We start from the raw sequence: 115,343 nt of genomic DNA, 5'->3' as shown, positions 1-115,343 counted from the left end.
CGGCCTCGACGCGGCCCGACAGGCCGGCGCCGCTGACGACAGTGTGCGGGAAGGCGCTGGTGCCGTGCCTGCCGATGAACTCGCCACGATCGGCTGTCACCGAATGCACCGGACCGGTGGCGGCCAGGAAGGCCACCCGGTCGCCGAAATCGAGACCGTAGGGGTTTTGCGCCAGAAGCGCGCCGGTCGCTGGATCCCTGGACGGGATGATGGTCGCAGCAGTGCTCGAGCGATGGCTGCCGAGAACCCATTCGGCATAGGCATAGACGCGCAGCCGCGCCGGCCCCGAGCCTGAGTTCTGGATGCGCAGCCGCGTGATCTTCACTGGATCGACGGGATCGACGACGTGCGTCAGATCCATCGACAGCGGGCCGCGTTTGGACCGGAAGGTGGAGAAGCCCTGGCCGTGCCATGTCTCATAGGTCATCGAGGGATCGCGGACCACGGCAGCCAGCGGCGAGAATGCCTTGCCGCTGGCCTGATCGTAGATGTAGATGCCCTCGCCCGGCCGGTTGGTGACCGGATCGTTCGACCATGGCGTCAGCTGGTAATCGCGGCTGTTGCGGCTCCAGGTGAAGGCAGCGCCTTCGGCCGAGACATGGAATCCGAACGAGGCGTTCGAGACGACGTTGATCCAGGGCTGCGGCGTCGAGCGCCGCCCGGCAAGGCGGGTGACATAGTGGCGGCCGTCGCCCTCGAAACCGCCAAAGCCGTTCCATTGGCTGAGGCCGCTGCCGTCGGCGCTGCTGTCGGACGCGGCATGGTATGCAGGCGCCGCCGGCACCGGCAGAGACGGCTCGCGCAGCGACGCGGGGGCCACCGGCTGCAGGGCATCGCGTGCTTGCAAGGCTGCCGCCTCGGCGCGTTCGATCTGGTCGAAGATGGTGCCGTTGCGCGTGTGCAGAACCACGCGGGCAACCGCCAGCAGCGTCTTGTACGTCGCCTCGTCCATCAGGTCGCGGCGCACGGCGAAGATGTGCTGGCGCGGCCCGAGTTCCTTGCCGCGCAGGCGGCTGTTTTCGCACAGCGTCTCGACCGCGCGCTGCAGGTCCTGGACATAGGACGATGCCTGCTCGTTGACGACCACGAAGTCGATCATCATGCCGCGGGCGCGCATATACTCCTGGAAGCGCAGCGCCTGGGCTACAATTTCGAGGTCGGCCACGTCGCCGATGCGGACCAGGAAGATCGGGAAATCGCCCGAAATGCTGGTCGGCCACAGGCTGGACTGCTTGCCCAGCCCCGAAGCGATGGATTCGCCGGGCAGGCGCAGGAACGGATCGGGATAGATCAGGAAGCGCGCCAGCTTCTGCACGTTGGCGGCGTCGGTCAGGCTGAGACCAAGATGGCGGGTCTGCACCTGCGAACGCGTCCAGGCAAGCATCGCCTGGCGGGCAAAACTTTCGGGATGGTCGAGCCTGGCGATGGCCTCGTCAAGTTCGGCGCGGTTGGCGCCGACGGCGGTCCAGAAGGTCAGCGATATCTTCTTGTTGGCCGGCACCCGCACCTGGCGGCGCAGGGCCGCTACCGGATCGAGGGTGAAGCCGTGGTGACCGCCAAGCTTGGCGCCGAGATCGAAGGCCGCCGCTTCCGCGATGGTACGGCCACGGCCGATGAAGGCACGGCGGTCGGTTTCGGCCTCGGCATCGCGCGCCGACCCGGACGGATCGGTGACGAAATGCACCATGGTGACGTCAGGCTCGTGCTTGTCGCGCTTGCGCCTGGTGGCAAAGATGGCACCGTTGTTGGCAGCGATCTCGGTCTCGATAAACATTTTCGAGAACGCAGGATGGGCATTGTCGGAGGCTTCGTTGCCCAGCACCAGCTCGGCAAACGAGGTCACCTCGATATGCCGGTCAGTGGCGCCGTCATTGTAGAGCGTGACGCGCCGTCCCTCGCCATTGCCTTCCGAGATGACGATGCATTCGACCTCCGAACGCAGCGAGCCCACTGTTTTGACGAAGCTCGCCTTGTCGTCGGAAAACAGCGTCTGCACTCTCTCGCCGGTCGCCTGCTTCGGCTCTGCGGTGGCCGACCACCAGTCGCCGCTGCCGGCGTCGCGCAGGAAGATGTAGGAGCCGAGCCGGTCTTCGGTCGGGTCGGGCTGCCAACGGGTGACGGCGAGTTCGCCCCAGCGGCTGTAACCGGAACCGGTGGCCGAGACCATGACGGAGTAGCGGCCATTGGACATGACGCTGGTGGCGCGCAACGCCCTCAGCGGGTCGAGGATAATGCGCGAGTCCGGGCTCTCGACCTCGGTCTCGTCCTTCGAACGCTCGTCGGCTTCGGTCCTGACCGTGGCGGTCGGGATGTCGCGCGGCGCCCTCTCCTGCAGCAGGAGTTCGGCAGACTCGATCACCGGATCGCTGTGGAAGCGGTCGCGCAGCCGGCCCTCGAAGATGGCGTCGGCAACGGCGGCGATCGACATGCCGGAGTGATGCGCCATGTAGTTCAGGACAACGGCATGGTCGGTGCCTTCCGGCACGCGCTGCGGCGTGAAGTCGACGGCGTCGTAAAAGCCATGCCGGCCGAGAGCGCCGATGGAGCGCAGCCTGGCCAGATTCTGGACGGATTCGCGCGGTGTGAACTGCGCCGCGAGGATCGTGGCGTAAGGCGCGATCACCGTGTTCTGGCCAAGGCCGCGCTTGAGACCAAGTCCGGGCACGCCGAAATTGGTATACTGGTAGGTCAGTTCGCGGTCGCGGGCATTGTAGGCCGCTTCCGAAATGCCCCAGGGCACGTTCTTCGAACGCGCGTACTGGATCTGGCGCTTGATGATCAGCTTGCTGGTCTGGTTGAGGATCGACCCCTGCGGCTCCTTCATTACCAAAGGCGGCATCAGATACTCGAACATCGAGCCCGACCAGGACATCAGCGCACCCTGGAAGCCGATCTCGACAATCGGCCTTCCAAGCCGGAACCAATGCTCCGTGGGCAGGTCACCCTTGGCGATGGCGAACAGGCTGGTCAGCCGCGCCTCGGAGGCGAGAAGATCGTAGCAGCTCTCGTCGAGCTGATGCTCCTCCACCCGGTAGCCGATCGACAGCAGTTTGCGCTCCTGACGCATCAGGAAAGAGAAATCCATCTCGAAGGCATAGCGGCGGCAGCGTTCGCGCAGCGCCAGCAGCTTGGCGCGCAAGGCTTCGACGGCGTTTTCGTCGCTGTGCGAGTCATGCACATGCGCCTCGCAGGTCGCTTCCAGCCGTGCCGCCCAGTCGGCGATAATGTCGCTGCGCTGCGATCCGGCCTCGGTGTGGATGGCGGTGGCGAGCTTGCGGATCTCGCCGGCAAGCACGGCCAGGTTGATGGTGCGGATCGAGGCCATTTCCGGCTGCGCCTTGATGGTCATGACGGCGCGCCGCATGCCGTCGAGGCGGTCGGCCAGACGCTGGCGCAACGGCCGCAGTTGCCGGCGGTCGTCAGGCAATTCCTCGAGGCTCTCGTCGAGGATGCTCACCGTGTCGAGGACGCCTTCGAAATCGCCCTGCAGGTGAACGGACGGGGCTTCCGCCCATTCGGCGCAGGCAGCCGCCACCGCGACCAGATGTCCGGCGAGATTGCCGCTGTCGACGGCGGAGATGTAGAGCGGATAGAGCGGTTTGAGCGTCGTGGTGTCGTACCAGTTGAAGAGGTGGCCACGGTTGCGCGGCATGCTCTCGATGGTCGTCATCGTGGCGTCGATCCGGGTGATGGCGTCGGAGAGCGCAATCCAGCCGAAATCGCGTGCCGACACCACCGACAGCAGGTAGACGCCGATATTGGTCGGCGACGTCCGCGGCGCTACAACCGGCGCCGGGCTTTCCTGGAAATTGTCGGGCGGCAGATTGTGGTGCTCGGCCGTGACGAAGGTTTCGAAATAATGCCAGGTGCGGCGCGCCACGGTGCGCAGCGCGTGGATGTCGGCCTCCGATATGCGCAGGCGGTCCTCGGTCTCGGCCGAGCGGCTGATCCAGCAGGCAACCGCCGGCGAACCCATCCAGAACAGAGCGAAGAAGAAGGCGACGAAGGCACCGGTGGAATCGGCCAGCACGGGGATAGCGAGACCGACGACGCCGATGATCACGGCGCCATACATCATGCTGTAATAGGAGCCGATATCGTTGTCGCCGCCCTTGTGCGCCTGCGACGCGGTGCGCCATTCCAGCAGGTTCTGGCGGCTGACGAACAGGCGGTAGAGCGTGCGCACGATGGCGTCGCCCATCATCCAGGCATTGTGCGCCATCAACAGCACTTTCAGCGCCACAAGGGCCGTGCCGAAGACGGTGTCGTGCGCCAGCGCGGAGAAATGGCCGCGCGGCGTCTGGTCGCCGCTCTTGGGCAGGATGGCGTTGACGACATCGAAGGTCGGCGCCATGAACAGCGACAGGATCAGCAGCGCCTGCCACTGCGCGGCCTGCGTGAAGGGCAGCAGCGTCCAGCCGGCGATCGCCGCCATCACCCAGAAGATCGGGGTCAGCGAGCGGCGCAGATTGTCGACCATCTTCCAGCGCGACAGCGCCGGCACGCCGGAACGCGGCGAGAAGATGAAGCGCAGCAGCTGCCAGTCGCCGCGCGCCCAGCGGTGGTGGCGCGAGGCGTCGACCGAGTAGCGGGTAGGATAGTCCTCGACCAGTTCGACATCGGTGACAAGTGCTGCGCGCGCCAACGCACCTTCGAGCAGATCGTGGCTGAGGACGGTGTTTTCCTCGATGCGGCCCTGCAGCGCCGCCTCGAAAGCGTCGACGTGATAAAGGCCCTTGCCGGTGAAGGAGCCGTCGCTGAAGACGTCCTGGTAGAGATCCGAGACGGCAAAGACGTAAGGATCGAGACCGCTGTTGGACGAGAAGACGCGCTGGAAGAAAGAAGCGTCGTCGCCGCTGGTGAGCGAGGCTGTGATGCGCGGCTGCAGAATGGTGTAGCCGGTGGTAACGACGCGCTTTGTCGCGTCGAAATGCGGGCGGTTGAGCGGATGGGCGAGCTTGCCGACCAGTGACGACACGGCGTCGCGCGTGGTGCGCGTGTCGGCGTCGAGCGTCATGACATAGACGACCTTTTCCGGCAGCGGCACGTCGAGCGGCAGGAAGGTGGTGTCGCTGTCGCCGCGCAAGAGAAGGTTCAGCTCATGCAGCTTGCCGCGCTTGCGCTCCCAGCCCATCCAGGCGCCCTGCGCCTGGTTGTAGAGCCGGCGGCGATGCAGGATATAGAAACGCGGCGCGCCTTCCGAGGGATAACGGGCATTGAGCCTGGCGATCTCGTCGCGCGCATATTGCAGGATCTCGATGTCGGCGGCGTCGATCTCGGTCTTGGAATCCGGCCAGTCGGACAGCAGCGCGAAATGGATTTCTTCGGCCGTGTTGGCGAGGTGATGCACCTCGATGTTGCGGATGTTTTCCTCGACATCATCGCGCGAGCCGATCAGCGACGGCACCACGACCAAGGTGCGTGATGCCGCCGGAATGCCGTGCTTGTAATCATAGCCGACGAGCCGCGTCGGCTTCAGGAACAGTGAAACAACGGTGTTGAAGAAGGCGAGCGCGCCTTCGCTGGCAGGCACCGCAAACAGCGCCAGCATCAGCGTGATGGATTCCACCGACAGGCCGAGATGGGCAAGCGCATTGCCGGAGACAACCAGCAGCAGCACCGTCAGCAGGAAGACCGGCACAACGATGCCGAGCCAGCCCGTGGCGGTGAAGGCGCGCTTGAAGGTCACATGGAAGGGCGGCCGATAGCCGATCGCCTTTTCCAGATCCGGCCGGCGCGGGCCGACCAGGAAGAAGCCGACATCGGTATGCATGGCCGGATCGGCTGATGCATCCGGCACGCCGGAGGCATCGGTGACCCCGGGAACATGGCTGGCCAGCTCGATGGCCTTTTCGGCGACACGGAATTCGGACAGGTCGGAGCGGCGCGCCAGTTGCTCGATCGACGTGCGGTACTGGTCGCGCGAAAAGAAATCGAGCGCGGCGAAATCGGTGCGCTCGCGCAACAGCGTGTCGATGCGGCTGACGCCCTCGAACCACACCGTCCAGTCGACGTCGTTGATGAGGCGCAGGCCGCGGATGATATTGCCGGTGGTGACATTGCCGCTGGACAGCGTGCGATGCTCGGAAATGATGATTTCCTCGGCGTCGGAGCCGGTTTTCTCGAGCTCGACCTCCAGCCATTCCAGCGCCCTGCCGGCATTCTGCGAGCCGTCGCGCAGGCGGTAGAGCAACTGGGTGGCGAAGGTGGTGTCCTGCGCATGCGCGCCGTAGCCCGACAGGATCTTCCGGCGGTCTGCATTGTCGTCGGTCGCCAGCACGCGGTCGGCGACCTCGTTGGCGATATGGCGCATCTGCCTGGTGCGGTCGACGCGCACGGCGATGCGGCGCAGATTCTCGATCAAAACGAAGCGCAGCAGCGACGGCAGCGCCCAGAGCTCGCCGATCTTGAGCGGCTCGACCGACTGAAAACCCTCGACGATGGATTTGAACATGGTCGCCGAAACCGAACTGTCGGAATGGGCGACATAGCTCCAGGCCAGGGCCAGCGCGCGCGGCACCGCGGCGCGATCGGCCACTTTCAGGGTCGGCAACTGCCGGTAGAAACGGCGCGGCAGGTCGCGCTTCACCTGAAAAATGGTCTCCTCGACGAGATAATTGTTGTCGAGCAGCCATTGGGCGGCAGGCGTGATGGTTTCGCCCTTGGCCTGGGCGGCATTGGTCGAGCGGTAGACTTCGAGGATTTTCTTGGCGCTGTCGCGGATGCGGGCCTGGAAATCGAACGGCGTCAGGCCGAACAGGTCCTTGATGTCGCCCTTGGCAAGGCTTTCGCCCAGCGCGCGCAGCCGCTCTTCGGGCAGGAAATTGGAGCGTATCGGCTCTTCGGTGATGACCGGGAAGCCGGCGCTGGACTTTTCGATATGGGCAGGATTTGTCTGGATATTCATTGAAAATTCCGCATGGGGGACGCGATGCGGCGCCACCACCACGGCAATGTCCCTAAAACCGATTCAAATGCAATTGGTTGCATGATTACACTGGCCGAAAGTTTTGCTTCGCACCACGCCAGAGGCGTTATCCCTTCGACATTTTAAGTGGGGCTTTCGACAACTCAAGGACGAGCACCCCTGCCCTCCCGTCCGCCTTGGAACGACGGAAGGATTCGGGCTTTTTCGTGATCCAGACAACAGCTTACGCCAGATTTCTCCGGCGTGCGATCATGTTTGGCAACAGGCGTTAATCGTTGTGCTGGCGGTGCGGCTGGCCCAGCCTGGCTATCCGGACGACGAACACGGTCGTCGGCCGTACCGGTTCAACCCGTAGTTTCGCCTGCGGACCGAGCAACAGCGTGTCGAGGGGTCCAAGACGAGACGATGTCGGGCCGCTGAGGCCGACCTCGCCGTCGAACGGCAGGATCAGGGTCATAGCGCTGGTCGGCCGGATATCGGTCGGAACCGAGACCACCAGGCGCTCGACCGTGTGCATGGCCCGCCCGCGGCGGGTCATAACGTTGAGGTCGGTGATCGGACCGGAGATCAGCGCCGCCGAGGTCGGCACATCGGCCGGGAAGGACAGCGGGGCGGAAGCCGCCGTCACTTCGGCCGGCCGCCGGCCAGCAATGTCGAGGACGATGCCCTCGCCTTCCAGCACGGCCAGCGTGCGGTCGACGCCGGCAAAGCCCGAGAACGGCCCGCTATCCTCGACTCGCGCCATCGAAACGCGCCAGTCGAAATCGTCCAGGCCGGCGCCGTCCGGCGAGACGGCGATCTCGGTGGTCGTGCCGCCGCCATTCTTCCACGGCATGACCCGGTAGTCGGCGGCCCGTAGGATGCGCATCATTTAAGCCAATCAGCCTAAAATACCGGGCAGATTGAGCTGGTGCTCCTTCGCGCACTCGATGGCGATGTCGTAGCCGGCATCGGCGTGGCGCATGACGCCTGTCGCCGGATCGTTCCACAACACGCGCTGCAGGCGCCTTGCGGCGTCCGGCGTGCCGTCGGCGACGATGACCATGCCGGCATGCTGCGAGAAGCCCATGCCGACGCCACCGCCATGATGCAGCGACACCCAGGTTGCGCCCGACGCGGTGTTGAGCAACGCATTGAGCAGCGGCCAGTCGGAGACGGCGTCGGAGCCGTCCTTCATCGCTTCCGTCTCGCGGTTGGGCGAAGCCACCGAGCCGGAATCGAGGTGGTCGCGGCCGATGACGACGGGCGCCTTGAGTTCGCCCCTGGCCACCATCTCGTTGAAGGCGAGCCCCAGCCTGTGGCGGTCGCCGAGGCCGACCCAGCAGATGCGCGCCGGCAGGCCCTGGAAGGCGATGCGCTCACGTGCCATGTCCAGCCAGTTGTGCAGATGGGTGTTGCCGGGGGTGAGTTCGCGCACCTTGGCGTCCGTCTTGTAGATATCCTCGGGATCGCCCGAAAGAGCAGCCCAGCGGAACGGGCCGATGCCGCGGCAGAACAGCGGCCTTATATAGGCCGGCACGAAGCCCGGGAAGGCAAAGGCGTTCTCGAAGCCTTCGTCCTTGGCGACCTGGCGGATGTTGTTGCCATAGTCGAGCGTCGGCACGCCGGCATTCCAGAACGCGACCATCGCCTCGACATGCTCGCGCATCGAGGCGCGGGCGGCCTTCTCGACAGCCTTGGGATCGGAGACGCGCTTCTCGCGCCACTCAGCCATCGTCCAGCCCTTGGGCAGATAGCCGTTAATCGGGTCATGCGCCGAGGTCTGGTCGGTGACCATGTCGGGGCGGATGCCCCGCTTGAACATTTCCGGCACGATGTCGGCCGCATTGCCGAGCAGGCCGACCGACTTCGCCTCGCCGGCCTTGGTCCAGCGCTCGATCATTTCCATCGCTTCGTCGAGCGTCTCGGCCTTCTCGTCGACATAGCGGGTGCGCAGCCGGAAATCGATCGAGTCCGGATTGCATTCGATGGCGAGGCAGCAGGCGCCGGCCATGACGGCGGCAAGCGGCTGGGCGCCGCCCATGCCGCCGAGGCCGCCGGTCAGGATCCATTTGCCCGTAAGGTTGCCATTGTAGTGCTGGCGGCCGGCCTCGACGAAGGTCTCGTAGGTGCCCTGCACGATGCCTTGCGTGCCGATATAGATCCAGGAGCCGGCCGTCATCTGGCCGTACATCATCAGGCCTTTTTTATCGAGCTCGTTGAATTTATCCCAGGTCGCCCAATGCGGCACGATGTTGGAGTTGGCGATCAGCACGCGCGGCGCATCGGTGTGCGTCCGGAAGACGCCGACCGGCTTGCCGGACTGGACCAGCAGCGTCTCGTCTTCATTGAGGGTCTTCAACGAGGCGACGATGCTGTCGAAATCGTTCCAGGTGCGCGCGGCCCGGCCGATGCCGCCATAGACGACGAGCTCATTGGGGTTTTCGGCGACATCGGGATCGAGGTTGTTCATCAGCATGCGCAGCGGCGCTTCGGTCGTCCAGTATTTGGCGTTGAGCTTGTCGCCGCGGGGCGCGCGCACTTCGCGGATGTTGTGGCGAGGATTGTTCATCATTGTCCCTTTGGAGTAAGGCGGCGTCTCAGCGCCCGGCCCAGTCAATGGCGGATTGGAGGATTTTCGTCAGTGTGGCGCGCATCGGCGCGGCGAACTCGGCATCATAAGGCACCGGCCAATTGTCCGGTTCGCCCTTGCCCTCGGGCTCGCGCAAATAGCCGCGATCGGCAAGTTCCATCTGCAGCGCATGGTAGCCGCCTTGCGGATTGCCGAAATAGCGGGTGATCCAGCCACCCTTGAAACGGCCGTTGATGACATTGCTTTCACCGCTCTCGGCCATGATCTGGCCAACCAGCGCCTGCAGCGTAGGATCCGCGGTCTGGCCGTCATTGGTGCCGAGATTGAACACCGGCAGCGTGCCGTAGAACAGGCGCGGCAGCACCGACCGGATCGAGTGGCAATCGTAAATGACGACCTTCTCATGCAGGCCGCGCAGCCTGACGGACTGAGCCGCCAGCATTTCATGGTAGGGCACGAAATACGCTATGCGGCGCTGGTCTATCTCCGATGGCGTCGGTTCCGCGCCGGGCAGATACAGCGGATCGCCGTCGAAGGTCTCGGTCGGGCATAGCGTCGTTGTCGTCTGCCCGGGATAGAGCGAGGCGCCGGAAGGATCGCGGTTGACATCGATGACGGTGCGCGAGATCGACGTGTGCACGACAGTCGCGCCAAGGCCGGCGGCAAAATCGTAGAGATTGTCGATCCACCAGTCGCAATCGCGGCGGCCGAGCCAGGGCGAGACCAGCCGATTGTCGATGCCGGCGAGATCGATACCCGTGTGCGGGATGGACACCAACAGGGGTGCCGTGCCTTCCGTCACTGTCAGCCAGTCGGTCATGTCAGACTCCCGAGATCGAAGGCAATGTCACCGCGCTCGCAGCCTTGATGGCAGCGCCGCTGCGCACCATGGCGATGGCTTTTTCCATGTCAGGGTGGAAATGCCGGTCATTGTCGAGATGCGGCACCTCGGCGCGGACCAGCTTGCGAACCGCTTCCAGAGCTGCACTCGACGCCAGCGGCGCATGGAAATCGCAGCCTTGCGCGGCGGCCAGGAGTTCGATGCCGATGACGGCCGTGGCGTTTTCGATCATGCCGATCAGCCGGCGAGCGCCGTGTGCGGCCATCGAGACATGGTCTTCCTGGTTGGCCGAGGTCGGGATGGAATCGACACTTGCCGGATAGGCCTTCTGCTTGTTCTCAGAGACGAGCGCCGCCGCCGTCACCTGCGGGATCATGAAGCCGGAGTTCAGGCCGGGCTTCGGCGTCAGGAAGGCCGGCATGCCGGACAGCGCGGGGTCTACCAGCATGGCGATGCGGCGCTCCGACAGCGAGCCGATCTCGCAGACGGCAAGCGCGATCATGTCGGCAGCGAAAGCCACCGGCTCGGCGTGGAAATTGCCGCCGGACAGCGCAGTATCGTCCTCGGCGAAGATCAGCGGATTGTCGGTGACGCCATTGGCCTCGGTGCCGAGCGTATCGGCGACCTGGCGCAGCACGTTGAGCGCCGCACCCATCACCTGCGGCTGGCAGCGCAGGCAGTACGGATCCTGCACGCGCTCATCGCCGACGCGGTGCGATTCACGAATGGCGCTGCCGGCCATCAGGTTGCGCAGCGCTTCCGCCGTCTCGATCTGGCCGGGATGTTTGCGCAGGAGATGGATGCGCCGATCGAAGGGCGCGTCCGAGCCCTTGGCAGCGTCGGTCGACAGCGCCCCGGCGACCAGCGCCGACTGATACAGCACTTCGGCCTCGAACAGAGCGGCCAGCGCGTAGGCGGTGGAAAACTGCGTGCCGTTGAGCAGCGCCAGACCTTCCTTGGCGCCGAGCGTCACGGGCTCCAGGCCGTGCGAGACGAAAGCGACCTTGGCCGGGAAGCGGCCATGCGGTGTAAAGCATTCGCCGACGCCGATCATCACCGCCGTCATGTGCGACAGCGGCGCGAGATCGCCGGAGGCGCCGACCGAGCCCTGCGCCGGCACCATGGGGATGACGTCGTTGGCCAGCATCGCTTCCAGCAACTCGATGGTTTGCGGCCGTACGCCCGACGCGCCCTGCGCAAGGCTGGCGAGCTTCAGCGCCATCATCAGCCGAACCACCGAAACCGGCATCGGCTCGCCGACACCGGCGGCATGCGACAAAACGATGTTGCGTTGCAGGGTCTCTAGATCCTCGGCCGGAATGCGGACGCTGGCCAGTTTGCCGAAGCCGGTGTTGATGCCGTAGACCGGCTCACCCTTGGCGACGATGCGGGCGACTGCCTCGGCGCTGGCCTTGATTTTTGGCCGGCAGGAGGCGTCGAGCTTCGGCATGGCGCCACGATAGATAGCGCGCCAGTCGGCCAGCGTCGCATTGCCGGGCTTCAGGTTAAGTTCGGTCATTGTCCTCTCCAGATGCGGGCATGGAGCGGGTTGAAGCCCATGCGGTAGACGAGTTCGGCCGGACGCTCGATGTCCCAGATCGCCAGGTCGGCGGATTTTCCTGCCTCAAGCGTGCCGGTCTTGCCAAGCAGCCCAAGCGCGCGGGCAGCCTCGCGAGTGGTGCCGGCCAGGCATTCCTCGACGGTCAGGCCGAAAAGCGTCGCTGCCATGTTCATGGTCAGCAACAGCGAGGTCAGCGGCGACGTCCCGGGATTGTTGTCGGTGGCGACCGCCATCTTGACGCCGTGCTGGCGGAACAGGCCGACCGGCGGCTTCTTGGTTTCGCGGATGAAATAGTAGGCGCCGGGCAGGATGGTCGCCACGGTGCCGGCCTTGGCCATCGCTGCGGCGCCGGCCTCGTCGGTGTATTCGAGATGGTCGGCCGACAGCGCGCCATAGCGGGCGGCGAGTTCGGCGCCATGCAGGTTGGACAACTGGTCGGCATGGAGTTTGACCGGCAGGCCAAGCGCCTTGGCCTTGTCGAAGACGCGGGCAATCTGTTCCGGCGAAAAGGCAATGCCCTCGCAAAAGCCGTCGACGGCGTCAGCCAGGCCCTCGGCGGCGATTCCGGGGAGGATGGTGTTGGCGACGAGATCGACAAAAGCGTCCTTGTCGCCTTTTGCTTCCGGCGGCAGCGCATGCGCGCCGAGGAAGGTGGTGCGGACCGTGACCGGGCGTTGCTTGTCCAGCTGCCGCGCGGCGCGAAGCGACTTCTGTTCATGTTCGAGATCGAGCCCGTAACCCGACTTTACCTCTACCGTGGTGACGCCCTCGGCCATCAGCGCATCGAGGCGTGGCAGCGTCTGCGCAACCAGTGCGTCTTCGCTCGCGGCACGCAGGGATTTGACCGAGGAGACGATGCCGCCGCCGGCACGGGCGACTTCTTCATAGGTGGCGCCGGCCAGCCGCATCTCGAACTCGTTGGCACGGTTGCCGGCATGGACGAGATGGGTGTGGCAGTCGATCAGGCCGGGCGTGATCCAGCGGCCTTCGCAATCGGTAGTCTCGCCGCCCTGAGCCAACGCTGACGGCATGTCGGCTTCCGGGCCGGCATAGACGATGATGCCGTCACGGGAGACGATCGCGCCCTTTTCGACGATGCCAAGTCCGGCAACGCCTTCGGCCATGGTTGCCAGGCGCGCATCACGCCAAAGCTGAAGGCCCCCTGCCCGGCTTTTGTCTTGTGCCGCCATCATCTTTTTCCGTTGCTTGGATGGCGATTATGTATATACATATTGAAACGCGCTGCAAGTGCATTGTTTATGGAATTCGGAGAAAAACGTGACGGCGATCTTTGCGGAACAGGCGCTGCTGACCGATGGCTGGCATGACAAGGTGCGGATCGTCGTCACGGACGGTCGCATCGCAACCGTCGAAGTCGACACGTCGCCGCGGAGCGGTGACGAACGCCACGCCATTCTGGTCCCCGGCATGCCGAACCTGCACAGCCACGCCTTCCAGCGCGGCATGGCCGGGCTTGCCGAACTGCGCGGTCCCTCCGCCGACAGCTTCTGGAGCTGGCGCGAGGTGATGTACCGCTTCGCGCTGTCGATGACGCCGGACCAGGTCGAGGCGGTCGCCGCACAGCTTTACGTCGAGATGCTGGAGGCCGGGTTCTCGCGCGTCGGCGAGTTTCATTATCTTCACCACGATCGCGACGGAACACCCTATTCCAACCTGGCCGAGATGGCGGAGCGGATCGCCGCCGCTGCCAACGAAACAGGGATCAGCCTGACGCTGCTGCCGGTATTTTATGCCCATTCCTCCTTCGGCGGCGCTGCGCCCAACGAAGGCCAGCGGCGATTCATCAACGATGTGAATCGGTTCGAACGCTTGCTTGAGAAAAGCCGCGAATCGGTTCGTGCGTTGAATCAGGCTGTCGTCGGCGTCGCCCCGCACAGCCTGCGCGCCGCGGCGCCGGAGGAACTCAGCGCTGTTGCCGCCATTGCGCCGGACGGACCGATCCACATCCACGTCGCCGAGCAGGTGAAGGAGGTCGAGGATTGCCTGGCGTGGTCGGGTGCGCGACCGGTCGAATGGCTGCTCGCCAATGCCGGGATCGACAAGCGTTGGTGCCTGATTCACGCCACCCACATGACCGAGGCTGAGACATCCGGCATGGCCAGAAGCGGCGCCATTGCCGGGCTTTGCCCGATCACCGAGGCCAATCTCGGCGACGGCACCTTTTCAGCACCTCTGTTCATCGAACATGGCGGCCGCTTCGGCGTCGGCTCGGATTCCAACGTGCTGATCGGCCTGCCGGATGAATTGCGCCAGCTCGAATATTCGCAGCGCCTCGCACACCGCGCCCGCAATGTGCTGGCGGTGGCCGGCGGCTCGACCGGGCGGGCTCTGTTCGACGCCGCCCTCGATGGCGGCAGCACCGCACTCGGCGCCGGCCCGTCGCGGATCGCCGCCGGCGCCGCGGCTGATTTCGTCTCCCTCGACGAAAACCATCCTTCGCTGGCCGGAAAAAGTGGCGATGCGATCCTCGACGCCTGGATCTTTGCCAATGGCGGCAAGGTTGATTGCGTCTGGGTGCATGGGAAAAAGCAGGTCAGCGGCGGCCGGCATTCCAGGCGCGAGCCGATTGCAGAGCGCTTTCGCCAGGTGATGACGGCGCTTTCGGCATGAGCATGATTGAGACAGCGGCGTCGGAAGGCGGCGGCTCGCTGCACCAGCGCATCCTGTCCGACATCAGCGAGAAAATAATGTCCGGCGCCTGGGCGCCGGGCCACCGCATCCCGTTCGAGCACGAGCTGACGTCGCAGTATCATTGCTCGCGCATGACGGTGAACAAGGCGCTGTCGCAACTGGCCAAGGCCGGGCTGATCGAGCGCCGCCGCCGTTCGGGCAGTTTCGTGCGCCAGCCGCAATCGCAGGCCGCGGTGCTGGAAATCCACGACATCAGGATCGAGGTCGAGGCGCTTGGCCTGGCCTATCGCTACGAGCGCTTGGCGCGGCAGAAAAGGCGCAGCGGCGCCGAGGACCGTGGCTTGCTGGAATTGAGCGCCGCCGGACAAGTGCTGGCGCTGGAATGCCGGCATTTTGCCGGCAAGCGGCCATTCGCGCACGAACAGCGGCTGATCAATCTCGCCGCCGTCGCGGAAGCCGCCGAGGAAGAGTTTCTCGACATCGCGCCCAGCCCCTGGCTGATCGGCCGCGTGCCATGGAGCGAGGCCGAGCACCGCATCCGCGCGGTAGCGGCCGACAGACATATTGCCGAAGCGCTCGACATCGCAACCGGCACGCCCTGTCTGGTGGTCGAGCGCCGGACCTGGAGCGCCGAGCACCCGGTGACGCAGGTGAGGTTCACCTACGCCGCGGAGAGCCACACGTTGGTGGCGAGGTTCAAGCCTTCGCAGGGGTGATTACCCTCCCCCTCGAGGGGAGGGTCGCGGAGCAAGTGCCGCAAGGCGGCACTGGTGACGCGGGGTGGGGTCGGTGCAGCCTCGCCGACCCCACCCCGTCTCGCAGTCTCCGCTTCGCTTCGACTACTCGCCGACCCTCCCCTCGAGGGCATAGGCGCTAAGATAGGTATTGCCCTGCGGAATCGGGTGTGATTCTACACTGCGATGACACACGAATCGCTTGTGGATGACGGCTGGGCCGAGACGATTGAGCTTCTGGGCGGCGAAGAGTTGATCGCAGCAAGTGCCCGCGAGACGAAGGCGTTCCTGCGCCCGCGCGGCGTCAGGTCGGCGAGCGACCTGTTGCGCCTGACACTGGCTTACTGCCTTGGCAAGGTTGGCATGCGGGGCGTCGTGGCCTGGGCGGCGGCGAGCGGGATAGCCGACATTTCGGACGTGGCGTTGCTTGGCCGGCTGCGCAATGCAGGACCATGGCTGCAGCAGTTGATTGGGCACCTTTTGAAGCGCGAGGATGCAGGTTTGGCCAAAGGCCGACTGATCCGCATCCTCGATGCGACAGCGGTTGCCAAGGCCGGTGCGTATGAGAAGAAGAACAATGGTCTTTGGCGCATGCACTGCGCCTTCGAGCTTGAGCGCGAGCAGTTCGACTTCATCGAGATCACCGATCAGAGCGAGGCCGAGTTGATCGACCGCGTGCCGGTGGTGCCGGGCGAGATCCGCATCGGTGACCGCGCCTATCTGCAGGCCGAGCGGATCGCCAAGGTGATGGCGCAAGGCGGCGATGTTGTTGTGCGCGCGTCGTGGAAAAACGCGCGATGGCTCGACGCCAACGGCAGGGCGTTCGATCTCATCGGCTACCTGGAGAGCTGCCGGGAGGAAGTCTGCGAAACGCCTGCCCGGCTGGCACTCAAGAAGGGCGAGCCTGTGAAGATGCGCCTGATCGCCTTGCGCAAATCCGAGGCCGCGGCACAAGAAGCGCGGCGCAAAATCAACAAGGAAGCCAGGGCCAAGGGCAACAAGGTTCAACCGCAGACGCTGATTGCGGCCGGCTTCGTCCTGCTTGTGACCTCGCTTGACCGGGAGGAGTTTCCCGCCGATACGGTCCTCAAGCTCTACCGCATGCGCTGGCGCATCGAACTCGCCTTCAAGCGTCTGAAGAGCCTGACCGGGCTGCGCTCTCCTCCCGCCAAGGACCCAAGGATCGCAAGGCCTTGGATCCTTGCCCACTTCCTCATCGCGCTTGTGACCGAACCCCTCTCGCAGGAGTTGGGTGTCTCTCCCCCTTGAGCGACGGGCGCCCGCTGCTGTGGCGCGCCACCCGCCAGATCGTCGCCTCTCTGATCGCTACCATCTTTACTCAACCTTCCTTGGCGGCCCTGCGTCAAAATCTCCATGCCTTGCGATATCGCTGGCGCGAACCACCACGAAAGCGCAAATTTCAGTCCATGCCAAAGCTATCTTAGCGCCTATGCCCTCGAGGGGGAGGGTAAGGCGCCGCGCTCTAAATCGCCGCCGTAACGATAATCTCGACAGTGTATTCCGGCCCTGCAAGCTTGGCCTCACCCGTGGCGCGGGCGGGCGTGTTGCCTTGCGGGACCCACTTGTCCCATTCCTTGTTCATCTCGGCGAAGGTGCCCATATCGGCCAGCCAGATGATCGCCTGCAGGATCTTGGTCTTGTCGGTGCCGGCCTTGGCCAGCAGTTCGTCGATAGATGCGAGGATCGACCTGGTCTGCTCGCCAACGCTGGCGCCGGGCGTTCCGACCTGGCCGGCGAGATAGACGGTGTTGCCGTGGATGACGATCTGGCTCATGCGCGGGCCAACATCGATGCGACGAATGCTCATGGGATGGTTCCTTCGTTTGTCGGTGCGCCTGTTTAGAGTCGCTGCCGCCTCCGGGCAAGGCCAACAGCGCGAAACCTCTTGAGCCTGGGTTGGATCTGGGGCCGCAAATGTCTATCTGCGCCGAGGGATTTCTTTCCGGCGCGGATTGCCGACCTCGTGTGAGAGTGGCAAGACTTCGCGCCAAACCAGATTGCGAGGATGAGAGCCATGGAATATCGCGAAATCAGCGAGGACTATTCGGTCTCGGGCCAGATCCAGCCCGAAGATGCCGCCGCCATCAAGGAAGCCGGTTTCAAGAGCGTGATCTGCAACCGGCCGGATGACGAGCAGCCCGACCAGCCTACGGCCGACAGCGTCAAGGCGGCGGTCGAAGCCGCGGGGCTGGCCTTCCGCTACATCCCGGTGACCAGCGGCCAGATCACAGCCGAGAATGTCGAAGATCAGGCCGAAGCGCTCGACGCGCTCGAAGGCCCGGTGTTTGCCTATTGCCGCTCCGGCGCGCGCTGCACCAATCTCTACGGGCTGATTCAGCAGTCCAAGGGGTGAGCATCCTGAGGCGCTGGCGATCCCTCACACCCCCCTCTGTCCTGCCGGACATCTCCCCCGCAAGGGGGGAGATCGGATGTCGCCTTCGCTCTTCGCCAATCGCCGACGTTGCAGGATGAGCGCTGGACAAAGCTGCTGATCTCCTCCTTGCGGGGGAGATGGCCGGCAGGCCAGAGAGGGGTGCTGTCCCGCCGACGTATCAACTGAAACTCTCTCAAACTAGATCGGTAGCGCGCCGGTCTCCTTCAGCGTCTCCAACACGATCGCCGTCTTCACATGCTGCACGGATTCGTGCGGCAGGAGCACACCGTTGACGAATTCCGACAATGATTTCAGATCGGGCGTCACCACCTTCAAGATATAATCCATCTCGCCGGTCAGCGCGTGCGCCTCCTGCACCTCCGGCAGCCGCGCCAGCAGCTCGCCGAAGCGCCTGGCATTGTCGCGGTTATGGGTGGCGAGCGTCACCGAGATGACATTGACCAGCGAGAATCCAAGCTTGTCGCGGTCGAGCACGGCCCGATAGCCCTTGATGAAGCCGTCTTCCTCCAGCCGCTGGCGGCGGCGCGAGCATTGCGATGCCGACAGGTTCACGCGTTCCGAGAGGTCGTTGTTGGTAAGCCGCGCGTCGCCCTGCAAGAGAGCCATTATCTTGCGGTCGAATTGGTCTATGCGCGCGTCATCCATGGATTTATCCCCAATCATGCATGAATTACGCACGAGATGATCATTTCAAGCGTTTGAATGCAAGCACCGTGCGGCCGCTCCGCGCTATCATGCGTCATCTTGTGGTCCGATGCGGCCACCATCCGTTTGGAGGAATGCCATGGGTCCCTTCCCGCACGACGCACCGCCCGCCAAGATCAGCAAGGAAAACCCCGCCGGCACCGACGGTTTCGAGTTCGTCGAGTTCGCCCATGCGGAGCCGCAGAAGCTCGCCGAGCTGTTCACCCGCATGGGCTATGTCGCGGTGGCCAAGCATCGCACGAAGGACATCACCGTCTGGCGCCAAGGCGACATCAACTATGTGGTCAATGCCGAGCCCGGCTCGCATGCGATGAAATTCGTCGACAAGCACGGCCCCTGCGCCGCCTCGATGGCCTGGCGCGTGGTCGATGCAAAGCATGCGTTCGAGCATGCGGTATCGAAAGGCGCCACGCCCTACGACGGCAACGACAAGGCGCTCGACGTGCCGGCCATTGTCGGCATTGGCGGCTCGCTGCTCTATTTCATCGAAGCCTATGGCAAGAAGGGCTCGGCCTATGATGCCGAGTTCGAGTGGCTGGGCGAACGCGACCCGCGGCCGCAAGGCGTCGGCTTCTATTTCCTCGACCACCTCACCCACAATGTCTATCGCGGCCAGATGGACAAATGGTGGGACTTTTATCGCGAACTGTTCGGCTTCAAGCAGATCCATTTCTTCGACATCGACGGCAAGATCACCGGCCTGGTCAGCCGCGCCATCACCTCGCCCTGCGGCAAGATCCGTATCCCGCTGAACGAGTCCAAGGACAACACCAGCCAGATCGCCGAGTATCTGAAGAAATACAATGGCGAGGGCATCCAGCACATCGCCGTCGGCACCGACGACATCTACGCCGCCACCGACAAGCTTGCCGACAACGGGCTGAAGTTCATGCCCGGTCCGCCGGGGACCTATTACGACATGTCGTACAACAGGGTGAACGGGCATGACGAGCCGATCGAGCGGATGAAGAAGCACGGCATCCTCATCGACGGCGAAGGCGTGGTCGACGGCGGCATGACCAAGATCCTGCTGCAGATATTCTCCAAGACGGTGATCGGCCCGATCTTCTTCGAATTCATCCAGCGCAAGGGCGACGAAGGCTTTGGCGAAGGCAATTTCCGCGCGCTGTTCGAATCGATCGAACAGGACCAGATCAAGCGCGGCGTGATCAAGGTGGACGGGAAAGCGGCCTGAAACCGTAAGCTTGTTTGCGGCTCGATCGGCTTTGATCTAGGCCGTGAACCCATAAAAGCGGCATGGCCAAAACGGGTGGAAGTGTGGGTTCCAGCATGCGATATGGATAAGATCTGGCGTGTCACGTGGACTCCGCTATGGACGAAGCTAAGCTCTGGGACTTGATGAACGATGCTTGGGAACGCATGTCGTTCCCTCAAAAGCGGCTATGGGAGATGATCCGTGTCGAGCCAACTCGATGGATGCAAGAGCCATATGGCAGGCACAATGGCGGCTTTTGGGTTGTCGGGATAGTTGGGCAAATCGCAATCTGGTTCAACGATCATGAGGACGGCTTTCAACGCACCGCCTACGAACGCCCCGGCGAGATCACCGAATATGGCTCACTACAGTTCAAACTCGAAGAGATCATGCAGCACCTGCTGATTGAGCTTGAGACCGGCGAACGCACCTTGCCCCGCTCGTCCGAACCACTTCTGGGCGTGTTTCGTCAGAGGCGCTGAGTGTGGATGTTTTCTATAGGGTAGCTTTGCGACTCCCGGCTTTCCTATCGCGGCGAAACCTGATTCAGACTCCGCATGAGCCGATATGACCTGACTGACTTCGATGGCGCGCGATCAAGCCGCATCTGCCCAACAAGGTGCGCGGCGTGCCGCGCGTTGATGACCGCAGGGTGCTGAACGGCATCTTCTGGATACTGCGGTCGGGTGCGCCATGGCGCGATCTGCCGGAGCAGTACGGCCCTCGCACCACCTGCTACAATCGCTTCGTTCGATGGCGGAAAGCAGGTGTGTGGGACCGCCACATGGATGCCATCACAAAAGCCCATGACGGCACGGTGCAGATGATCGACACCTCCATTGTTCGCGTCCATCAGCAGGGCGCGACGGCAAAAAGGGGGGTCGAGATCATTGTCTCGGTCGCTCGGTTTCGAATGGGCCGATCGCCTACAACTAGAGCCCACCCCTCGACCTCAATTTTTTGAAGTCCTGATACATCAGTCAAAGTTGCGGTATTGCTGCGGATCTTTGGCCGCCTTGATTATTTCCGCGCGTTCCGATTCGGACATTTTATCGATCGGATATATCATCGGCCCCCAGCATGAAGGAACCAGCAGACGCAGCTTTCCCGACTTCTGAGGTTTCAGTTTGGAGACTTTCGGCGGTGGTCTGGAGGTGAAGCCAGCTACCACTTCGGTGCCTTCGAAATCGGCCTCGGCCTGACGCTCTTTCCCGGGTCGCTGGGACAAAGCCAAGGCTTCTTCGGCGTCGATGGAAGCACAATTCGATATCGAAAGCGGACCTTTTATCGAGCCGTGATAGATTTCCTGCACATCGTAGCTGACGTCATAGCAAATCTCCTCATGACCAACCCTAACCTTGAGCGATGTCACCTTGGCGCGAACCACAAGCACTTCTGGCGCTTCCATGTCCTCGCTCTCCGCCTTGGGCAGCTTCTGGCAAGCCGCAGCAGCGCCTTGCGTCAGACAAAGAATAGCAAATGTGGCCAGTAGGCGTTGCGGCATGAAGTGCTGAAAGAGCATCGGCGCAACTCAAGTCTTGGGGCCAGCAAAAAGGCTACGACAAGATCGCTACCAACATCGGCGAAATGTGGGCGAACCAAGGTGGTTTCAGACGATCCGACGACTCAATCCCAACCGCTCGACCTCTCCTTTCCTCACCTTCAAATCATAATCGAGCAAAAACTCGTCCAGCTGCGGCGGCGCGACCGAGCTGCCCGAGAGCATCGCGTGCACCTGGCCGCGATGGTGGATGTCGTGCAGGAAGACATGACCGAGGATGTCGCCGATCTTTTCCGGGATCATGCCGTCCTCTCGCCGGTCGGTGATGACGCGGCGGTCGAGATCGTCCTCCGACAGGCCGTCGCAAAAGGCGATCAGCCGCCTGTCGGCCGCGGTCTGGGCAGCAAACAGTGCCTGCGGCTCATCGAACGGCACGTAGTCGTCATAAGCGGCCGCGCCGACGCCGCCCTCCTCCAGAAAATCGAGATAGAGATGATCGACCGCAAGGATGTGGTTGAGCGTCGCCTTGATCGACGGGAAGAAGCTTGTGCGTTCGGCTCCGAATTCGCCGGGCTTTAGCTGCAGCACGGCGCGATAGAGCCGGTCGTTCGACCAGAGATTGTTGCCGGCCATGCGGCTGAAATGCTCGAGCAGGGTCACGCGTTCATTCGTCTGATCAGGCCAATGCCAGCCGCCATCACCGCGAAGCCGGCGACAACAATCAGCAAAAGCCGGTTCATGCGCCGCCGCGTCGCCTGCGTCTCCTCGTCCCGCGCCACATTGGTGTTGGTGATGGTGTGGAACATCATCGCCTTGCGCGGGTAGCCGCTGCGGTTGGTCAGATCGGGCGAGCGCGCCTCGATGCGGTAGCTCAGCCGGATCGCCTGGATGAAGACCATCAGAATGGCCAACGCCCAGACGCCGGCCAGCAGGTAGAACGCCTCGCCCGTCATTGCATTGCCCCTCTTATGCCTGGGACTTCTCGACCTTCTGCTCGATGGCGCCGAAGATCGAGTTTCCGCTTTTATTCTTCATCTCGATACGCACCGTATCGCCAAAGCGCAGGAACGGCGTCTTGGGCTCGCCAGACTCAATGGTCTCGATCATGCGCAGTTCAGCGATGCAGGAATAGCCGGCGCCGCCGGCCGCCACCGGTTTGCCCGGCCCGCCATCCAGCTTGTTGGAGACGGTGCCGGAGCCGATGATGGTGCCGGCAACCAGCGGCCGTGTCTTTGCGGCATGGGCAATCAGCGCCGGGAAGTCGAAGGTCATGTCGACGCCGGCATTGGCACGGCCGAACGGCTTGCCGTTGACGTCGGCGAGCAGAGGCAGGTTGACCTTGCCGCCATCCCAGGCGTCGCCGAGTTCGTCCGGCGTCACCGCCACCGGCGAAAAAGCCGAGGACGGCTTCGACTGGAAGAAGCCAAACCCCTTGGCGAGTTCGGGTCCGGTGAGCGCGCGCAGCGTCACATCATTGACCAGCATGACCAGCCGGATCGCAGCGCGCGCCTGGTCGAGGCTGGCGCCCATCGGCACATCGTCGACGACGACGGCGACCTCCGCCTCCATGTCGATGCCGAAGGCTTCGTCCGCCGCGCGGATCGGATCGCGCGGCGCGATAAAGGAATCCGAGCCACCCTGATAGATCAGCGGATCGGTCCAGAAGCTTGCCGGCATCTCGGCGCCGCGGGCTTTGCGCACCAGTTCGACGTGGTTCACATAGGCAGAACCATCGGCCCATTGATAGGCGCGCGGCAGCGGCGAATGGGCGTCATGCTCATGGAAGCGTGCCGACGGCACCGCATTGTTCTCCAGCGATTCGGCGATCGTCGCCAGGTGCGGCGAAATCCGCTGCCAGTCGTCGAGTGCGGCCTGCAGCGTGCGCGCCAGGAACGAGGCGTCGGTGAAGCGCGTCAGGTCGCGCGAGACGACGACAAGCTTTCCGTCGCGCGTCCCGTCCCTCAATGTGGCAAGCTTCATGCGGTTTCCTCTCCTGATGCGGCTTTGGCGCCGTCTAAGTTCACAACAAGGCCGTCGCGGGCAATCGTCAAGTCACCCACCCACGATTTCCTGACAGCAGCCTCCCAGTCGGCCTCGCCGATCTCGGGATCATCGGCCGGAATAAGGTGGTTGAGCACCAGCCTCTTCACCCCGGCATCGCTGGCGATGCGGCCTGCCTGCTCGGCAAATGAGTGGCTGGCAAGCAGATGCTCTTTCAGCCGCGCGCCATTGCCGGTCCTGGCGACCAGCCGCTCGATGCCTTCTTCCAGCATGGCCTCATGGACGAGAATGTCGGCATTTCGGGCAAAGCCTGCGAGCGGCGGAAAGAAGGCTGTGTCGGCCGAGAACACGACGCTGTTCGCACCATGCTCGAAGCGCAGCGCGAAACAGTCGGTCACCGGCGGATGGTCGACGCGCAGTGCCGAGACCTTCAGGCCGCGCTGCGCAAAAATCTCGCCCTCGCCGAATTCCACGATCGAAGCCATTTCGCGAATGTCCGGCCTGCCCTCATCGACGATGCGAATTTCAATGTCGAACTCCATCGCCTGGCAGAAGCGGCGCCAGTATTGGCCGGTGCCGGGTGGTCCGAACAACGTCACCGGATTGGCCAGACCGGCGGTCCAGGCGGTGTGGAGCAGCGCCCCCAGTTCCAGCACATGATCGGAATGCAGATGGGTGACGAAGATCAGGTCGAGCGCCTTCAGGCTGACGCCGGCATCGACCAGGCCACGCGTGACACCCAGCCCGCAATCGACGACGATGGTCCGCCCGCCAAGCTCCAGCAGCGACGAACTCGGCCACGGCCCGCCCGGCCGCAATGCCGGGCCGCCTTTCGAGCCGAGAAGCACCAGCCGGTCGCTCATCGAGCTGATCTCAAGACCAGTCGCCCTCCGGCGTGCCGTTGAAGCGCTTCTTCAGGTCGGTCCAGCAGTCAATGTAATTGTCCTGCCTTGTTTCAAGCTCGGCGCCGTAGCGGGTCAGCATTTGCGGGAATCGGGTCTCGAACATGAAGGCCATCGTGTTGTCGAGCTTGACCGGTTTCAGCTCGGAGCGCGAGGCCTTTTCGAAGCCAGGTGCGTCGGGGCCGTGGGCCAGCATCAGATTGTGCAGGCTGATGCCGCCGGGCACGAAGCCTTCTTCCTTGGCGTCGTACTGGCCATGGATCAGGCCCATGAACTCGCTCATGATGTTGCGGTGGTACCAGGGCGGCCGGAACGTGTCTTCCGCCACCAGCCAGCGCGGCGGGAAGATGACGAAGTCGATATTGGCGGTGCCCTCCTCGCCGCTCGGCGCCGTCAGCACGGTGAAGATCGACGGATCGGGATGGTCGAACAGGATGGCGCCGACCGGCGAAAACGTCACCAGATCATATTTGTAGGGCGCATAGTTGCCGTGCCAGGCGACGACGTCGAGCGGCGAATGGCCGATCTCGGTGACGTTGAAATTGCCGCACCATTTCACCGTCAGCCGGCACGGCGTCTCCTTCTCCTCGAACCAGGCGCTGGGCGTCTTGAAGTCGCGTGGGTTGGCCAGGCAGTTGGCGCCAATCGGGCCGCGGTCGGGCAGCGTCAGCTTGGCGCCGTAATTCTCGCAGACATAGCCGCGCACTTCCTTGTCGGCGAGCTCGACCTTGAACACCAGACCGCGCGGCAGCACGGCGATCTCGCCGGGCCGAAGCTCGATGACGCCCATCTCGGTGACAAAGCGCAAGGCACCGACCTGGGGGACAATCAGCAACTCGCCGTCGGCGTTGAAGAAATGGTCGTCGACCATCGAGCGGTTGGCGACATAGACATGCGCGGCCATGCCGCTTTGGCCCAGCACATCTCCGGCGGTGGTGATAGTGCGCATGCCGGCGATGAAATCGGTCGGCTCACTCGGCATCGGCACCGGGTTCCAGCGATACTGCCCGAGCGCCAGCTCGTGGTCGCCGACATTGGGGGCAGTCTTCCACAAGGGATAGCTCGCTGCCTTGAAGCGGCCGGTGTGTTTTACGCTCGGCCGGATGCGGTAGAGCCAGGAACGCTCATTGGTGCCGCGCGGCGCGGTGAAGGGCGAGCCCGATAGCTGTTCGGCATAGAGCCCGTAAGCCGGCCGTTGCGGCGAGTTCCGCCCCTGCGGCAGCGAGCCGGGAAGCGTCTCGGTTTCGAAGTCGTTGCCGAAGCCCGGCATGTAGGAAAAGGTCATCCGATCCTCCCTGATCCCGGCCCCGCGAAGCGCTGCTTGCCGGCGATGTTGACCAAACTGGTTTCATTTGTAACCATCGAAAATGTAACTATCAACCGCGAACGCATCCACGGTGCAGATGGAAATCCTCGAACTCGAAAGCTTCCTGCCTTATCGGCTCTACCGGCTGGCCGACGCCGTCAGCCGCGAATTTTCAAAAATCTACCGCGACCGCCACGGCCTGACGCGGCCGGAATGGCGCACTCTTTCGGGGTTGGGCCAGCGCGGCACGATGACGGCGACAGCGCTTGGCGAGCAGTCGGCCATGCACAAGACCAAGGTGTCGCGCGCGGTGGCCGAGCTTGAGCGGCGGCGCTGGCTGATCCGCACGCCGGACGAGAACGATCGCCGCGTGGAGCATCTGACGCTGACCAAGGCCGGGCTGACCGCCTATCAAGAGATGGTGCCGCTGGCGAGGGCGTTTGAACGGGAGTTGCTGGCGAGGCTGAATGCGGAGGAGCGGGCGGCGATTGTTACGGGCGTGGCGGCGCTGGAGGCAAAACTCACAGTGGGTTGAAATCCTCCCCACAGGCCGACCGTCGTAGAAATCAGATCGCTATTGCGGCAGGTAACGTCCTAGACCGTAATAGGCGCGTTCGGCTTCAATGAAGCCTCTAACATGGCTTCGAAATGCTGCCGGATCATCGATGTAGGCTAGGAGCGCCTGCGCCTGCGAAGCCGCGTGTCTTTGCGCGCTTTCAAACAGTCGCCTTGCCGTTTCAAAATCACCAGCCAAACCGGCCGCCACCCCGGCGTGGAAGGCCGCCCATTCGCCGTAGGCGCCCGGCTGCAATTCATTCACGAGGATTTTCGCTGTCGCCTGGACGGAAGGGAACATGGATCGGTGAACCTGATCGATTTCGACGACCTTCTTGGCCATTTGATCAACCGCGGGAAGAAATTGTGCCGGGCTCTCGAACGGAACGAACTGTCCAATGCGCTCAAAACGATCGAAGGTAATCGTTTCCGGAAGCGAACCCCAGAGCCAGTGGACTGCTACATTAAGGTAAGTGCCTTTGGACCATGAGCTGGGCTGGAACTCGACTACACTTAGCCAGAAGCCGCGATCGGCGATCCAGATTCGGGATTGGCCCTTGCGTCGAAATCCAGCGGGCTTCAGTACGATCTTTGCCTGCGAGGCAATGATACGACCGTGCTCATTTTCCGCCATCTTGCACCCACACGTGCCTCACCAATCCATCACCACCTTACCCGAACTGCCGCTCCTCATCGCATCAAACCCCACCTGAAAATCATCAATCCCGATGCGGTGCGTGATCAGACCCGATACATCCAGCGACCCCTGCACCAGCGCAATCATCTTGTACCAGGTCTCGAACATCTCGCGGCCGTAGATGCCCTTGAGATGCAGCATCTTGAAGATGACCTTGTTCCAATCGATTTCGAAGCCGGTCGGCGCGATGCCGAGAATGGCGATCTTGCCGCCATTGTTCATGGTGTCGATCATGTCGCGGAAGGCGGGCGCGGCGCCCGACATTTCGAGGCCGACGTCAAAACCCTCGGTCATGCCGAGCGCCGGCATGACGTCGCGCAGCTTTTCCTTGGACGCATCGACGACATGCTGGACGCCGAGTTTTTTGGCCAGCGCCAGCCTCGCCGGGATGATGTCGGTGATGACGACTTTTCGCGCACCCACGCATTGGGCAACGAGCGCGCCCATGATGCCGATCGGTCCGGCTCCGGTGACCAGCACGTCTTCGCCGACGAGATCGAAGGACAGGGCGGTGTGGACGGCATTGCCGAGCGGATCGAAGATCGCGGCGATTTCGTCGGGCACATCGTCGGGGATCGGCACGACATTGTGCTGCGGGATCACCAGATATTCGCCGAAGGCGCCGGGACGGTTGACGCCGACGCCGACCGTGTTGCGGCAGAGGTGCCCTCGCCCGGCGCGGCAATTGCGGCAATGGCCGCAGACGATATGGCCTTCGCCCGAAACACGCTGGCCGACCTTGTATTCGGTGACCGCCGAGCCGAAATCGGCAACGGTGCCGACGAATTCATGGCCGGTCACCATCGGCACCGGCACGGTCTTTTGTGCCCACTGATCCCAATTGTAGATATGCACGTCGGTGCCGCAGATCGCGGTCTTCTTGACCTTGATCAGCACATCGTTGGGGCCGATCTCCGGCACCGGCACCTCTTCCATCCAGATGCCCGGCTCGGCCTTGGCCTTCACCAGCGCCTTCATCATGTTCGACATGCTACAACTCCTTACCCTCCCCCTTGTGGGGAGGGTGGCCCGAAGGGCCGGGTGGGGGTCAAAAACTGGCGGAGGTCGTGACCCTGCAGACCCCCACCCCGCCTCCCGCCCGCTTGCTTCGCAAGCGGTCGAAAGTCGACCCTCCCCACAAAGGGGGAGGGTAAAACTCTCAGCCAATCACGCCCAGTTCCTTGCCGACTGCGGCGAATGCCGCCACGGCGCGGTCGATGTAGGCGGCGGAATGCGCCGCCGACATCTGCGTGCGGATGCGCGCCTGGCCTTTCGGCACCACCGGGAACGAAAAACCGATGACATAGATGCCGCGCTTCAGCATGCGCGCCGCCATTTCCTGCGCCAGGCTGGCATCTGCCAGCATCACCGGGATGATCGGGTGATCGGCGCCGGCCAATGTGAAGCCGAGCTTGCCCATCTCGGACCTGAACCGCGCCGCATTGGCATAGAGGCGCTCGCGTAGCGCATCGCCATTTCGGATCAGCTCGAAAACCTTGATCGAGGCGCCGGCGATCGCCGGCATCAGCGTGTTGGAGAAGAGATAGGGCCGCGAGCGCTGGCGCAGCCAGTCGACCACCTGGCTTTTGCCCGAGGTATAGCCGCCCGACGCGCCGCCCAGCGCCTTGCCGAGCGTGCCGGTGATGATGTCCACCCTGCCCTCGACGCCGCAATGCTCGGCCGAGCCGCGGCCGTTTTTGCCGACGAAGCCGACGGCATGGCTGTCGTCGACCATCACCATGGCGCCGTACTTTTCCGCGAGGTCGCAGACGCCTTTCAGATTGGCGATGATGCCGTCCATGGAGAACACGCCGTCGGTGGCGATCAGGCGGAAGCGGCAGTCTTTCGCCTCTTTCAGCCGCGCTTCGAGGTCGGCCATGTCGTTGTTGGCATAGCGGAAACGCTTGGCCTTCGACAGCCGCACGCCGTCGATGATCGAGGCATGGTTCAGCGCATCGGAGATGATCGCATCCTCCTCGCCGAGCAGCGTTTCGAACAGGCCGCCATTGGCGTCGAAGCAGGAGCCGTAAAGGATGGTGTCGTCCAGGCCGAGGAAGGATGAAATCGTTGATTCAAGCTGCTTGTGCTCTTCCTGCGTGCCGCAGATGAAGCGCACCGAGGCCATGCCGTAACCGTAGCGGTCGAGCGCGCCTTTGGCCGCGGTGCGCAACTCGGCGCTGTCGGCGAGGCCGAGATAGTTGTTGGCGCAGAAGTTCAGCACCTTGTCGCCGCCGACTTCGATCTCAGCCGACTGGGTCGAGGTGATCACCCGCTCGGATTTGTAGAGCCCGGCGGATTTCAGCCCTTGCAGTTCGTTGTCGATATGGGAGAGGAATGCCGCGCTCATGATCAGGTCCTGTTGAGATTGGCGCGACTGTCGCGCTACGCGCACTAAAAATCCACCGCAAAAGCGACCGCTTCGGTGGCGCGGCTGCCTCAACCCTGGCGCGATCCGATCGCATGGCCAGCATGCTAGAGTAGCAGGCACGCGAATACGGCCATGCCGCGAAAGAACATGATAACCATCTCGGCAGCTTTCGTTTACTGCGGAAGCAGCAGTTCCGCCGGCTTCCAAACCTGTTAACCCTTTCAAGGCAATGGTGTTCTTGCCACGAATCGGTGGCAGAAATCCGTCGACCGAGGGGTCACCTAGAATATGTCGCAGCAGCCGGCGCAAACCGTCTCGGGCAAACTCATCCTGCTGATCAAGAGCGGCTACTGGCTGGCGCTGCTGATCATCGCCGCCATGGTGATGGCCTCCTTCATCCTGCTGCAGCAGATGATGGCGGCGCAACAGCACAACCATACTCTGCTCGACATCGTCAGCACCCAGAAGGCGCTGTCGCAGCGCATTGTCTTTTTGACCAGCGCAACCGGCTCCGCCGCGCGTGACAAGCAGCCGGCCCTGGTTGCCGCGCTGAAACAGGCGACCGCCGAGTTCGAGACGAACTACGACCTGCTGCTCAAACAGACGGGAGCCGACCCACTGTCGCCAGCATTGTCCGATCCAAAGTCGATCGAGAGCGTCCTTTACGGCAAGCCGTTCCACCTCGACTATTTCTCGGTCGGGCTGGTCGCCAATGGCGAAAGGCTGATCTCGTCCTTCGAATCCCAGCTCTCCGGCAATGCCGCCTACAAGGGCGGCGGCGAGCGCGTCAATCTCGATGCTTCCGTCGCCAATGCGACGCTGTCGGGTTATGCCGCGCTCGGCCAACGCATCGCCGCATTCGCAGACGAGCGGTCGGAAAAGCTCCTCGATCTCCATCGCACCTTGTTCTACGCCACCATCGGCGTCATCGTCCTGGTGGCGCTTTTCATCTTCCGGCCGATGTCGAAGGCGATCCTGCGCAAGACGCACGAGCTTGTCGATGCCCGCAACTCGATGGCCTTCATCGCCGTACATGACGGGCTGACCGGCCTGCACAACCGCACCTTCCTGACCGACCACTTCGAAACGCTGATCAAGGGCGCGCATCGCCGGCGCGAGAGGCTGGCGGTCATCCAGCTCGACCTCGACCGGTTCAAGCAGATCAACGACACACTCGGCCACGCCGCCGGCGACTATGTGCTGGTCGTCACCGCGCAGCGCATGCGCGATTCCTGCCGTGCGTCGGATCTCTGCGCGCGCCTTGGCGGCGACGAATTCGTGATGATCCTCAATGGCGCCGGCGGCCCCGAGGACATCAACATGCTGGCCCGGCGCATCCTGGAGGAGATCAACGAGCCGATTACCTTCCAGGGCACGACCATCCTTCCAGGGGCCAGCGCCGGCATTGCCGTCTATCCCATCGACGCCGACAATGCCGAGGATCTGCTCGTCCACGCCGACCTCGCGCTCTATTCCGCCAAAAAGCTCGGCGGCGGCAGCTTCTCGTTCTTCTCCGAGGAACTCAGGCGCGAGCTAGACTACCGCAAGCAGCTCGAGCACGACATCAAGGTCGCGATTTCGGAGAACGCCTTCCAAGTCTATTTCCAGCCGCAGGTGTCGCTGAGCAACGGCGCCATCAGCGGCATCGAGGCGCTGGTGCGCTGGAAGCATGCCGAGCGCGGCATGATTGCGCCGGGCGAGTTCATTCCGGTCGCCGAAAAATGCGGCTTCATGCCCGAGATCGGCCGCATCGTCTTTACCAAGGCGATCGAGCAAGCAGCCGAATGGGATCGCGCCGGCATCGCTTTCGGCCGGCTTGCCGTCAACGTGTCCGGCACCGAGCTGCGCGAACCCGACTTCGACCGCTTCCTGTTCGCGACGCTGGAAAAGGCCGGCCTTGCTCCGCAGAAACTGTCGCTGGAAATCGTCGAATCCGTCATTCTCGACGACGAGAAGACGGGCATCGCGGCGAAGCTGCGCCACATCCGCGCTGCCGGCGTCCATCTTGAGCTCGACGATTTCGGCACCGGCTATGCCTCGCTCAGCCACGTCAATCCCAACGAGATCGACCGGCTGAAGATCGACCGCCGCTTCGTCCAGAACATCAACGAGAATGGCGACAACACCAAGATCGTGCGCGCCATCACCGAGCTGGCGCGCGGTCTCGGCATTTCGATCGTCGCCGAGGGCGCGGAAACCGAAGCCGAGCTCGATTCGCTGATGGCAATCGGCTGCGATCAGGTGCAGGGCTATTCCATCGCCTTCCCGATGCCGCAGGACAAAGCGCGCGAATGGCTGCTGGCGCGCAGCCCGAAGAAAGCCAAGCTGAAGGTGCTTCAGGGCAATTTAGCCTAGACTATTGCCCACCGGTGCCGGTCATTTGGCCGGCGCGACATTCGCCCGCAATGCCGCCAGCACCTCGGCGAACTCCGCCAGCCTGTCGTCCGGCAATCCCGCGCGCAGCCGCTTGTCGAAGATGAGAGCCGCCGCCCGCAGCTTCAGGAACATCGTTTCGCCCGCCTGCGTCAGCTCGACCAGATGAACCCGGCGGTTGTCCGGATCGCGGCGGCGCGTCAGCAAGCCTTGCGCCTCCATGGCGTTGAGATGGTGGGTGAGCGTGGCGCCCTGGATGCCGATCATGCCGGCAAGTTCGCGTTGGTTGGCAAGCTCGCTCGACTTGACCGAAAGCAAGGTCAGCCACACCGGCAGCGTGCCCCCGGCCTCGACCAAAGCGGCGTCAAATGCCTGCGCCACCAGCTTGGAGGTGCGCGCGAGATTCATGCCGATTGGCGGACGGTCAAAGGGAGTCATGCGCCGACAGTAGAACAAGGCGCCGAGCGATGGAACGCGGCATTATACATTGACATCGAACCATTTGATACCTAACTATCATGGGTGTCGATCTACCGAGTTCGTATCATCCTGCATTCGACAGGGATCCGAGGACGGGCGGCGGGCAAGGAGGAAGCGGTCATGCAATATGTCTACATCGTCGTTATCGGCCTTCACGTCATGGCCGGTGTGTTCTGGGCCGGCACCACCATCACGCTTGCCCGCGACCCCGAGATCAGGGCGGAGCGCTTTATCGGACCGCAAATGGGCTCGGCCGGCATGGTGTTCGTGACCGGCGCCCTGCTCTGGTATTTCTTCCACGGCGCCTATTTCGGCTCGATGGAAATGGTGCTGGCGCTAGGCATCCTGGCCGCCTTCGCCGCTGCCGGCGTTCTCAGCGTCGTCGTCCGCAAGACCAGCCGGCAGCTTGCCGGCGCGGACGTCGCAACGGAAGCGGCGCTGCGCACCAAAATGGCCCGCGGCGAGCGCATCGCCGCCTGGCTGCTGGTGCTCACCGTGCTTTGCATGGCGACCGCCAGGATGATTTGAGCCCTGCCGCGCGTCGCCTCCCGGTTGAAGACCATTCCGCATCGTGCGTCGCCTGGCTCTCGGCTGGTGGCGTACGCGGCGCGCAGTTCGGACGGATGTGCAAGGTGGCTCTCCGCACAGAGGTTTGGCTGCGCGCCACCCATCACTTTGATCGATCGAGATGCGCCCGCCGGAAGGGTGAGATCGAGCTTTGGAACAAGCCGTAGGCCGGCTTGTAGGCTCAAACCCGCAAGCCGAACCTGATGCCGTCATAGATGGCGGCATGGATGTTGCGCGAGGCGACTGCATCGCCGATGCGCAACAGCACGAAGCCGCCTTCGGGATTGCGTGAAGGAAAAATATCGCCGCCGCCGACCAGCCGCTCATAGTCGACCGCGCCACCATTCTTCGACAGCGGTTTCAGCTGGAGATAGAGATCGTCGAGCGGCGCCGTGCCGTGCTCGACCACCACCTGGTCGACCCGCCTCTCGCCGCGCCAGCCGTCGGCAAAGTCGGAGGCGAGTTCGGCGACCAGCTGGTTGCCCTCGCGCCGTACCGAGCGCAGCCTGGTGTTGATGGTGATGGTGACGCCCTTCTCCTGGAAGGCGCGCATATAGGGCACGTGGTTCATGCCGCCCATTTCGGGGGCGAAGAAGCGCTCCGGCGAAACCAGGTCCAGCTTCGAACCGGCATTGGCGATCAGCTCCGCCGCGCCCATGCCCTGATGGCCGCCATTGTCGTCGAAGAGCAGCACGTTCTCCGCCGGCTTGACGCTGCCGGCCATGATGTCCCAGCTCGACGTGACGAGATTGTCGCCCGATGTCAGCGGCGGGTTCTGCGGCAGGCCGCCGGTGGCGATCACCACCACATCGGGCGACAGCGCCAGCACATCGTCCTGCTCGGCCCATGTATCGTAGCGGATCCCGACGCCGAGCCGGTCGAGTTCGGCCAGCCGCCAGTCGATGATGCCGATCAGTTCCTTGCGGCGCGGGTTCTGCGTCGCGAGCCGGACCTGGCCGCCGGCCTGACCGGAGGCTTCAAGCACCGTGACATGATGGCCACGTTCGGCCATGACGCGAGCTGCCTCGAGCCCGCCAGCGCCAGCGCCAACGACGACGACGTTCCGCCTGGGCCCTTCGGTCATGACGATGATATGCGGAATCTCGGCCTCGCGGCCGGTCGCGGCATTGTGGACACAGAGCGCTTCGCCGCCTTCATAGATACGATCGAGGCAATAGGTGGCGCCGACGCAAGGCCGGATCTCGTGCTCGCGACCTTCCATGACCTTCTTGATGATGTGCGGGTCGGCGATATGGGCGCGGGTCATGCCGACCATATCGAGCTTGCCGGTCGCGATGGCGTGGCGCGCCGTGGCGACATCGGAAATCCGCGCCGCATGGAAGGTCGGGAATTTTGTTGCCGCCCTCACCTCGCCGGCGAAATCGAGATGCGGCGAAGAGCGCATGCCGGTCACCGGGATAACCTTGGTGAGCGCCGCGTCGCTTTCGATCGAGCCGCGGATGATGTTCAGGAAATCGACCTTGCCAGAATTGGCGAGCCGTCTCGCGATCTCGACGCCCTCGGCCTTCGACAGGCCTTTGTCAAAGTCCTCATCGGCGACCATGCGGATGCCGACGATGAACTTCTCACCGACGGCCGCTCGCACGGCATCCAGCACCATGTCGGTGAAGCGCAGCCGGTTGTCGAGCGAACCGCCGAACTCGTCGTCGCGATGGTTTGTGGCCGGCGACCAGAAGCCGTCCATCAGATGGCCGTAGGATTCGAACTCGATGCCGTCGAGGCCGGCCGCCTGGCAGCGCTGCGCAGCCGACGCATAGTCGGCGACGATGCGCTCGATGTCCCAGTCCTCGATGGTTTTGGGGAACGCGCGGTGCGCCGGCTCACGCACCGGCGAAGCCGACAGCACCGGCAGCCAGTCGGCCTTGTTCCAGCCGGTGCGGCGACCAAGATGGGTGATCTGGATCATCACCTTGCAGTCATGCTCGTGGCAGGCGTCCGCCAGTTCGGCCAGCCACGGCACGATGCGGTCGTCATAGACATGCAGATTGCCAAAGGCGGCCGGGCTGTCGCGCGAGACGATCGCCGAGCCCGCCGTCATGGTCAGCGCCATGCCGCCCTTGGCCTTTTCGGCGTGGTAGAGCCGGTAGCGCTGTTTCGGCATGCCGTCCTCGGAATAGGCCGGCTCGTGGCTGGTCGACATCACCCTGTTCTTCAGCGTCAGGTGTTTGAGCTGGTAAGGCTGGAGAAGCGGGTCGTTGCTGGTCATCATCTTCCTGCCATTCCAATTTGTGTCGGAGCAGCGCGTGCTGCTCCAGTTCTTGTCTTAAGCATCGAATTTATTCGAAAATCGCTGCACACTTTTCGGTCCGGTGCTAATGAGCGCGGAAAATCCCCAGGAAAACCGCGATGATCGATACCAAAACCCTCACCCAGCTCGGCGCCCACGTCGAGACGCCACAGAGCCCGGAGACCGCGGTCCTGGAGACCGTGCCGTTCCAGCGCGGCGACGGACCGCCGGCGATCGTGCGCTTCACCTGCCCGGAATTCACCTCGCTCTGCCCGGTAACCGGACAGCCGGATTTCGCTCATATCGTCATCGACTACGCACCCGATGCCACGCTCGTGGAATCGAAGTCGCTCAAACTGTTCATGACCTCGTTTCGCAACCATGGCGCTTTCCATGAAGACTGCACGGTGATGATCGGCCGCCGCATTGTGGCGGCAACGAAGCCGCTGTGGTTGCGCATAGGCGGCTATTGGTATCCGCGCGGCGGCATTCCGATCGATGTCTTCTGGCAGACCGGCGCTCCGCCCGAAGGCGCCTGGTTGCCCGACACCGGCGTTGCCCCCTATCGCGGCCGTGGCTGAACTGACGTCAGCCATAGGCGGCTCGGCAGAGCTTTGTCGCCAGAAAGGGAAGGACGGCATCGCGATAGCGCGGCTGGTCATACCGCAGCAGGTCCACATGGCCCGCTCCTTCGAACCAGACCAGTTGTGAGCCGGCAGCAGCGCTGTGCAGCGCCTGCACCTGGCTGCGATCGATGAAGGGATCGGTGCTTCCCGCAAGCAGCATCAGCGGTTCACCGATCTGGCCGAGGCGATCGACCGGCCTGACATTGTCTGCGCTCAACCCCAGACGAAGCGGCATCTGCGCCAAAAGCACATCGGCCTGAAAACCGCGCCAGAAGTTGAAAGGCATGCGCCATGCCGTGGTCTCGCGCAAACTCGCGTAAAGCTGCTCCAGAACATAGGCATCGGCGGGCGCTTGCTGTGCCGCAAAGACGAAAGCAGCGGCGCCTAGCGACGAGCCGACAGCGCCAAGCTTCTGGCCAGGAAAACGTTGCCTGGCATAGGCAATGATGCGGGCGGCGTCCTGCGCTTCCGTGTAGCCGAAACCTTGAATGGCACCGCCGCTCTCGCCGTGCCCGGACAGGTCGAACAGGACGACGGAATAGCCGGCGTCGAACAAAAGTTTCGCTCTTTGAACCAGGGCCAGCCTGTTGGCGCCGCGCCCATACAGCAGTACGACCGCGCCGCAGCTGCCCTTTCGATCAGCCGCCCAGCCGACCAGATCAGGAGCGCCGGGCTGGTCGAGCACGACGCGCTCGACGGGCAAATCGCCGGGAGCCGCCAAAGCTTGCCAAGGCGCGCGGGCGATCAGCATCGTGCCGATTTGCCAGTCGAGGCCGCAGCCGGCAGCGCCCAACCCGACCAGCGCGATCGCGAGCAAAACGCGAAGCTTCATTGCCGACCACCCGGAAACAATCGGCGGCTTATTCGCACTGATACTGGCTGAGCGCCCATTCACCGGTCACCGAAAGCAGATCGGATATCTTCCAGTCGCCGTCGACCTTCTTCAGCTTCCACTCCAGCCGGTGCTGGTTGCCTTCGACGACGAAGGCGACCACCACCTTGGCCTGATCACCATTGACGGCCTCGATGCTCTTCAGGCTCTTGTCGATCGCAAGCTTGTCGTAATCGGCATTGTCGAGCGCCATGTTGGGGTCGAGGCATTCGCCCTGCCCGGATTTGCGCAACGCGTCGCTCTTGTCGAGTACGGTCTTGGCCGGGTCGACGAAGTTCTTGCGCTGGGTCGGATCGAGCTCCAGTCCGAGATGTTCGTAGAACGGCTTGACCACAGCCGTCGGCGAGCCCGCCAGGACGGGCGCGGCCGGCTCGGCCGGCGGCCACCCAACCGGCGGTGTTGCCGGTTCCACCGCTGTCCCGGGTGGATTTGCGGGCGGTGCTGCGCCGCCCGGCACTGTCTCGGCCGGGGCATTTGCAGGTGGCGGACCGAGCAGCCCTTGAGCGGCAGCCGTGTTCAATCCTGCCAGCAGGCATACAGTCAACAAAGTCGGAAGACGGCTATGGGCCATCACGCATCACTCCAGGCCCGATCAGTCACATACCGGCCGAAACGTTCAGCCATGTCATCGGCGCCTGGCGGCAAAGATGCAGACTTTGAGGAAGCTAACAAGCCCTCGATTGCTTGCTTCGCCCGGGTGGTTCCCGCGCGAAGCGCTGCAATCCGCAAACCTATTTCTGCGCAATGGTTGGCGGGTTCGGACCGTCAGCCGTGTTGCCGTTGAGCTGATTGGTGCCATAGGACGATATGACACCGCCATTAACGATGGCCGTGCCCGTCGTATTACCGGAGATCGTCGATCTGCCGACCCGGATGGTCGCGTTGGCGCCGTCGGCACGCAGGCCGCCTGCCGCTCCGTTGTTGGCCACGGCAACGCCGTCAACCATGATGTTGATCGCAGGCCCGCCGACCGGATTCAGGATGCTGATGCCGGCATTCGTGTTGCCCGACACGCTGCTATCCACGATCGTCGTGTTGGAGCCGCCCGTGTTGCTGGTGCCGTCAGCCTTCACGCCGGCCAGGTTGTTGTTCTCGATCGTCGAGTTCTCGATGATGACCTTGGCAACGCCGGCTGCGGTCGGCTGGATATGAACGCCGTCCGCGCCGTTGCCGGTGATGAAGCTGTTGGTGATATAGAGTTCGGACGCGCCCGACGGTGCGAACAGGATGCCGTTGCCGTTCGGCGCCGCAGAGCTGTTGCCACGAATGACGCAATCCTCGATGTGCAAGGCGGCGCCGACGAGAAAGCGGACGCCATTGATTCCAGGCGATGCCGTCGCTGTGTCGATATCGAGACCTCGCAGAACGACGACGTCGGTCGCCAACGCGTTGATGGTCACTTGCGTCCCCGCATTCGATATGCCTGCCTCGACGTCCTCGCAAGCGATCGTTATCGACTTGGTGATCGTCACCGCGCCAAAGCCGCCCGGGTCGACGCAATTGATTTCGCCGCCGGCAGCCGTTTTCGAAATCGCGCCGGCGAAAGTCTTACAAGGTGCGGTGCGGCTGCACGGATTGACGTCGTCGCCAACGCCGGAAACCCACGTCCGGGGCGCCTGCGCGGACGCCGGCGTGGCAAGACAAGCCATCACCATGGCGATTAAAATAGAAGATACCATGTATACAATTTTATTCATCTTCTCACCCCCTCAATGGAAAACAACTACTATTGCAGATATGCAATAGAAATCTAACACACCACAGCCAAAAGAGCAACTAGACCACAATTCAATCTGAAATCGGCTCTGTTTCTCGGCCGGCAAAAGCGATCCCCGCGAAGATTGCGATGGTCTCACTGACAGCCCGGTGGAGCGGACCGACAAATCGGGCGCCCTTGGCAAGACATCGATTTCGGTCGTCTTGTAATCTGGCTGTCAGCCACGCCCTACTTCGCGTGGTCCTGCCTCGAGATCATGTCATCAGGACTGGCAGTCGACAACGACAGAGAGGACTGGTGGCAGTACTCCGGGACCCGCCCGGTCATTCAAACTGGTTGCGCGTCCAGCCATAAAATGCACTTGGCGCGGTGTTGCCGCGCCAAGCGTTGCTATCAACAGTTAACCCCTGCAGCTATTTCAGCGCGATGGTTGGCGGATTGGGGCCGTCAGCAGTGTTGCCGTTGAGCTGGTTGGTGCCGTAAGACGAGATCAACCCGCCGTTGACGATGACCGTGCCGGTGCCATTGCCGGAGATGGTCGAGCGGCCGACGCGGATGGTTGCGTTGGCGCCATCGACACGCAGCCCGCCGACCACGCCGTTATTGGCGACGGCAACGCCGTCAACCATCATGCTGATCACCGGCCCACCAGCCGGATTGAATATGCTGATGCCGGCGTTGGTGTTGCCCGACACGCTGCTGTTCACGATCGTCGTGTTGGAGCCGCCCGTGTTGCTTGTGCCGTCAGCCTTCACACCGGCCAGGTTGTTGTTGTCAATGGTCGAGTTCTCAATGATGACCTTGGCAACGCCGCCGGCGGTCGGCTGGATATGAATGCCGTCATTGTTGCCGGTGATGAACGAGTTGCTGACATAAAGTTCGGCTGTGCCCGACGGTGCGAACAAAATGCCGTTGCCGTTCGGCGCCGCAGCCGTGTTGTCGCGAATGACGCAATCCTCGACATGCAAGGCGGCGCCGGCAAGAAACCGGATTCCATTGAGACCTGGCCCAGCCGTCGCGCTGTCGATATCGAGACCGCGCAGAACGATGATGTCGGTCGCCAACGCGTTGACGATGATGCCATTCACCGACGCATTCAACACGCCCGCCTCAACGTCCTCGCAGGCGATCGTCATGGATTTGGTGATGGTCACCCCGCCGAAGCCGCCTGGATCGATGCAATTGATTTCGCCGCCGGCGGCGGTTTTCGAGATCGCACCGGCGAAGGTCTTGCAAGGTGCGGTACGGCTGCACGGATTGGCGTCGTCGCCAACACCGGAAACCCATGTCCGGGTCGCCTGTGCGGACGCCGGCGTGGCAAGACAAGCCACTACAATTGCAACTAGAATTGATGACAATAGATATGTGATCGATTTCATATGCCCCACCCTCCAAATTTGAGCAAGTTAATACTTGCAGCCGAGCAAGGAAACGTACCCCGCCACCCCTAAAAAAGCAACTACTGATGTGACCGGCCGTGCGGATGCAACTGTTTCTGGATCCGGCTTTTCTGCAACCGCAAAATAATGCTGAATCGCCGTAAAATATAGCGACCATCACAAAAGATGTTACGATATTTTGCTTAGCAATTTTATGGCTGTCGCGCTGAGAGACCGCCGTTACAGCATGAAAACAATCACTGACCCAGGGTGCTGACCGTTGCACGATTCGGCAAGCCGCGACAATTGCGGCTGTCATGGGCCGAATACACCCTCGCCTGGACCCGGCGGCGGCGATTTTGTCTGAATGCTGCCAATATGCTGGCGAGCCGCGACGCCGGAACAGCGCGTCGGGATCACTCCGGCGCTTTGTCGGGCATGCATTCCAGCGCGCTCAGCGTCCAGCTGCTGGTCTTGGAGGTGATGTCGGCGACCTTCCATTTGCCGTCGATTTTCTTCAGCGACCACAGCATTTCGCGTTTGGAATCATCGCCTTCCGCAAAAAGGCTGAAGGTGGCGGTGACTTCGGCCGTATCGCCATTGACGGTCTCGGCCAGCTTCAATGTCTTGGCAATCGACTTCTGGTCGAAATCCTGCGCGTCGAGGCCGGGATCGAAGTCGAGGCAGGCGACTTCGTCGGGCTTGTTCTTCGTTGCCTGGTCGTTGAGATCGAACAGCTTGGTCACCGGCTCGGTGAAGCGGTCGCGGTACTTTGCATCTCCCTCGAATTTCACCTCGGGCAGATAAAAGAACTTCACGGCGTTGGAAGCCGGCCCGGCCAGCACCGTCGCAGGCAAGGCAATCGAAAAGACAGCGGCAAGCACTATCGGTTTCATGCAGGATCTCCGGACGTTTGGCGGCAAGGCGGCAATACCAGACATCCTGCATATCGGCTTTTTTGCGGCTCATGAAGCCCCGGCTTGCACCGTCTCAGCCATCCAGCCAGACGTTCTGCAGGTCCATCTCGAAGGTCTGGTGGACGCCGTAGTTCTTCACCTTCTTGTTCATGTGGCTGTAGAGCTTCTGCCAGAAGGGTTGAATGATGACGCCGGAATCCTGCAGGATCTGCTCGACATCCTTCATCACCTCACGCCGTTTCTCCACGTCGATCAGCGACAGCGCCTGCTTCAGCTTGGCGTCGAAGTCCGGGTTGGAATAGGCCGATTCATTCCAGGCTTCGCCGGTGCGATAACCAAGCGCCAGCACCTGGACGCCAAGCGGGCGCATGTACCAGATGGTCATCGAATAGGGATACTTCGTCCAGTCGTTCCAGAAGGTCGAGCCCGGCAGCACCGTGCGCTTCACCTTGATGCCGGCGTCGCGCAGCTGGCCCGCAATCGCGTCGCCGGTGTTCTTCTGCCAATCGTCCTCGACGGTGATCAGCTCGTGCTCGAAATCGGCCTGCCCTGCGTCCGCCATCAGCTTCTTGGCGCCGGCCGCGTCGCGCGTCTTCTTGGGCAGCGCAAAATATTCAGGATGGATAGGGCTGACATGGTGGTTTTCACCGACCGTCCCTCGCCCGGCATAGCCGAGTTCCAGCACCGCATTGTTGTCGACCGCCATCTGCAGCGCGCTGCGCACCCGCTGGTCGTCATAGGGCTTGTGGGTAACGTTCGTGCGGGCAACCAGCGTGGTTGCCGTCGCAACCTCGGACTTCTCCAGCCCCATCTTATCCAGGATGTCGATGAAGTCGGCCGGCGTCTCGAAATTGAGGTCTATCTCGCCGGATTCGAAGGCGTTGATCGAAGCGTTGAAGTCGGTGCCGTAGTCGATGAACTCGACGCTGTCGAGCGGCGCTTCACCACCCCACCACTTGCCGTTTTCACGACGCTTGACCACCGCCTTCTGGCCAACATCGTAGGAGACCAGTTCGAACGGGCCCGTGCCGATCGGCTTCTTGACCGGGTCGGCGCCTTCGGCGTCGAAATTGCGGTGGACGACGAGCGCTGGATAATCGGTGAGGTTCGGGATCAGCGAAATGTCGGGCGCGCTGAGCGTCAGCTTGACCGTATTGTCGTCGACCTTGGCGATCGCGCCTTCCCTGGCCTTGCCCGACTTTTCGTCGATCAGCCCGCCGACGCGAGCGGCCATGGAGTTGCCGGCGACCTTCTTCTCGCACCAGCGGGTAACATTGAAGACGACGTCATCGGCGTTGAAAGCATCGCCATTGTTCCAGGTGATGCCCTTGCGCACATGCAACGTGTATTCCGTGGCGTCGTCATTGATGTCCCAGCTTTCGAGCAGCACTGGCTCGAAGGTGAATTTCCTGGTGTAGCGGACCAGCGGCTCCAGCCAGCAGCGCGAGATGTTGGCGAGTTCCACCCAGTCATAGGTGCGCGGATCTTTTTGGGCCTTGACCGACATCGATATGTGCAGCGTGCCGCCCTTCTTCGGCTCCTCGGCAAAAGCCTGTCCCGGCGCGGCAAGGCCGATCATGCCGTAGGCCAGCGCCGTCGATGCGCCGAACGCACTTGCCAATGCAAGAAACTCGCGCCGGTCCATACGGCCAGCACGCGTCTCTTGCGCCATCGCCTCGATGGCCGTTGGCACGCGATCGCCATTGCTTTTGAAAAGTGTCATGTCTTTCTCCCTTGCGGTTCCCATCGGGTCTTCGCCCGTTATCAACTCATTCGTCGTTCTCTTAGCTAACGCTGTCGGGCAGCCTCTCTTCGCGCTGCGCGATAAAGTCCCTGAGGCCCTCGGCAATGCCCTCATCGAGTTTCGGCTCTTCATAGTCGGCCAGCATGTTGCGGGCTTTCTCGCGGCCGCGCGTGTCGTGGTCCTTCGCCCCTCCAGCCTTCCATTGTTCGTAGGAGTTGAAATCCATGATGGTGGGCATGAAGAATGCCGACTCGTAATGATCGAGCGTGTGCTGGGTGCCGAGGAAATGGCCCTGCGGCCCGACCTCGCGGATCGCCGCCATGGCCTCCTTGAAGTCGTCGAACGGCAGGCCGCCGGCATATTTATACCAGCCGACAAGCTGCTCGCAGTCCGTGGCGAATTTCGAATAGCCGCAGGTCAGCCCGGCCTCCAACCAGCCGGCGGAGTGCCAAATATAATTGGCGCCGGCGAGGATGGCGGCATGCATCAGCATGTTGGATTCATAGCCGGCCTGGGCGTCGTTGAGCTTGGAGCCGACATGGAAGCCGGAGGTTCGCCAGGGCAGTTTGTATTTCCGCGCCAGCGCGCCCATCAGATACATCATCTGGGCGGCTTCCGGTGTGCCGCCCATCGGCGCGCCGGTCTTCATGTCGACGGTCACCATGAACTGGCCGTAGATTTGCGGCGAACCAGGACGCAGCAGCTGGGTGAAAGCGACACCGGCCAATGCTTCGGCATTGACCTGCGCCACCGCGCCGACGGCCGAGGCCGAAGTCGATGCGCCGCACAGCGCAAAGGGCGCCAGGATCAGCGGCTGATTGCTGCGCGCATAGACCTTCATCGCGTCCAGCATGGTGGCGTCCCACACCAGCGGCGAGTTGCAGTTGGTAATCGACACCAGGACCGGGTTGTCGCGGACGAACTCCTCGCCGAAGACGATGCCCGCCATCGCCATCGTGTCTTCGGCCCGGTCTTTGGAAGTAACGATGCCCATGAACGGCTTGTCGGAATGCTTCAGCGCCGAATGGATGATGTGGAGATGCCGTTTCGGCACCGCGATCTCCATCGGCTCGCAGATGATCGAACTCGACGAATGCAGCGCCGGGGCCATGTAGGCGAGCTTGTGGAAATTGTTGAGGTCTTCAAGCGTGCCATAACGCCGGTTGTTGTCGAGGTCGCGCACGTAAGGCGCGCCATACATCGGCGCGAAGATGGAGTTCTTGCCGCCGACGCGCACGGTGCGCTCGGGATTACGCGCATTGAGGGTGAATTCGGACGGAACCTTCGCGACCAGTTCCATCAGCAGGCCGCGGTCGATGCGGACGCGTGTCTCGGAGATGTCGGCGCCCGCCGCCTTCCACATGGCGATCGCCTCGTCGTCGCGGAACTCGCAACCGACCTCTTCGAGGATGGCGAGTGACTCCTGGTGGATCAGTTCCACCGCCTCGTCCGGGACCATCTGGTAGGTGGGGATCTCGCGGACCAGCGTCGGGAACGAGGTGACGGGGGCGCTCCTCAGCGCCTTGCGTCCGAGGCGACCGCCGCCGCGGCGGTGGGTTTGCTCGGTCAGTTCAGTGGCCGGTGCGTTCATGGAGCCTCCTCATTCCGTCCAACCAAGTTAGCGAGAGGAAATATGGATGTGATGCTGGAAAATCCTGATCTCTTGTATAAGCTCAGCTTATGCGAAGCCTGCGCCACCTCCTGCCCTCGGCCGGCAGCCTGATCGTCTTCGAGGCGGCGGGCCGGCTGTCGAGCTTCACCGCTGCCGGGCGCGAGCTCGGCATGACGCAGGCCGCCGTCTCTTATGCGGTGCGCGGGTTGGAGGAACAGCTTGGCGCGCAGCTGTTCCAGCGCCGCCACCGCCAGGTCGTCCTGACAGAAGCGGGCGAACGCTTCCATGCCGACGTCTCGCTCGGCCTGTCGCATATCCGCAAATCGGCCGAGGATCTGCGCCTGCAGGCGACCGGCGGCCATGTCACGCTGGCGGCGTCGACCGCCTTCGGCTCGTTCTGGATGATGCCGCGGCTGCAGCAGTTCCGCGACGAACTGCCGGGCATCGACTTGCGCATCCAGACCGCCGACCGCGATCTCGACATCATCGCCGAGGGCATCCCGCTCGCCGTTCGCGGCGGCGAACCGCGCGACTGGGCCGATTATCATTCGCTGCCGCTGGCCGACGAGGAGATTTTTCCGGTGGTTGGCGCCAGCTATCTCGCGAAATTCGGCATGCCAAGGAGCGTCGCGGAGCTGGCGACGCATCGCCTGATCCACCTCGAGGAGCCCTACCGCGAGGCGGCTAGCTGGGACGAATGGTTCCAGTCGGCGGGCGGCAGCCTCGACAACACCGCGCGCGGCCTGCGCATCAACGATTACGGCCTGGTGATACAGGGCGTCATGGAAGGACAAGGCATCGCGCTCGGCTGGCGGCATCTGGCCGAACGGCTGCTGGCGACGGGGTTGCTGGTGCCGGTGACCGATCATGTGCTGAAGACGGGCAAGGCGTTTTATGTGGTTTGGCCGAAGAACCGGGAGTTGAGCGAGAATGCCCGGAAGGTAAGGGACTGGCTGGCGGCGCAGGCTTGAAATCGGTTGTAGCGTAGTCACTATCGCGGAGTTCCTTCACACCCCCCTCTGTCCTGCCGAACATCTCCCCCGCAAGGGGGGAGATTGGCAGTTCATATGTCGCGTCACCCTTCAAGCATTGAAGATTGGCGAAAGCCGTCGTGACATCTGATCTCCCTCCTTGCGGGGGAGATGGCCGGCAGGCCAGAGGGGGGTGCTGTCCCGCTGGCGTCTCCAATGTCCGGCATTCATTGAAGCCTTCCGCACACCCTTCGAATCCGCCTATAATACCCCCATGCCCATTCGCCAGCTTTCCGAAACGATGATCAACCAGATCGCCGCCGGCGAAGTCATCGAGCGTCCGGCGAGCGTGGTGAAGGAACTGGTCGAAAACGCGCTCGACGCCGGCGCCTCCCGCGTCGAGGTCGTCACTGCCGGCGGCGGGCTGAACCTGATCCGCGTCACCGATGACGGCTCCGGTATCCCCGAACAGGAACTGGCGCTGGCCATTGCGCGCCACTGCACCTCGAAACTTGCCGACAACATTCATGATATCCGCTCGCTCGGGTTCCGTGGCGAGGCATTGCCGTCAATTGGTTCGGTGTCGCGACTGTCGGTTCGCTCGCGCACGGCCGCAGGCGACGCTGCAGCCGAGATCGCCATCGAAGGCGGCCGCGTTTCGGCGGTCAAACCGGCGGCGGCCAATCGCGGCACAACGGTCGAGGTGCGCGACCTGTTCTTCGCCACGCCGGCAAGGCTGAAATTCATGAAGGGCGAGCGGGCGGAAAGCTCGGCGACCAGCGATGTGGTCAAGCGCATCGCCATCGCCTTCCCCGCCGTGCGCTTCACGCTGGCCGGCTCGGACCGCTCGACGCTGGAATTGCCGGCGACCGAAGACAGCGCGGAAGGCAGCCTGCGCCGTGTCGCCCAGGTGATGGGCGCCGAGTTTCCCGACAATTCCATCGCTATCGACGCCAGCCGGGACGGCGTGCACCTGACCGGCCACGTCTCGATCCCGTCCTTCACCCGCGCCAACGCGCTGCAGCAATATGCCTATGTCAACGGCCGTCCGGTGCGCGACAAGCTGATTGCCGGCGCCATTCGCGGCGCTTTCGCCGATGTGCTGCCGCGCGACCGGCACGCGGTGACCGTGCTGTTCCTGACGCTCGATCCGGCGACCGTCGACGTCAACGTCCACCCAGCCAAGGCCGATGTGCGCTTTCGCGACCCCGGCCTGGTGCGCGGGCTGATCGTCGGCGCCATTCGCGAGGCGCTGGCCAATGCCGGCATCCGCGCCGCCACCAGCGGGGCCGCCGGGATGGTGGCGGCGTTCCGGCCGGGAGCCGCCTCCTACGCCCATGCGGGTCCTGCCAACGGTCATCGCAGTTATGACGCGGCCTACCGGGCCTCGGGCTTTTCGGGCTTTGACCGCTCGCCACAGCAGCCGCTGGATATGGGATTTGACGGCGCCGGCTTCCGCGAAAACGACCAGGCTGCATTCGACGCCGGTCCGCTCGCCAGCGCCGATGCGCGTGCCGGCTTGGCCGAGCCGGCCGAGACGCTGCTCGGCACCGCGCTGGGCGCCGCCCGCGCGCAGGTCCACGAGAACTACATCGTCGCCCAGACCAGGGATTCGCTTGTCATCGTCGACCAGCACGCGGCGCATGAGCGGCTGGTCTACGAGGCGCTGAAGAATGCCCTGCACTCGCGCGCGGTGCCCTCGCAGATGCTGCTTCTGCCGGAGATCGTCGACCTGCCGGAGGAGGACGCCGAGCGGCTGGCCATGCATTCCGAAACGCTGGCCCGGTTCGGCCTCGGCATTGAGCGTTTCGGTCCCGGCGCGGTGGCGGTGCGCGAGACGCCGTCGATGCTCGGCGAAACCAATGTCCAGCAATTGGTGCGTGATCTTGCCGACGAGATCGCCGACAACGACACGATCGAGACGCTGAAGGAACGACTGGACAAGATCGCCGCCACCATGGCCTGCCACGGCTCGGTCCGCTCCGGCCGCCTGCTCAAGCCTGAGGAGATGAACGCGCTGCTGCGCCAGATGGAAGCAACGCCGGGCTCCGGCACCTGCAACCACGGCCGCCCGACCTATATCGAACTCAAGCTCGCCGATATAGAGCGGCTGTTTGGGCGGCGGTGAGCACAAGCCAGGTCAGGGCACACGCTCAATTCACCAACAGGCGATAATCCTTGAACCTATGAGAGAAAACGTAATCCCTTGAGTAACCGGCGCTACCGCCGCGAAAATTCACGGAGATTATCTCGAAGCTTCTCCCAACCTGTTTTTGAACATTCATGTAGATGGGAGTCATCAGCATGCCGGCATCACAATCGTCGTCATCGAAAGCGATCTCCTGAACGACCTTCTTTTTCTTCTTATCGATGACCCGCAGCTTATTCATGCAGACGAGAAAGCCCGCTTTCTCGTAGACCCCGGCAAATCTGTGGGTGGCTGTCTGCGCCCAGAAGGGAATCTCGACGGTGCCGTCAACCTTCGCCTCACCGGTATCGTCGAGGCTTGCGACCTTCTTCAGCGTGATCGGGAACTTGTCCGAGCCCTTGCTCCAAGTCCCTGTTGCGCCGCTTTCGCCAAGGTCAAGAGAAAACGGACATCCGGCGGTGCCAACGGGCGTTTTCGATCCCATGACCAGCAACCGGTCGAACTCCCTGTCGTCCGCAATCTCGCAAAGGAAGAGGCTGGTGCCACTGATCTTGCAGTACACCGCTATCGGGCTTTGCTTCGCGTCGTAGAAATAGCTCCCCTCGACCGTAATCCCGCTGCCGAAACTGTCATATTTCTGCAGCGATAGGTGGACGGGGTTAGGTCCGATGGAGCCTTCGTAGTTTTCGACCTGATACCAGCCCGCAGCGGCTTTCCCGGTCAGCAGCAAAACGCAAAAAATTGCCGATATGAACAGTCTTCCCATTCCGTCCCCCAGTGAAGGCAGCATACCACAGCTGTCCTTCCTGTGGGTGTCTGCATTCTGATGGAATGCGGTTCCCGGTTTGAGTCCGAAAACAGCTCAAATCATTTGTTTTAACGCTTTAAATTCACCACGATCACGCCGCCCAGCGCCAGTGCGCCGCCGAGGATACCAAGTAGCGTCGGCACTTCGCCCAGCCAGAAGAAGCCGATCAGGGCTGACATGGGCGAGACCAGATAGAGGAAGTTCGACGCGCGCGCTGCCGGAAGACGCGACAGTGCGGTTGCCCAGGCGGCATAGGCGATCAGGCTGGGCACGATGCCAAGAAAGATCACGGCGCCGATACCGGCCGTGTTGGCGACCGCGGCCTGCGCAAAGCCGCTCGGCAGAAAGGGTGCCAGGCAAAGAGCGCCAAGAATCATGTTCGAGGCCGAAATGGTCAGCGGGTGATGGCGGGCAAAGAGCGGCTTCTGGACGATCGTGTTGACGGCCGAGCACAGCGCGGAGCCAAGAACCAGCAGCGCGCCGGTGTCGAAACTCAAGCCATTGCCGTCAGCCACAGCGATGATGCCGATGCCGGCGAAAGAAATCGCCGTGCCGAACCAGGCCCAGCTTGAGAAGCGCTCGCCGAGCAATGCCATTGCCATGATGGCGGTGAAGATCGGGCTGACATTGATGATGAAACCGGCGGCACCCGCCGAAACCGTCAATTCGCCGAAATTGAGCATGACAGTGTAGAGCGCGACGAAGATGGCGCCGCCAAAGACCAGGCGCCACACTTCGTCGAGCCTCGGCAGCGCCGGGCGCTTGACGGCAAGAAAGATCGCCGCCGGCACCGCGGCAATGGCAAAGCGCAACGCACCGAGTTCCAGCGGCCCGAAAGCGGCGAGGCCGGCACGGATCGCGGGAAAGGCCGAGGCCCAGCCGACCACCGTCAAGGCCACGGCGATGGCCGCCGTGGTGTCCATCCGCTGTGTCGGATTCGACGTGCTGGTCGTTGCGCTCATCTGCCTGTCCTCGGGTTCCCAGAGTGTTGAAAGGCAGAAAGCGCCTTTTCGGCGCCGTTGACAAACGATCAAATCGAGGATCACCTGTGACTATGGATCACAGCTCAGACACAATGGTGCCGCTCGAGACCCTGCGCGCCTTCGATGCGGCGGCGCGAACGGGGAGCTTTTCGGCCGCGGCCGAGAAGCTCAACATCACCCACGGCGCCGTCAGCCGGCAGATCGCCAAGCTGGAGGACTGGCTGGGCTTGAAAGTGTTCGACCGCGGCGCGCGCGGCGTCTCGCTGACCATCGAGGGCAACCGCCTGCATCTGCGCACGGCGGAAGCCTTTGCGCTGATCTCCAGCCATTCCGACCGCTGGGTCGAGCCGCGCGGCACCGCCGTGGTGCGGCTGACCTCGATACCCTCCGTCAGCGGGCTGTGGCTGATGCCACGCATGGCGGCGCTGGAGAACAATCCAACCAAGCTGCGCATCGTGCTCGACGTCGACATCCGCCAGGGCGACCTTGCCGATGAAGGCATCGACCTGTCGGTCCGCTGCGGCCGCGGGGGCATTCCGGGCCGCATCTCGGTGAAGCTGTTCGAGGAACATGTCTTTCCCGTCGCCGCGCCCGGCCTTGCCCGCGAGATCGGCCGCGGCGACCCGGCCCGGCTGCTGAGGTTTCCACTGATCAACGATTCCGACGCTTCGGGTTGGCGTGCCTGGTTTGCCGCGCAAGGGATGGACTACCGCCCGCGCCCGCAGGATCGCCGCTTCGAGGACTACAATCTGGTGCTCGACGCCGCAGCTTACGGGCTCGGCATCGCGCTGGCGCGGCCGCCGCTGACCGGACACCAGTTGGAGGCAGGCCGCATCGTCGCCGTCGACGAGCGCACGGCGCTGAACCCGGTGTCGTACTGGCTGGACCGGCCGCTGGGGCGGCCGCGTACGGCTGCCGCCGAACTTTCACGCCGTATCGCTGTCGAGGCGGGGCTGGCGGTGGACAAGATGGAAGCTTTCCTCGAAGCCGAGCGATAGCGGCGATCGTTCGGTGCTCAGCGAAGCACCAGCAGGGCTAGACCGACAATGGCGACGGCCAGAAACCCGGTTGCCAGCGCCATCAGACCGACACGCGTCTGCTGTCGGCCTTCCGGCTGGGCCGCATCATTCGGCCCAGACGTCGCCTGCTCCCGCTTCATTGGCATATCGGTGGTGGCAGCGCGGCGCTGCGGCGAAACCACGGGTGCGAGAAGCGCAAACCAGGGCAGTCCTGCGGGCTTTGCGGCAGCGCCATCTTCGGCCCTTGCCGGCGGCAGCGGCAGACCGCGCTGTGCATCGTCGTTCGCTGGCGTCGCCTTGCCTATCGCAGCGGTTGTCGGCCCGGTATCGTCGGGCGTGGCGTCACTAGGCTCGGCAAGGGCCAGATAGGCCTGGAGGATCTCGGCAGAACCCGTCTGCTGCCCCTTTGCCGTTGCCGCGGACAACAGCGCCTGCAGCGCCGGCGCCGCTGCCGGCTGCAAAGGCGCGCCGGACGGCGTCGGCGGCTGCACCACCGCCTTTATAAGTGCTGCTTTCGCCGGATCGGCCTTCGCCGACGGCAACGCTGCCAACATCATGGCCTCACGCAGCAGCGCGGTCAGGCGGGCGGATGAAATGTCCATACCGGTCCCATAAGAATGGTTTGGAGCGACAATAGCGCCTCAGCATTGCGTCAAGCTTGACCTTGCCGGCAATTTATGGCGATGAAATCAGCATGAACCTTGGCACCACTCCATGATGAACCGCTTCGAAGGCCCCGGCGGCAAGGAAGCCCGTATCCGCTATCTCGACGGCGACTTCCAGGTCACCAGCCCCGGCGCCTTCGTGCGCTGCGCGGTGACCGGCGAGAGCATTCCGCTGGACGAGCTCAAATATTGGAGCGTCGCCAGGCAGGAGCCCTATGTCAGCGCCGCCGCCTCGCTGCGCCGCGAGATCGAGATGCATCCGGACCTGCGCAGCCGGCGCTGACACCATTAGAACCCTAGGCGGGACAACCGGAAAGCATTTCCGGCTAACGTTCTTGTCCGGGCATTAGCCGGCGCTTGTATATCGATACTATTGGTGATTGACTTGTCCCCAGGGCTGAGTGGGGGAAAAATATGCCAAATTTTGCGAAAGACGACATAACCGCCAGTAGCAATCAAAATGGGTCCAAAAGCAACACTGCGCAATCATCACAAAAGCCTAACGGCAAAGTAAGAGAATACACCGCGTCCGAAAAGATTGCCATAGAAGCACTAAATCGGCACGACAAAAATATAGATCACATTGAGCCGTACGATGAGATAGAAAACTTTGGAAATTCGACTCTAGTATTAGCAGAAGTTTTTTGGCCTCCGGCCGTTGGCAAGAAGGATTTTGATGGACCATATGAATATCAGGTTGTGGTGAGGAATGGCAGAGGCTCGGTCTACTCCGACTTCTCTCAAACTGTCCGAGAGGGATCGAAGCAAGCAGAAATAATTTCCAGGCTGGCTTCACCCGACGTGGTGACGGCAATCCTAACGTTTATCCTGGTCCTCGCATACATCTGCCTTGTTGGGTTGAAACTAGCCACACCAGAGGCCTCACAGGCCTTAGGTACAGCGCTATCAACCGTACTAGGGTTTTGGTTTGGCAGACAAACAAAGTCAGTCTAGCCTTCCGCCACCAACTCATTTGCGGATCGAGTCCGATATGGTTTGCTTGTCGAACACCATCAGCCATTCAGCTTGCGCTGTCTCCAGGCATCCAGCGTCTCGTCGATGATGCGCTCCGGCACAGTGTCGAGTTCGAACGTGGCGTCGATCTCCAGCACGGCGAGTTCAGCGAGGAAATTGGCCGGGGCAGCGCCATGGCGCAGCCGGGCGGCGTCCTTGGCGGTGGTGACGAGGCCCAGTCCATCGCGGCGCGCGGTTGCCGCCAGTTCCGCGAGCTCATCAGGGGCATAGAAGTGATGGTCCGGAAACGACCGGGTCAGCGCCACTTCCGCACCGGTGCCGCGCAGCGTCTCGAAGAATTTTTCGGGATGGCCGATGCCGGCAAAGGCGAGGAACCGCCGGCCGGCGAACCGCTCCTTGCCGCCCGGTTCAGCATGCGCCTCGAAGATCGGCCGGCCGGCGCGCGCCGCCTGGCGCACGACCTGGTCGGCGGCGGTGCCCTCGCCCATCTTCAACAGCCCATCGGTGAACACCAGTTGGTCGACGACGTTGGCGCGCAGCGGCCCACCCGGAATGACGCGGCCATTGCCGATGCCGTAGCGGGCGTCGACGACGACCAGCGCATAATCAATATGGATGCGCGCGCTCTGAAAACCGTCATCCATGATCAGGAAATCGCAGCCATGGGCTTCCATGAGCAGCTTGGCGCCGGCGGCGCGGTTCGGGCTTACCGCAACCGGCGCATGCTCGGCCAGAAGCAGCGGCTCGTCGCCGACATGCTTGGCGGCGTCGTGACTGGCATCGACAACATGCGGCTGCGCAAACAAGCCGCCATGGCCGCGCGACAGGAATCCGGGATTGAGCTGCATGCGCCTGGCCTGCTTGGCCAGCGCGATGGCGACCGGCGTCTTGCCGCTGCCGCCGACGGTGAAGTTGCCGACGCAAAGCACTGGTGCGTCGATCTTTTCACGTACCGCCCGGTGCATACGGCGGCCGGCGACCATGCCATAAATCGCTGATAGCGGCGACAGCGCAAAGACCCGCCAGTCCGGCGCTTCCCACCAGAAAGGTGGTGCTTCGGACGCCACCTATCGCCCGTCGGCGCCCTTCAGGCGCGACTTGACGATCAATGGCTGGATATAAGGCTCAAGCGATTTCAGCGTGTGCGCCAGCGCACCGCGCATCTGGTCGACGGTGGCGGCACCGGCCGCCATCATCTCATGGCGCGCGACTTCATTGCTCAGCAGGAAATTGACGGCGCCGGCCAGCATGTCGCGGTCACGCACCAGCTTGGCGCCGCCGCTGTCGAGCAGACGCTGATAGGCTTCACGGAAATTCTGGACGTTGCGGCCGGCAAGCACGGCGGTGTCGAGCATGGCCGGCTCCAGCGGGTTCTGGCCGCCTTCCGAGGTCAGCGAGCGGCCGACAAAGGCGATTTCCGTCAGCCGGAGATAAAGCCCCATCTCGCCGATCGTATCGCCGAGCAGGATATCGGTGTCGGCGGTGATCCGCTCGCCCTTGCTGCGCCGCGCCAGCTTCAGCCCCATTCCGGAAATCTGCGCGGCAAGGGCTTCGGCGCGGTCGGGATGGCGCGGGACGATGATCGTCAGCAGGCCATGGTGGCGCTTGTAGAGCGTGGCGTGAACTTCCGCCGCGACCACCTCCTCGCCGTCATGGGTCGAAATTGCCGCCCAGGTCGGGCGGCCGGCGATCTGTCGCTTCAGCGTCGCCAGCGCCCGTTCGTCGACGGGCGGCGGCAAGGTGTCGACCTTGAGGTTGCCGGACACGGTGACCGGCCGGGCGCCAAGCGCGCGAAACCGTTCGCCGTCGACATCCGACTGGGCAACGACATGTGCAAGGTTCTCGAACAGCGCCTCGGCGATGTTGGCGCGCTTCTTCCAGGATTTGAACGAACGGTCGGAGAGCCGGCCGTTGACCAGCACCTGCGGCACGTGGCGGGCGCCGAGCTCGAGGATCGTCATCGGCCATATCTCGGATTCGGCGATGATAGCCAGGTCCGGCCGCCAGTGATCGAGAAAGCGGCTGACGGCCGGCTTGAGGTCGAGCGGAACATATTGGTGGATGATGCGGTCGCCCAGCCGTTCGTCGGCAACCTGCGCCGAGGTCACTGTTCCCGTCGTCAGCACGATGTTGACACCGTAGTCGAGGATGCTTTGCACCAGCGGCACGACCGCAAGGGTCTCGCCGACGCTTGCCGCATGGATCCAGATCACCGGCCCTTCGGGGCGCGGCCGCCCGGCAACGCCGTAGCGCTCACGGCTGCGGCTGCGGTCTTCCTTGCCCTGCGATGTGCGCCAGGCGACATAGGGACCCATCAGCGGATAGGCGGCTGCACCGGCAAGGCGGTAGGCCGCCAGGAAGGCGCGCGCCCAGCCGACGCTCATGGCCTGCCGTCCACGAGCCGATAGGCCTCGGCGGTTGCGGCATTGAGCGCGGCCGTGACTTCCTGGCGCTTGCGCTCCATTTCGGCCTCGTCGGCATTGGCCGGCACGAAAACCGGCGTTCCGATGACGATCGAGGAGCGGCCGAACGGCAGGTTGATGGTGGTCTTGTCCCAGCTCCTTTCCAGCACCTTGCGGCGGCTGGTGGCGATGGCGGCAGGCATGATCGGCCGGCCGGAAAGGCGTGCCAGCAGAACGATACCAAGCCCCGCGTCGCGCGGCGTGCCGTGGGGAATGTCGGCGATCATGGCGACGTTCTTGCCGGCCACGAGTGACTTTTTCAGGGCGATGAGCGCCTTGGCGCCGCCCTTGTCGAGATGCTTCGTGCTTTCACGCCCGCCGGAGCCGCGCACCGCCTCGATGCCGAATTTTTCGATCATCAGCGCGTTGAGTTCGGCGTCGGCGCTGCGCGAGACCATGGCGACCAGCGGCCGTCCCTTGGGATAATAGGCTGGGGTCAGCAGATGCTGGCCATGCCAGAGCGCGATGATGCCGGGTTCGAATTCGGCGTAGTCGCCGCCTGAAAATTTAGCCGAGCCTTCGACCACGCGGTTGGTCAGGCGCACCAGGCGGACGAACTGGGCGAGCAGGCTGACGATCATGCTCTTGACGATTCGCGACTGCGCCAACGGCTCGCGGATCTTGCGCCAGAATGTCTTCGAACTGCCGCCGCGTCTTCTTCGGACCGCGGCGCCGGTGGGCTGCCCTTTCACCGCTTCATGCTCCATCGCTGTCAACCGGCGGCCTTGCTTTCAGGGTCGAGCAGCCGGTGCAGATGGACGACGAAATAGCGCATATGGGCATTGTCCACGCTGGCTTGCGCCTTTGCCTTCCACGCGGTGTGCGCGGTTTGATAGTCCGGATAAACGCCAACGATGTCGAGCGCGTCGAGATCGCGGAACTCGGTGCCTCCCAGCTTCTTCAGCTCGCCGCCGAACACCAGGTGCAAAAGCTGTTTCTTTCCGTCTTCCGCGGCCATTTCGGTCCTTCACATATTGTGAGTTTGCGACAGGTCTAGCCCAAAGCTGCCGACTTTGGAACCTTCGATCACGCTTCCGTATCGGCAATGACGCCGGCAAGCACGGTCAGCAACTGCCCGCTGCCGGCGACCAGCGCGCCGTGACGGATGATCTCCCCGGCATAGAGCGGCGCGCGGCCATGGCCGTCGAGCACGGCGCCGCCAGCCTCGCGCAAGATGAGATCGGCGGCGGCGATATCCCAGTCATGCGCGTTGGGCTTGACGAAGGTTGCGTCGAGCGTGCCGTTGGCGACCATCGCCAGCCGGTAGGCGAGAGAGGGAATGTGCGCCGCCCGCCGCACCCGGCCCTGCCATTGCGCCGGCATCAGGTCGATCAACTGCTTCAGCCCGCCGATCTCGACCGTCTTACCCAGGCCGCGCACGGCAATCGGCTTGCCGTTGCGGAAAGCTCCATGGCCAGGCAGCGCCCAATAGGTTTCGCCCTTGGCCGGACATTCGAGCACACCGGTGAGCGTGCGGCCATTCTCGACCACCGCGACGCTGACGCACCACGAGCGCAGACCTTCGAGGAAGCCGCGGGTGCCGTCTATGGGGTCGACGACAAAGGTGCGCCGCGCCAGAAGCCGCGCCGGATCGTCAGTCGTTTCCTCTGATAGCCAGCCATAGTCCGGCCGCGCCGCAAGCAGGGTCTCGCGCAGATAGGCGTCCGCCGCGTGGTCGGCTTCGCTGACCGGCGAGGTGCCGCCCTTCATCCACACTTGCGGGTTCTTGCCGAAATAGCGCATGGCGATCGCGCCCGCCTCGCGGGCGGCGTCGCGCAGCAGATCGAGGTCTTCCGAGGCCCCGGCCGATATGACCGGGTCACGCTCCGGCAAGGGTCATTCCTTCGATCAGCAGCGTCGGTGCGGCAGTGCCGAAATCGCGGTCAAGATCGCTCGCCGGAACCATATTGAGGAACATCGTCTTCAAATTCGAGGCGATGGTCACCTCGGCCACCGGATAGGCAAGCTCACCATTGTCGATCCAGAAGCCGGATGCGCCACGGCTGTATTCGCCGGTCACCATGTCGACGCCCTGGCCGAACACTTCAGTGACATAAAAGCCGGATTTTAGCGACCTGATCAGGTCTTCCGGCGTCCTGTCGCCCGGCTCGATGGCGAGATTGGTCGAAGACGGCGATACCGACGAGCCGCTGCGCGCGCCGCGTCCGTTGGTGGTCAGCCCCAATTCCCGCGCGGCGGACGTCGACAGGAACCAGTGCTTCAGCACGCCGTTCTCGACCATCAACAGCTTTTCGCCCTCGACGCCTTCGCCGTCGAACGGGCGCGAGGCCTGGCCGCGACGCCGTAGCGGCTCGTCGGTGACGGTGATGGCAGCCGACGCAACCTGCTTGCCCATCATCTCGCGCAAAAAACTGGTCTTGCGCGCCACCGAAGCGCCGTTGATGGCGCCGGCGAGATGACCGGCAATGCCGCGCGCGACGCGCGGATCGAACACCACGTTGACCGGACCGGTCGCCGCCTTGCGGGCGCCGAGGCGGCGCACGGCGCGCTCGCCGGCCTTGCGGCCGATCAATTCCGGTGCGTCCAGATCGGAAAAATGCTGGTTCGAAGAGTATTCGTAGTCGCGCTCCATGCCGGTGCCTTCACCCGCAATCACGCTGGCCGAACGCGAAAAGCGCGACGCGACATAGTGGCCGACGAAGCCGTTCGACGTGGCAAGCACCAGCCCGCCGAGGCCTGCGCTGGCGCCGCTGCCGGCCGAATTGGTGACACCCTTGACTGCAAGGGCCGCTTCCTCGGCGGCAAGGGCCGCTTCCTTCAACTGATCGGCCGAAACCTCGGTGGCGTCGAACAGATCGAGGTCGCGCACCTTGCCAACCAGCAAAGCCGGATCGGCGAGACCCTGATAGGGGTCCTCGGGCGAGACTTTGGCCATGGCCACGGCGCGCTCAGCCAGCGCCTTGGGGTCCGATGCCGCCGTCGCCGAGACGCTCGCCACCCGGTTGCCGACGAAGACGCGCAGGGAGACATCGTCGCCCTCGGACGCTTCGGTGTGCTCGACCTTTCCCAGCCGCACCGACACGCCGATCGAACGGCCGCGCACGGCAACCGCGTCGGCGGCGTCGGCGCCGGCCCGCTTGGCAGCCTCGACCAGTGCCGCGACGCGGTCGGTCAATTTCGCTGCCTCTGATGTACCGGTCATGCGCATGGTCCTGGCTGAAGCCGCGCCGGGCGGTAGCGGCTGTTGCACCATCTATTGTCCCAATGCGGCTTGTGCAATGGCGCACGGACAATTGTCCCGCTGCGGCATAGCGCCCGAGCGGAGCGCGAAAGCTATCCGCGGCGGCGGCCGCCAGAGACGCGCGGCTTGACCGGTTGTGAGTTTAACCGAGGCCGATTTCCGTCAAGGAGTGGCGACCGGCGTCCAGATCACGTCATCGATCTTGGTCGCGCCCGTTGCCAGCATCACCAGCCGGTCGAAGCCAAGCGCCGAGCCGCTGGCTTGCGGCATGATGGTGAGGGCGGCGAGAAAATCCTCATCCAGCGGATAGCGCTCGCCATAGACGCGCTCCTTCTCGTCCATCTCGGCGGCAAAGCGCCGGCGCTGCTCGGCCGGATCGGTCAGTTCGCCAAAAGCATTGGCGAGCTCGACGCCGCAGCAATAGAGCTCGAAGCGCTCGGCCACGCGCTGGTCCTCCGCGCTCGGCCGGGCGAGCGTCGCTTCCGAGATCGGATAGCCGTACAAGATGGTGGCCCGCCCCTGCCCCAGCACCGGTTCGACCTTCTCGACCATTACCCGGCTGAACAAATCGGCCCAGTTGTCATCGTCGGCCGTGCGCAGGCCGGCCTTGACCAGAGCATCATGGAGTGCGGCGCGGTCTGTGCCGCCATCGGCAGAAACGGTGGCAAGAAGATCGATGCCGGCGTAACGCGCAAAAGCTTCCGCCACGCTCACGCGTTCCGGTTCGGCGAACGGATCGGCCTCGCGGCCGCGAAAGCGGAAGCTTTTCGCGCCGGCGCGCTCGGCCGCGAGCTTCAGCAACTCGGCGCAATCGGCCATCAGGCTCTCATAGGTTTCGCCGACCCGGTACCATTCAAGCATGGTGAACTCCGGGTGATGCAAAGGGCCGCGCTCGCGGTTGCGCCAGACGGCGCCCAGGCTGAAGATGCGCCGCTCGCCGGCGGCAAGCAGCTTCTTGCAGGCGAATTCCGGTGAGGTGTGGAGGTAAAGCGGCCGGCGCGCACCGTCGGCGCCGATAGCCTCGGTGGCAAAGGCGGAGAGATGCGCCTCATTGCCCGGTGATATCTGCAGCGCCGCCGTCTCGACCTCGATGAAGTCGCGCTCGCCAAACCAGCTGCGCATTGCGGCAGCTATGGCGTTACGCGCCATCAGCCGCGGCCGGCGGTCGGCGTGAACATCCGGCGTCCACCAGGGCGAAGCGCCAGTCATGGGTTTGCCGGGCAACGGAATTGCTGACAGGGCTGGCGGTTCGGGCCAAGATGCGCTACGGCGACGGCTCTCGCAGCCGATTTGCGCCGAACGATCGTTTCAGGCCAACGAAGTCTAGGATTGAAAACCGTGGTGAAGGTCATCGCCAGTTCGCTCCGTAAAGGCAATGTCGTCGACAAGGACGGCAAGCTTTACGTGATCCTCTTTGCCGAAAACATCCACCCTGGCAAGGGTACGCCGGTCACCCAGCTCGACATGCGCCGCATCTCCGACGGGGTGAAGGTTTCGGAGCGCTACCGCACCACCGAGCAGGTCGAGCGCGCCTATGTCGAGGAGCGCGAGCACACCTTCCTCTACGCCGACGCCGAGGGGTATCACTTCATGAACCCGGAAAGCTACGACCAGGTCGCGGTGCCGGAAAGCGTGGTCGGCGACATGGCGCCCTACCTGCTCGAAGGCATGGCGGTGCAGATTTCGCAGTTCAACGGCATCGCCATAGCCCTGGTGCTGCCGCAGCGCGCTACTTTCGAAGTGGTCGAGACGGAGCCGACGACCAAAGGCCAGACGGCGTCCTCGTCATACAAGCCGGCCGTGCTTTCCAACGGCGTGCGCACGCTGGTGCCGCCGCACATCGCGCCGGGTACCCGCGTGGTGGTGATGACGGCCGATGGCGCTTATGTGGAGCGGGCGAAGGACTGAGGCGCGAGCGCCTCCGTCCTGGTTGATCCGTTGCATTGCCTTCTGCGGCCGCTGGCTCGATAGTCCTGCCGATGTGGCAGACCTTTGTGACCTACTGGCCTCTGATCCTTGTGATCATTCCGATGCTGATGGCCGCCATCGGCATCGTCCACGCAATCATGACCAAGGAAGACGTGCGCGCCGCCACCGGCTGGGTCGGCGTGATGATCTTGTCGCCGTTCCTTGGCGCGATCATCTATGCCATTGCCGGCATCAACCGCATCCGCCGCGCCACGATCAGCGCCATGCGGCCCGTCGCCGGTGAAGCCGAGACAGCCAAACACGACCACGACATTGCGCTCGAAACACTCATCTCAGCCGAATTCGGCCAGCGCTTTGCCGGCCTGAAGACGCTAGGCGACAGGGTGGCGCGGCGCGGCCTGCTTTCGGGAAATGCAATCACCATCCTGAGGACCGGCGACGAAGCCTACGCGGCAATGTGCGGGGCGATCGACGGCGCACGGCGCAGCATCCTGCTCGAGACCTACATCTTCGACAATGACGAGATCGGACGACGTTTTGTCGGATCGCTGGCCGGAGCGGTCCGGCGCGGCGTGACGGTTCGCGTGCTGATCGATGCGGTGGGCGTGCGCTATTCCGTGCCCAGCATTCTTGGGACACTCCGGGAAGCCGGCGTCACCGTCGATCTGTTCAACGGCAACATCGTCATGGGCCTGAGACTTCCCTATGCGAATTTGAGGACGCACAGGAAAATCCTGATCGTCGACGGCGCGGTGGCATTCACCGGAGGCATGAACATCCGCAAGGGGTTCTCGGCTGAATTCGCTGGCACTGCCAGCTCGGCGGATACGCATTTCCAGGTCACGGGGCCGGTCGTGGCCGACCTGTTCGCGGTTGCCGCCGAGGACTGGCGTTTTGCCGGCAACGAGGCCCTCAAGGACGAGGTCTGGCACGTGGCAAAGCCCTCGCCGCCTCCCGGTCAGCCGATCCTGGTGCGGGCGGTGGCGTCGGGGCCGGACGCCAGCATCGAAACCAACCACAAATTGCTGACGGGGGCATTTTCCGTCGCCCGCAAATCGATCCGCATCATGTCGCCCTATTTCCTGCCGGACCGGGAATTTGTCAGCGCGCTGGTCACGGCTGCCCGGCGCGGCGTCGAGATCGACATCGTCGTGCCCGCGGTCAACAATCTCTTCCTGGTCGGCCGCGCCATGACGGCGCAGTACGACCAGGTGCTGAAGCACTATTGCCGCGTCTGGCGTCATGAAGGGTCATTCGACCATTCGAAGCTGTTGTCGGTCGATGGCGTCTGGGCCTATGTCGGCTCTTCCAACCTCGACGCCCGGTCGCTGCGGCTGAATTTCGAAATCGACCTGGAGGTGCTGGATACCGGCTTTGCCGCCGAGATCGAAGGGCGCATCGGAGCGGCAATCGCTTCCGCCAAACCCGTCACACTCGCAACCTTGAAAGCGCGGCCATTTCTCATCCGGGTTTTTGACCGGTTGTTATGGCTGGGATCGCCCTATCTCTAATGCATACCGCCTCGAAGTGGTCCCGGTTGTGAGAGAACGATATGCATAGAACAAAGAATCAGGACATCGAATAGCAGGCCTATGGACATAAACGGACGCAGCCTTCCTGAAACAGTGCTCCTGTCGATCCGCGGCAGGAAAGCGCGCAAGGCGAACGCGACGCCGCGCAAGCACATTGAAGGCGCCCAGATGGTGGTCGCCTCCTACAACGTCCACAAATGCATCGGCACCGACCGCAGGTTCGACCCCGAACGCACCGCCCGCGTCATCCGCGAGATCGGCCCCGACGTCATCGCGCTGCAGGAGGCCGACAACCGCTTCGGCGATCGCGCCGGGCTGCTCGATCTTGCCCGGATCGAACACGAAACCGGGCTTGTGCCGGTGCCGGTTTCCGGAAGCGGCAAGGGCCATGGCTGGCGCGGCAACGTGCTTTTGTTCAAGCCCGGCACCGTGCGCGACGTCCATCAGATCAAGCTTCCGGGACTGGAGCCCCGCGGCGCGCTGGTTGCCGAGATCGACCTCGACGAAACGCGCACTCTGCGCGTCATCGCCGCGCATCTCGGCCTGTTGCGCCGCTCGCGCTCGGAGCAGGCCCGCGTCGTGCTCGACATCATGAGCAACCAGGATGAAAGGCCGACCTTGCTGCTCGGCGACCTCAACGAATGGCGGCTGGGCAACCGCTCGGCGCTCAAGACGCTGCACGCCACCTTTGGTTTCACGCCGGCGGCGGTGCCGACTTTCCCCTCAGGCCTGCCGGTACTGGCGCTCGACCGGATCATGGCCAACCGGCACGGCATGGTCTCGTCGGTGGAAGCCCATGACACGCCGCTGTCGCGGGTTGCGTCGGATCATTTGCCGCTGACGGCGTTCGTCAGCCTCTAACTCATCCGTCCCGCAGCCATACCAGCATCTCACCGGGTTCACGGTTGTCCCAGGCAAAGTACGGGACGGCGGTGATTTTCGTTTCGCTCACCGCCGGCGGATCGGTGCGATAGAGCCCGGTTTCCCAGTTTTCCTGGGCTTCCTTGCTGGCAAGTGCCGAAAGCGTGACGATGCCGCCGAGCAGGTTCGGCTCGGCATGCGCCTCGATTTTTGCCGTTCGCGGCAGAGCGATCCGATGCAACTGGCCGGCATTGTCGGTCTCCTCGACGCAATAGATCAGCGGACCGCGCGCAAGTGCGACGCGGCCGATGTCCTGACGCACCTCCGGATTGGCGAAGAGACGGGCGATCGACATTTCGAGATCGAGTTCGACCCGGTCGCCTTGGCGCCACTCGCGCCGGATCGCGGCATAGCCGTCGCTGGTGATGCCGTCCAGACCGACCGCGGCGCCGTTGACCTTGAGCGCCGCCTTGCCGCACCAGGAGGGGACGCGCAGGTGCAAGGTGAATGCCACCGGAGCGTCGGCTTCGATCCGGATCGAGACCGCGCCATCCCAAGGATAATTGCTGGTCTGAATCAGACTGACCGCCCGGTTCGATATGTCGAAGCGCGCGGTGCTGTCGCCGTAGAGATGGACGGCCAGCGCGTCGTCCGAGAGGGAGTAGAAATAGCTGCCGATGGACGCGACCATGCGGCCGACATTGGGCGGGCAACAGGGGCAGCGATGCCATTTCCAGCGATTGTGCCTACCCCGGCTCTCCAACGGGTTCTCGTAGAAGAACAGCGAGCCGTCGAGCGACAGGCCGGAGATCGAGCCGTTGTAGAGCGCCCGCTCCATCATGTCGGCGTAGCGGGCGTTGGGGCCCATGCCGAGCATGCGGCTGGCCCAGAACACGAGGCCGACCGAGGCACAGGTCTCGGCATAGGCGGTTTCGTTGGGCAGGTCGTAGTCGCTGGTAAAGCCCTCATTGTGCGCCGATGGCCCGAGGCCGCCGGTGATATAGAGGTTTTTGGTGGTGAGATCGTTCCAGAGCCGGTCGAGCGCTACCCTGAGCGTATCGTCGCCATATTCGGTGGCGATGTCGGCCATGCCGGAATAGAGGTACATCGCCCTGACCGCATGGCCGACGACCTTGTCCTGCTCGCGCACCGGCTTGTGCGACTGGTTGTACTCATAAGTCTTGAAATGATAGGCCTTTGGGTCGGCGCCGCGCGCACGCGCCTCCTCGTCGAAATAATGCGGCTGCTGCCCCCGCTGGTCGATGAAATACCTGGCCAGGTCCATGTATTTCTGCTCGCCGGTCGCCCGCGCCAGCTTGACCAGCGCCAGCTCGATCTCCTCATGGCCGCAATAGCCCTTCTTCTTGCCCGGCTCCGGGCCGAAGGTGTCGGCGATATGGTCGACATAGCGGCACATGATATCCAGCAGCTTGCGCTTGCCGGTGGCCTGGTAGTAGGCGACCGCGCCTTCGATCAGATGGCCGGCGCAATAGAGCTCGTGGCAATCGCGCAGATTGGTCCAGCGCTTGCCGGGCTGGATGCGCTGGTACCAGCTGGAGAGATAACCGTCTTCCTGCTGCAGTCTGCCGTAGAGGTCGATGACGGCATCGATCTTCGTCTCGAGCGCCGCGTTCTTGCGCCGGTAGAGCGAATAGGCCGCGGTCTCGATGGTCTTGCCCCAATCGGAGTCCCAGAACATCTGCGTCGTCACCGTCGAGCCGGTGAAGCCGGGGCTGGCCGCCTCGTCGGGCGACGGCGAATGGAACGGAATGACGACGCCCGGCGAGGGCCGGTCCGGGTCGATCTGCTCCAGCATGCGCGCCTCGACGCAGCGCTCGTAGAGGATGTCGGCGGTGCGCGACGCCACGGCATCGACACGGTCGCCCCAGAAGCCGCGGACATCGACCTGCGGCACCGGCAGCGGGCGGAAGGCGAGTTTGCCGGGCTTGGCGGATGGTTGAACGGTCATCGTGTCACTCCGTTGGATATTGGTCATTTCACGGCGGCTCATTTCACCGCGCCGGCCATCAGGCCGCGGATGTAGAAGCGCTGCAGCAAGAGGAAGAGCACCAGGCACGGCACCATCATCACGGTGACGCCCGCCTGCACCGCGCCCCAGTCGATGGCGCCGAAGCGGCCGGACTGAAGTGCGGTCATCATGATCGGCAGCGTGAATTTGGACTGGTCGGTCATCAGCACGAGTGCGGCCAGGAACTCGTTCCAGGCGCCGAGGAAGGCAAACAGCGCGATGGTGACGATGCCCGGCCAGACCAGCGGCAGCATCACCTTGAGCAGCATGGTGACGTTGTTGGCGCCGTCCATGCGCGCGGCCTCCTCGATCTCGCGCGGCACCGCGTCGAAGGCGTTGCGCATCATGAAGATGGAGAACGGCAATTGCAGCGTGACGTAGACCAGGACAAGCCCGGTCAGCGTGTTGTGCAGGCCGACCTTGGTCAGCACCAGGAAGATCGGCGTCAGGATCGACTGGAACGGGATCATGATCGTCGAAAGGATCACGATGAAGAGCACATCCTTCATGGGAAAGCGGAAGCGCGAAAACCCGTAGCCGGCCAGCACGCTGACGACGACCGACAGGATCACCGTCATCGACGCGACATAGAGGCTGTTTTGCGCCGGCAGCCAGAGGCCGTCGCCAAAGGTGTCGAGCGTGCGATAGTTCTCGACCGAGAAGCCGGTCGTCGGCCATGGCGGCAGCGGCGGCTGGCGCGCCTCCTGCGCCGGCTTGAAGGTCGACAGCACGGCCCAGACGATCGGCGCGATGAACAGCACTGAGGCGATCATGCCGGTCGAGTGCTCGGCGATCCTGAGCCAGAGGCGGCTGCTGCGGCTTCTTGCCTGAGCCATCAGTCGATGCCCTCCGGCTTGCGCAGCAGCCAGAGCTGAACCAGGCTGAGCGCCACCAGTATGGCCAGCAGGATCATCGACAGCGCCGCGCCATAGCCGAGCTTGAACGAGACGAAGGACTGGTTGAAAATCCAGTAGACGGCGGTCAGCGTCTGATTGCGCGGGCCGCCGCGCAGGATGATGTAGAACTGGTCGAAGGCGAGGATCGAGCCGGCGATCGACAGGATCAGCGCCAGCGCCAGCGTGCGGCGCATCAGCGGCAGGGTGATGGCGCGAAAGCGTGCGAACGGCCCTGCCCCGTCGATCATCGCGGCTTCCTGCAGATCGGTCGGGATCGACTGCAGGCCGGTCATCAGGATGATCATGGTGAAGCCCGCCACCTTCCAGACGACCATGGCGATGATCGACCAGAAGGCCGGCTGGAACGTCGCCAGGAGGTTGAACTTTTTCGCCGTCAGGCCGAGGTCGTAGGCGGCAGGGCTGAACAGGCCGGAATCGACATTGAGCAGCCACGACCAGAGCAGGCTGGCCGAGGCGAAGCCGACGACCGCCGGCATGAAGAAGGATGTCCGGTAAAAGCCGGTCAGCCGCCTGGGCTTTTCGATGAACAGCGCCAGCGGAAAGGCGACGGCGAAGATCACGATGGTGACGATCACGGTGTAGTAGGCGGTGAAGCTCAGCGCGTTCCAGAAGCGGTTGTCGCGCAGGATCGCCCGGTAATTGTCGAAACCGATGTAAAAATGCTCGCCCATCAGCGGCCAGTTGTGCAGCGACATCCAGGCGGTCATGCAGAGCGGGATGATGAAGAATACGACGACCAGCGCCACGGCCGGCGCGACATAGAGCAGGCCGATCCACTGCCGGTGGCCGGCGCCGACCAGTTTTCTGGCGCGTGGCGGGGTGGTGGTGGTGATGGTCATTTACCCTCCCCCTCGTGGGGAGGGTCGCTGCGCAGCAGCGGGGTGGGGGTACGGCGCCGGCCTCCCACCCGGACCTGCGGTCCGACCTCCCCGCAAGGGAGAGGTAGGGCGTCGGTGCGATGATTGAGAATGCCAGAGGTCATGCCTGCTCTTCCGTTGGATCTCGTAGGGCGGTGGGACACACCTCCCCCACCCCGCTGCTTCGCAGCGACCCTCCCCACAAGGGGGAGGGTAAGGAGCGCCGGCCGCCCGTCCAGGGAGACGGACCGGGCGGCCGGATCAGGACCCGCGACGGCAAGGGCGTTGCACCGCCCTCGCCGCCGGCCAGTCCTTATTTCTGCGCCTGGTCGATGATCGACTGCATGGTCTCTTGTGCATTGGCGATGGCGCCATCGACGTCGTCGCCGAAGACGACCTCGTTGATCATCTGCGTCCACGGACCGTTGGCCGAGTTGATCAGGTCGTTGAACACCACGGAATAGGGCGTGCGGCCCTTGGCCATGGCTTCGGCGGCGATCTGGTAGCGCGGATCGAGATCTTTCAGCGCTTCCTTGGCGATGTCGCCGCGCACCGGCAGGCTGCCGTATTTGGCCAGGATGGTCTGGCCTTCGAGCGAATAGGCGAAGTCGAGAAACTCCTTCACCACGGCGAGCTTCTTGGTGCCCTTGGTGACGACGAAATTGTCGCCGCCGGCAAACGAAGACCAGCCGCTGTCCTTGCCCGGCAGGAAGGTGACGCCATAGTCGATGTCCGGATACTGCGTGTTGAGCGCGCCGATGGCGAAGGCGCCGGACGGCGAAATGCCGATATTGCCGGTGGCGAAGGCGGCAAAGAAATTGGCGCCGGTGTCGGTCTGCGCGCCGGCCGGCACCAGATCCTTCTTGACCATCGAGCGGTAGAGGTCGATGGCGCCACGCAGCTGCGGGCTGTCCAGCGTCGCCTTGGAGCCGTCCTCGCTCAAAATGTCGCCGCCAGAGGCCCACACCAGCGGCGTGAAGGTGAAGATGTTGCAGCCGCCGCAATTGCCGGAGAAATAAAAGCCCTTGATGTCGCCGCCGAGCGCGTTGACCTTTTCGGCATCGGCCTCGATCTCGGCCCAGTTGGCCGGCCCCTTGTCGGGATCGAGCCCCGCCTGCTTGAACAGCTTCTTGTTCCAGATCAGCACCGAGGCGTCGGCCGAGAACGGCAGCCCGTAAATGTGGTCCTTGTAGGTGCCGGTCTTGACATGCGCCGGCGACAGGCTGGCGAAATAGGGCAGCGATTTCGCCCAGTCGGTGATGTCTTCGAGCTGGCCGGCGGCGGCAAAGGACGGCGTGTAGATCAGGTCGAGCGACAGCGCGTCGGGCGCCGTGCCGCCGGCGGCGGCGGCGCCATATTTCGGGATGATCTCGGCATTGGGAATGATGTCCAGCTTGACCTGGTTCTCATGGCCCTTGTTGAAGGCATCGACGATGCGCGGCATGAAGTTCGAGCCGTCGGCGCGAACCCAGATGTTGGCGGTGTCGGCGGCCATTGCAGGCAAGGCAATGATGCTCGCGGCGAGCGCGAACCCGGTAATCACAGTCTTCATGGTTTTCCTCCTCATGGTTCTGTTCTCCTCCCTGTTGCGGCGCTCTCTTAGATGGCGCCGCGCGTTCTCCTAGCCGTCCGGCGGACGGCCGCATGACTGACGCACCACCAGCCGGCACGGCAGTTTTCGAATGCCCGGCGCGGCGGGTTGGCCGCCGACGAGCGAAAGCAGAGTGAGGCCGGCCTCGCGGCCGAGCGCTGCCAGGTTCATGTCGACCGAGGTCAGCGGCGGGCGGGTTGCCTCGGCCACGATCTCCCAATTGTCGAAGCCGATGACGCCGACATCGCCAGGCACCTCTAAGCCGCGCTCGCGCAGCGCATCGATGACGCCGCGCGCGATCTGGTCGTTGCCGCAGAACACCGCATCGGGTTTCTCTCCCTTCTTGTTGAAGAGCGTTGGGCCGTCGAACAGCTTTCCGACGGCGTCATGCCCCCAGGCTTCCGACCACGAGCCCAGCAAGGGCTCGGTGACCGGCAGGCCGTGCGCGGCCAGCACATCGCGAAAAGCCTGTGCCCGCTCATTCACCACGGCAAAACTTTCGGGACCGCTGACATGGGCGATGCGCCGCCGCCCGAGCCGGCAAAGATGCTCGACCGCCAGCCGCGCGCCGCCGGCATCGTCGGAGACGAAGGCGATGGCATCGGGATCGGGCTGGCTGAAGGCGTAGATGACGGGCACGCCGAGATTGGCGAGGTCGACCGGCAGATGGCGGTCGATGCGCTTGCCGCTGGCGATGATGCCGTCGATGCGCTTGTCCAGCATCGCCTCGACATGCAGCTGCGCCAGCCGCGGATCGTCCTCGACATTGCACATGAACACCGAAACGCCGGCATCGACCAGCGCGTCGGAAATGCCGGACATGACCGGCAGCGAAAAGCGGCCATAGGTATCGTTGGTCAACAGGCCGACGGTGAAGGAGCGCCGCCGCAGCAGGCTCTGCGCCAGGCTGTTGGGGCGAAAGCCGAGCCGCTGCGCCGTCTCGCGAATGCGCTGCCGCGTCTCGGCGGTCATCCGCCCCTGCCCGTTCAGCGCCTTCGAGGCCGTGGCCACACTGACACCAGCCATCGCCGCGACTTCACGCAGGGTGACGGGTTGCTTGGCGGGTAGTGGCGACGTGTCGGAGGCGGCCATGGTGCGGGGCGAAATCCCTAGTTGGGAAAAGGTTTTCTCTTACTTGGCAATAGCGTGCCGATGTGGTGGATGGTGGATGCTGCTGGGCTTGAGAAAAGGTTTTCTCAGGAGAGAATAAGATGGGAATTGGGGGATGGCAAGGGGTGCGGTTTGGGGCGGATGGGCACTACGCCTCTGAGGGAAGCGACAATGCCCTTTTGCCGGTGGCAAAAACACCAACAGTAAGACCGCACCTTTTGCGGCAAGTCATCGGCAGTCTCTAGGGACGCACGAGGTTATTCCGCACTTCGAGAGTACGCGTCGCCTGTGAGCACTATAGCAGATACCTCTGGCTGCGAAGCTCGAAGCGCGGTAATATTTGCTATGTATCGCTTTGGCTCGGCATACGGTATCGCCACACTGGATTTGTGATCTTGGGAGATCAACTTCATTTCGAAGCACGCCAAGGCACTGCCGATAGTTATGAGCTTGCTCGCCAAAGGCGTAACGACTAGTCGACATCCACCAATCACAGCCATTGTGCTCCGGTATCTCAGCATGGCACCTAGTAGTTGCCGATATGCTTCGAATGGATGCGCCTCGTGCACATATAAAATATTGCTTAATGGTGTCTCTCGAGTACCGAATAGTATACTGTTATATTCTACCAACAATTGATCACCTCGCCGAGGATCGCGAGAGGGATGGGGCAAAACTGGACAGATCTCTGCCCAAGTTGGAATGCTGCCTTCGACCTTTGTTACCTGAGCAAGACGATTCTCTCCCAGCACAGGGAACCAAACGAGCGGCATGTCCCTAAGGGCCTCCGATTGCATCGCTTCCGAATAGCCCGGTATTAGAACAAGATCGTTGCTCGGATCCTCAGAACTAATTTGGCTGTCGAGAGCAGCGTCTTCCCCAACCAAAACCTGGAGTGTCATGCCGTTGGCGACCAACCCAGTGCCCTCACTTCCACCAGGAATGATCTTGGCAAGCAGTGAAAGCAGAATCGTGAGATATGCAATTCGGGGAAGCGAGCTGACATCAAGGATGATGTCCGTCTGATCCGTGATGTGGCGAAGTACTTCATCAGTTCCGCGACGAAGAGCTACTGTTGTACTGATGTCGTCCTCGCCTTCAGCAGATCCACCTATCTCGATGTGTTCACAAGTCCCTACAGCTTCGAACATTCGCTCGAGATCTTCGGCATTTTCTACGGTCTGCTCTTGGAGTTCCGCGGAGAGCTGATAGCCAGCAAAGCCTACCAACAGAAGCGTTGCTCCAGCTATCGGGCACCGCGAAGCAATCAGTCGATCAACAAACCTCGAAGCGACAATGTTGGCACGAACGTCGAATCCTCGGCCTGCAACATACAAGACGCGGATAGGTTTGCCCGCTTGCCGACGATCAGCGAACATTTCGTCCCAAAGTTCTTCGACCTCAATCCCACGGCGAAAGACATAATTCTCCCAAATCATTATGTGACCTCAAATGCGAGGCTTCGTGACGGTTGCAGTCCGGATTCCGTCCACTCCACCAGCTTCTGCACCGATATCTCCTGCCAGCCGCCATATTGAAGCGGCAGCCCGTATTGAGCGCAGAGCGTGCGATTCAAATAAAACACCGTCCCGCCCTCGCGTGCCGTACTTGGACTGCTGTCACGAGTGACTAAGAGATTTTCAGCAACACATTCAAAAAGTACACGAGAAAATATCGATAGCGAGGGCTCCGTTGTTTTTGACACCCTCTTCAATTTGGCAATTTCAGAATTTGACAATCTTACTCCCGTTACACCAGGGGCGTAGGGTGCATTCATCAAAAATGTTCGCTCGCGACAGAACAAGCCTATCGAGTCTAGGAGCCGCTGAGCCCTCGTCCCTTCAGTATGACTTCGCGGAATGAAATCTCGCTTCCGCCCCGCCGCCTCGCGAAGCCGCTTCTCCTGCTCAAGCGGCAACAACTGAGGTTGGGTTTGGCGACGGAGAACCTGCTTGGCCTTCATCCCCTCGTACAATGCCGCCGCCAACGATAATAATTCTTCAACGTTGCTGGTGGCCATGGCGCAGAGCCGATCGATGCCAAAATAATAGGGAACCTTGAACTCATAGTTCGCAAAAATTTCGGCGGCGCCTTTTACTGCAGAACTGTCTCGGTCCTCTAGTTCATCTGTACTGAGCGGTGTCAACTCAAATGACAACTGCCTATTCGTCGCGTCCCGCGCTACCAAGATTCTAGTTACAAAAAGATCGAAAAGTGCGTCACCATTGATGTTGGCAGGGTGCTCCTCAGCTCGCGCAAACCACTCACTGTACCTCATACTGTTTCTATGGCGGCGAGCCTCCTCGCGAAAGCCCTCAATGGCTTGAGGATAGGCCTCCTCAAGCTCGCGAGGAGTCAGACTTTCTGAGAGATACTGTCCAAAAGAGCCTCCAGGCACTGACGTTTGTAGTGCGAAACGTCGATCAAGGATGTTCTGCGCGAAGGTGACGAATTGCTGGCTGCTACGACCGCCGCCCCACAACTCCTCAAGCGGGTAGTCTCGTACGTCACGTCCCTCCCTCGCGCCTTGTGACAGAAACTCATCTGCAAAGGCGATACTGCGGCTTGCCAGCCACACCGGAATCGCAGGCCTCAATATGACGAGTTCATCGACCAGCATCGTCCGCTGGCTCTTTCGGAGCTTCTGTATATCGTCGATCATTAGCAGCCGTTTCGGCGCTACCGTCCTCCCATTTTGAACGAAACGAACGGTCTGAAGCCACAAGATGGCCTCAAATCTAACCTGCGTGGGCGCGGAGGCGCCCAGCGTGCTCGCTATTGAGTCAAGCTGATTATATATCTCCCGCTCACGCTGTTCCGCCCAGGTAACCATCTCTCCTACGGTTTCTCTGAGGGGTATGGCCGTCAGTTCATGTGCGGGAGAGTCGTACTCTAAGCGAACATCGTCTAGTTCGCCGGATGACGATGTACCAATAAGATCGGCCAAACTCCGCAGTGCGCGGAGGATGATTCTGCAGTCGAGTAGTGCCCTAAAGACACCCTCGCCAGTACTCGTCGCACCCGGCGGAAGGTCCGCATATCCGGCAGCACAAGAAAGAAAGACCCCTAGCAACTGAGGGCCATGGTGCTCATCCAAGACACCTCGATCGACCAATTGCCGATACGACTCCGCCTGGGTCGGCTTTGCGTGCCAAAATGCTCTGAGGGCGTTCGGAGTGAAAGCCCGCAGTATCGTCGTCTTTCCACCTCCCGGCGGGCTGCGGAAAATATGAACGGCTCCTTCTAGGCAATCCTCCCGAAGTTTCTCAAGAACCTTTGGTGAAAAAAGATGAACGAACTCCTGATCGGAGGTTGTTCTCTCCGACATCCTTTCTAGGAAGGGATTAGCACGGTAGGCCATCAGGTTTCTCTGTGACGACTGACGCGAGGGAACAACCCAAAGAAACTGTAGTCCTCGGGTCCCCACAGGGCGTAAACCGAATTATTGGGAGTATTATGGGATAGAACCAATGGCAGCGAACATCCCGCGAAACCGAACCGGGCGCTCTGCGTCCCGCCGATAGCGATGTGGCGATCCGAGGCCCTCGAGTCGTAGTAGGCTTCCTTATTCAAGATGCCCATAAGCGCAGGTTCGCTGCCTGACACTAGCGCAGCGTTCTTCTCAATCGGGCAGAGAACATGCAACCGAAGCGGCTTGAGCCCCTGCTCAGCGGTGAAGCGTTCTGACCAATACTCGATGTGATCAATCGCCTGCCGCGTAGCGACATATAGCAATAAGTACACCTCGTAATAATCTGGGTCTACAAGATCCCCTGCAAGAACGCGTTCATATATCTTTCGAATCTTTCCTTTAAATCGTCGTTCTTTCCCATCAAACCGTATATACGTATTTCCGCTTCCGGAGAAATCATCGACAAGCCAAACAAGGCTAAATCTCTCTTCGCGAGCAGGCCTCGCCAATGGAATTGCGGCCGTTTCCAGAGATTTTTGCAACTCTTCAAGCATATCGTCAGCTTTTGCTTCGCCCAATTCATAAGCTTGCCAAATCTGCTCATTGCCAATTGCTCCGTTGCTGGCTCGACGGAGATCGTTGGTATGTGCGCCGTCACTCAAACCCAGGTAAAGCGACTTGATCCGAAGTTGCTCGAACCGTGGATGGGTTAGAAGCTCCCCGATCCGATACGGCGCTATCCCATTCTCCTGCGCTACAAGCCGCAACCGCTCTTGAACAATGACGTCAGGATAGGCGAGTTGTACAAGGTGAGACATCTCCTGCTCAGAGATGAAAATTAGCCTTCGCTGAACTAAGGCTAGCGCTTCTACCCGGTCGAGGGAGTCAAATTGATTCAACCACAGGGCTAAACTTTCGATGAACCGCTTGCCAGGGCCGTAGCGCTGATATTGATCATACTTATAGTCCGCTAGAAGTTGAAGTATGGGAACCTGCTGTCGTACCACTTCTGGGTCAGACCAACCCATAACCGCCGCGAGAAGATCCTGCGCATTGACATCCTTCATTGCGCGCCCTGCTCAAGTTCGAAACGAAACGATCCTCCATCGCCGATCACGACCCGAGCCAGATACCAGAGGGTGGCATCAACGTCTCGTTTGTACTTAGGAGCGAGCTTCCAACCCCTGTCCAGTCGGCGCGATGGGAGATCCACACTCAGTGAAAACTGATGCTGTAGCAACGCCGAGTCGTTTCCGGGCCACGCTCCGAGATCTCCCATCGTGACAATCTCGTAGGGATCGATACGATCATCCTGGACAATACGTGCTACTAGATGTGATTTACTTACACCCCGCGACAGGATGTCTATGGAGTGCTTGCTGCGCAAAATCGTACCCGCCTCTAGCCCGGCTTGTTTCAACGCGTCTACGATTACGAACCACATGTTTTCGGTGCTGACACCGTTCTCGAACCGAATGCTAAGTTGGTGAGGAGGGGTCGGTCGTATCTGGGCAATGGGCACGCCGTAAGACTTGAGGTTCGAAACGATACGTTGCGCATGAATCAAGAACTCGCTCAACTGCTCGACCTTGGCCGGCCCTTCTCCAAGGCGGCCAATCCAACCGCCATTGTAGAGGCCTAGTCGGATCATAGGCCAAAGCGCCTTTTCCAACTGTGTTTCCAAGTGCTGGCCGATTGATCCACCTCGCCCTGAAGCGATGCCTACGACGATGCCCGAACTCGCTAGACGCGTAAGCTGCTCGATGATCTCTGGCGACGGAGCCACGTCTAGACTGTTTGAGCTGCAAAGCGTCCCATCATAATCAAACACAATCGCACGGAAGGTTTGCCTCGCGAATGCCGCCTCCGTGGCCTCCAGTGCTCGCCGAATTTTTCCGCTATTTCTCTCCATGGGCCAATGGGCACCCAGAACTTCATATTTTGCGTCTTCGCCGCGCACCTCATTTTCCTCCGGCCGAGGAATCAACGCTGCTAAATCGGCGTAGTAGAGCTTCCGGCCAAGCGGCGAGACGTTCGGCCGCGAGATATCTCGCTTTGAATGATTTGCAATCTCCGAAACGAGGTGCATTGCTGCCACTAAGCCCCCAAGCAAGTCTCGTGGCGTTGACGCAGACAATGGAAGTACGAAAGTAGGAACCTCCTCCGGAACCTGTGGCCTCATATCCTCCCATAGATTTCTCGTGCCTGGCTCTGTGAGGACGAGCATAGCACTGTCATCTGATCGTTCCGTCAGCCAAAGATGGCGCCCATGCGCGAACGACCGGAAATCAGCGAGTTGTGAGAACAACAATGCCGCCTCTGATAATTTGGACTCAAGATCTTCGGCAATGGGGCGAAGCCGGGGCGAAAATACGATGATCAGTCCTTTGCGAGACACCGCCTCACGAACAAACGCAGCCGAGCTGGCGAGCCACGATCGAAAAGGCAGATCGCCAAAGCTTATCTCGTCTGTCTTCAGCGCCCTCGGTGCCTCGTGCTGATCAAGCTCCCCGTAGGCTCTCGCGACGAGGCTTGCGTCGAAGATCAGACTGTTCGTCGCTAGATACCCATCCTTATCCGCGAGTTCAAAAACATGGCCCCTAACGTCGTTCAAAGAGTTCACACGCTCCATCAGCGGGCTATCTTTTCGATTGGTGACTACGTGGACCGGTCGTGAACTGTGTTGACGCGCACGTTGTAGAGCCTCAAGTATATCCGGATTCTTGCCTTCTGCCGAAATAATGAAAATTGGACTTGTCGAAGCGAGCGTCGGATTGCAGATTAACTCCAACGGAGTGACTGCTCTCGATATGCGACCAGTGTAGGCCTCATGAAGACTGCAGAGCAGCGACGCAACAGTAAACGATCCTCCCGACCCAACGGCGATTAGGCTGGCGTCGCTCGCGCTCGCGATCGCAGCTTTCAACATTGAGATTTCTGCTCCTGCCGCGCGAGCGAGCGTCGCATCAATATGTGACAGCTCGCGCTCGTAGTGCGTCAGCGCGGTCTTCACTATAGGATTGCCTCTGACGAGCGCGCCGATTCGGACATCTTCGTTGACGATCTACCAGAAAGTGTTGCGGGCCCACGCTCGCCGGCCAATTCCACTCTCACTTCCATCAGCAGAAGGCCAAGCATGTTTTGGCCATTGCCGTTCACTTCTCCCCATAGGCGGTTTACCGCGCTGTTGACTCGGCCTGCCTCTACCAAACGGGCAGAACCCGTGGAAAGGAGCAACTCAGCGAGGTCTGGATGTTGAGTAAATTTCGCACGCAAGACGCGTCGCATTCGTTCAAACTTGATGCTCGCCCAGTTCGGAACAACCTCCCATGTATACAATCCATGGGCAGCCATCGCCGCTAGTGCTGGAGTAGGGGCCGATTGGATCCAGTCGCGAACGGCTGGCTTTGCCGCCTTTCCGGCCTGATAGGCGTGTTCCGCAGTCGGGAAAACAATCCCCTCAAATTCCACTGGGCGCCGAAACAGATTGCTAAGCGCGCCATACGGCTTTTCATTCGCACGATAAAAGCGGATGGTTTCAACGTCCATTTGTGTCTTTTTCTCGCCGGCAGAGGCATCAGCCGTGGACTTGGCTTTTTGTCGATTCACTTTCAAATACCCCGACTAGCATGTGTTCTGGCCGCCGGCTGCCCGACGCGCACCATTGCACAATAGGGACAGTCTGGGTGGTTCGGAAGGATTTTGCGGACCTTCCCACCGTTAGTTCTGTTCCTCCCTAGCTGGATTGAAAACTTCCATCGGCCTGCAAGCTGTCGAGTGCATACGACAATTCGCCGGTATCTGCTCGTCTACTTTCAGGGCAAACACCCATCGCCTCGAAGGTCGCGACAAGTTGCCTCTGTCTGTTCGAGTAGGCGTCAGATCATTAGAGGTTCTCCGCGCCCCCTCACCCACCAACGCGCTTCCGGCGTTCCCGGCGACTGCACCAGCCGAGCCCAAGGCGATAGGCGGCCTCGCCGGCGCCGTCTGCATGAGGCTCGCTCATGTTCTGTTTCCGGTTGCCTCGGAAGCCGCAGCCCCCGCAAGGCCCAAAGAGCGGCCAGCCAAGACGCCCCGCCCAGACCCACTCCAGAGACAAAATTCAGCAGTTCGGAAAAACCGGCAACAGATCGGGTGGCATAAGCTTTCCGGTAGGGATTCCGGGTTCTTCCTTTTTGGACCTCCACCAACAAAATCGCAGCGGCGGCGCAGCGCCTGCTCCAGCGGCGGCATGAACAGCCGGGCGGTGCCCAGGTAGAACCTGCCATTACCGAGCTCAGCTTCATGATCCAAGCAGTCTCGGGTCAGATGCGATGGCGGAGCGCGTCGATGATCACCGCCATGGCAGGGGAGAGCTGTCGCCTGCTCGGATAGTAGAGGTGATAGCCGGCAAAAGGCGGGCTCCAGTCGTCAAGCACGAGCCTGAGGCGTCCCTCGGCGATGTGGTGGCTGACGAGGTTTTCCGGGACATAGGCGATCCCGAAACCGCTTGTCGCAGCCTCGATCATGGGAATGGACGAATTGAAGGTGAGTTGGCCTTCCACCCGCACACGAAGGTCGCGGCCATCCCTGGCGAATTCCCACGCATACAATCCGCCGAACGTCGCCTGCCGCATGTTGATGCAGTCGTGATCGACCAGGTCCTGGGGCGCGGCCGGAACCGGATGGCGGGAAAAGTAGTCCGGCGAAGCCACGGCCACGAGCCTCCAATCCGGCCCGATGCGCACTGCGATCATATCCCGGTCGATGCTCTCGCCAAGCCGCACGCCTGCGTCGAAGCGCTCCTCCACAATGTTCTTCATGCCGTTGTCGCTGTAGAGCTCGACGCGCACGTCGGGATTGTCGTTGAGCAAGGGCTGGAGCTTCGGCCAGACGGTCGTCTGGAGCGCATGGTCGGACAGTGTGATGCGGACCGTTCCGGAGGGCTTGTCGCGAAAGGCCACCAGGCTTGCGAGGTCGGATTCGATTTCCTCGAAGCGGGGAACGAGAGATTGGAAAAGTCGCTCGCCGGCCTCGGTCGGAGAGACGCTCCGCGTCGTACGCGTCAGCAGGCGGACGCCAAGACGAGCTTCAAGCTCCTTGATTGTCGAACTCAGGGTCGACTGCGAGGTTCCGAGCTTTGCCGCCGCCCTGGTGAAACTGCGCTCCCGGGCGACCGCCACGAACCAGAGCAGATCCTTCATGCCATCGCGCTGCATAGGGCACCTCCCATCGGACATTCATATCATGAGCAGATAAGTCCATGCGGATTGCTTAGTCTACTTAAATGGGTTCCCCTGCAATATCTTCTGGCAGCGACGGGAATTTGCGGCTGATCCGTCCGGCGCTTTGCCAGGATGCCAATCATGGAAACCACATACGACACAAGGCTTGTTGAAAACCGCGCCGCATGGGGCGCGGTGTTGTCGATGGCGCTATGTGTTTTCGTGCTCATCGCATCGGAATTCATGCCGGTCAGCCTGCTGTCGCCGCTAGCGGCCGATCTCGGCATCACCGAGGGCCGGGCGGGACAGGCGATCTCGATTTCGGGCGCTTTCGCCGTCGTGACCAGCCTGCTGGTCGCCGGCCTCACGCGCCACATCGACCGCCGACTGGTCGTGACCGGCTTCACCCTCCTCCTCATCGTGTCCGGTCTGGCTGTCACCTTCGCGCCGAACTACGCGTTGCTCATGGTCGGCCGGGCGCTGCTCGGCATCGCGATCGGCGGGTTCTGGTCGATGTCGACCGCGATCGTCATGCGCCTCGTGCCGCAAGACATGGTTCCGAAGGGTCTCGCCATGCTGAACGCCGGCAATGCCATTGCGGCCACCATCGCCGCGCCGCTGGGCAGTTTTCTTGGCGCCTATGTCGGCTGGCGCGGCGCTTTCTTCCTCGTCGTGCCGTTTGGTCTCCTGGCGCTGGCCTGGCAATGGACAAGCCTGCCGCCGCTGCCGCCGCGCCGCAGGAATCGTGCCGGCAATCCGCTGGCGCTGCTCGGCCGTCTTCCCGTCGCCACCGGCATGGCGTCGATCATGATGCTGTTCATGGGCCAGTTCGCGCTCTTCACCTATCTGCGGCCCTTCCTCGAGAACGTCACGCGGCTCGACATCGCCGCCCTCTCGGCGGTCCTGCTGGCGATGGGGCTGGCCGGGGTGCTCGGCACATGGTGCGTCGGCCGGCTCTTGCGCACGCGTCTGTTCAGCATCCTCACCGTCATCCCGCTGGTCATGGCTGCGCTGGCCGCCGCGCTCATCGCCTTCGGTGCACTCCCGGGTCCCACAGCGCTGCTGCTCGTTGCCTGGGGCTTCTTCGGCATGGCCGCGCCGGTCGGTTGGGGCACGTGGCTCAGCCGAACGTTGCCGAACGACGCGGAGGCCGGCGGCGGGTTGCAGGTAGCCGTGATCCAGCTCGCCATCACCGGCGGCGCGGCGATCGGCGGCACGCTGTTCGATACGGTCGGCTGGTGGGCACCGTTCACTCTGGGCGCGCTGCTGCTCTGCGGATCGGCGCTCGCCGCCCTCGCCGCAGCGCATATGGCCCGGAGGTCTTTGCCATGACGATCGAACGTGCGCCGCTCAGCCGCCGGACATTGCTCGGCGTCGCGCTCGCGGTGGCGGCCCTGCCTCGCACAGCCGCCAGCCAGGAAAGCCAATCTCCCGTCAGCCAGGAGCCCACCGAAATGAAGATCAGGATGGTTTTCAACGGCCGCATCATGACCGCCACGCTCTACGACAATCCCTCGGCGCGCGACTTCTTCTCCATGCTGCCGCTCGACCTCGAGATCGATGACTACGCCCATAACGAGAAGATCGCCTATCTGCCACGCAAGCTGACCGAGGAGGGAAGCGGCCCGTTCGCCGACGAGCAGCCCTATGACCTGTGCTATTTCATGCCCTGGGGCAACCTGGCCATGTTCTACGCCGACTACCGCCATCCCGGGCTGATCAGGCTTGGCCGCTTCGACGAGGGCGAGCAGGCCCTGCACATTCGCGGCAAATTCCCGCTTCGCATCGAGCGCATTTGAGGACGCAAAGGAGATCACCATGGACATTCTTCGCGCCGGCACCAGGCCTTCCGGCAAGGGACCGCCTGACTGGTTCACCGGAACGGTGCGGATCGATCCGCTCTTCAATCCCTTCGACGCCGAGCGGGTTCAAGGCGCACAGGTGACCTTCGAGCCCGGCGCCCGCACCGCCTGGCACACGCATCCGCTCGGCCAGACGCTGATCGTCGTCTCCGGCCTGGGCCGCGTGCAGCGCGAAGGTGGCCCGGTCGAGGAAATCCATCCGGGCGACGTCGTCTGGTTCGCGCCCGGCGAAAAGCACTGGCACGGCGCGTCGCCTCAGACCGCCATGACCCACATCGCCCTCCAGGAGGTCAAGGACGGCAAGGTCGTGGACTGGCTGGAACATGTCAGCGACGCCGACTACGGCACCTGATCTTCTCCCCTCGAAAGGAACCAACATGCTTGCAACCGTTCTTCACAAACCGGGCGACATACGCTGCGAGGAAATCGCCGATCCGAAAATCATGCGGCCGACGGACGCCATCATCAAGCTGTCGGCAAGCTGCATCTGCGGCTCGGACCTGTGGCCCTATCGCGGGCTGCAGCCGGTCGCCGGGCCGATGCATATGGGCCACGAATATTGCGGCATCGTCGTCGAGGTCGGCGCAGAGGTGCGCACGGTCCGCCCCGGCCAGTTCGTCGTCGGGTCGTTCTGCCTCTCGGACAACACCTGCCCGCATTGCCGCTTCGGCTTCCAGTCGTCTTGTGTGCAGCGCGAGTTCATGTCGGGCGCGCAGGCGCCTTACGCCCGCGTACCCTTGGCCGATGGCACACTGGTCGCCACCGCCGAGGTGCCGCCGGCCGACCTCATCCCTGACCTGCTGGCGGTGTCCGATGTGCTCGGCACCGGCTGGTATGCGGCCGACGCAGCCGAGGTCCGCGAAGGATCGACGGTGGTCGTGGTCGGCGATGGTGCGGTCGGCCTGATGGGCGTGCTTGCGGCCAAGGAGATGGGCGCCGAGCGCATCATCGCCATGAGCCGGCACGCCAGCCGCCAAAAGCTCGCCCGCGAGTTTGGCGCGACCGACATCGTCGCCGAGCGCGGCGAGGAAGGCGTGGCCCTCATCAAGGAACTCACCAAGGGCGTCGGCGCGGACTCCGTGCTGGAATGCGTCGGCACGGGAGAATCCTTCGACCAGGCGCTGGCCTGCTCCCGCCCCGGCGGCACCATCGGCTATGTCGGCGTGCCGCATGGCGTGAACTTCGACGGCCAAAAACTATTCTTCGGCCAGAAACGCATGCTGGGCGGCCCGGCGCCGGTGCGCCGCTTCCTGCCCGACCTGATGGACCGTGTGCTGCAAGGTCGGATCAAGCCCGGCAAGGTCTTCGACCTCAAGCTGCCGTTGGCCGAGGTCGCTGAAGGCTACCGCGCCATGGACGAGCGTCGCGCCATCAAGGTCATGCTTTCGGTGTGAGCAGCAATCAGGCGGACGGCCTGTGCGCACCCAAAACTCAGAAAAGGAACAACATATGACAATGAGATTGAAGATTGCCGCCTTGCGCTTGCGCTTTCGGTGGCCACGCCGGCTTTCTCGCAAGAATCCGCGATCATCGGCGCATGGCGCATGATTTCGCTCGAGGCCGGGGCAGAGGGAAACCTGAAGCCCGTGCCCTATTCCGGCCAGGTCATCTTCACCGAGGCCGGCACCCTCTCGGTGCAGGCGCAGAACCCCGACACCAAGGCGCCGGACACGCCTTACACGGCGAATGGCTACGAAGCCTATTACGGGCCGGTCGCCATCAACGACCAGGACAAGACCTTCGTCATCACAATCGATTCCTCCCTGGTCCGCAACCTCGTCGGGAAGAGCATGAAACGCAAATTCGAGGTCTCGGACAACAAACTGGTCCTCACGCCTGACAACCCGGCCGAAGGCTGGCGCGTGACCTACGAACGCTACTGATCCGAACAGTTGGGTTGCCGATGGCCAAGATGGCGCGGATTTCAGACCGAAATGGCGTCATGGCGGAACTGGTGCCGATCATGGCGGCTGTCTTCGCCGGCTTCCTGCTGATCGGCCTGGCGCTACCCGTCCTGCCGCTGCATCTTGACCAGCAGCTCGGCTTCGGCCCCTTCGCAGTGGGACTGGTGACGGGCAGCCAGTTCGTCGCCTCGATGCTGTCGCGCATCGGGGCTGGAAACTATGCCGATGGACGCGGCGGCAAGCGCGCCGTCATCGTCGGCCTCGTTGCCGCTGCCCTTGCCGGGCTATTTTACCTCGGCTCGCTGGCATTGCTCGACCGGCCGGTAGCGTCCGCATCCGCGCTGTTCGCCGGACGGGCGGTACTGGGCGCGTCCGAGAGCTTCATCATCACCGGCGGCGTCGCCTGGGGCCTCTCCGTTGCTGGCGGACAGAACTCCGGAACAGTCATAGCCTGGGTGGGCACGGCGATGTTTGCGGCGCTCGCGCTGGGAGCGCCGGTCGGATCCGCGCTTTATGCGGCGAGCGGTTTCACCGCGATCGCACTCGCGACGATCGTCCTGCCGCTGGCGACGCTGCTTGCCATCCTGCCGATGCGCGGCACCGGCGCCGTCGCGGGCAGCGCGCCGCAGTCATGGAGGAGCGTGGCGAAAGCGGTCTGGCTTCCTGGCGTCGGAGCTGCTTTCAGCAGCCTCGGCTATGGTGCTATTCTGGGCTTCGGCGCCCTGCTCTTCGCCGAGCGGGGCTGGCAGCCGGTATGGCTTCCCTTCACGGCCTATGCCGCGTCGCTGATCGTGGCAAGGCTGTGCTTCGGCCACCTGCCCGACAGGCTTGGAGGCGCACGCGTCGCCGTGATCTTCGTCGCGGTCGAGGCGGCAGGGCTGATGCTGATCTGGCTTGCGACCGGGCCTGTTGTCGCCGCAATCGGAGCGGGTCTGACTGGCCTCGGCTACTCGCTGGTCTATCCCGGCCTCGGCGCCGAGGCCGTAGGCCATCTTCCGTCGCGCAGCCGCGGCCTGGCCATGGGACTCTACACCGTCTTCCTCGACGTGGCGCTCGGCTTCGGCAGTCCGGCGCTCGGCCTGGTCGCCGCGTCGACCGGGCTGCAATTCGTCTTCTTCGCCGTTGCGGCGGCAACGCTTCCGGCGTTGGGCATCGCTCTGCTGCTGGGTCGCCGTAGCGCTCCATTATAGACAGCTCGCCGGCGCCGTCTGCATGAGGTTCGCTCATAGTCTCTTTCCGGGTCGCCACGGAGGCTGAACCCCTCCCCGCAAGGGTCGACGAGGCCCCGGCAAATCCCCGCCCAGACACACTCCAGAAACAAAATTCAACAGTTCGGAAAAACCGGCGAAAAGATCGGGTGGCATAAGCTTCCCGGATTCCGGGTTCTTCCTTTTTGGAAGCCCTCCACCAACAAAATCGCAGCGGCGGCGCAGTGCCTCCTCCAGCGGCCGCATGAACAGCCGGGCAATGCCCGGCGAGGACGAGAAAGTATGGACATGGACTACGATATCGCCGAACTGGACAGCGACGCGGCAACGGCGATCGGCAGCCTGGCAAGCATCGATGCGCTGGCAAGGATCGCTCGCGGCCCGGCAAGGGACGGCCAGGTCCTGACGGGCGCCGACTTTGCCCTGCAGCCGGGTGAGCGGCTCGATACGGTGTTCGAGCAGCTCGCCGTGACATTCGCCACGTTGCCGGCGGTGATCTCCGACGGACGCGTGTGGACCTATCAGGAGCTGAACAGCCGTGCCAACCAGTTCGCCCGCATGCTGATCAAGCACGGCGTGCGGCCGGGCCACCGGGTCGGGCTCATTCTCGACCGGTCGGCGGAAACCTATGTCGCGTTGCTGGCGGTGATGAAGGCGGGGGCTGCCTTCGTGCCGCTGGCCACCGCGTTTCCGCAGGAGCGGATGACGCTGATCATCGAAGACGCCGCCGTCAGCATGATCGTCACCATCGCCGCCTATGCGTCGCGCGCCGGTCAACTGCCCGTTCCCCATGTGCTGATCGACAGCGCCGCCGCCGAAATCTCCGCACAGTCGCCCGCGCCGCTGAAGCAGCAGGCGACCGACGACATTTGCTACATCCTCTATACCTCGGGCACCACCGGCAAGCCCAAGGGCGTGGTCATCACGCACCAGAGTTTCGTCAATTTCATACACGTCGCGGCCGCCTCCTATGGCTACCGGCCGGGCGACCGGGTCTATCAGGGCATGACCATTGCCTTCGACTTTTCCTCCGAAGAGATCTGGGTGCCGTTCGTCGCCGGCGCGACGGTGGTGCCGGCACCTGGCCAGATGCCGCTGGTGGGCGAGGAACTGGCGGATTTCCTGCGCCTCCATGACATCACCTGCATGGCCTGCAGCCCGACATTGTTGTCGTCGATGACATCGGACGTTCCCAGCCTGCGCACGCTTCTGGTGGGCGGCGAGGCCTGCCCGCACAATCTGGTGGTGCGCTGGTCGAAGCCGGGCCGGCAGATCCTCAATACCTACGGGCCGACCGAGGCGACCGTCACCGCAACGATGGGGGCGCTGACGCCGGACCGTCCCGTCACGATCGGCGCGCCGTTGCCGACTTACTCGATCGTCATTCTCGACGCTTCGCTGCCGCAACTTGCCGAGCCCGGTGAACTGGGCGAGATCGGCATTGCCGGCATCGGGCTCGCCGTCGGTTATCTGAACCGGCCGGACCTGACCGACCAGAAATTCATCGCCGATTTCGTCGGCCTGCCGAACAACCCGTCGCAGCGCATCTACCGCACCGGCGATCTTGGCCGGATCAACGATAGCGGCGAGATCGAGTATGCCGGGCGCATCGACACGCAGGTGAAGATTCGCGGCTATCGCATCGAGCTCGGCGAGATCGAGGCGGTGCTGCTCGACCAGCCCGAGATCGCCCAGGCCGCCGTCACCACCTGGGAGATCGAACCCGGTCGCGTCGAACTGGTTGCCTATTACGCGCTTAAAACCGGCGTAGCGGCGATTTCCCGAGGGGATCTCGCCCAGACGATGAAGCGGCGGCTGCCCGACTACATGGTGCCCGGCTATCTGGAGGAACTGCCTGCCATCCCGATGACCGTCTCCAACAAGGTAGACCTGCGCCAACTGCCGAAGCCGACGAGCGTCCGGCTTTCGGCCGATCGCACGATGGTGCCGCCCGGCAATGAGGACGAGCGATTCCTGGCGGAAGCGCTGGCCACGGTGCTGAAATTCGACGCGGTGTCGGTCGAGGATCACTTCTTCGACGATCTCGGCGCCAACTCCTTGCTGATGGCGCATTTCTGCGCGCGCGTGCGCACCAGGAAGGAATGGGCGACGACGTCGATGCGCGACATCTACCTCTATCCCACGGTGGCGCGCCTGGCGCTGCATCTGGGGGTAGCGGAGGAGATGACGACGGCAACCAACGAGCCGGTCCTCACCCGCCGGGCCTCGAACTTCGCCTACTGGACCTGCGGCGCGGCGCAGCTTTCGTTCTACGGCCTCTACAGCTACGTGGCGCTCTGGGCGATCAATGACGGCCTCAACTGGATGTATGACGCGCTCGACGATCCGCTGCAGCTCTATATCCGGTGCGTGGCGCTCTCGGCCGCCGTGTTCTTCGGCATGTCGGGCTTTGCCGTCCTGGCGAAATGGGTGCTCATCGGCCGGTGGAAGGCCGAGGCGTTTCCGGTCTGGGGCGTGCGCTACTTCCGCTTCTGGGTGGTCAAGACATTGATCCGAACCGCGCCCGTCGTGCTGTTCCGCGGCAGCCCGCTCTACAGCCTCTATCTGCAGCTGCTCGGCACCAAGCTCGGGAAAAACGCCGTCATCGAATCGAAGTCCGTGCCCGTCTGCACGGATCTTATTTCCATCGGCGCCAACACCATCCTGCGCAAGGAATCGATGATCCTCGGCTTCAGGGCCCAGTCCGGTTATATCCACACCGGGCCGCTGACCATCGGCCGCGATGCTTTCGTCGGCGTCGGCTCCACGCTCGACATCGACACCAGGATCGGCAACGGCGCCCAGCTCGGCCATTCGTCCTCGCTGCATCGCGGGCAAAGCATTCCCGACGGCGAGCACTGGCATGGATCGCCGGCGGTGCCGACCACGGCGGACTATTGCAAGGTGCGCAATGTCAATCCTTACCAGGTCCGGCGCTTCCTCTATGAAGCGCTGCAGCTGGTCGGCCTGTTTGGCCTCGTCACCCCGCTGCCGCTCCTGTTCCACAGCTACTGGGAATATGTCGGCGACGACTATCAGGAGACGATCGGCCTTGTCGCGATCGGCACCACGGTCACGCTTTTCGGCTATATCGCGGCGGCTTTCCTGGCAGCGACGCTGGTGCCGCGCCTGACGAGCCTGATCTTGAAGCCGGGCCGCACCTACACGCTTTACGGTTTCCGCTACTGGCTGCAGACCGTCGCCGAATTCGCCAGCAATTCCCGCGTGCTCGGGCTCCTGGCCGGCGACAGCTCGGCAATCGTGCACTACATGCGCGCCATCGGCTGGAACCTCAACAGAGTGGTGCAGACCGGCTCCAATTTCGGCTCCAACCAGCAGCACGAAAACCCGCTTCTGTGCGAGATCGGCACCGAGACCATGGTCTCGGACGGGCTGTTCATGATCAACATGCACAAATCCGCCTCGGCCTTCAGGCTCGAGCCGACGCGCATCGGCGAACGCAACTATCTCGGCAACAACATCTGTTATCCGCCGGACGGCCGCACCGGCGACAACGTGCTGCTCGGCACCAAGGTGATGATCCCCATCGATGGGCCGGTGCGCGAGAATGTCGGCCTTCTCGGTTCGCCTGCGTTTGAAATCCCGCGCATGGTGAACCGCGACAAGGAGCTTATCGCCGGCGTCGACGAGGCCGACCGGCGCCGGCGCATCCCGCACAAGAACCGCCACAACCTGGTGACCATTCTTCTGTTCCTGGCAACGCAATGGGTCATGCTGTTCGTCACGCTGGCGATCTGGGACCGGGCGCTAAACTACTATACGGAATGGGCGGAGGTCGCCCTGTTCGCCGCCGTGCTTTTGACCTCGGCGATCACCATTCCGTTCTACATTCTGGTCGAGCGGGCAAGCCTTGGCTTTGGCCGGTTAAAGCCGCAGATGACGACGATCTACGACGTCGCCTTCTGGCGCCACGAACGCCACTGGAAGCTGGCGGATTCGCCGATCGTGCGCCTGTTCGCCGGCACGCCGTTCCGGCCGATGATCCTGCGCCTGCTCGGCGTCAAGGTCGGCAGCCGGGTCTATGATGGCGGCAGCAACCTGACCGAGCGCTCGCTGGTCGAGATCGGCGACGACGTCACGCTCAACGAGGGCTGCGTCATTCAGGCCCACTCGCTGGAAGAAGGCGCGTTCAAGTCCGATTTCATCCGCATCGGCGATGGTTGCACGCTCGGACCTTCCGCCTTTGTCCACTACGGCGTGGTGATGGGCAAAGGCTCGATGGTCGACGCGGACTCCTTCGTGATGAAGGGCGAAGAGCTGGAGCCCAACTCGATCTGGCGGGGCAACCCGGCCAAGCTGCATCGCTTCGTCGAGCCGGTGCCGGAGGATGGCGTCAAGGCAACGGCTTGATGAGCGCAGACATCCGCCTCGTTTCGGTGACTGCGGCCAACCGGGCTGTGGTCGCGGCCCTGGAGCTGGCCCCGGATCAGATGGATTTCGTCGCCAGCAATGCGGAGTCGCTGGACGAAGCCGAAACCGACGGGGACGCTCGGCCGCGCGTCGTCATGACAGGGGATCGCGTCGTCGGTTTCCTGATGTACGAGGCGCCGCAGGACGACGACGAGGCGCGGATCTACCGCTTCATGATCGGTCGCGTCCATCAGGGCCAAGGCTACGGCAAGGCCGCTTTGCGCGAAGTGCTGGATGAAATCATGCGGCTCGGCCACATCAGCCACGTTTCGATCTGCTACGAACCTGGGAATGAAGCGGCACGCCGCCTCTATCGCGCTGCCGGTTTCGTCGAAGAAGGGCCCGACGAGGACGGGGAAATGATCGCCGACCTCGCTCTGCGGGGCGAACAGCCATGACGCGCCCGCCCGATGCCGGTGCCAGCCTGTCGGCGCATCTGCTGGCGGCGATGGCCGCCATGACGCCGGCCGGCGTTCGGATCGGATGCCGCACGATCCGCGAAGGCGATGAGAACCATTTGCTGCCGCAGGAAGCACGCTCCATCCCGTCACGCCTGCCGCTGATGCGGCGGGCGAGTGGCGCGGCGCGGTGGATCGCGCACGAGTTGCTGGCGGATATGGGCTTGAACGACGTCGCTATCCTCCGCGGCTCCTCCGGCGCACCGGTATGGCCTCATGGAGTAACGGGGTCGCTGGCTCACGACGACGAGATAGCCGTGGCGGCCGTCGCGCCGCTCTCCCACGTCGCCTCGCTCGGCATCGATATCGAGCCCGCTTTGCCCCTGCCCGACGACATCTTCGCGCTGGTTGCAGTCCCCGCTGACCGGATCGACGCAACCGACTCGTGTCTTGCCGGTCGCATCCTTTTTGCCGCCAAGGAAGCTGTCTACAAGGCCGCCTACCCGCTTGATCGCGAAGTGCTGGGCTATGAGGACATCACCGTCGATCTCGACGCAAGCGACGCTGTGACGAAGACGGGCCGCAGAGCGAGACTGGTTTACTGCGTTGCTCCGTGTGTGGTCGTTCTGGCGTTTGTCGATGGTGTCCGAAGCGCCCCCCTTTAAGCGCGATGGGCCAGCGCCCGACAGCAACGCCTGCTCAACAAAGCGCTTTTTTTCGCAGAGCGGTCGCAAAAGGCTCACACGGTTCGTCCTTTGACAGAAGAAGGAGAGCGCCATGAGAAACCTTATTATCACCGAGTCAGCATCGATGGCATCGCCGAGGTCGAGAAGCTGCCCAGCGTGACCTGGAACGATGAGATGCAAAGGTTCAAGGAGGACGAGCTTGCCGACAGCGGGGCCATGCTTCTGGGGCGCACGACCTACGAGATTTTTGCCGGCTCTTGGCCCAAGGAAACCGGAGACTTCGCCGACCGGTTCAATGCGCTGCCGAAATATGTCGCGTCGACAAGCCCGAAGGCACTCGACTGGAAACCGGCCGAGTTGCTGAAGGGTGCGTTGCCGGAAGCGGTTCGGGCGCTGAAGCAAGGCAGCGGCGGCAACATCTATGTGCATGGCAGCCTGAGCGTCGCGCGGGAATTGCTGCGCCATGGTCTGGTCGATCGCGTCAGGCTGCTGAGCTACCCTGGCTCCGTCGGGGAGGGCAAGAAGCTGTTCCCGCCCGATATGCCGGTGGCGTTGGAGCCGATCTCGACCGTACAGTTCAGCAATGGCGTGGTGGCGCTGGAATATGCGGCTGGGAGGGTGTGAGACGCTGGTGGGGTAATCTCCCCTTGAGGGGAGATGTCGCCGAAGGCGACAGAGGCGGTCGGTCCGTCCTGACGCAACCTCCTATCGACAGTAGGAGGTCTAGCTTCACGCGAGACGACCCCGTCTGGCCTGCCGGCCATCTCCCCCTCGAGGGGGGAGATCGGCAGCTCACCCTGCTTTCTTCCCCCGCTTGCCCTTGGCACGCGCCTCGACCACTCTTTCCACCTCCCGCTTCAGTTCGTCCTTGACCTCCTGCGTCTCGGCCAGCAGCGTGTCGATCTTCATGAAATCGAGCACGCGGTATTTCGACACCGGCGGGCGGATCAGTATGTCGGGGGGGCGCTGGTTCAGCTTGTGGGCGATGATCGACTGCATCATCAATTGCGTGGCGCCATACATCAGGTCGACCGTGGTCGGGTGCTTGCGCTCGGCCTCGCTAGGCGCGCCGACGACGTCGATGGCGATGATGATGTCGGCGGCGTTTTCGATGAGGTCGAACGGCACCGGATTGTAGATGCCGCCGTCGATCAGCACGCGGTCGTCGCGCGTCACCGGGCGGAACACCGCGGGAATGGCAGCCGAGGCGGCGAGCGCCGAATGCAGGTCGCCCTCGTCGAAGACGGCCAGCTTGTGACCGAAATAGTCCGTCGCCGTCACCTTGAGCGGAATCATCAGCTCGGCGAAGGTTTCCGGGATGGCTTCCGGCAGGAACGCCTTCAAGATGCGCTCTATGTTGAACTGGCTCACGCGGATGCCGCCCTGCATCGCCTCGGCGATGGTGCCGGGACGCGAGCGCCACATGCGCGCCGCCACCTCGGCGCGGCGGCCGAGGATCGAGCGGGCGTAGTCCTCGATGTCCTTGCCGCTCATGCCCGAGGCCATGCCGGCGCCCATGATGGCGCCGATCGAGGAGCCGGCGATGGCCACCGGCTTGATGCCGAGCTCGTCCAGCGCCTCGACGATGTGGATATGGGCGAGGCCGCGCGCGCCGCCGCCGCCAAAGGCGATACCGAAAGTCGGACCTGTCATTTGGCCTCCAGCTTCGGCCCGATGCTCATGATCGCGGGCGCCGGCGTCAGCAGCTTCTTCGCCGCTGCCTTGACCTGATCGAGCGTCACGCCGTTGATGAGCGCCGCGCGGCGCTGCACGTAGTCGATGCCGAGATTGTCGAGCTGCAATTCCACCAGGGTCGCGGCAATGGCGCTGGAAGAATCCAGATTGCTGATAGCATAGGAGCCGACCATGTATTTCTTGGTCGCGTCCAGCTCGGCCTCGGTCGGCCCCTCCTGCGCCATCTTCTTGACCACCTCCTTGACGATGGCGAGCGTCTCGGCGGCGCGGTCGGAACGCGTCGCCGTGGTGATGATCAGCGCATTGGAATGCTGGTGGTCGACCAGGTTGGAATCGACGGAGTAGGCCAAGCCGCGCTTTTCCCGCACCTCGTCATAGAGGCGCGAGGTGAAGGTGCCGCCGCCGAGAATCTGGTTCATCAGCACCGCGGGGAAGAAATCCGGCGCATCGCGCTTCACACCGGGGTAGGCAAACTGCAGCGAGGTCTGCGGCAGGTCGTAGTCGACCTCGAGCTGCTGGCCGAGCTTCAGCTCCGTATCGGCAACCGGTTGCAGCACCTGCTTTTCCGGCAGATCGCCGAAGACCTCATCGAGCTTCCGTTTCAGCGTCGCGGCATCTATGTCGCCGACCACCGCAACATGCAGGCCGCTGCGGGCGAAATTGGCCTTGTGGAAGGCAGCCAGATCCGCTGCCGTGATGGTGGCGATGCTGTCCTTGGTGCCCTGGTCGGGCCTGGAATACGGATGTTCGCCATAGATCGCGCGCAGCCATTTGGTTTGCGCGACGGTGTTGGGGTCACGCTCATTGGCGATGATGCCGGACAGGATCTGGGCGCGGATGCGGTCGATCGGCGCCTGGTCGAAGCGCGGGCTGGTGACCGCCAGCCTGAGCAGGTCGAAGGCCGCATCCTTCTGCTCGGCCAGCATCCGCATCGCGCCATAGGTGCCGTCGCGCGCCGCTTCGAAGCCCATCTCTGCGCCGGCATCGTCAAGCTTGATCTGGAAGGCCTCGCTGTCGAGGTCGCCGGCGCCCTCGTCGAACAGGCCGGTCATCAGATTGACCAACCCTTCCCGCCCCGCCGGATCCTGCGTCGAGCCGCCATCGAAGACGAAGCGGATGGCGATGATCGGAATGGAGTGGTCCTCGACCAGCCAGGCATTGACGCCCTTTGACGAGGTCACCGGTTGGATGTCCATCGCGTGCGCGGCAAGCGCCGGCAGGATGAGGAAGAAGATGCCGAGGAACAGTGTGGCGAGGGCGTGGAGAACCGCGATGCGCCTATGAGTAATCGCATCAGGCCATTGATCGCCAAGGTCAGCTCCGCCCCTCATCCCGCTGCCGGGCACTTCTCCCCGTATAGTGACGGGGAGAAGGGGTCTCGCCGCGACGCTGGCGCTCTTCTTACGACGCTGATGGTTGGCGAAATCGACGATGACAGCGCCCCTCTCCCCGTCACTATAGGGGGAGAGGATGCCGGCAGGCAGGTGAGGGACAGCGCTAACGCTCAATCTCGTCATCATCAATTCCCCGCCTGTTGCTGCGGCAAGAGATAGCCGGTCGTCGTACGATCGAGCAGCAGATAGCGTGCGGCGACCGCCTTGATCTCATCGGCGGTGACCTTGCGAATGCGGTCCGGCCATTCCTCGATATCCCTGACGTTGCCGCCGGTGGCGAGCTCGGCGCCGTAGAGATTGGCCATCTCGTCCTGCTTGTCGCGGGCGAAGATCATGGCCCTGATATAGCGGGCCTTGGCCTTCTCCAGCTCGTCCGCGGTGACGCCGTCCTTGACGATGCGGGCGATCTCGGCCTCGACGGCCGCCTCGACGTCGCTCAGCTTGGCGTCGCCGCGCGGCGCGCCATAGACGGTGAAATTGGTGGCGTCGAGCATCGTACCCTGGAAGAAGGCGCCGGTCGCCGATGCGATGCCTTGCTTGACCACGAGTTGCTGGTAGAGCCTGCTGCGGCTGCCGCCGCCAAGGATCTCTCCCAGCAGGTCGAGCGCCTCGGCCTCGCCGGGTTTTGCCGTGTGGTAGGACGGAACCACCCATTGCGTCGAAAAGCTCGGCACCGAAACGCGCCCATCGGTGAGCGTCACCGTGCGCTTGGTGTTCTGCTCCGGCTCGACCGGGCGGATGCGCGGGGGCAGGTCGGGACCGCGCGCGACCTTGCCATAGGTTTTTTCGGCCAGCGCCTTCACGACCTCCGGCTCGACATCGCCGGCCACGATCAGCACCGCATTATTGGGGCGGTAGTATTTGTCATAGAAGGCAACCGCATCGGTGCGGTTCAACTGCTCCATCTCCTGCATCCAGCCGATCACCGGAATGCGGTAGGGCTGGTTCTGCCAGAGCGTCGCGTCGACCTCTTCGTCGAGCACCGCCTGCGGATTGCTGTCGATGCGCGCGCGGCGCTCTTCCAGGATCACGTCGCGCTCGGTCTTGATGACCTCGTCGGTCAAGATGAGGTTGCGCATGCGATCGGCCTCGAAGCTCATCATCTCACCAAGTGCCGAGGGCGCCACCGTCTCGTGGAAGGCAGTGTAGTCATATGAGGTGAAGGCGTTGTTGGAGCCGCCGATGGCCGATATGGCGCGGTCGAACTCGCCCGCGGCGTGGTTGGTCGTGGCCTTGAACATCAGGTGTTCGAAGAAGTGCGCTATGCCGGACTTGCCTGGCGGCTCGTCGGCGCTGCCGATCTTGTACCACACCATATGGGTGACGATGGGGGCGCGATGATCGGGAATGACCACCACCTCCATGCCATTGTCGAGCAGGAAGTTGGCCACCTTGCCATCATCCGCGGCCAGGGCCGGGCCGGCCATGGTCAGCGCGGTGGCGAGCAAGGCTCTCCGCAGCCATTCAGTATGAAATGTCATTGATGGCTCCGGTTGTTATCGCGCGACGATAGGCAAGGTTAGCCGCGGAGGCAAAGTGAATTGTGCGTCATTTTGAAGGCGCCGATCGCCCCACCCTTACGCAAGCTCGATGAACCGGACCACCGTCTCGCCGTAGTTTCGTTCATCAACCACCGAGAATTCCGGCCCAATCTCGAAGGGCGCCGAGGCGGCTTCCTCGACCACGCAGAGCGCGCCGGGCAGCAACCAGCCGCCATCCCTGGCCGAGCGCAGGGCGCGCTCGCCAAGGCCCTTGCCATAGGGCGGATCGGCGAAGACCAGGCCGAATGCCGCAAGCGTACCGGCCTCACCCAGGGCGGTCGCGTCGCGGCGGAAGATCTTGGTGCGGCCGGTAAGGCCAAAAGCTTCGACATTGGTGCGGATCAGGCCGCGCCCTTCGGCCGATTCTTCGATAAAGACGCCATAGGAAGCGCCGCGCGACAGCGCTTCGAGGCCGAGAGCGCCGGTGCCCGCGAAAAGGTCGAGCACACGCGCGCCGTCGAGCTTGTCGGCAAAGCGGTGCGCCAACACGTTGAAGACGGCCTCGCGGGCGCGGTCGGTCGTCGGGCGGATGGCATGGTCGCGCGGCGTCGCCAGCGGACGCCCGCGAAATTGGCCGCCGACGATTCTCATTTATGCCCGGGTCTCATTTAAGGCCGGATCTCATTTAAGTCCCGGCATCATCTGGTCCTCGGGCCCTTGGGACCGTTGCGTGGCCGCTCGCCGCCCCGACCGCCATCCGGACGCTCGCCACCCGGCTTGCCGAACGGCTTGGCTCCGCCCGGCTTGCCATAGGACGGCTTGAACGACGCCTTGCGCGCCTTGGCCTCAGCCGCCTTGGCGGCATCGGCTTCCGCCCTGCCCTTGCCGATCGGACGCGCGCCCGGCGCCATCCAGACATTAGCCTTGCGCTGGCCCGGCGGATCGATCGGCCGCTGCTCGCGCTCGGGCTTCTTGCCGCCGCGCGGTTTGTCACCAAAGGCGCCGCGCGGCTTGTCGCCGAAGCCTCCACGGGGCTTGTCGCCAAAATCGCCGCGCGGCTTTTCGCGAAACTCGCTGCGCGGCTTGTCCGAAAACTCGCTGCGCTCAGGTCTCGGGCCGCGTTCGCCAAAGCTCTTTTCCGGCCTCGCGCCCCTTTCGGGACTGGTCGACAGCTTGCCGAGCGCTTCGTCGCGGCTGCCTTCGCGGCGCTTGCGGTTCTTGATCAGACCGCCCTCGCCGATCGGCCGATGGTCACCCTCGCGGGTGACTTTCGGCCGTTCCGGCTCCACGTCACGCTCTCGCCGCACCGGCTGGTTGGAAAACGGCTTGATGATCTCGGCGTCGAAATTGGCGCCGGATTCCTCGACCAGTCGCTCGCCGAGCTGGTCGCGCAAGACGCGGCCCTTGATCTCCAGCACATGGCCTTCGGCGAGATCGTCGAGCTGGAACGGTCCGTAGGAGATACGGATCAGCCGCGTCACGTCGAGGCCGAGCGATCCAAGGATGTTCTTCACTTCGCGGTTCTTGCCTTCGCGCAGGCCGATCGTCAGCCACGCGTTGGTGCCTTGTTCACGATCGAGCGTCGCCTCGATGGCGCCGTAGAAGACGCCGTCGACGGCAATGCCTTCACGCAGGCCTGCGAGCATGCTTTCCTCGACCTTGCCATGAACGCGCACGCGGTAACGGCGCAGCCAGCCAGTGGCAGGCAGTTCGAGCACGCGCGACAGACCGCCATCATTGGTGAGCAGCAGCAGGCCTTCGGTGTTGATGTCGAGGCGGCCGATGGTCATCAGCCGCGGCAATTCGGCCGGCAGCACGTCGAACACGGTCTTGCGGCCCTCGGGGTCGCGGTTGGTGGTAACGACGCCGGCCGGCTTGTGAAACAGGAACAGGCGGGTGCGCTCGATCGGCGGGATCTCCATGCCGTCGAGATGGATGATGTCGCCCGGCATGACGTTGAAGGCCGGCGAGGTCAAAGCCCGGTTGTTGACCTTGACACGGCCCGCCGCGATCAGGTCTTCGGCGTCGCGGCGCGACGCCAGGCCGGCGCGGGCCAACCGCTTGGCGATACGCTCGCCGGCTTCTTCCGCATCTGCCGGACGCGGGCGCGGCTTGAAGGCGCCGCCAGATGCTTGCGGCCGGTCACCACCGAAATCGCGCTTGGGGCGATCGCTGAAGTCACGCTTGGGACGATCTCCGGCGTCGCGCTGCGGGCGATCGCCAAAATCGCGCTTTGGCCGGTCAAAACGCTTTTCGCCCTCGGCGGAAGCAGGCCGATCGCCACGCGGTGCGTAGGGCTTGCGCGGCCCTTCACGCTTTTCGAAAGGCTTGCCTTCGGGACGCGGCCCCTTGCTGAATGGCCGATCGCCGCCCTTGAAATCGCGCTTTGGCCGCTCGCCATCGGCCGCAACCGGCCGATCGCCGCGCGGTGCATAAGGCTTGCGCGGCCCCTCGCGCTTTTCATACGGCTTGCGTTCACCCTCGGCCGCCATAGGGCGATCCCCACGCGGCGCATAGGGTTTGCGCGGCCCTTCGCGCTTTTCATACGGCTTGCGCTCGCCTTCGGCTGCCATCGGCCGGTCACCGCGTGGTGCATATGGCTTGCGCGGTCCCTCGCGCTTTTCGAAGGGCTTGCCTTCGGAACGCGGACCTTTGCTGAATGGCCGGTCGCCACTTTTGAAATCGCGCTTGGGCCGCTCGCCCTCAGCCGCTGCGGGCCGGGCGCCTCGCGGTGAATAGGGTTTCTTGGCCCCGAAGCAGGGTTTGCCGCTTTTGCCGGCGGCGCCATCGCGGCGCGGCCCCGCGGCTCCAGGGCCGCTTTTGCCCGGGCCTTTGTGGCGCGGAGATTTCTTGTCGTTGTCGTCCATGTGGCCTTTGCCTTGTTGCGCTGCTACAGCGTGGCGCATCCTTTCGGACGCGCAAAGGACGCTATAGCACTTTGATTTGGCGCATGATCATTTCCGAAAATCTGTTCCGATATTCGGGTTGACGCGCTCCATAACAGGATCACCGCCAAGTGGCGAGGAGATAATCGGAATGGAAACCGCGTGAAGCGGCCGGATTTCATGGCGCTGGCGCTGAAAGAGGCGCAAGCCGCCGCCTTGCGCGGAGAAGTTCCAGTTGGCGCCGTCATCGCCAGCGGCGACACGGTGGTGGCATCCGCCGGTAACCGCACCCGCGAACTTGCCGATCCGACGGCGCATGCCGAAATGCTGGCGATCCGCGCGGCCTGCCAAACGCTCTCGAGCGAGCGGCTGACCGGCCACGACCTCTATGTGACCCTGGAACCCTGCGCCATGTGCGCCGGCGCCATTTCCTTCGCCAGGCTGCGCCGGCTCTATTTCGGCGCGGCCGACGAGAAGGGCGGCGCGGTGGTCAACGGCGTGCGCTTCTTCGCTTCGCCGACCTGCCACCATACGCCCGACATCTATCCGGGCATGGCCGAGGCCGATGCGGCGCTGCTGCTCAGGGAATTCTTTCGGGAAAGACGCGAAACGTAGAGCCTTCAGCTACCGAAGGCGACGGTTCCTACCAGGAGGGCAGCCAGTCGAAGAGCCCGCCGCTCTTGCCCTTGGCGGCCGCTTCCTTCTTGAGGCGGCGTTCCTTCTTGTATTCATCCTCGCCGAGTTCGCCCTGCGGCGCCGTGTCGGAGGCAGCTCGATAGGCCAGAGGCGGCTCGCTCAGATATCTGCGAGTGTTGGGGTCGCCCTGCTTTTGCTCTGCGGTGCGGCGCTGGATCTCGGCGGCGCGGCCCTTGTCTGAATCCTTCGGCGACCAGGCCGGCGGGTGGCTGGAGCCCGAATCCGCCAGCGCCTTCTTCACGGAAGCCGGATCGGTCTGCACGTCATCGACGATCCCCGACTGATAGGACGGGTCGTCCTGGTGGGCAGTGGCGTCGGCACGCAGGCGGGCGCGGCGCTGCTCGGGCGATTCGGGCCAATCGGTGCTCGCCGTCTCGATGCTTTCCTGCGGCGGCGGCAGCACTTCCTTCTGCCCCGGCGCCGGCTTTACCAGCTCCGGACGCGGCCTGTAGTCGATCTGTTCCTTGTGCTTGGGCGTGATCGCGAAGGCGCCGGAAAGGTCTCCGGCAAGCTGCTCGCCAGCCGTCTTGTCGGTGCCGTAGGTAGGCGAGCCCATGCAACCGGACAGAGCGAGGCCGGACGCGACAAGCGGCGCCAGCAGCGCAACGCGCGCATAAGTTCTCTTGGTCATGCCAAAAAGTCCCACTCTAGACAGCCTCTCGATCGTCACCGGCCAAAGGCCCGGTCCCCATCGTCCACGCTCTTGCGACGGAATTCCGGCGACAATTTGTCTTCCGGAGTTTCGCGTGTTTATCTCAACCACTCGTTAAGGGCAACGCGCGGGCGGTTTTCGCCCACGCGGCATGGCATTTGTGCTCCGGCTTATGAGCAGTCACAAACGTCCCAGAGCCTTGAGTTCATGCAGCACGGCGGCATCGCGGGCAGACACGTCGGGGAATTCCACGTCCTGCCCGACATCGGCGGTATAGCGCCACGAACGCGCGCATTTGACCAAGCCGCGGTCCTCGGCCTTTTCGACCACCACCGCGACACCTTTGACATCGTCGAGCGCAAAGGCGCCTTCCGGCGCCTTGCCATGGGCGATGACGAGATCGCTGGTGATCGCCATTTCAGCCATGTCGACATCGGCGATCGCGGCTTCAAGCGTGGCATCGTCGAGGCTCACGACCGGCACGGCTTCCAGCGAGGCACCGATGACCTTCTGAGCGCGTGCGATCTCGAGCGCGCCGGTGACGACACGGCGGACCTGCCGCACCTTGCGCCATTTTTCCGCCAGTGCCTCGTTCTTCCAGTCGGCCGGAATCTCGGGGAACTGGTCGAGATGCAGCGAGACAGCATCCGGATGACGGTCGAGCCAGGCTTCTTCCGTGGTGAAGGGCAGCATCGGGGCCAGCCATTTCACCAGGCAGTCGAAGAGGTGGCGCACCACTTGTACCGAGGCCTTGCGCTTCACGCTGGCGGGTCCTTCGCAATAGAGCGCGTCCTTCCTGATGTCGAAATAGAAGGCCGACAGCTCGACCACCATGAAGTCGAGCAAAGTGCGGGTGATGCGTTTGAACTCGAACGCGTCGTAGCCCGAGCGCACGACCTCATCGAGCTCGGCCAGCCGATGCAGCATCAGCCGCTCCAGTTCCGGCATCTTGTCCAGCGGCACCTCCTCGCCATCGTCATGGGCGAGCGTGCCCAGCATCCAGCGGATGGTGTTGCGGAGCTTGCGGTAGGCGTCGATGTTGGTCTGCAGCACGTTCTTGCCGAGACGCTGGTCTTCCCAATAATCCGTCGTCACCACCCATAGCCGCAGAATGTCGGCGCCGGACTGCTTGATGACGTCTTGCGGCACGACGGTGTTGCCGAGCGATTTCGACATCTTTCGCCCCTCCTCATCCATGGTGAAGCCATGGGTGACGACGGTGTCGTAAGGTGCCCTGCCCCTGGTGCCGCAGCTTTCGAGCAGCGAGGAGTGGAACCAGCCGCGATGCTGGTCGGAGCCTTCGAGATAGACGTCGGCCGGCCATTTCAGGTCCGGACGGTCTTCCAGCGTGAAGACATGCGTCGAGCCCGAATCGAACCAGACGTCGAGGATGTCCATCACCTGCTTCCATTTGGAGGCCTCGTGATTGCCGAGGAAACGCTCCTTGGCGTCGGCAGCGAACCAGGCGTCGGCGCCTTCCCTCTCGAATGCGTCCATGATGCGCTGGTTGACGGCTTCGTCCTTCAGCACATTGCCGTCCTCGTCGGCAAAGACGGCGATCGGCACGCCCCAGGCGCGCTGGCGCGACAAGACCCAATCCGGGCGTTCCTCGATCATGGCGCGGATACGGTTCTGGCCGGCCGCCGGCACGAAGCGTGTGTCATCGATCGCCTTCAGCGCACGGCTGCGCAGCGTCGTGCCGTCGCCGAGGTCCTTGTCCATATAGACGAACCATTGCGGCGTGTTGCGGAAGATGATCGGCTTCTTCGACCGCCACGAGTGCGGATAGCTGTGCTTCAGCCGGCCGCGCGCGAACAGTGCGTTGCGCTTGATCAGCTCGTCGATGACCGCCTGGTTGGCATTGCCCTTCTTGCCGTTGTCGTCGATCACGCGCGCCGCCCCGCCTTCGCGATCCGGGCCAAAACCCGGCGCGTCCCTGGTGAAGAAGCCAGCATCATCTACAGTGAAGGGGATGGCAGGGTCGATGCCGCGTGCGCGCAAATCCGATGCCGCATCCATCCAGGCATCAAAGTCCTCGCGGCCATGGCCGGGCGCGGTGTGGACGAAGCCGGTGCCGGCGTCGTCGGTGACATGATCGCCGGCCAGCATCGGCACGGCGAATTCGTAGCCGCCGCCGAGACCTTTGAAGGGATGTGAAAGTGTAAGGCTTCCAAGCTCTTCGACCGAAACGCTGCGAAGCCGATTCAAGGTGACCTTGGCCTTGGCCGAGGAGTCTTCGGCAAGCGCATCTGCAAAGATCAGCTTTTCACCGGGCTGTGGACCGAACGAATTTTCGGCTGCGGTAACTTCATAAAGGCCGTAGCCGATCCGTGACGAATAATTGACGGCACGGTTGCCGGGGATCGTCCACGGGGTTGTCGTCCAGATGACGACGTGGGCGTTGTCCAAAAGTGCAACGCTTTCCGGAACGCGCATGGACGGTGCAGCGTCTGATACAAAGTGCTCAACGCTCCAAAATCCTGACACAACTGGAAACTTCACCCAGATCGTATCCGACTCATAATCCTGGTACTCGATCTCGGCCTCGGCCAACGCGGTGCGCTCGACCACACTCCACATCACGGGCTTGGAGCCACGATAGAGCTGGCCGGACATGGCGAACTTCAACAACTCCCCGGCGATGCGTGACTCCGAATGGAAAGCCATCGTCGTATAGGGGTTCTTGAAGTCGCCGATGACGCCCAGTCGCTGAAACTCCGCGCCCTGCACGGAGATCCAGTTCGCGGCGAACTCGCGGCATTCGTTGCGGAATTCGTTGACCGGCACCTCGTCCTTGTTCTTGCCCTTGGCGCGGTACTGTTCCTCGATCTTCCATTCGATCGGCAGGCCGTGGCAATCCCAGCCCGGCACATAATTGGCGTCATAGCCGCGCATCTGGAACGAGCGGGTGATGACGTCCTTGAGGATCTTGTTCAGCGCATGGCCGATATGGATGTTGCCGTTGGCGTAGGGCGGGCCGTCATGCAGCACGTATTTTTCGCGGCCGGCCGCCTCCTCGCGCAGCTTGCGATAGAGGTCCATGTCCTGCCAGCGCTTGACCAGCAGCGGTTCCTTTTCCGGCAAGCCGGCGCGCATCGGGAAATCCGTCTGCGGCAGGTAAAGCGTCTTGGAATAGTCGATCGTTTCAACAGTGTCGGTCATTGGTCTGCCATATGCATTGCCCGGCGGGCGTAAAAGCTCGGGCGTGAACTATCATGATTGGAAAAGCGCGAGGGGGGCGCGCAAAACTCCCGGCGGCTCCGGCGGCGCTCAGGCCGCCCGGAACACCGGGCCTGTAATTCGTATCGTCAGCGCGCGAAGGCGTGAAAAGCTCGTCATTGCCGGGCTTTTAGCCGAGAAAGCCGCAGGAATAAAGCGTCTCTTGTTCGATTCACTTACATCGCGAAGTCGAAGCGATAGGTGGTCGAGACGCCGACCGTGAACTGGTTACGGTCGCCGCGCTCCTTGACCAGGCTGGAATCGGCGGCCGGGCCCATCAGGCGCGCATATTCGCCGAACAGGCTGGCGGTCATCGGATCGGTCACCTTCCAGGTGATGGCGCCACCAAGGCCGGTCGATTTCAGGCCGCCGCCAGGATGGTATTCGCTCAGGTCCGAGGCCGCAGCCTCCTTGGCGTTGACACCATAATAAGAGTCGAAATAGCCCGACGAGGCAAAGGACACGCGTGGTCCGCCCGAAATTCTGACAGTCGGCGTCACGTCGTAGAAAGCATCGGCGGCGATGTCGGCGACAAAGCCATCATGGGCACGAATGCCATGGCGCAGTTCGGCGCGGGCGCGCAGCCAGTCCGTCGGATAGATTTCGAAGAAGCCGCCGACCTCACCGCCCCAGCGCACCGGGTCGAGGCCCTTGAGCTCATCCTTGCTGTCGCGGGAAAACAGGAATTTTCCGGTCAGGCCGGCGCGGACGCCGCCATCGTCGACCAGCGCCAGCGAGATGTTGTCGTTGCGCGAGGTAAAGCGCGCGGCCGGGCCGGCCTTGCCCAGCGAGATGATCGGCGATGCGCTGAGCAGATAGCTGTTGGAGCCCTCGAATTTCGGCGCGACCATGCCGGTGGCGCCAAGCGTCAGGTACCAGTCGCCGGACATCCAGCCGAAGGCACCCTCGCCCGCATTGGCGGTGGACACAGTGAGCAGCGCCGAGGCGAGAAACAGCGGAATCGTCCAGACAATACGCATCATCACCCCATACGCGAAACAAACGGAGAGAACACCCGGCAGCCAGAGCCATGGCGCCGGTTCGGTAAAATTTGACTTAAAATCTACAGCAGTGGCGGCAACTGCGACCCTGTTTTTTGCGCTGTGGCCCATTTGAACAGGGCGCCGCCGGGCCTGTGGCGAGTTGACAGAAATAGCGAGGTTGCCTAAATTCGCGTTAGTGCAGACTAACATGAACAGATGGACCGCGCTTGGCGACCCGACCAGGCGGACGATCTTCGAACTGCTGGTCGAACAACCCTGTTCGGTCGGGGAATTGGCTCGTGCGCTTCCTGTCACCCGGCCGGCGGTCTCGCAGCACCTGAAGGTGCTCAAGGACGCCGGCCTCGTGGCCAACACACGGCTAGGCAAGCAACGCATCTACCGGGTCGAACCGGAAGGCTTGGCCAGCCTGCGCGCCGAACTCGACCGGTTCTGGAGCAAGACCTTGGCCGCCTACAAAGTGGTCGTCGAACAGCCCTTGAAGGAGCAGGAATGAGCACACATCAACCGCCCGTGAGGCACTCCATCCTTGTCGAGGCTCCGATCGCACATGCCTTCAAGGTCTTCACCGAGGACTTCGGCAGTTTCAAACCCAAAGAGCATAACCTGCTTGCGGTGCCGATCGCGGAGACGATCTTCGAACCCCGCGTTGGCGGTCACGTCTACGACCGCGGTGTGGATGGCAGCGAGTGCCGCTGGGCACGGGTGCTGGCCTACGAGCCGCCGAACCGACTGCTTCTGAGTTGGGATATCAGCCCTCAATGGCAGATCGAGACCAATCCGGACATGACCAGCGAGTGGGAAGTCCGGTTTACGGCGGAGACGAATAGCCGGACCCGCGTCGAGATCGAGCATCGCAATCTCGAACGTCATGGCGAAGGCTGGGAAGGCGTGCGCTTTGGGATTGACGGTGATCGAGGCTGGCCGCTGTATCTCAGGCGATTCCAAGATCTTTTTGCCAGCAAGGTGACCTGAAGGAGCACAATTATGGAACCCTATTGGCTAAGCATCCTCGGTGTACTGATCCTCTGTCTTTTGTCAGTCGCGCTGGCGGTTTACTCGGGTTCGTCCAAGGGATTTGCCGGAGCGCTTTCCGGTCCGGTGATCCCGGCCGACGACGCCAATCTCCTCTACAGGATCGACCGCGTGCATATGAACTCGGTCGAGGCGCTGGCGCCTTTTGTCGTCCCGGCGGTGCTGGCCATGATGGTTGGCGTTGGGTCGGCCACGTTGGCGACCATTGTCTGGGTTCATGTGGCGATACGCCTGCTTCACCTGGGGGTTTACCTACGCGGCGGCAATGCCGCCAAGGGTGGCAGTGTCAGAACGATCGTCTACGTCTCTGGAGCGATCGTCACGCTTGTCCTCGTCCTTGTGACTGGGTGGGCTGCCATAAATTGACACGTACGCGCGAACCTCAAGCCACCGACGCTTTGTTTGTTTTGCTAGCCGTCGCCATCGGCTGGACGTCCGCTACAGCCGGGGCTAACCTCCCGGCAAGGTGCCAGGCGATTTCGAGGAGATGCAGCCATGACCCTGCACGGTGATACCCTCAAAGATGCGATCGGCCGGACACGGGACAAATGGGGGTGGTTCGTCGCGCTCGGCGTGCTGCTGCTCATCTTCGGCGGCATTGCCTTCGGCAATCTGTTCATCGCCACCGTCGCCTCGGTCTATGTCGTGGGCTGGCTGATGCTGATGGCCGGCATCATCGAGATCGTGCATGCCTTCGGCGTGAAGACCTGGAGTCGCTTCTTCTATTGGCTGCTCAGCGGCCTACTTTATGCCGTTGCCGGTTTCTTTGCCTTCGACAATCCGCTGCTGGCCTCGACGGTGCTGACCTTGCTGCTGGCGGTGGCGCTGGTCGCTTCAGGCGCGCTCAGGGCCTGGGTCGGCTATAGCCACCGACCGGAAAAGGGCTGGGGCTGGGTCGTCGCGGCGGGCCTGATCAGCGTGCTGGCGGGGCTGACCATCGCCATGGGCTGGCCGGTCAACAGCCTGTGGGTGCTCGGCCTGTTCCTGGCCATCGACCTGATCTTCCAGGGCTGGAGCTTCATCGCTCTCGGACTGGCGTTGAAGAAGTAGGGGCTTGAAGAGGTAAGCGGCCGGAAGGCTCAAAAAGCGATGGCGCCGTCCAGATCCGAAAGCGGCCTGACGCCGGCCAGCAGCGCGCGCGCCTCCGCCTCGTCGCGCTTCATTTGTGCCACCAGCCCATCGAGCCCATCGAACTTCACCTCGGGACGCAAAAAGCCGAAGAGCGATACGTCGCAGATCTCGCCATAGAGATCGCCGGCAAAGTCGAAGACGAAGGTTTCGAGCAGCGGCGCGCCATTGTCGTCGACAGTCGGGCGACGCCCGAAGCTGGCGACACCATCATAGAGCGTGCCGTCGGCGCGGCGAAAGCGGACGGCATAAATCCCTTCCTTCAGAGTCGTTTCCGGCGAAAGCCTCATGTTGGCTGTCGGGAAGCCGAGCGTGCGGCCGAGCTGCTGGCCGCCGATCACTTCGCTTTCGACGGTGAAGCGGTAGCCGAGCAGGCCTGCGGCCTCGGCGACCTCTCCCTCGCAGAGCAGCTCGCGGATACGGCTCGACGACACCACCTCGGCGCCCTCGTCGCGAAAGGCGTCGACCAGGGTGACGCCGAAACCATGGCGCTCGCCTGCCGCCATCAGAAACGCAGGACCGCCCTGCCGGTCCTTGCCGAAGTGAAAATCGAAGCCGGTGACGGCATGGGTGATGCCGAGGTTCGTCTCCAGCACATCGGTCACGAAAGCCTCGGCCGACAGGCCGGCAAAGGCGCGCGTGAACGGCTGTTCGACGAGTGCGGCAAAGCCCAGATGCGACAGCAGCCGCGCCTTCATCGGCGGCGGCGTCAATACGAACAGCGGCATATCGGGCCTGAACACCTTGCGCGGATGCGGGTCGAAGGTCAGCACTAGCGCCGGCACGCCGCGCCGCCCGGCTTCGGCAAGCGCGCGATCGAGCACCGCCTGGTGGCCGCGATGGACGCCGTCGAAATTGCCGATCGCCACCACGCCGCCGCGCAAATGCGGCGGCAGCGGCGCGGTTGCTGAAATGTGTTCGAAAGCTGCGCTCATGCAGCAACCCTACCGCAGTCTCGGAATGACGGCGACCGGCCGGTAGCCGTGCTTTTGCAGAAAGGCTGCAAGCCTGGCGGGGTCCGGCTGCATGGGATCGCCATAGTCGCGCGCGTGAATGCCGCCCGAGACGTAAAGCACGTCGATGCCGTTGTCGGCGGCGCCCTTGACGTCGGTCATCATGCCGTCGCCGATGGCCAGCACCTCGGTGCGCGCGACGTCTCGGCCGAGAAGCACGGCAACCTCCCGCAGCGCTACGTCATAGACCGGCGCATAAGGTTTTCCGGCGATCAGCGTGCGGCCGCCAAGCTGGGCATAGTCGCGCGCCAAGGCGCCGGCGCACCAGATCATGCGCTCGCCGCGTTCGACCACGATGTCGGGATTGGCGCAGATGAAAGGCAGGTTCCTGGCGCGCAGCCGGCGCAGCAGATCGGCGTAATCCTCAGGCGTTTCCACCTCGTCGTCGAACAGCCCGGTGCAGACCGCGCCGGAGGCCTCGAACTCCTCGACGAGCTCGACGTCCAGACCGTCATAGAGGGTGAAATCGCGGTCGGCGCCGATATGGAAGATTTTTCGTGGGCCTTCGGCGATAAGGTCGCGGGTCACATCGCCTGAGGTCACGACGCGGTCGTAGGCGGCGGCGGGAACGCCGATCGCATTCATCTGCGCCACCACATCGGCATTGCGGCGCGGCGAGTTGGTGATCAGGACGACCGGGACCTTCGCCGCACGCGCGGCGGCAAGCGCTTGGGCAGCCGCCGGAAAATGCCATTCGCCATTGTGGATCACCCCCCAGACATCGCACAGGATGGCCGAGTAGGCGCCCGACAAATCCGCGAGCGAGCCGATGATATCAGGCGAATCCGCCATGCCGTTTACCTGCTGTGACGATCATTGCGAGAGCTGCAGCCGACGGTCCGCCGCAACCGGCCCCGCATTAACCGAAGCGTTTCATCCTGTCACCAGCTTTTCGGCACTTGCCAGGCTGTTGCGCAACGGGCTGATCGAAGGTTGCACAGGCAGGAACCACCCTTCTCCGAGCTTTGGTCTATCGAAACAATGTCGCACCGCTGGTCATCAGGGCCGAGTGGTTAACGAGCCTTGAAAAGATCGGCCTATGTTGAACGCATTTCAGCAACCTGAAATTTAACGATTTTGTGGGCATCTTCGGACCGATATTGGGGTCCTGGCAGGGGTGCTGAAGGCATGATCCGCAGATTTCTGAACGACAGACGCGGCAACTATGCCTTGATGACAGTGATCACCATGGTGCCCTTGATGGGCGCGCTGGCGCTTGCCATCGACTACACCGATCTCTTGCGCCAAAAGCAGAACATGCTGAACGCGCTGGATGCCGCCGGGATTGCCACGGCACAGCAGATCGTCACCGGGGCGACCGACACGGCAGTCAAGGCCTATGCGAAGGATTTCTTCGAAGCCAATCTCGGCCGCGTCAAAGCAGCCAATACGGTCCTGACGGTGACGCTTCCCAACAACAACGCAGGTGGTGGCACGCTGAAGCTGTGCGCCGAATTGACGTACCACCCCTATTTCCTGCCGGCAGCGGCCATGATGATCGGAAGAACCGCCGCCGACGTCACAACATCGGCATGCTCGGAGATCCGCCTCAAAAACACGCTGGAAGTGTCTCTCGTGCTCGACAATTCCGGCTCCATGAGCATCAACGGCTCCGGCACCGGCCAGCCGCGAATAGATTTGCTCAAGAAGGCCGCGACGGAGCTTGTCAATACAATGGCGCTCCAGGCCGCACAAATGAAGCAGGTGACCAAGCCGGTGCAGTTCTCGCTGGTCCCGTTTTCTGCGTCGGTCAATGTCGGCGCTCCGATCCCCCCGGCTCCATTGCCGACGTGGCTGGACACGACCGGCATTTCCCCGATCCATCATCAGAACTTCGATTGGTCGACGATGACAGCGGCAGCAAATGCCACCAAATGGATCGAAAAAGTAGGCAGCGTTTACTACCAGCGCGGCACGGGCTGGGGCACTGACAAAGACAAGGAGATGACGCGTTTCACCCTCTATCAGGACATGATGGCAACGACCTGTACGAAGAAAAACTCGAACGGCACTTGCAAGACCTCCGTCGTCGCCAAATACGAAGCCTGGAAGGGCTGCGTGGAGGCGAGGCCGTATCCCTATAATGACGACGACACGTCGCCGACCACTGGCACGCCCGCCACCATGTTCGTGCCGATGTTCGCGCCGGACGAAGCTGGCAATTTCTGGACCGACACAACTCGCACCAGCACATCGACGTGGGGTTACGCCAACAATTGGTGGATCGATTATTCCGACACGCTGACTGTCGCCAAACGCCAGGCGGATATGCGTAAGTATTTTCTGACAAAGCCCTGGGACGCAGCAGCCGCTGCGGCCGATGATGGACCCAATTCGGCATGCACGACCGCCGCGATCACGCCGTTGCAGGACATAACCACCACCGATGGCAAGAAAATCCTGACGGATGCCATCAATGCCATGGCCCCGACGGGCAACACCAACGTGCCGGAAGGGCTGGCCTGGGGCTGGCGGACGGTGTCGAGCAACGAGCCTTTTACGCAAGGCCGGCCGAACACCGAAAGAGGCAACGACAAAGTGGTCATCGTCCTGACCGACGGCGCAAACACCTATAGCATCGGCCCCAGCAACGACATGACCAGCAACTACGCCAAGAATGGATCGACCTACGCCGCCTATGGCTACACCGGCCCTAATTTTCCGAAGCCAGTGGAGCCTGCGACCCGCCTGTTCGTCAACACGACCCTCGCCAAGACAACCTATACGGCGACCAACTACACGGCCGCGCTTGACGAGCAGATGCAAACCCTTTGCGCCAATGCGAAGAATTCGAACATTCTCTTGATGACCGTCTCGCTCGACCTTGTTAGTTCCAAGCCGGCGGAAAAGACTGCCATAGATGCGCTCAAGAAATGCTCCTCGGATTCGCGCTTCCGCAAGGATCCGACCGACCCGAGCAAACCGGCGAAGCTGTACTGGAACGCGACCGGCGCCACCTTGTCGCAAAGTTTCAAGGAAATCGCCGACGAACTGTCGAACCTGCGCATCGTCAGCTGATCGGCGCGATCTTTCGAACAAGGCGCTCCGCCTCGGCGGGGCGTTTTGCGTTCGGCAGCTGGCGCATTTGGTTAGCGCCTGGTGAAGCGCTATCCGCGCAATCGAGCAGTTTCCCAAACCCGTCCTTCAACGTTTTGTGAAACTGTGGCGGCATTGAAGAATCCGCAGGCGGGGCCGCTTACATCACATGCGTGAACTCTGGCGCACATTCCGGCGTGACTTCTGGCGTGACCGCCGCGGCAATTACGCTCTGATGACCGTTGTGGCGATGGTGCCACTGATGGGCGGCGTGGCAATGGCTGTCGACTACACCGGCGTGGTCAGCGAGAAGCAGAGGGTGGTCAACGCGCTCGACGCCGCCAACTTCGCCACAGCGCGCCGGCTGGTGGAAGGCGCCACCGACGACCAGTTGCGGGCCTATGCGCTCGACTTCTTCAAGGCAAACCTCAACCACGTCGATCCCGCCGACACGACGCTCAGCGTTACGCTGCCCAGCAGCACGACCGGCGGCGGCATCGTCAAGCTGTGCGCCAGCCTGGTCTACAAGCCCTATTTCCTGCCGGCAGCGGCGATGCTGATCGGCAGGACGTCGGAAAACGTCACCTACTCCGTGTGTTCGCAAGTCCGGCTGAAGAACACGCTGGAAGTGGCCATGGTGCTCGACAATTCGGGGTCGATGTCGAACACGGGCACGGGTGCCGGACAAAAGCGCATCGACCTTCTCAAGCAAGCCGCCAAGCAGCTCGTCGACACGCTTGCCTTGCAGGCCGCGATGATCAAGCAGATCGACAAGCCGGTCCAGTTCAGCCTGGTGCCGTTCGCCGCCTCGGTCAATGTCGGCGCCAGCAACGACAACGCGTCGTGGATCGACGCCTACGGGCTGTCGCCCATCCACAATGAGAATTTCGCCTGGTCCACGCTTAACGCAGCCGACAAATATGCCCAGAAGATCGGCGGCATCTGGTACAAGAAAGGCACTGGCTGGGGTGAGCAGGAGGGGCAGATGCTGACCCGCTTCTCGCTCTACCGCGACATGAAGGTGGTCACCAGCCACGAGCGCATCGTCGGCAGCAAACGCGTGGTCTGCGACAAATATCGCGCCAATCATACATGCTCGGACAGCCACAACGAATACGACTACAACGACACATATGGACCGTTCGCCAGCTGGCAGGGCTGCGTCGAAGTGCGGCCCTATCCCTATAATGTCAACGACGCGCCGGCCTCCGGCGGACCGAACAACACCGGCACCGGCGTCGGCGATCCCGCGACCATGTTCGTGCCGATGTTCGCGCCGGATGAGCCGGGCAATCATTGGTACATAACGCAGGACCCCGACGAGGTGGCTCCCAAGACCTATGGCGCGGCCAACAGCTGGTGGAACGACGATCCGGCGAGCACCACCGGCAAGACCAGGCAGTCCAACATGGCCAAGTATTTCCAGCCACGGCCGATGAACGCGCCGGTGCTGGGGACGGGTGCCGGTCCGAATTACAGCTGCACCACCACGCCGATCACACCGCTGACCGACGTCGCCAACGCCGCCGGGCTGACCAAGATCAAGGCTGCGATCGACCTTATGGCGCCCAACGGCAACACCAATGTGCCGGAAGGCATGGCCTGGGGCTGGCGCACCGTCTCCAGCACGGAGCCTTTCACAGGAGGACGTCCTGAGACGGAGCGCGGCAACGACAAGGTGGTCATCGTGCTCACCGACGGCGAGAACACCTATTCGACGGTGAGTTCCGACCCCGCCGGCAACAAGTCGACCTATGCCGGCTATGGCTATACCGGCGTCGGCTACAACGGCACTGCGGTCACCCGCCTGTTCGGCGGCACGTCGAGCGCCATCGGCCAGCTCAACTATTCGTCGAGCAACTACACCGCCGCGCTCAACGAGCAGATGGCGACGCTGTGCAACAACGCCAAGGCGGCCAACATCATGGTGATGACGGTGGCGCTCGATATGTCGACGACCGACGCCGGCGACAAGAGCGCGATGGAGGCACTGAAGACGTGCTCGTCGGACTCGCGCTTCCGCAAGGATCCGACCGACCCGAGCAAGCCTGCAAAACTGTTCTGGAACGCGACCGGCGCCACGCTGTCCGACAATTTCAAGGAAATCGCCAACGAGCTCTCGAACCTGCGCGTGGTGAGCTGAGGGTTGAAGCTGCTGATCTTCCCCCTTGCGGGGGAAATTGACGGCTTCGCCGCTTTCGACATTTTTCGGCGCTGGCGCAAAGTCTCCGGCCATCATGCTCTTGCGGTGAGTCAAAACGCGTGCTCGGTATCGTCACCGCTTCCCGGAGATCGCCCGTGCCCGAAACCGCCAACCATCTCGCCTTCGCGCTGGTCTGCCTGGGCATGGTGCTGACGCCCGGGCCGAACATGATCTACCTGATCTCGCGCTCGCTGTCGCAAGGCCCGAAGGCCGGGCTGATCTCGCTCGGCGGCGTGGCGGCCGGCTTTCTGTTCTATGTCGTATCGGCTGCGCTGGGCATCACCGCGCTGCTGCTTGCCGTGCCGTTTGCCTATGACGCACTGCGCATTGCCGGCGCGCTCTATCTGCTATGGCTCGCCTGGCAAGCGGTGCGGCCCGGCGGGCGCTCACCATTCCAGGTGCGCGAACTGCCGAAGGACAGGCCGCGCAAGCTGTTCGCGATGGGCCTGATGACCAATCTCCTCAATCCCAAGGTGGCGGTGCTTTATCTGTCGCTGCTGCCGCAGTTCATCTCGCTGGGCAACGGCCATGTGCTGTCGCAGCTTCTGGTGCTCGGCGCCACGCAGATCTCGATCAGCCTGACCGCCAATGCCATCATCGCGGTAACGGCCGGTTCGATCGCCACCTTCCTTGCCGGACGGCCGCTATGGATGGTCATCCAGCGCTGGATGATGGGCACGGTGCTCGCCGCGCTGGCGCTTAAAATGGCGACCGACGCGCAACGCTGATCGGACGCAGCGCGCCGAGACTACATCGGCCGCCGACCTTCCCATTCGAATCGGCCGGCCGAACCTGCACGGAGGCCAGCGATTGAGATTTTCGCAGCCCTGCCCGGCAAAAGCCATGATCGCCGCTAAGTCAGGCAGGCATGACAATGATCTGCACCACCAATCATCCGCTCGCGCAAACCCGCTCTGGCGCAGCAAGTCCAAAACCAAACAGGCGCCTGCTGCTGATCGGCCTTGCAGCCATGGCCGGCCTCGCTGCTTGCAGTACGGTCTCGGTGCCGACCGGCGAAGGCGCCGGTGTGTCGTCCTCGGCCACCGCGACGCTGGCCGGCATCCGAGCTTCGGCCGGACTGCCGGCGCTGGTGCCGGACGCCCAGCTCGAGCAGGCCGCTCGGCAGCAGGCCGGCTATATGGCCTCACGCGAACGCATGAGCCACACGACGGGCTGGGGAAAGGATTTCGCGTCGCGGATGAAGGACAATGGGGTGCGGGGCGCCGCCGCCGAGAACATCGCGGAGGGCCGCTTCGACCAGCAGAAACTGTTCGACATCTGGATGCATTCGGCCGGCCACCGCCGCAACATGCTCGATCCGGATTTCAGCCGCTTCGGCCTCGCCTATGTACGCGACGGGCGCGACAGCGCCATCCGCTACTGGAGCCTGGTGCTCGGAAAGTAAAGACCAGCGGCTACGACGCGAGCCGGCCGTCAGCCTTTCGCGATCAACTTGCCGATATCCCCAGCCGACAGGGGTTTGCTGAAATAATTGCCCTGCACCTCGTCACAATTGTTCTTGCGCAGGAAGGCGACCTGGTCTTCCGTTTCGACACCTTCGGCCAGCACCCGAAGGTTCAACTTCTGCCCCAGGGAAATCACGGCGCCAGTGACCGCCTGATCGTTCTCGTCGGTCGCGAGATCGTTGATGAAGGACTTGTCGATCTTCAGCCGCGCCACCGGAAACGTCTTGAGGGCGCTGAGACTGGAATAGCCTGTTCCGAAATCGTCGATCGATATCTGCACGCCGAGCTTTTGCAGTCCGTTCATCGTTGCGACCGCCAGCTCGAAATCCTGCATGATCAGGCTTTCCGTCACTTCGAGCTCGAGATACCTCGCCTCCAGGCCGCTTTCCTTCAATGCGTTGACGACGCGGTCGATCAGGTTCTTCTCCCGGAACTGCCGCGCCGACACGTTGACGCAGACGGTTACGGGCGACAGACCGGCGCGCTGCCAGGCTTTGTTCTGCCGGCAGGCTTCGTGCAGGATCCAGTCGCCGAGCGGCACGATCAGCCCGGTCTCCTCGGCGGTCGGGATGAACATCGCCGGCGAAACCAGGCCTCGCGTCGGGTGGTTCCAGCGCACCAGCGCTTCGACGGCGAAAACCTGCCCCGATCGCAGATCCACCTGTGGCTGATAATGCAGAGCGAATTCCGACCGGGCGAGCGCGTTTCGCAATTCCTCCTGAAGCAGGAATTTTTCATGTGCCGTTGAGTTGAACTCCGGGGCATAGAACTGGAAATTGTCGCGGCCGAATTCCTTGGCGCGATACATGGCGGCGTCGGCATTGGCCAACAGCGTATCCGGGCTGGTCCCGTCCTTCGGGTAATTTGCGATGCCGATGCTGGCCGTCGTTCTCAGCCGATGCTCTCCGACAAGAACCGGTTCCGCGATCGCATCCCTGATCGTCTGCAGGGTTTCCGAGACCACATCGACATTGGTGGTTTGGTCGAACAGGACGATGACAAATTCGTCGCCGCCAAGCCGCACGACGGTGTCGGTGGCCTTCACGCATCCAACCAAACGGCTGGCGACGGTCTTGAGGAGTTCGTCGCCGGTATTGTGGCCAAACGTATCGTTCACCAGTTTGAAATTGTCGAGATCGATGAACACCACCGTCATCCAGCGATTGTATCGCTGCGCGTAGAGGACCGCCTGGGAAAGCCGATCCTCCAGCAAAGCGCGATTGGGCAGGCCGGTCAGCGCATCATGGTTGGCCATGAAGTGGATCTGGTCTTCCGCCAATTTGCGCTCGATCGCGATGCCGGCAATGTGTGTGGTGAATTCGATCAGGCGGGTCTCGGCATGGGTGGGTTCGCGCACGGTCATCGAATACATGGCAAAGGCGCCCAACACGACGCCCCGATGCGACAGGATCGGGGTTGACCAGCACGAACGATAGCCATGGGCTGCCGCCAGTTCGCGGTAATCGTCCCAAAGCGGATCCTGCAGAATATCGGTAACAATGACCGGTTCCCGCCGGTAGATGGCGGTTCCGCAGGATCCCACCTTGGGACCGATGGCCGCCCCATCGATGGCGCTCGTATAGGCTTTCGCCAGGCCCGGCGCCGCACCGTGACGCAAATGAATGCCGTCCTTGTCGAGCAGCAGGACGGAACCGAATATCCCCTTCAACTGAGCCTCGACGAAGCGCATGAGGCGGTCGAGCACGTCCTCCAGCGGCGCGCTCGTGGCAATCATTTCGAGGATCTGCGCCTGCCCGCTGCGAAGGACATCCGCCTGCTTGCGGGCGGTGATGTCGTGGGCAATGCCAACCAGGCCGAAGATTTCATTTTGGCGATTGCGCAACGGCACCTTCGTCGACGAAAGCCATTTGCCGTTCCCCGACGCATCGACGACAAACTCTTCCGCGTCGATCACTGGTTGTCCGCTCTTGAGCAGGCGCTGCTCGACCAGGCGAAATTTCCGCGCAACTTCCGGGGGGTGGAGATCAAAATCGGTCAAACCGATCATGTCGCTGGTCTTGTTGCGGCCGCTATCGGTCGCAAGGGCGCTGTTGACCACGACGAAACGGCTTTGCGTATCCTTGACCCAGAGATAATCGGGCACCCAGTCGATCAGCGCCTGCAGCGAAATGCGCTCGTCGACGATCTGCCGATTGGCGAGGAGTTCAGTGATGTCCTCATGCGTGGCGATCCAACTGCCATCGGGCATGGGCTGGTTACGGATCTGGATTGTGCGACCATCGACAAGTTTGGCGGTCCAGAGCCGCGAAGCCTTGCCCGAATTGATCGAGCGAGCCGTTGCGAGATAGGTGTCGGCGGCCGTCGCCGCCGTGCCGGCGGCGACGCGGCGTTCGACTATTTCGCTCAGTGTCACGCCAGGCCGCAATTCCTCGGGCGCAATGCGGTAGATTTCCGCATAGCGCCGGTTGCTCAGGATCAGCCGTTCATCGGCATCGAAAAAGCAGATGCCTTGCGAAATATTCTCGATCGCAGTCTCGAAGCGCAGGGTCTGCCCTTCGAGACCCGCAATGGTCGTGCGAAGTTCTCCCTCGAGCGTATCGTAGGAAACGTCAGCCAGTCTTGCCAATGCGGCTACGCCCACCGGCCCGCGCGCCCCGACGGATCCTCTGGATGACTTCGTGACCAAACAGACCTCCTCCGGTTTGGCACCTGAAACAAGAAAGGGCCTCTGTCGTGCCAGACGAAAGTCGACTGACAATGTTACAGATGTGCTAATTCAAGATGAACTGTAACGGAATTGGAGGCGTCAGCAACCAGATACCAAAGGTGCAAATGTCATTTCAAATCAACTTCCAACGGCTCATTATCGATATTCTTTTGCACACGCGGGTTTTGACGATCATCCGAGCAACAAATCATCAGGGGCAACCAGCTTGCTGCCAGCGCTACCGGCGCCCGCCTCAATCCATATGCGCGGCAGGAGCGGCCGCGCCGGCCGGAGCGGTCTTCGGCTTGCGCAGCAGGAAGACAAACGGAATGGCAACCAGCGTCATCACCATCAGCAGTTTGAAGTCGTTGACGTAGGAGATCATCATCGCCTGGATGTTGACCATGCGGTCCACCTGCGAAAGTGCCGTCGGATCGCCGCCTGCTGCCGCCGGCGAGGCCGCCCACAAATTGGGGTTGAACGGGTTGATGAAAGCCGACAGTTCGGTGTGATTGACCTGCGTGTTGCGCACCATGAGAACCGTCACCACCGACACACCGATCGACGAACCGAGATTTCGAACCAGGCTGAACAGGGCCGTGGCGTCGGTGCGGAAGCGCACGTCGAGCGTAGCGAAGGCCACCGTGGACAGCGGCACGAACACCATGCCCATGCCCAGGCCCTGGATGACGCCGGAGCTGAGGATCAGCCAATTGTCCATCTGCGGCGTGAAGGAGGACATGGTGTAGAGCGACTGCGCGGTGAGCAGAAAGCCGATGACGACGAGGATGCGGGCGTCGATCCTGCTCATGAGCCGTCCAACGACAAGCATCGAAATCATCGTGCCGACACCGCGCGGCCCCAGGACGACGCCGATGGTGACGGTCGGATAGCCGAAGATGGTCGACAGCATCGGCGGCAGCAGCGACATCGAGGCCAGGATCAGCACGCCCATGACGAAGATGAAAGCCAGACCGGTGACGAAATTGCGGTCGAGGAAGATCTTGGGGTCGATGAAAGGACGTTCCGCCGTCAGTGTATGGATGATGAAAACCCAGAAGCCGGTGATCGAAAGAGCAAGCTCGATCCAGATTTCGACCGAGGAAAACCAGTCGACCTCGCCGCCGCGGTCGAGCAGCAGCTGCAGCGCGCCGACGCCGAGCGAAATCATGGCGAAACCGAAGAAATCGAAGCTGCGGATCCGCCGGGCAACGACCGGCAAATAGGCTGCCATGCCGAGGAAGGCGATGATGCCGACCGGCAAATTGATGAAGAACACCCAGCGCCAGTTGAAATTCTCGGTCAGCCAACCGCCCAGCGTCGGACCCAGGATCGGCCCCAGCATGATGCCGGCGCCCCAGATGGCCATCGCCTGGCCGTGGCGTTCCCTGGGGTTGATGTCGAGCAGGAAGGTCTGCGACAGCGGCACGATGGCTGCGCCGAACACGCCCTGCATCAGCCGGAAGAACACTATGCTCTCCAGGCTCCAGGCAATGCCGCACAGCATCGAGAACACGGTGAAGCCGACAACCGCCGCCAGGAACAGTTCCTTGCGGCCGAAGCGGTCGGCCAGCCAGCCGGTCACCGGCGTCATGATCGCGGCGGCAACGATGTAGGAGGTCAACACCCAGTTTATGTTGTCGGGCGACGCGCCGAGGTCGCCGGTCATGGTCGGCAGCGCGACATTGGCAATCGTGGTGTCGAGCGCCTGCATGACCGTCGCCAGCATCAGCGCCACGGTGATCAGGCCGCGATGCGGCACTTCCTTGAAAGGTTCTGGTGTGGTCATGATGCGGAACTTCCGACAGGTTACAAAAACGTGTACATTAGGTTTCCGGGCGGCGAGGCCTTCTCTGGTGAAGAGACCCTCATCGCGGTGGGACGCGATCTATCGATGTGGGGGTTACATCGATCGAAGGTCTCGACACATCAGGCGCTTGCCGCCCGGAAATCCAAGGTCCGAAGGATGGGCGCGCCGAGATGGTCCAGGTTCTGGGCAGGCCGCGATGCGGCCCGGTCCAATCCACCCCTCGTTCAACCTGCCGTCGGACCGACCCTGTCATCTCAACTTCACCTCGCCTGCGGCGGGCGTTCTGCCGGGCCGTGATCCTGCTTTTCGAGATCACGGTCCATTCACAGTCTATTGTGCTTCGCCTGCGGTGGCGTGGCCGAAGATAGCGGGGAACCCGCGAGCAACGCCGGTATCCACCGTAACCGAGGCGCTCATACCGGTGCGCAGCGCCATTTTGGCGTCGGCATCGGTCAGCTCCAGGCGCACCGGAATGCGCTGCGTGACCTTGACCCAGTTGCCGGTGGCGTTTTGAGCAGGCAACAGCGAAAACTCCGCGCCGGTGCCGGCGCCGATCGCCTTGACGGTGGCCTCGAAAGTTCTGCCCGGATAGGTGTCGACGACGATCTCGGCCTTCTGGCCAGGCTTCATGTGGGTAAGCTGGGTTTCCTTGAAATTGGCATCGATCCAGGTGTCGCCGGTCTCGACCAACGCAAACAGCGGCGTGCCGGAACCGACATACTGGCCGATCTTGAACGAGGAGGCCTGGCTGATGACGCCGTCGGCCGGCGCCTTGACCGTGGTCTGCGCCAGATCGTAGGCGGCCTTGTCGCGCGCGGCGAGTGCGGCCATCACCGTCGGATGCTTGTCGGTCTCGATATCGGGATTGCCGGCGAGAGCCGCCTTGGCGCTGATGATGCCTTGCTCGGCAACGGCCAGTTGCTGCCTGGCTTTGTCGAGATCGTTCTTGGCCTCGTCCAGCGACGATTTGGCGTTGATGCCCTTCTGGGCAAGGTCGGCGGCGCGGTCATACTGCGACTGCGCGTAGTCGACCTGGCTGGCATCGGACTTTTCCTGCGCCAGCGCCTGGCTGTAGGCGGCGCGCAGCTGTTCGATACCGACGCGTGCGACTGCGACCGCCGCGTCGGCCTGCGCCAATGCAATCCGGTAGGGCTCGGGGTCGACGGCAAACAGCACATCGCCCTGCTTGACCTGCTGATTGTCCGAGATGCCGACCTGAACGATGCGTCCGGCGGTGTCCGAGGCGATCGACACCTTGGCCTGCTGCAAATTGGCGTTCTCGGTTT

Annotated in this window: 97 protein-coding genes and 1 pseudogene (2 of these 98 running past the window's edge); 38 read left to right on the top strand and 60 right to left on the bottom strand. The window is 62.8% G+C overall.

The window, feature by feature from the left end:
• The 6 genes from NKJ80_RS07205 to hutI all read right to left on the bottom strand — a co-directional run.
• On the bottom strand, positions 1-6,907 hold the 5' portion of the coding sequence (locus NKJ80_RS07205; RefSeq protein WP_352497318.1) for a glycoside hydrolase family 94 protein. Its footprint begins 1,673 nt before the window's first position; the window shows 6,907 of its 8,580 coding nt (coding positions 1-6,907); it begins with the start codon at positions 6,905-6,907; the stop codon falls past the left edge of the window.
• Positions 6,908-7,196: 289 nt separating this feature from the next.
• The gene (locus NKJ80_RS07200) at positions 7,197-7,796 is read right to left on the bottom strand and encodes a HutD/Ves family protein (RefSeq protein ID WP_031215462.1); all 600 of its coding nucleotides are present in this window, start codon (positions 7,794-7,796) and stop codon (positions 7,197-7,199) included.
• A 12-nt stretch (positions 7,797-7,808) separates the two neighbouring features.
• Positions 7,809-9,479 (bottom strand): urocanate hydratase, encoded by a 1,671-nt coding sequence (hutU, locus tag NKJ80_RS07195; protein WP_023705777.1) that lies wholly within the window; start codon positions 9,477-9,479, stop codon positions 7,809-7,811.
• 28 nt (positions 9,480-9,507) lie between these two features.
• Positions 9,508-10,320 carry an N-formylglutamate deformylase gene (gene hutG, locus NKJ80_RS07190; protein WP_023689634.1) on the bottom strand — a complete coding sequence of 271 codons (813 nt, stop codon included), beginning with the start codon at positions 10,318-10,320 and terminating at the stop codon, positions 9,508-9,510.
• Position 10,321: 1 nt separating this feature from the next.
• A complete protein-coding gene (hutH, locus tag NKJ80_RS07185; protein WP_023736403.1) occupies positions 10,322-11,860 on the bottom strand; it encodes a histidine ammonia-lyase in 1,539 nt (512 codons plus the stop codon).
• A complete protein-coding gene (hutI, locus tag NKJ80_RS07180; protein ID WP_023816261.1) occupies positions 11,857-13,092 on the bottom strand; it encodes an imidazolonepropionase in 1,236 nt (411 codons plus the stop codon). The genes hutH and hutI overlap by 4 nt, the downstream gene beginning before the upstream one ends.
• An 88-nt stretch (positions 13,093-13,180) precedes the next feature.
• On the opposite strand from hutI, the gene NKJ80_RS07175 reads away from it, so the two are divergent.
• The 3 genes from NKJ80_RS07175 (at position 13,181) to NKJ80_RS07165 (ending at position 16,557) form a co-directional block, all read left to right on the top strand.
• Positions 13,181-14,533 carry a formimidoylglutamate deiminase gene (locus NKJ80_RS07175; RefSeq protein WP_352497317.1) on the top strand — a complete coding sequence of 451 codons (1,353 nt, stop codon included), beginning with the start codon at positions 13,181-13,183 and terminating at the stop codon, positions 14,531-14,533.
• The gene (gene hutC, locus NKJ80_RS07170; protein ID WP_352497316.1) at positions 14,530-15,270 is read left to right on the top strand and encodes a histidine utilization transcriptional repressor HutC; all 741 of its coding nucleotides are present in this window, start codon (positions 14,530-14,532) and stop codon (positions 15,268-15,270) included. The genes NKJ80_RS07175 and hutC overlap by 4 nt, the downstream gene beginning before the upstream one ends.
• A 204-nt stretch (positions 15,271-15,474) precedes the next feature.
• A complete protein-coding gene (locus NKJ80_RS07165) occupies positions 15,475-16,557 on the top strand; it encodes a transposase (protein WP_352497315.1) in 1,083 nt (360 codons plus the stop codon).
• Positions 16,558-16,771: 214 nt separating this feature from the next.
• Here NKJ80_RS07165 and NKJ80_RS07160 read toward each other — a convergent pair whose 3' ends face one another.
• The gene (locus NKJ80_RS07160) at positions 16,772-17,116 is read right to left on the bottom strand and encodes a RidA family protein (protein WP_023672906.1); all 345 of its coding nucleotides are present in this window, start codon (positions 17,114-17,116) and stop codon (positions 16,772-16,774) included.
• Between the two features lie 207 nt (positions 17,117-17,323).
• On the opposite strand from NKJ80_RS07160, the gene NKJ80_RS07155 reads away from it, so the two are divergent.
• Positions 17,324-17,662, top strand: a complete 339-nt coding sequence (locus NKJ80_RS07155) for a protein tyrosine phosphatase family protein (protein ID WP_352497314.1) — start codon at positions 17,324-17,326, stop codon at positions 17,660-17,662.
• 219 nt (positions 17,663-17,881) lie between these two features.
• On the opposite strand, the gene NKJ80_RS07150 is transcribed toward NKJ80_RS07155, so the two are convergent.
• Complete coding sequence (locus tag NKJ80_RS07150; protein WP_023715237.1) at positions 17,882-18,349, bottom strand: Lrp/AsnC family transcriptional regulator; 468 nt, start codon at positions 18,347-18,349, stop codon at positions 17,882-17,884.
• A 139-nt stretch (positions 18,350-18,488) separates the two neighbouring features.
• On the opposite strand from NKJ80_RS07150, the gene hppD reads away from it, so the two are divergent.
• From hppD to NKJ80_RS07135, 3 genes and pseudogenes are all read left to right on the top strand, one after another.
• The gene (hppD, locus tag NKJ80_RS07145; protein WP_352497313.1) at positions 18,489-19,604 is read left to right on the top strand and encodes a 4-hydroxyphenylpyruvate dioxygenase; all 1,116 of its coding nucleotides are present in this window, start codon (positions 18,489-18,491) and stop codon (positions 19,602-19,604) included.
• Positions 19,605-19,741: 137 nt separating this feature from the next.
• Complete coding sequence (locus NKJ80_RS07140; RefSeq protein ID WP_023805055.1) at positions 19,742-20,107, top strand: hypothetical protein; 366 nt, start codon at positions 19,742-19,744, stop codon at positions 20,105-20,107.
• Positions 20,108-20,182: 75 nt separating this feature from the next.
• Positions 20,183-20,505, top strand: a pseudogene (locus tag NKJ80_RS07135) (IS5 family transposase); the annotation flags it as partial.
• A gap of 96 nt (positions 20,506-20,601) precedes the next feature.
• Here the strand turns inward: NKJ80_RS07135 and NKJ80_RS07130 are convergent.
• The 6 genes from NKJ80_RS07130 to hmgA form a co-directional block, all read right to left on the bottom strand.
• Positions 20,602-21,147, bottom strand: a complete 546-nt coding sequence (locus NKJ80_RS07130) for a hypothetical protein (protein WP_352497312.1) — start codon at positions 21,145-21,147, stop codon at positions 20,602-20,604.
• Between the two features lie 87 nt (positions 21,148-21,234).
• Positions 21,235-21,786 carry a DinB family protein gene (locus tag NKJ80_RS07125; RefSeq protein ID WP_023805053.1) on the bottom strand — a complete coding sequence of 184 codons (552 nt, stop codon included), beginning with the start codon at positions 21,784-21,786 and terminating at the stop codon, positions 21,235-21,237.
• Complete coding sequence (locus tag NKJ80_RS07120) at positions 21,783-22,079, bottom strand: hypothetical protein (protein WP_023689625.1); 297 nt, start codon at positions 22,077-22,079, stop codon at positions 21,783-21,785. Before NKJ80_RS07120 ends, NKJ80_RS07125 begins: the two co-directional genes overlap by 4 nt.
• A gap of 13 nt (positions 22,080-22,092) precedes the next feature.
• The gene (locus NKJ80_RS07115; RefSeq protein WP_023805052.1) at positions 22,093-23,106 is read right to left on the bottom strand and encodes a fumarylacetoacetate hydrolase family protein; all 1,014 of its coding nucleotides are present in this window, start codon (positions 23,104-23,106) and stop codon (positions 22,093-22,095) included.
• Positions 23,103-23,990: an MBL fold metallo-hydrolase gene (locus NKJ80_RS07110; protein WP_352497311.1), complete on the bottom strand. Its 888-nt coding sequence runs from the start codon at positions 23,988-23,990 to the stop codon at positions 23,103-23,105. The genes NKJ80_RS07115 and NKJ80_RS07110 overlap by 4 nt, the downstream gene beginning before the upstream one ends.
• A 10-nt stretch (positions 23,991-24,000) precedes the next feature.
• A complete protein-coding gene (hmgA, locus tag NKJ80_RS07105) occupies positions 24,001-25,314 on the bottom strand; it encodes a homogentisate 1,2-dioxygenase (protein ID WP_352497310.1) in 1,314 nt (437 codons plus the stop codon).
• Between the two features lie 118 nt (positions 25,315-25,432).
• On the opposite strand from hmgA, the gene NKJ80_RS07100 reads away from it, so the two are divergent.
• Complete coding sequence (locus NKJ80_RS07100; protein WP_352497345.1) at positions 25,433-25,870, top strand: MarR family winged helix-turn-helix transcriptional regulator; 438 nt, start codon at positions 25,433-25,435, stop codon at positions 25,868-25,870.
• A 39-nt stretch (positions 25,871-25,909) separates the two neighbouring features.
• Here NKJ80_RS07100 and NKJ80_RS07095 read toward each other — a convergent pair whose 3' ends face one another.
• From NKJ80_RS07095 to NKJ80_RS07085, 3 genes are all read right to left on the bottom strand, one after another.
• On the bottom strand, positions 25,910-26,524 hold the full coding sequence (locus NKJ80_RS07095; protein WP_023689620.1) for a DUF4304 domain-containing protein: 615 nt from the start codon (positions 26,522-26,524) through the stop codon (positions 25,910-25,912).
• Positions 26,525-26,542: 18 nt separating this feature from the next.
• Positions 26,543-27,577, bottom strand: coding sequence for an L-threonine 3-dehydrogenase (tdh, locus tag NKJ80_RS07090; protein ID WP_352497309.1), 1,035 nt, complete (start codon positions 27,575-27,577; stop codon positions 26,543-26,545).
• Between the two features lie 169 nt (positions 27,578-27,746).
• On the bottom strand, positions 27,747-28,934 hold the full coding sequence (locus tag NKJ80_RS07085) for a glycine C-acetyltransferase (RefSeq protein ID WP_352497308.1): 1,188 nt from the start codon (positions 28,932-28,934) through the stop codon (positions 27,747-27,749).
• A 309-nt stretch (positions 28,935-29,243) separates the two neighbouring features.
• Here NKJ80_RS07085 and NKJ80_RS07080 point away from each other — a divergent pair, with 309 nt between their 5' ends.
• On the top strand, positions 29,244-31,310 hold the full coding sequence (locus NKJ80_RS07080; RefSeq protein ID WP_023672920.1) for a putative bifunctional diguanylate cyclase/phosphodiesterase: 2,067 nt from the start codon (positions 29,244-29,246) through the stop codon (positions 31,308-31,310).
• Between the two features lie 21 nt (positions 31,311-31,331).
• Here NKJ80_RS07080 and NKJ80_RS07075 read toward each other — a convergent pair whose 3' ends face one another.
• The gene (locus tag NKJ80_RS07075) at positions 31,332-31,736 is read right to left on the bottom strand and encodes a MarR family winged helix-turn-helix transcriptional regulator (protein WP_023672921.1); all 405 of its coding nucleotides are present in this window, start codon (positions 31,734-31,736) and stop codon (positions 31,332-31,334) included.
• Between the two features lie 192 nt (positions 31,737-31,928).
• Between NKJ80_RS07075 and NKJ80_RS07070 the strand changes: the two genes are divergently transcribed.
• The gene (locus NKJ80_RS07070) at positions 31,929-32,336 is read left to right on the top strand and encodes a hypothetical protein (protein WP_023682929.1); all 408 of its coding nucleotides are present in this window, start codon (positions 31,929-31,931) and stop codon (positions 32,334-32,336) included.
• Positions 32,337-32,556: 220 nt separating this feature from the next.
• On the opposite strand, the gene NKJ80_RS07065 is transcribed toward NKJ80_RS07070, so the two are convergent.
• Positions 32,557-34,602 (bottom strand): oxidoreductase, encoded by a 2,046-nt coding sequence (locus NKJ80_RS07065; protein WP_023816268.1) that lies wholly within the window; start codon positions 34,600-34,602, stop codon positions 32,557-32,559.
• Positions 34,603-34,742: 140 nt separating this feature from the next.
• Here NKJ80_RS07065 and queF point away from each other — a divergent pair, with 140 nt between their 5' ends.
• The gene (queF, locus tag NKJ80_RS07060) at positions 34,743-35,204 is read left to right on the top strand and encodes a preQ(1) synthase (protein ID WP_023682931.1); all 462 of its coding nucleotides are present in this window, start codon (positions 34,743-34,745) and stop codon (positions 35,202-35,204) included.
• 7 nt (positions 35,205-35,211) lie between these two features.
• On the opposite strand, the gene NKJ80_RS07055 is transcribed toward queF, so the two are convergent.
• The 7 genes from NKJ80_RS07055 to NKJ80_RS07025 form a co-directional block, all read right to left on the bottom strand.
• Positions 35,212-36,081, bottom strand: coding sequence for an alpha/beta hydrolase (locus tag NKJ80_RS07055; RefSeq protein WP_352497307.1), 870 nt, complete (start codon positions 36,079-36,081; stop codon positions 35,212-35,214).
• A gap of 28 nt (positions 36,082-36,109) precedes the next feature.
• A complete protein-coding gene (locus tag NKJ80_RS07050) occupies positions 36,110-36,712 on the bottom strand; it encodes a YqhG/Tai3 family protein (protein WP_023698008.1) in 603 nt (200 codons plus the stop codon).
• Between the two features lie 160 nt (positions 36,713-36,872).
• Positions 36,873-37,838, bottom strand: a complete 966-nt coding sequence (locus NKJ80_RS07045; protein WP_023698007.1) for a right-handed parallel beta-helix repeat-containing protein — start codon at positions 37,836-37,838, stop codon at positions 36,873-36,875.
• Between the two features lie 433 nt (positions 37,839-38,271).
• Positions 38,272-39,189, bottom strand: coding sequence for a right-handed parallel beta-helix repeat-containing protein (locus tag NKJ80_RS07040; protein WP_023713078.1), 918 nt, complete (start codon positions 39,187-39,189; stop codon positions 38,272-38,274).
• A 464-nt stretch (positions 39,190-39,653) separates the two neighbouring features.
• Positions 39,654-40,133 (bottom strand): DUF3828 domain-containing protein, encoded by a 480-nt coding sequence (locus NKJ80_RS07035; protein ID WP_023671589.1) that lies wholly within the window; start codon positions 40,131-40,133, stop codon positions 39,654-39,656.
• 94 nt (positions 40,134-40,227) lie between these two features.
• Positions 40,228-41,877, bottom strand: a complete 1,650-nt coding sequence (locus NKJ80_RS07030) for an ABC transporter substrate-binding protein (RefSeq protein ID WP_352497306.1) — start codon at positions 41,875-41,877, stop codon at positions 40,228-40,230.
• 61 nt (positions 41,878-41,938) lie between these two features.
• Positions 41,939-43,489, bottom strand: a complete 1,551-nt coding sequence (locus tag NKJ80_RS07025) for a trimethylamine methyltransferase family protein (protein ID WP_352497305.1) — start codon at positions 43,487-43,489, stop codon at positions 41,939-41,941.
• An 89-nt stretch (positions 43,490-43,578) separates the two neighbouring features.
• Here NKJ80_RS07025 and NKJ80_RS07020 point away from each other — a divergent pair, with 89 nt between their 5' ends.
• Positions 43,579-44,481 (top strand): LysR substrate-binding domain-containing protein, encoded by a 903-nt coding sequence (locus tag NKJ80_RS07020; protein WP_352497304.1) that lies wholly within the window; start codon positions 43,579-43,581, stop codon positions 44,479-44,481.
• Between the two features lie 274 nt (positions 44,482-44,755).
• Entirely contained in the window at positions 44,756-46,609 is a 1,854-nt protein-coding gene (gene mutL / locus NKJ80_RS07015) for a DNA mismatch repair endonuclease MutL (RefSeq protein ID WP_352497303.1), read from the top strand.
• Positions 46,610-46,634: 25 nt separating this feature from the next.
• On the opposite strand, the gene NKJ80_RS07010 is transcribed toward mutL, so the two are convergent.
• Together NKJ80_RS07010 and NKJ80_RS07005 are read right to left on the bottom strand one after the other, a co-directional pair.
• A complete protein-coding gene (locus NKJ80_RS07010) occupies positions 46,635-47,396 on the bottom strand; it encodes a hypothetical protein (protein WP_352497302.1) in 762 nt (253 codons plus the stop codon).
• A gap of 110 nt (positions 47,397-47,506) precedes the next feature.
• Complete coding sequence (locus tag NKJ80_RS07005) at positions 47,507-48,400, bottom strand: DMT family transporter (protein WP_023671583.1); 894 nt, start codon at positions 48,398-48,400, stop codon at positions 47,507-47,509.
• A gap of 92 nt (positions 48,401-48,492) precedes the next feature.
• Between NKJ80_RS07005 and NKJ80_RS07000 the strand changes: the two genes are divergently transcribed.
• A complete protein-coding gene (locus tag NKJ80_RS07000; protein WP_352497301.1) occupies positions 48,493-49,419 on the top strand; it encodes a LysR family transcriptional regulator in 927 nt (308 codons plus the stop codon).
• Positions 49,420-49,436: 17 nt separating this feature from the next.
• On the opposite strand, the gene NKJ80_RS06995 is transcribed toward NKJ80_RS07000, so the two are convergent.
• Positions 49,437-50,042 carry a hypothetical protein gene (locus NKJ80_RS06995; RefSeq protein WP_023694433.1) on the bottom strand — a complete coding sequence of 202 codons (606 nt, stop codon included), beginning with the start codon at positions 50,040-50,042 and terminating at the stop codon, positions 49,437-49,439.
• Positions 50,043-50,154: 112 nt separating this feature from the next.
• Between NKJ80_RS06995 and NKJ80_RS06990 the strand changes: the two genes are divergently transcribed.
• Positions 50,155-50,388, top strand: a complete 234-nt coding sequence (locus NKJ80_RS06990; RefSeq protein WP_352497300.1) for a DUF2093 domain-containing protein — start codon at positions 50,155-50,157, stop codon at positions 50,386-50,388.
• A 131-nt stretch (positions 50,389-50,519) separates the two neighbouring features.
• Positions 50,520-51,059, top strand: a complete 540-nt coding sequence (locus tag NKJ80_RS06985; RefSeq protein ID WP_352497299.1) for a hypothetical protein — start codon at positions 50,520-50,522, stop codon at positions 51,057-51,059.
• A gap of 59 nt (positions 51,060-51,118) precedes the next feature.
• On the opposite strand, the gene lpxK is transcribed toward NKJ80_RS06985, so the two are convergent.
• The 7 genes from lpxK to epmA form a co-directional block, all read right to left on the bottom strand.
• On the bottom strand, positions 51,119-52,147 hold the full coding sequence (gene lpxK / locus NKJ80_RS06980; RefSeq protein WP_352497298.1) for a tetraacyldisaccharide 4'-kinase: 1,029 nt from the start codon (positions 52,145-52,147) through the stop codon (positions 51,119-51,121).
• Entirely contained in the window at positions 52,148-53,464 is a 1,317-nt protein-coding gene (gene waaA, locus NKJ80_RS06975) for a lipid IV(A) 3-deoxy-D-manno-octulosonic acid transferase (RefSeq protein WP_352497297.1), read from the bottom strand.
• Positions 53,461-54,249 carry a lysophospholipid acyltransferase family protein gene (locus NKJ80_RS06970; RefSeq protein ID WP_023682942.1) on the bottom strand — a complete coding sequence of 263 codons (789 nt, stop codon included), beginning with the start codon at positions 54,247-54,249 and terminating at the stop codon, positions 53,461-53,463. The genes waaA and NKJ80_RS06970 overlap by 4 nt, the downstream gene beginning before the upstream one ends.
• A 5-nt stretch (positions 54,250-54,254) precedes the next feature.
• Complete coding sequence (locus NKJ80_RS06965) at positions 54,255-54,500, bottom strand: DUF4170 domain-containing protein (RefSeq protein WP_023682943.1); 246 nt, start codon at positions 54,498-54,500, stop codon at positions 54,255-54,257.
• A gap of 68 nt (positions 54,501-54,568) precedes the next feature.
• Positions 54,569-55,375: a 3'(2'),5'-bisphosphate nucleotidase CysQ gene (locus NKJ80_RS06960; protein ID WP_023682944.1), complete on the bottom strand. Its 807-nt coding sequence runs from the start codon at positions 55,373-55,375 to the stop codon at positions 54,569-54,571.
• Positions 55,362-56,705, bottom strand: coding sequence for a TldD/PmbA family protein (locus NKJ80_RS06955; protein ID WP_352497296.1), 1,344 nt, complete (start codon positions 56,703-56,705; stop codon positions 55,362-55,364). Before NKJ80_RS06955 ends, NKJ80_RS06960 begins: the two co-directional genes overlap by 14 nt.
• A 201-nt stretch (positions 56,706-56,906) precedes the next feature.
• Positions 56,907-57,953: an EF-P lysine aminoacylase EpmA gene (epmA, locus tag NKJ80_RS06950; protein WP_352497295.1), complete on the bottom strand. Its 1,047-nt coding sequence runs from the start codon at positions 57,951-57,953 to the stop codon at positions 56,907-56,909.
• A gap of 129 nt (positions 57,954-58,082) precedes the next feature.
• Here epmA and efp point away from each other — a divergent pair, with 129 nt between their 5' ends.
• The 3 genes from efp to NKJ80_RS06935 all read left to right on the top strand — a co-directional run bounded on the left by efp (position 58,083) and on the right by NKJ80_RS06935 (position 61,066).
• Positions 58,083-58,652, top strand: coding sequence for an elongation factor P (efp, locus tag NKJ80_RS06945; protein WP_023682947.1), 570 nt, complete (start codon positions 58,083-58,085; stop codon positions 58,650-58,652).
• A gap of 71 nt (positions 58,653-58,723) precedes the next feature.
• Positions 58,724-60,184 (top strand): phospholipase D-like domain-containing protein, encoded by a 1,461-nt coding sequence (locus tag NKJ80_RS06940; protein WP_023752060.1) that lies wholly within the window; start codon positions 58,724-58,726, stop codon positions 60,182-60,184.
• Positions 60,185-60,265: 81 nt separating this feature from the next.
• Positions 60,266-61,066, top strand: coding sequence for an endonuclease/exonuclease/phosphatase family protein (locus NKJ80_RS06935; protein ID WP_352497294.1), 801 nt, complete (start codon positions 60,266-60,268; stop codon positions 61,064-61,066).
• A 1-nt stretch (position 61,067) separates the two neighbouring features.
• Here NKJ80_RS06935 and NKJ80_RS06930 read toward each other — a convergent pair whose 3' ends face one another.
• The 11 genes from NKJ80_RS06930 to NKJ80_RS06880 form a co-directional block, all read right to left on the bottom strand.
• Positions 61,068-63,035: a glycoside hydrolase family 127 protein gene (locus NKJ80_RS06930; RefSeq protein ID WP_352497293.1), complete on the bottom strand. Its 1,968-nt coding sequence runs from the start codon at positions 63,033-63,035 to the stop codon at positions 61,068-61,070.
• 38 nt (positions 63,036-63,073) lie between these two features.
• The gene (locus tag NKJ80_RS06925; protein WP_023671567.1) at positions 63,074-63,931 is read right to left on the bottom strand and encodes a carbohydrate ABC transporter permease; all 858 of its coding nucleotides are present in this window, start codon (positions 63,929-63,931) and stop codon (positions 63,074-63,076) included.
• Positions 63,931-64,851: a carbohydrate ABC transporter permease gene (locus NKJ80_RS06920; RefSeq protein WP_352497292.1), complete on the bottom strand. Its 921-nt coding sequence runs from the start codon at positions 64,849-64,851 to the stop codon at positions 63,931-63,933. Before NKJ80_RS06920 ends, NKJ80_RS06925 begins: the two co-directional genes overlap by 1 nt.
• A 331-nt stretch (positions 64,852-65,182) precedes the next feature.
• The gene (locus tag NKJ80_RS06915) at positions 65,183-66,421 is read right to left on the bottom strand and encodes an ABC transporter substrate-binding protein (RefSeq protein ID WP_023824528.1); all 1,239 of its coding nucleotides are present in this window, start codon (positions 66,419-66,421) and stop codon (positions 65,183-65,185) included.
• 69 nt (positions 66,422-66,490) lie between these two features.
• Positions 66,491-67,552, bottom strand: a complete 1,062-nt coding sequence (locus NKJ80_RS06910) for a LacI family DNA-binding transcriptional regulator (protein WP_352497291.1) — start codon at positions 67,550-67,552, stop codon at positions 66,491-66,493.
• 275 nt (positions 67,553-67,827) lie between these two features.
• Positions 67,828-69,009 (bottom strand): hypothetical protein, encoded by a 1,182-nt coding sequence (locus tag NKJ80_RS06905; protein ID WP_352497290.1) that lies wholly within the window; start codon positions 69,007-69,009, stop codon positions 67,828-67,830.
• Positions 69,009-70,898: an ORC-CDC6 family AAA ATPase gene (locus NKJ80_RS31445; protein WP_502902190.1), complete on the bottom strand. Its 1,890-nt coding sequence runs from the start codon at positions 70,896-70,898 to the stop codon at positions 69,009-69,011. Before NKJ80_RS31445 ends, NKJ80_RS06905 begins: the two co-directional genes overlap by 1 nt.
• A gap of 32 nt (positions 70,899-70,930) precedes the next feature.
• A complete protein-coding gene (locus NKJ80_RS06895; protein ID WP_352497288.1) occupies positions 70,931-72,049 on the bottom strand; it encodes a phosphoribosyltransferase-like protein in 1,119 nt (372 codons plus the stop codon).
• Positions 72,046-73,995 carry an HAD-IIB family hydrolase gene (locus NKJ80_RS06890; RefSeq protein ID WP_352497287.1) on the bottom strand — a complete coding sequence of 650 codons (1,950 nt, stop codon included), beginning with the start codon at positions 73,993-73,995 and terminating at the stop codon, positions 72,046-72,048. Before NKJ80_RS06890 ends, NKJ80_RS06895 begins: the two co-directional genes overlap by 4 nt.
• The gene (gene ybiA / locus NKJ80_RS06885) at positions 73,995-74,591 is read right to left on the bottom strand and encodes a riboflavin biosynthesis intermediates N-glycosidase (RefSeq protein ID WP_352497286.1); all 597 of its coding nucleotides are present in this window, start codon (positions 74,589-74,591) and stop codon (positions 73,995-73,997) included. Before ybiA ends, NKJ80_RS06890 begins: the two co-directional genes overlap by 1 nt.
• Positions 74,592-75,286: 695 nt before the next feature.
• Positions 75,287-76,180, bottom strand: a complete 894-nt coding sequence (locus NKJ80_RS06880) for a LysR family transcriptional regulator (protein WP_352497285.1) — start codon at positions 76,178-76,180, stop codon at positions 75,287-75,289.
• 147 nt (positions 76,181-76,327) lie between these two features.
• Here NKJ80_RS06880 and NKJ80_RS06875 point away from each other — a divergent pair, with 147 nt between their 5' ends.
• The 10 genes from NKJ80_RS06875 to NKJ80_RS06830 all read left to right on the top strand — a co-directional run bounded on the left by NKJ80_RS06875 (position 76,328) and on the right by NKJ80_RS06830 (position 87,299).
• Complete coding sequence (locus NKJ80_RS06875) at positions 76,328-77,518, top strand: MFS transporter (protein WP_352497284.1); 1,191 nt, start codon at positions 76,328-76,330, stop codon at positions 77,516-77,518.
• Positions 77,515-77,985, top strand: coding sequence for a cyclophilin-like fold protein (locus tag NKJ80_RS06870; protein ID WP_352460531.1), 471 nt, complete (start codon positions 77,515-77,517; stop codon positions 77,983-77,985). Before NKJ80_RS06875 ends, NKJ80_RS06870 begins: the two co-directional genes overlap by 4 nt.
• A 19-nt stretch (positions 77,986-78,004) precedes the next feature.
• Positions 78,005-78,400, top strand: a complete 396-nt coding sequence (locus tag NKJ80_RS06865; RefSeq protein WP_352497283.1) for a (R)-mandelonitrile lyase — start codon at positions 78,005-78,007, stop codon at positions 78,398-78,400.
• 25 nt (positions 78,401-78,425) lie between these two features.
• Positions 78,426-79,442: a zinc-dependent alcohol dehydrogenase family protein gene (locus NKJ80_RS06860; protein WP_023819974.1), complete on the top strand. Its 1,017-nt coding sequence runs from the start codon at positions 78,426-78,428 to the stop codon at positions 79,440-79,442.
• 150 nt (positions 79,443-79,592) lie between these two features.
• A complete protein-coding gene (locus NKJ80_RS06855) occupies positions 79,593-79,931 on the top strand; it encodes a lipocalin-like domain-containing protein (protein ID WP_488505263.1) in 339 nt (112 codons plus the stop codon).
• A gap of 29 nt (positions 79,932-79,960) precedes the next feature.
• The gene (locus NKJ80_RS06850; protein WP_352497281.1) at positions 79,961-81,142 is read left to right on the top strand and encodes an arabinose transporter; all 1,182 of its coding nucleotides are present in this window, start codon (positions 79,961-79,963) and stop codon (positions 81,140-81,142) included.
• A 300-nt stretch (positions 81,143-81,442) separates the two neighbouring features.
• Entirely contained in the window at positions 81,443-85,531 is a 4,089-nt protein-coding gene (locus NKJ80_RS06845) for a Pls/PosA family non-ribosomal peptide synthetase (RefSeq protein ID WP_352497280.1), read from the top strand.
• Positions 85,531-85,989 (top strand): GNAT family N-acetyltransferase, encoded by a 459-nt coding sequence (locus NKJ80_RS06840; RefSeq protein WP_023682965.1) that lies wholly within the window; start codon positions 85,531-85,533, stop codon positions 85,987-85,989. Before NKJ80_RS06845 ends, NKJ80_RS06840 begins: the two co-directional genes overlap by 1 nt.
• On the top strand, positions 85,986-86,654 hold the full coding sequence (locus tag NKJ80_RS06835; RefSeq protein WP_023724819.1) for a 4'-phosphopantetheinyl transferase family protein: 669 nt from the start codon (positions 85,986-85,988) through the stop codon (positions 86,652-86,654). The genes NKJ80_RS06840 and NKJ80_RS06835 overlap by 4 nt, the downstream gene beginning before the upstream one ends.
• A gap of 90 nt (positions 86,655-86,744) precedes the next feature.
• Positions 86,745-87,299, top strand: coding sequence for a dihydrofolate reductase family protein (locus NKJ80_RS06830; protein WP_023671548.1), 555 nt, complete (start codon positions 86,745-86,747; stop codon positions 87,297-87,299).
• Positions 87,300-87,467: 168 nt separating this feature from the next.
• Here NKJ80_RS06830 and NKJ80_RS06825 read toward each other — a convergent pair whose 3' ends face one another.
• From NKJ80_RS06825 to NKJ80_RS06805, 5 genes are all read right to left on the bottom strand, one after another.
• Positions 87,468-88,328, bottom strand: coding sequence for a patatin-like phospholipase family protein (locus NKJ80_RS06825; RefSeq protein WP_023671547.1), 861 nt, complete (start codon positions 88,326-88,328; stop codon positions 87,468-87,470).
• Positions 88,325-89,701 carry a M16 family metallopeptidase gene (locus tag NKJ80_RS06820; RefSeq protein ID WP_023671546.1) on the bottom strand — a complete coding sequence of 459 codons (1,377 nt, stop codon included), beginning with the start codon at positions 89,699-89,701 and terminating at the stop codon, positions 88,325-88,327. Before NKJ80_RS06820 ends, NKJ80_RS06825 begins: the two co-directional genes overlap by 4 nt.
• 188 nt (positions 89,702-89,889) lie before the next feature.
• Positions 89,890-91,245, bottom strand: coding sequence for a M16 family metallopeptidase (locus NKJ80_RS06815; protein ID WP_023747744.1), 1,356 nt, complete (start codon positions 91,243-91,245; stop codon positions 89,890-89,892).
• 96 nt (positions 91,246-91,341) lie between these two features.
• Positions 91,342-91,896 carry a 16S rRNA (guanine(966)-N(2))-methyltransferase RsmD gene (gene rsmD, locus NKJ80_RS06810; RefSeq protein ID WP_023671544.1) on the bottom strand — a complete coding sequence of 185 codons (555 nt, stop codon included), beginning with the start codon at positions 91,894-91,896 and terminating at the stop codon, positions 91,342-91,344.
• 47 nt (positions 91,897-91,943) lie between these two features.
• On the bottom strand, positions 91,944-94,112 hold the full coding sequence (locus NKJ80_RS06805; protein ID WP_352497279.1) for a pseudouridine synthase: 2,169 nt from the start codon (positions 94,110-94,112) through the stop codon (positions 91,944-91,946).
• A 180-nt stretch (positions 94,113-94,292) separates the two neighbouring features.
• Between NKJ80_RS06805 and NKJ80_RS06800 the strand changes: the two genes are divergently transcribed.
• Positions 94,293-94,745, top strand: coding sequence for a nucleoside deaminase (locus NKJ80_RS06800; RefSeq protein ID WP_023694762.1), 453 nt, complete (start codon positions 94,293-94,295; stop codon positions 94,743-94,745).
• Positions 94,746-94,773: 28 nt separating this feature from the next.
• Here the strand turns inward: NKJ80_RS06800 and NKJ80_RS06795 are convergent, their stop codons facing one another.
• From NKJ80_RS06795 to NKJ80_RS06785, 3 genes are all read right to left on the bottom strand, one after another.
• Complete coding sequence (locus tag NKJ80_RS06795; protein WP_023671541.1) at positions 94,774-95,457, bottom strand: hypothetical protein; 684 nt, start codon at positions 95,455-95,457, stop codon at positions 94,774-94,776.
• Positions 95,458-95,658: 201 nt separating this feature from the next.
• Positions 95,659-98,640 (bottom strand): isoleucine--tRNA ligase, encoded by a 2,982-nt coding sequence (gene ileS / locus NKJ80_RS06790; protein WP_023819984.1) that lies wholly within the window; start codon positions 98,638-98,640, stop codon positions 95,659-95,661.
• Positions 98,641-98,873: 233 nt separating this feature from the next.
• The gene (locus tag NKJ80_RS06785; protein ID WP_031194051.1) at positions 98,874-99,677 is read right to left on the bottom strand and encodes a MipA/OmpV family protein; all 804 of its coding nucleotides are present in this window, start codon (positions 99,675-99,677) and stop codon (positions 98,874-98,876) included.
• Positions 99,678-99,888: 211 nt separating this feature from the next.
• Here NKJ80_RS06785 and NKJ80_RS06780 point away from each other — a divergent pair, with 211 nt between their 5' ends.
• The 4 genes from NKJ80_RS06780 to NKJ80_RS06765 all read left to right on the top strand — a co-directional run bounded on the left by NKJ80_RS06780 (position 99,889) and on the right by NKJ80_RS06765 (position 101,783).
• On the top strand, positions 99,889-100,194 hold the full coding sequence (locus NKJ80_RS06780) for an ArsR/SmtB family transcription factor (protein ID WP_023689559.1): 306 nt from the start codon (positions 99,889-99,891) through the stop codon (positions 100,192-100,194).
• Positions 100,191-100,673: an SRPBCC family protein gene (locus NKJ80_RS06775; RefSeq protein WP_023819986.1), complete on the top strand. Its 483-nt coding sequence runs from the start codon at positions 100,191-100,193 to the stop codon at positions 100,671-100,673. The genes NKJ80_RS06780 and NKJ80_RS06775 overlap by 4 nt, the downstream gene beginning before the upstream one ends.
• A gap of 12 nt (positions 100,674-100,685) precedes the next feature.
• Complete coding sequence (locus NKJ80_RS06770; protein ID WP_023671536.1) at positions 100,686-101,099, top strand: MAPEG family protein; 414 nt, start codon at positions 100,686-100,688, stop codon at positions 101,097-101,099.
• A 129-nt stretch (positions 101,100-101,228) separates the two neighbouring features.
• Positions 101,229-101,783 (top strand): HdeD family acid-resistance protein, encoded by a 555-nt coding sequence (locus tag NKJ80_RS06765; RefSeq protein ID WP_023671535.1) that lies wholly within the window; start codon positions 101,229-101,231, stop codon positions 101,781-101,783.
• A gap of 29 nt (positions 101,784-101,812) precedes the next feature.
• Here the strand turns inward: NKJ80_RS06765 and NKJ80_RS06760 are convergent, their stop codons facing one another.
• A complete protein-coding gene (locus tag NKJ80_RS06760) occupies positions 101,813-102,796 on the bottom strand; it encodes a bifunctional riboflavin kinase/FAD synthetase (protein ID WP_023682976.1) in 984 nt (327 codons plus the stop codon).
• 9 nt (positions 102,797-102,805) lie between these two features.
• Positions 102,806-103,666, bottom strand: a complete 861-nt coding sequence (locus NKJ80_RS06755; RefSeq protein WP_023829494.1) for a TIGR01459 family HAD-type hydrolase — start codon at positions 103,664-103,666, stop codon at positions 102,806-102,808.
• 336 nt (positions 103,667-104,002) lie between these two features.
• Here NKJ80_RS06755 and NKJ80_RS06750 point away from each other — a divergent pair, with 336 nt between their 5' ends.
• The 4 genes from NKJ80_RS06750 (at position 104,003) to NKJ80_RS06735 (ending at position 109,518) form a co-directional block, all read left to right on the top strand.
• Complete coding sequence (locus NKJ80_RS06750; protein WP_352497278.1) at positions 104,003-105,892, top strand: pilus assembly protein TadG-related protein; 1,890 nt, start codon at positions 104,003-104,005, stop codon at positions 105,890-105,892.
• A gap of 187 nt (positions 105,893-106,079) precedes the next feature.
• A complete protein-coding gene (locus NKJ80_RS06745) occupies positions 106,080-108,053 on the top strand; it encodes a pilus assembly protein (protein WP_023816294.1) in 1,974 nt (657 codons plus the stop codon).
• 155 nt (positions 108,054-108,208) lie between these two features.
• On the top strand, positions 108,209-108,841 hold the full coding sequence (locus NKJ80_RS06740; protein ID WP_023671530.1) for a LysE family translocator: 633 nt from the start codon (positions 108,209-108,211) through the stop codon (positions 108,839-108,841).
• 146 nt (positions 108,842-108,987) lie between these two features.
• Positions 108,988-109,518, top strand: a complete 531-nt coding sequence (locus NKJ80_RS06735; protein ID WP_023671529.1) for a CAP domain-containing protein — start codon at positions 108,988-108,990, stop codon at positions 109,516-109,518.
• Between the two features lie 29 nt (positions 109,519-109,547).
• Here NKJ80_RS06735 and NKJ80_RS06730 read toward each other — a convergent pair whose 3' ends face one another.
• The 3 genes from NKJ80_RS06730 to NKJ80_RS06720 form a co-directional block, all read right to left on the bottom strand.
• Positions 109,548-112,166 carry an EAL domain-containing protein gene (locus NKJ80_RS06730; RefSeq protein ID WP_352497277.1) on the bottom strand — a complete coding sequence of 873 codons (2,619 nt, stop codon included), beginning with the start codon at positions 112,164-112,166 and terminating at the stop codon, positions 109,548-109,550.
• A gap of 334 nt (positions 112,167-112,500) precedes the next feature.
• Positions 112,501-114,036: a DHA2 family efflux MFS transporter permease subunit gene (locus NKJ80_RS06725; protein ID WP_023671527.1), complete on the bottom strand. Its 1,536-nt coding sequence runs from the start codon at positions 114,034-114,036 to the stop codon at positions 112,501-112,503.
• Positions 114,037-114,387: 351 nt separating this feature from the next.
• Positions 114,388-115,343, bottom strand: the 3' portion of a protein-coding gene (locus NKJ80_RS06720) for an HlyD family secretion protein (protein ID WP_023671526.1). Its footprint extends 238 nt past the window's final position; only the last 956 of its 1,194 coding nucleotides appear in the window; its start codon lies beyond the right edge, outside the window — the gene reads right to left on this strand; its stop codon occupies positions 114,388-114,390.

It is taken from the genome of Mesorhizobium sp. M0030 (assembly GCF_040323695.1).
Taxonomy (GTDB): domain Bacteria; phylum Pseudomonadota; class Alphaproteobacteria; order Rhizobiales; family Rhizobiaceae; genus Mesorhizobium.
The sequence above is the reverse complement of the archived record's forward strand: the minus strand, read 5'-3'. Positions and strand labels throughout refer to the sequence as shown.

Excerpts from the sequence above, each read along its gene's own strand:
- NKJ80_RS07115 (WP_023805052.1), bottom strand. The coding sequence starts at position 23,106 with ATGAAGCTTGCCACATTGAGGGACGGGACGCGCGACGGAAAGCTTGTC.
- NKJ80_RS07045 (WP_023698007.1), bottom strand. The coding sequence starts at position 37,838 with ATGAATAAAATTGTATACATGGTATCTTCTATTTTAATCGCCATGGTG.
- NKJ80_RS06750 (WP_352497278.1), top strand. The coding sequence starts at position 104,003 with ATGATCCGCAGATTTCTGAACGACAGACGCGGCAACTATGCCTTGATG.
- NKJ80_RS07130 (WP_352497312.1), bottom strand. The coding sequence starts at position 21,147 with ATGCTCTTTCAGCACTTCATGCCGCAACGCCTACTGGCCACATTTGCT.
- NKJ80_RS06785 (WP_031194051.1), bottom strand. The coding sequence starts at position 99,677 with ATGCGTATTGTCTGGACGATTCCGCTGTTTCTCGCCTCGGCGCTGCTC.
- NKJ80_RS07100 (WP_352497345.1), top strand. The coding sequence starts at position 25,433 with ATGGAAATCCTCGAACTCGAAAGCTTCCTGCCTTATCGGCTCTACCGG.
- NKJ80_RS07070 (WP_023682929.1), top strand. The coding sequence starts at position 31,929 with ATGCAATATGTCTACATCGTCGTTATCGGCCTTCACGTCATGGCCGGT.
- NKJ80_RS07085 (WP_352497308.1), bottom strand. The coding sequence starts at position 28,934 with ATGAGCGCGGCATTCCTCTCCCATATCGACAACGAACTGCAAGGGCTG.
- NKJ80_RS06995 (WP_023694433.1), bottom strand. The coding sequence starts at position 50,042 with ATGGACATTTCATCCGCCCGCCTGACCGCGCTGCTGCGTGAGGCCATG.
- tdh (WP_352497309.1), bottom strand. The coding sequence starts at position 27,577 with ATGTCGAACATGATGAAGGCGCTGGTGAAGGCCAAGGCCGAGCCGGGC.
- NKJ80_RS06855 (WP_488505263.1), top strand. The coding sequence starts at position 79,593 with ATGATTTCGCTCGAGGCCGGGGCAGAGGGAAACCTGAAGCCCGTGCCC.
- NKJ80_RS06770 (WP_023671536.1), top strand. The coding sequence starts at position 100,686 with ATGGAACCCTATTGGCTAAGCATCCTCGGTGTACTGATCCTCTGTCTT.
- NKJ80_RS06850 (WP_352497281.1), top strand. The coding sequence starts at position 79,961 with ATGGCGCGGATTTCAGACCGAAATGGCGTCATGGCGGAACTGGTGCCG.
- NKJ80_RS06780 (WP_023689559.1), top strand. The coding sequence starts at position 99,889 with ATGAACAGATGGACCGCGCTTGGCGACCCGACCAGGCGGACGATCTTC.
- NKJ80_RS06880 (WP_352497285.1), bottom strand. The coding sequence starts at position 76,180 with ATGCAGCGCGATGGCATGAAGGATCTGCTCTGGTTCGTGGCGGTCGCC.
- NKJ80_RS07110 (WP_352497311.1), bottom strand. The coding sequence starts at position 23,990 with ATGAGCGACCGGCTGGTGCTTCTCGGCTCGAAAGGCGGCCCGGCATTG.
- NKJ80_RS06735 (WP_023671529.1), top strand. The coding sequence starts at position 108,988 with ATGATCTGCACCACCAATCATCCGCTCGCGCAAACCCGCTCTGGCGCA.
- NKJ80_RS06910 (WP_352497291.1), bottom strand. The coding sequence starts at position 67,552 with ATGGCCGCCTCCGACACGTCGCCACTACCCGCCAAGCAACCCGTCACC.
- NKJ80_RS06955 (WP_352497296.1), bottom strand. The coding sequence starts at position 56,705 with ATGACCGGTACATCAGAGGCAGCGAAATTGACCGACCGCGTCGCGGCA.
- NKJ80_RS07025 (WP_352497305.1), bottom strand. The coding sequence starts at position 43,489 with ATGAACGCACCGGCCACTGAACTGACCGAGCAAACCCACCGCCGCGGC.
- NKJ80_RS06820 (WP_023671546.1), bottom strand. The coding sequence starts at position 89,701 with ATGAGGGGCGGAGCTGACCTTGGCGATCAATGGCCTGATGCGATTACT.
- NKJ80_RS07075 (WP_023672921.1), bottom strand. The coding sequence starts at position 31,736 with ATGAATCTCGCGCGCACCTCCAAGCTGGTGGCGCAGGCATTTGACGCC.
- hutI (WP_023816261.1), bottom strand. The coding sequence starts at position 13,092 with ATGGCGGCACAAGACAAAAGCCGGGCAGGGGGCCTTCAGCTTTGGCGT.
- waaA (WP_352497297.1), bottom strand. The coding sequence starts at position 53,464 with ATGAGCGTCGGCTGGGCGCGCGCCTTCCTGGCGGCCTACCGCCTTGCC.
- NKJ80_RS06755 (WP_023829494.1), bottom strand. The coding sequence starts at position 103,666 with ATGGCGGATTCGCCTGATATCATCGGCTCGCTCGCGGATTTGTCGGGC.
- NKJ80_RS06765 (WP_023671535.1), top strand. The coding sequence starts at position 101,229 with ATGACCCTGCACGGTGATACCCTCAAAGATGCGATCGGCCGGACACGG.
- NKJ80_RS06970 (WP_023682942.1), bottom strand. The coding sequence starts at position 54,249 with ATGGAGCATGAAGCGGTGAAAGGGCAGCCCACCGGCGCCGCGGTCCGA.
- NKJ80_RS06875 (WP_352497284.1), top strand. The coding sequence starts at position 76,328 with ATGGAAACCACATACGACACAAGGCTTGTTGAAAACCGCGCCGCATGG.
- NKJ80_RS06845 (WP_352497280.1), top strand. The coding sequence starts at position 81,443 with ATGGACATGGACTACGATATCGCCGAACTGGACAGCGACGCGGCAACG.
- hutC (WP_352497316.1), top strand. The coding sequence starts at position 14,530 with ATGAGCATGATTGAGACAGCGGCGTCGGAAGGCGGCGGCTCGCTGCAC.
- NKJ80_RS06965 (WP_023682943.1), bottom strand. The coding sequence starts at position 54,500 with ATGGCCGCGGAAGACGGAAAGAAACAGCTTTTGCACCTGGTGTTCGGC.
- NKJ80_RS07095 (WP_023689620.1), bottom strand. The coding sequence starts at position 26,524 with ATGGCGGAAAATGAGCACGGTCGTATCATTGCCTCGCAGGCAAAGATC.
- NKJ80_RS07010 (WP_352497302.1), bottom strand. The coding sequence starts at position 47,396 with ATGGGAAGACTGTTCATATCGGCAATTTTTTGCGTTTTGCTGCTGACC.
- NKJ80_RS31445 (WP_502902190.1), bottom strand. The coding sequence starts at position 70,898 with ATGTCGGAGAGAACAACCTCCGATCAGGAGTTCGTTCATCTTTTTTCA.
- NKJ80_RS07005 (WP_023671583.1), bottom strand. The coding sequence starts at position 48,400 with ATGAGCGCAACGACCAGCACGTCGAATCCGACACAGCGGATGGACACC.
- NKJ80_RS07065 (WP_023816268.1), bottom strand. The coding sequence starts at position 34,602 with ATGACCAGCAACGACCCGCTTCTCCAGCCTTACCAGCTCAAACACCTG.
- NKJ80_RS06840 (WP_023682965.1), top strand. The coding sequence starts at position 85,531 with ATGAGCGCAGACATCCGCCTCGTTTCGGTGACTGCGGCCAACCGGGCT.
- hmgA (WP_352497310.1), bottom strand. The coding sequence starts at position 25,314 with ATGACCTTTTCCTACATGCCGGGCTTCGGCAACGACTTCGAAACCGAG.
- NKJ80_RS07000 (WP_352497301.1), top strand. The coding sequence starts at position 48,493 with ATGGATCACAGCTCAGACACAATGGTGCCGCTCGAGACCCTGCGCGCC.
- NKJ80_RS06745 (WP_023816294.1), top strand. The coding sequence starts at position 106,080 with ATGCGTGAACTCTGGCGCACATTCCGGCGTGACTTCTGGCGTGACCGC.
- NKJ80_RS06795 (WP_023671541.1), bottom strand. The coding sequence starts at position 95,457 with ATGACCAAGAGAACTTATGCGCGCGTTGCGCTGCTGGCGCCGCTTGTC.
- NKJ80_RS07140 (WP_023805055.1), top strand. The coding sequence starts at position 19,742 with ATGGACGAAGCTAAGCTCTGGGACTTGATGAACGATGCTTGGGAACGC.
- NKJ80_RS06990 (WP_352497300.1), top strand. The coding sequence starts at position 50,155 with ATGATGAACCGCTTCGAAGGCCCCGGCGGCAAGGAAGCCCGTATCCGC.
- NKJ80_RS06915 (WP_023824528.1), bottom strand. The coding sequence starts at position 66,421 with ATGAAGACTGTGATTACCGGGTTCGCGCTCGCCGCGAGCATCATTGCC.
- hppD (WP_352497313.1), top strand. The coding sequence starts at position 18,489 with ATGGGTCCCTTCCCGCACGACGCACCGCCCGCCAAGATCAGCAAGGAA.
- NKJ80_RS06815 (WP_023747744.1), bottom strand. The coding sequence starts at position 91,245 with ATGACATTTCATACTGAATGGCTGCGGAGAGCCTTGCTCGCCACCGCG.
- NKJ80_RS06895 (WP_352497288.1), bottom strand. The coding sequence starts at position 72,049 with ATGAAGGATGTCAATGCGCAGGATCTTCTCGCGGCGGTTATGGGTTGG.
- ileS (WP_023819984.1), bottom strand. The coding sequence starts at position 98,640 with ATGACCGACACTGTTGAAACGATCGACTATTCCAAGACGCTTTACCTG.
- NKJ80_RS07055 (WP_352497307.1), bottom strand. The coding sequence starts at position 36,081 with ATGAAGCTTCGCGTTTTGCTCGCGATCGCGCTGGTCGGGTTGGGCGCT.
- NKJ80_RS07165 (WP_352497315.1), top strand. The coding sequence starts at position 15,475 with ATGACACACGAATCGCTTGTGGATGACGGCTGGGCCGAGACGATTGAG.
- NKJ80_RS06985 (WP_352497299.1), top strand. The coding sequence starts at position 50,520 with ATGCCAAATTTTGCGAAAGACGACATAACCGCCAGTAGCAATCAAAAT.
- NKJ80_RS07050 (WP_023698008.1), bottom strand. The coding sequence starts at position 36,712 with ATGGCCCATAGCCGTCTTCCGACTTTGTTGACTGTATGCCTGCTGGCA.
- NKJ80_RS06930 (WP_352497293.1), bottom strand. The coding sequence starts at position 63,035 with ATGACCGTTCAACCATCCGCCAAGCCCGGCAAACTCGCCTTCCGCCCG.
- mutL (WP_352497303.1), top strand. The coding sequence starts at position 44,756 with ATGCCCATTCGCCAGCTTTCCGAAACGATGATCAACCAGATCGCCGCC.
- NKJ80_RS06805 (WP_352497279.1), bottom strand. The coding sequence starts at position 94,112 with ATGGACGACAACGACAAGAAATCTCCGCGCCACAAAGGCCCGGGCAAA.
- NKJ80_RS07035 (WP_023671589.1), bottom strand. The coding sequence starts at position 40,133 with ATGAAACCGATAGTGCTTGCCGCTGTCTTTTCGATTGCCTTGCCTGCG.
- NKJ80_RS06920 (WP_352497292.1), bottom strand. The coding sequence starts at position 64,851 with ATGACCATCACCACCACCACCCCGCCACGCGCCAGAAAACTGGTCGGC.
- NKJ80_RS07120 (WP_023689625.1), bottom strand. The coding sequence starts at position 22,079 with ATGACGGGCGAGGCGTTCTACCTGCTGGCCGGCGTCTGGGCGTTGGCC.
- queF (WP_023682931.1), top strand. The coding sequence starts at position 34,743 with ATGATCGATACCAAAACCCTCACCCAGCTCGGCGCCCACGTCGAGACG.
- NKJ80_RS06760 (WP_023682976.1), bottom strand. The coding sequence starts at position 102,796 with ATGAGCGCAGCTTTCGAACACATTTCAGCAACCGCGCCGCTGCCGCCG.
- NKJ80_RS06935 (WP_352497294.1), top strand. The coding sequence starts at position 60,266 with ATGGACATAAACGGACGCAGCCTTCCTGAAACAGTGCTCCTGTCGATC.
- rsmD (WP_023671544.1), bottom strand. The coding sequence starts at position 91,896 with ATGAGAATCGTCGGCGGCCAATTTCGCGGGCGTCCGCTGGCGACGCCG.
- NKJ80_RS06860 (WP_023819974.1), top strand. The coding sequence starts at position 78,426 with ATGCTTGCAACCGTTCTTCACAAACCGGGCGACATACGCTGCGAGGAA.
- NKJ80_RS07155 (WP_352497314.1), top strand. The coding sequence starts at position 17,324 with ATGGAATATCGCGAAATCAGCGAGGACTATTCGGTCTCGGGCCAGATC.
- NKJ80_RS07020 (WP_352497304.1), top strand. The coding sequence starts at position 43,579 with ATGCGAAGCCTGCGCCACCTCCTGCCCTCGGCCGGCAGCCTGATCGTC.
- NKJ80_RS07030 (WP_352497306.1), bottom strand. The coding sequence starts at position 41,877 with ATGACACTTTTCAAAAGCAATGGCGATCGCGTGCCAACGGCCATCGAG.
- NKJ80_RS07150 (WP_023715237.1), bottom strand. The coding sequence starts at position 18,349 with ATGGATGACGCGCGCATAGACCAATTCGACCGCAAGATAATGGCTCTC.
- epmA (WP_352497295.1), bottom strand. The coding sequence starts at position 57,953 with ATGACTGGCGCTTCGCCCTGGTGGACGCCGGATGTTCACGCCGACCGC.
- hutG (WP_023689634.1), bottom strand. The coding sequence starts at position 10,320 with ATGACCGACTGGCTGACAGTGACGGAAGGCACGGCACCCCTGTTGGTG.
- NKJ80_RS07160 (WP_023672906.1), bottom strand. The coding sequence starts at position 17,116 with ATGAGCATTCGTCGCATCGATGTTGGCCCGCGCATGAGCCAGATCGTC.
- NKJ80_RS06825 (WP_023671547.1), bottom strand. The coding sequence starts at position 88,328 with ATGACAGGTCCGACTTTCGGTATCGCCTTTGGCGGCGGCGGCGCGCGC.
- NKJ80_RS06940 (WP_023752060.1), top strand. The coding sequence starts at position 58,724 with ATGTGGCAGACCTTTGTGACCTACTGGCCTCTGATCCTTGTGATCATT.
- NKJ80_RS07200 (WP_031215462.1), bottom strand. The coding sequence starts at position 7,796 with ATGCGCATCCTACGGGCCGCCGACTACCGGGTCATGCCGTGGAAGAAT.
- NKJ80_RS06865 (WP_352497283.1), top strand. The coding sequence starts at position 78,005 with ATGGACATTCTTCGCGCCGGCACCAGGCCTTCCGGCAAGGGACCGCCT.
- hutU (WP_023705777.1), bottom strand. The coding sequence starts at position 9,479 with ATGAACAATCCTCGCCACAACATCCGCGAAGTGCGCGCGCCCCGCGGC.
- NKJ80_RS06775 (WP_023819986.1), top strand. The coding sequence starts at position 100,191 with ATGAGCACACATCAACCGCCCGTGAGGCACTCCATCCTTGTCGAGGCT.
- NKJ80_RS06835 (WP_023724819.1), top strand. The coding sequence starts at position 85,986 with ATGACGCGCCCGCCCGATGCCGGTGCCAGCCTGTCGGCGCATCTGCTG.
- hutH (WP_023736403.1), bottom strand. The coding sequence starts at position 11,860 with ATGACCGAACTTAACCTGAAGCCCGGCAATGCGACGCTGGCCGACTGG.
- NKJ80_RS06725 (WP_023671527.1), bottom strand. The coding sequence starts at position 114,036 with ATGACCACACCAGAACCTTTCAAGGAAGTGCCGCATCGCGGCCTGATC.
- NKJ80_RS07080 (WP_023672920.1), top strand. The coding sequence starts at position 29,244 with ATGTCGCAGCAGCCGGCGCAAACCGTCTCGGGCAAACTCATCCTGCTG.
- NKJ80_RS06925 (WP_023671567.1), bottom strand. The coding sequence starts at position 63,931 with ATGGCTCAGGCAAGAAGCCGCAGCAGCCGCCTCTGGCTCAGGATCGCC.
- NKJ80_RS06870 (WP_352460531.1), top strand. The coding sequence starts at position 77,515 with ATGACGATCGAACGTGCGCCGCTCAGCCGCCGGACATTGCTCGGCGTC.
- NKJ80_RS06905 (WP_352497290.1), bottom strand. The coding sequence starts at position 69,009 with ATGATTTGGGAGAATTATGTCTTTCGCCGTGGGATTGAGGTCGAAGAA.